Origin of the sequence: Acinetobacter chengduensis (genome assembly GCF_003664645.1) — a bacterium.
In the GTDB taxonomy this organism is placed as follows: Bacteria; Pseudomonadota; Gammaproteobacteria; order Pseudomonadales; family Moraxellaceae; genus Acinetobacter; species Acinetobacter chengduensis.
The window spans coordinates 230,685-329,730 of the sequence record NZ_RCHC01000002.1 but is presented as its reverse complement, the minus strand read 5'-3'; the positions used below and the strand labels follow the sequence as shown (position 1 = coordinate 329,730).

The 99,046-nt window shown below is 39.7% G+C and carries 83 protein-coding genes and 3 tRNA genes (1 of these 86 running past the window's edge); 42 read left to right on the top strand and 44 right to left on the bottom strand.

The window, feature by feature from the left end; translation table 11 throughout:
- The 3 genes from tolA to pal form a co-directional block, all read left to right on the top strand.
- Positions 1-469, top strand: a 469-nt coding sequence (gene tolA / locus D9K81_RS03120) for a cell envelope integrity protein TolA (RefSeq protein ID WP_121523105.1), incomplete at its 5' end; no start/stop codon positions are given.
- Between the two features lie 296 nt (positions 470-765).
- A complete protein-coding gene (gene tolB, locus D9K81_RS03115) occupies positions 766-2,049 on the top strand; it encodes a Tol-Pal system beta propeller repeat protein TolB (RefSeq protein WP_171406864.1) in 1,284 nt (427 codons plus the stop codon).
- 33 nt (positions 2,050-2,082) lie between these two features.
- Complete coding sequence (gene pal, locus D9K81_RS03110; RefSeq protein ID WP_120374504.1) at positions 2,083-2,652, top strand: peptidoglycan-associated lipoprotein Pal; 570 nt, start codon at positions 2,083-2,085, stop codon at positions 2,650-2,652.
- Positions 2,653-2,777: 125 nt separating this feature from the next.
- Here pal and D9K81_RS03105 read toward each other — a convergent pair whose 3' ends face one another.
- Together D9K81_RS03105 and D9K81_RS18380 are read right to left on the bottom strand one after the other, a co-directional pair.
- Positions 2,778-2,966, bottom strand: coding sequence for an NF038105 family protein (locus tag D9K81_RS03105; RefSeq protein ID WP_120374503.1), 189 nt, complete (start codon positions 2,964-2,966; stop codon positions 2,778-2,780).
- Positions 2,967-2,976: 10 nt separating this feature from the next.
- Complete coding sequence (locus D9K81_RS18380) at positions 2,977-3,117, bottom strand: hypothetical protein (protein WP_171406856.1); 141 nt, start codon at positions 3,115-3,117, stop codon at positions 2,977-2,979.
- A gap of 31 nt (positions 3,118-3,148) precedes the next feature.
- On the opposite strand from D9K81_RS18380, the gene D9K81_RS03100 reads away from it, so the two are divergent.
- The 5 genes from D9K81_RS03100 to D9K81_RS03080 all read left to right on the top strand — a co-directional run bounded on the left by D9K81_RS03100 (position 3,149) and on the right by D9K81_RS03080 (position 6,443).
- The gene (locus D9K81_RS03100; protein WP_120374502.1) at positions 3,149-4,123 is read left to right on the top strand and encodes a class 1 fructose-bisphosphatase; all 975 of its coding nucleotides are present in this window, start codon (positions 3,149-3,151) and stop codon (positions 4,121-4,123) included.
- Positions 4,124-4,182: 59 nt separating this feature from the next.
- A complete protein-coding gene (locus tag D9K81_RS03095) occupies positions 4,183-4,959 on the top strand; it encodes a TrmH family RNA methyltransferase (RefSeq protein WP_120374501.1) in 777 nt (258 codons plus the stop codon).
- Between the two features lie 158 nt (positions 4,960-5,117).
- Entirely contained in the window at positions 5,118-5,732 is a 615-nt protein-coding gene (locus D9K81_RS03090; RefSeq protein ID WP_120374500.1) for an RNA polymerase sigma factor, read from the top strand.
- On the top strand, positions 5,729-6,049 hold the full coding sequence (locus D9K81_RS03085; protein WP_120374499.1) for a hypothetical protein: 321 nt from the start codon (positions 5,729-5,731) through the stop codon (positions 6,047-6,049). The genes D9K81_RS03090 and D9K81_RS03085 overlap by 4 nt, the downstream gene beginning before the upstream one ends.
- Positions 6,039-6,443 carry a DUF3106 domain-containing protein gene (locus D9K81_RS03080; RefSeq protein WP_120374498.1) on the top strand — a complete coding sequence of 135 codons (405 nt, stop codon included), beginning with the start codon at positions 6,039-6,041 and terminating at the stop codon, positions 6,441-6,443. The genes D9K81_RS03085 and D9K81_RS03080 overlap by 11 nt, the downstream gene beginning before the upstream one ends.
- Before the next feature lie 243 nt (positions 6,444-6,686).
- On the opposite strand, the gene D9K81_RS03075 is transcribed toward D9K81_RS03080, so the two are convergent.
- From D9K81_RS03075 to cxpE, 4 genes are all read right to left on the bottom strand, one after another.
- Positions 6,687-9,119, bottom strand: a complete 2,433-nt coding sequence (locus tag D9K81_RS03075; protein WP_120374497.1) for a CSLREA domain-containing protein — start codon at positions 9,117-9,119, stop codon at positions 6,687-6,689.
- A 13-nt stretch (positions 9,120-9,132) separates the two neighbouring features.
- The gene (rbtA, locus tag D9K81_RS03070) at positions 9,133-10,932 is read right to left on the bottom strand and encodes a rhombotarget A (RefSeq protein ID WP_120374496.1); all 1,800 of its coding nucleotides are present in this window, start codon (positions 10,930-10,932) and stop codon (positions 9,133-9,135) included.
- Positions 10,933-11,048: 116 nt separating this feature from the next.
- Entirely contained in the window at positions 11,049-11,753 is a 705-nt protein-coding gene (gene hda / locus D9K81_RS03065; RefSeq protein WP_120374495.1) for a DnaA regulatory inactivator Hda, read from the bottom strand.
- Between the two features lie 15 nt (positions 11,754-11,768).
- Positions 11,769-12,986 carry a chloramphenicol efflux transporter CxpE gene (gene cxpE, locus D9K81_RS03060; protein WP_120374494.1) on the bottom strand — a complete coding sequence of 406 codons (1,218 nt, stop codon included), beginning with the start codon at positions 12,984-12,986 and terminating at the stop codon, positions 11,769-11,771.
- A 134-nt stretch (positions 12,987-13,120) separates the two neighbouring features.
- On the opposite strand from cxpE, the gene purM reads away from it, so the two are divergent.
- Both purM and purN read left to right on the top strand, forming a co-directional pair.
- Positions 13,121-14,191 (top strand): phosphoribosylformylglycinamidine cyclo-ligase, encoded by a 1,071-nt coding sequence (gene purM, locus D9K81_RS03055; RefSeq protein ID WP_120374493.1) that lies wholly within the window; start codon positions 13,121-13,123, stop codon positions 14,189-14,191.
- 9 nt (positions 14,192-14,200) lie between these two features.
- Entirely contained in the window at positions 14,201-14,830 is a 630-nt protein-coding gene (gene purN / locus D9K81_RS03050; RefSeq protein WP_120374492.1) for a phosphoribosylglycinamide formyltransferase, read from the top strand.
- A 59-nt stretch (positions 14,831-14,889) separates the two neighbouring features.
- On the opposite strand, the gene D9K81_RS03045 is transcribed toward purN, so the two are convergent.
- Positions 14,890-15,699 (bottom strand): alpha/beta fold hydrolase, encoded by an 810-nt coding sequence (locus D9K81_RS03045; RefSeq protein WP_120374491.1) that lies wholly within the window; start codon positions 15,697-15,699, stop codon positions 14,890-14,892.
- Positions 15,696-16,733: a signal peptide peptidase SppA gene (gene sppA / locus D9K81_RS03040; RefSeq protein ID WP_120374490.1), complete on the bottom strand. Its 1,038-nt coding sequence runs from the start codon at positions 16,731-16,733 to the stop codon at positions 15,696-15,698. Before sppA ends, D9K81_RS03045 begins: the two co-directional genes overlap by 4 nt.
- Positions 16,734-16,860: 127 nt before the next feature.
- Here sppA and D9K81_RS03035 point away from each other — a divergent pair, with 127 nt between their 5' ends.
- Entirely contained in the window at positions 16,861-17,847 is a 987-nt protein-coding gene (locus tag D9K81_RS03035) for a lysophospholipid acyltransferase family protein (protein ID WP_120374489.1), read from the top strand.
- Positions 17,848-17,869: 22 nt separating this feature from the next.
- On the opposite strand, the gene D9K81_RS03030 is transcribed toward D9K81_RS03035, so the two are convergent.
- From D9K81_RS03030 to D9K81_RS03020, 3 genes are all read right to left on the bottom strand, one after another.
- Positions 17,870-20,293, bottom strand: a complete 2,424-nt coding sequence (locus tag D9K81_RS03030) for a DNA internalization-related competence protein ComEC/Rec2 (protein WP_120374488.1) — start codon at positions 20,291-20,293, stop codon at positions 17,870-17,872.
- A 116-nt stretch (positions 20,294-20,409) separates the two neighbouring features.
- Positions 20,410-21,093, bottom strand: a complete 684-nt coding sequence (gene lolD, locus D9K81_RS03025; RefSeq protein ID WP_120374487.1) for a lipoprotein-releasing ABC transporter ATP-binding protein LolD — start codon at positions 21,091-21,093, stop codon at positions 20,410-20,412.
- Positions 21,086-22,321 (bottom strand): lipoprotein-releasing ABC transporter permease subunit, encoded by a 1,236-nt coding sequence (locus D9K81_RS03020; protein WP_120374578.1) that lies wholly within the window; start codon positions 22,319-22,321, stop codon positions 21,086-21,088. The genes lolD and D9K81_RS03020 overlap by 8 nt, the downstream gene beginning before the upstream one ends.
- 27 nt (positions 22,322-22,348) lie before the next feature.
- On the opposite strand from D9K81_RS03020, the gene D9K81_RS03015 reads away from it, so the two are divergent.
- The gene (locus tag D9K81_RS03015; RefSeq protein ID WP_120374486.1) at positions 22,349-22,918 is read left to right on the top strand and encodes a PilZ domain-containing protein; all 570 of its coding nucleotides are present in this window, start codon (positions 22,349-22,351) and stop codon (positions 22,916-22,918) included.
- 5 nt (positions 22,919-22,923) lie between these two features.
- Here D9K81_RS03015 and D9K81_RS03010 read toward each other — a convergent pair whose 3' ends face one another.
- Both D9K81_RS03010 and D9K81_RS03005 read right to left on the bottom strand, forming a co-directional pair.
- Positions 22,924-23,829, bottom strand: a complete 906-nt coding sequence (locus tag D9K81_RS03010) for a DMT family transporter (RefSeq protein ID WP_120374485.1) — start codon at positions 23,827-23,829, stop codon at positions 22,924-22,926.
- A 4-nt stretch (positions 23,830-23,833) separates the two neighbouring features.
- Positions 23,834-24,304, bottom strand: coding sequence for a YaiI/YqxD family protein (locus tag D9K81_RS03005; protein WP_120374484.1), 471 nt, complete (start codon positions 24,302-24,304; stop codon positions 23,834-23,836).
- 301 nt (positions 24,305-24,605) lie between these two features.
- Here D9K81_RS03005 and D9K81_RS03000 point away from each other — a divergent pair, with 301 nt between their 5' ends.
- On the top strand, positions 24,606-25,535 hold the full coding sequence (locus D9K81_RS03000) for a hypothetical protein (RefSeq protein ID WP_120374483.1): 930 nt from the start codon (positions 24,606-24,608) through the stop codon (positions 25,533-25,535).
- A 667-nt stretch (positions 25,536-26,202) separates the two neighbouring features.
- On the opposite strand, the gene serC is transcribed toward D9K81_RS03000, so the two are convergent.
- Positions 26,203-27,282 carry a 3-phosphoserine/phosphohydroxythreonine transaminase gene (gene serC / locus D9K81_RS02995; RefSeq protein ID WP_120374482.1) on the bottom strand — a complete coding sequence of 360 codons (1,080 nt, stop codon included), beginning with the start codon at positions 27,280-27,282 and terminating at the stop codon, positions 26,203-26,205.
- 550 nt (positions 27,283-27,832) lie between these two features.
- Here serC and D9K81_RS02990 point away from each other — a divergent pair.
- From D9K81_RS02990 to gltP, 5 genes are all read left to right on the top strand, one after another.
- The gene (locus D9K81_RS02990) at positions 27,833-29,251 is read left to right on the top strand and encodes a TolC family protein (RefSeq protein WP_227601972.1); all 1,419 of its coding nucleotides are present in this window, start codon (positions 27,833-27,835) and stop codon (positions 29,249-29,251) included.
- A gap of 18 nt (positions 29,252-29,269) precedes the next feature.
- The gene (locus D9K81_RS02985; RefSeq protein ID WP_120374481.1) at positions 29,270-30,451 is read left to right on the top strand and encodes an HlyD family secretion protein; all 1,182 of its coding nucleotides are present in this window, start codon (positions 29,270-29,272) and stop codon (positions 30,449-30,451) included.
- A gap of 2 nt (positions 30,452-30,453) precedes the next feature.
- The gene (locus D9K81_RS02980; protein WP_120374480.1) at positions 30,454-31,584 is read left to right on the top strand and encodes an ABC transporter permease; all 1,131 of its coding nucleotides are present in this window, start codon (positions 30,454-30,456) and stop codon (positions 31,582-31,584) included.
- Positions 31,581-32,675: an ABC transporter permease gene (locus tag D9K81_RS02975; RefSeq protein ID WP_120374479.1), complete on the top strand. Its 1,095-nt coding sequence runs from the start codon at positions 31,581-31,583 to the stop codon at positions 32,673-32,675. The genes D9K81_RS02980 and D9K81_RS02975 overlap by 4 nt, the downstream gene beginning before the upstream one ends.
- Before the next feature lie 250 nt (positions 32,676-32,925).
- The gene (gene gltP, locus D9K81_RS02970; protein WP_120374478.1) at positions 32,926-34,221 is read left to right on the top strand and encodes a glutamate/aspartate:proton symporter GltP; all 1,296 of its coding nucleotides are present in this window, start codon (positions 32,926-32,928) and stop codon (positions 34,219-34,221) included.
- 433 nt (positions 34,222-34,654) lie between these two features.
- Here the strand turns inward: gltP and D9K81_RS02965 are convergent, their stop codons facing one another.
- The 5 genes from D9K81_RS02965 to D9K81_RS02945 form a co-directional block, all read right to left on the bottom strand.
- A complete protein-coding gene (locus tag D9K81_RS02965) occupies positions 34,655-35,089 on the bottom strand; it encodes a DUF3887 domain-containing protein (protein WP_120374576.1) in 435 nt (144 codons plus the stop codon).
- 109 nt (positions 35,090-35,198) lie between these two features.
- A complete protein-coding gene (gene gyrA / locus D9K81_RS02960; RefSeq protein ID WP_120374477.1) occupies positions 35,199-38,177 on the bottom strand; it encodes a DNA gyrase subunit A in 2,979 nt (992 codons plus the stop codon).
- 589 nt (positions 38,178-38,766) lie between these two features.
- Positions 38,767-39,699 (bottom strand): electron transfer flavoprotein subunit alpha/FixB family protein, encoded by a 933-nt coding sequence (locus D9K81_RS02955; RefSeq protein WP_120374476.1) that lies wholly within the window; start codon positions 39,697-39,699, stop codon positions 38,767-38,769.
- Between the two features lie 17 nt (positions 39,700-39,716).
- Positions 39,717-40,469, bottom strand: a complete 753-nt coding sequence (locus D9K81_RS02950) for an electron transfer flavoprotein subunit beta/FixA family protein (protein ID WP_120374475.1) — start codon at positions 40,467-40,469, stop codon at positions 39,717-39,719.
- Between the two features lie 547 nt (positions 40,470-41,016).
- Entirely contained in the window at positions 41,017-41,622 is a 606-nt protein-coding gene (locus tag D9K81_RS02945; RefSeq protein ID WP_120374474.1) for a LysE family translocator, read from the bottom strand.
- A 111-nt stretch (positions 41,623-41,733) separates the two neighbouring features.
- Here D9K81_RS02945 and D9K81_RS02940 point away from each other — a divergent pair, with 111 nt between their 5' ends.
- Complete coding sequence (locus D9K81_RS02940; protein WP_120374473.1) at positions 41,734-42,228, top strand: Lrp/AsnC family transcriptional regulator; 495 nt, start codon at positions 41,734-41,736, stop codon at positions 42,226-42,228.
- Between the two features lie 77 nt (positions 42,229-42,305).
- Here the strand turns inward: D9K81_RS02940 and D9K81_RS02935 are convergent, their stop codons facing one another.
- Entirely contained in the window at positions 42,306-42,692 is a 387-nt protein-coding gene (locus D9K81_RS02935) for a hypothetical protein (RefSeq protein ID WP_120374472.1), read from the bottom strand.
- A gap of 494 nt (positions 42,693-43,186) precedes the next feature.
- Here D9K81_RS02935 and D9K81_RS02930 point away from each other — a divergent pair, with 494 nt between their 5' ends.
- Entirely contained in the window at positions 43,187-44,863 is a 1,677-nt protein-coding gene (locus D9K81_RS02930) for an amidase (protein WP_120374471.1), read from the top strand.
- A 73-nt stretch (positions 44,864-44,936) separates the two neighbouring features.
- On the opposite strand, the gene xerA is transcribed toward D9K81_RS02930, so the two are convergent.
- The 6 genes from xerA to D9K81_RS02900 form a co-directional block, all read right to left on the bottom strand.
- Entirely contained in the window at positions 44,937-45,827 is an 891-nt protein-coding gene (xerA, locus tag D9K81_RS02925) for a site-specific tyrosine recombinase/integron integrase (protein WP_120374575.1), read from the bottom strand.
- Between the two features lie 29 nt (positions 45,828-45,856).
- Positions 45,857-46,486: an alpha/beta fold hydrolase gene (locus tag D9K81_RS02920; protein ID WP_120374470.1), complete on the bottom strand. Its 630-nt coding sequence runs from the start codon at positions 46,484-46,486 to the stop codon at positions 45,857-45,859.
- 119 nt (positions 46,487-46,605) lie between these two features.
- The gene (gene dapF, locus D9K81_RS02915) at positions 46,606-47,451 is read right to left on the bottom strand and encodes a diaminopimelate epimerase (RefSeq protein WP_120374469.1); all 846 of its coding nucleotides are present in this window, start codon (positions 47,449-47,451) and stop codon (positions 46,606-46,608) included.
- Between the two features lie 13 nt (positions 47,452-47,464).
- On the bottom strand, positions 47,465-48,709 hold the full coding sequence (gene lysA, locus D9K81_RS02910; protein WP_120374468.1) for a diaminopimelate decarboxylase: 1,245 nt from the start codon (positions 48,707-48,709) through the stop codon (positions 47,465-47,467).
- A gap of 65 nt (positions 48,710-48,774) precedes the next feature.
- A complete protein-coding gene (gene lptM / locus D9K81_RS02905) occupies positions 48,775-48,960 on the bottom strand; it encodes an LPS translocon maturation chaperone LptM (RefSeq protein ID WP_171406863.1) in 186 nt (61 codons plus the stop codon).
- A 347-nt stretch (positions 48,961-49,307) separates the two neighbouring features.
- A complete protein-coding gene (locus D9K81_RS02900; protein WP_120374466.1) occupies positions 49,308-50,711 on the bottom strand; it encodes an amino acid permease in 1,404 nt (467 codons plus the stop codon).
- Between the two features lie 316 nt (positions 50,712-51,027).
- Between D9K81_RS02900 and D9K81_RS02895 the strand changes: the two genes are divergently transcribed.
- Positions 51,028-52,383, top strand: coding sequence for an alanine/glycine:cation symporter family protein (locus D9K81_RS02895; protein WP_120374465.1), 1,356 nt, complete (start codon positions 51,028-51,030; stop codon positions 52,381-52,383).
- A gap of 88 nt (positions 52,384-52,471) precedes the next feature.
- Here the strand turns inward: D9K81_RS02895 and D9K81_RS02890 are convergent, their stop codons facing one another.
- Complete coding sequence (locus D9K81_RS02890) at positions 52,472-52,906, bottom strand: hypothetical protein (RefSeq protein ID WP_120374464.1); 435 nt, start codon at positions 52,904-52,906, stop codon at positions 52,472-52,474.
- Between the two features lie 185 nt (positions 52,907-53,091).
- On the opposite strand from D9K81_RS02890, the gene radA reads away from it, so the two are divergent.
- The 3 genes from radA (at position 53,092) to D9K81_RS02875 (ending at position 56,246) form a co-directional block, all read left to right on the top strand.
- Complete coding sequence (radA, locus tag D9K81_RS02885; RefSeq protein WP_120374463.1) at positions 53,092-54,483, top strand: DNA repair protein RadA; 1,392 nt, start codon at positions 53,092-53,094, stop codon at positions 54,481-54,483.
- Between the two features lie 122 nt (positions 54,484-54,605).
- Entirely contained in the window at positions 54,606-55,610 is a 1,005-nt protein-coding gene (locus D9K81_RS02880) for a Tim44 domain-containing protein (protein ID WP_120374462.1), read from the top strand.
- Positions 55,611-55,718: 108 nt separating this feature from the next.
- Entirely contained in the window at positions 55,719-56,246 is a 528-nt protein-coding gene (locus D9K81_RS02875; RefSeq protein WP_120374461.1) for a tetratricopeptide repeat protein, read from the top strand.
- Positions 56,247-56,298: 52 nt separating this feature from the next.
- On the opposite strand, the gene D9K81_RS02870 is transcribed toward D9K81_RS02875, so the two are convergent.
- Positions 56,299-56,805, bottom strand: a complete 507-nt coding sequence (locus D9K81_RS02870; protein ID WP_120374460.1) for a cysteine peptidase family C39 domain-containing protein — start codon at positions 56,803-56,805, stop codon at positions 56,299-56,301.
- Positions 56,806-57,267: 462 nt separating this feature from the next.
- On the opposite strand from D9K81_RS02870, the gene ahcY reads away from it, so the two are divergent.
- From ahcY to D9K81_RS02840, 6 genes are all read left to right on the top strand, one after another.
- The gene (gene ahcY / locus D9K81_RS02865; RefSeq protein WP_120374459.1) at positions 57,268-58,650 is read left to right on the top strand and encodes an adenosylhomocysteinase; all 1,383 of its coding nucleotides are present in this window, start codon (positions 57,268-57,270) and stop codon (positions 58,648-58,650) included.
- Between the two features lie 147 nt (positions 58,651-58,797).
- Complete coding sequence (gene metF / locus D9K81_RS02860) at positions 58,798-59,634, top strand: methylenetetrahydrofolate reductase [NAD(P)H] (RefSeq protein ID WP_120374458.1); 837 nt, start codon at positions 58,798-58,800, stop codon at positions 59,632-59,634.
- A 104-nt stretch (positions 59,635-59,738) separates the two neighbouring features.
- Positions 59,739-60,464 carry a 16S rRNA (uracil(1498)-N(3))-methyltransferase gene (locus D9K81_RS02855; protein WP_120374457.1) on the top strand — a complete coding sequence of 242 codons (726 nt, stop codon included), beginning with the start codon at positions 59,739-59,741 and terminating at the stop codon, positions 60,462-60,464.
- A gap of 158 nt (positions 60,465-60,622) precedes the next feature.
- Positions 60,623-63,487: an EAL domain-containing protein gene (locus tag D9K81_RS02850; protein ID WP_120374456.1), complete on the top strand. Its 2,865-nt coding sequence runs from the start codon at positions 60,623-60,625 to the stop codon at positions 63,485-63,487.
- Positions 63,488-63,631: 144 nt separating this feature from the next.
- Complete coding sequence (locus D9K81_RS02845; RefSeq protein WP_120374455.1) at positions 63,632-65,911, top strand: NADP-dependent malic enzyme; 2,280 nt, start codon at positions 63,632-63,634, stop codon at positions 65,909-65,911.
- A gap of 81 nt (positions 65,912-65,992) precedes the next feature.
- On the top strand, positions 65,993-67,225 hold the full coding sequence (locus D9K81_RS02840; protein WP_120374454.1) for a multifunctional CCA addition/repair protein: 1,233 nt from the start codon (positions 65,993-65,995) through the stop codon (positions 67,223-67,225).
- 990 nt (positions 67,226-68,215) lie between these two features.
- On the opposite strand, the gene epmA is transcribed toward D9K81_RS02840, so the two are convergent.
- The 5 genes from epmA to D9K81_RS02810 all read right to left on the bottom strand — a co-directional run bounded on the left by epmA (position 68,216) and on the right by D9K81_RS02810 (position 72,213).
- Positions 68,216-69,220: an EF-P lysine aminoacylase EpmA gene (gene epmA, locus D9K81_RS02830; protein ID WP_120374452.1), complete on the bottom strand. Its 1,005-nt coding sequence runs from the start codon at positions 69,218-69,220 to the stop codon at positions 68,216-68,218.
- Positions 69,190-70,257, bottom strand: a complete 1,068-nt coding sequence (locus tag D9K81_RS02825; protein WP_120374451.1) for a 4-phosphoerythronate dehydrogenase — start codon at positions 70,255-70,257, stop codon at positions 69,190-69,192. Before D9K81_RS02825 ends, epmA begins: the two co-directional genes overlap by 31 nt.
- 190 nt (positions 70,258-70,447) lie before the next feature.
- A complete protein-coding gene (locus tag D9K81_RS02820; RefSeq protein ID WP_120374450.1) occupies positions 70,448-71,200 on the bottom strand; it encodes a class II aldolase/adducin family protein in 753 nt (250 codons plus the stop codon).
- Positions 71,201-71,690: 490 nt separating this feature from the next.
- Positions 71,691-71,781: transfer RNA gene (locus D9K81_RS02815), tRNA-Ser, on the bottom strand.
- Between the two features lie 341 nt (positions 71,782-72,122).
- Positions 72,123-72,213: transfer RNA gene (locus D9K81_RS02810), tRNA-Ser, on the bottom strand.
- Between the two features lie 275 nt (positions 72,214-72,488).
- Between D9K81_RS02810 and greB the strand changes: the two genes are divergently transcribed.
- On the top strand, positions 72,489-72,968 hold the full coding sequence (gene greB, locus D9K81_RS02805; RefSeq protein WP_120374574.1) for a transcription elongation factor GreB: 480 nt from the start codon (positions 72,489-72,491) through the stop codon (positions 72,966-72,968).
- 68 nt (positions 72,969-73,036) lie between these two features.
- Here greB and D9K81_RS02800 read toward each other — a convergent pair whose 3' ends face one another.
- Positions 73,037-73,954, bottom strand: coding sequence for a LysR family transcriptional regulator (locus D9K81_RS02800; RefSeq protein WP_120374449.1), 918 nt, complete (start codon positions 73,952-73,954; stop codon positions 73,037-73,039).
- 1,173 nt (positions 73,955-75,127) lie between these two features.
- Between D9K81_RS02800 and D9K81_RS02795 the strand changes: the two genes are divergently transcribed.
- Positions 75,128-76,240: an MltF family protein gene (locus D9K81_RS02795; RefSeq protein WP_120374448.1), complete on the top strand. Its 1,113-nt coding sequence runs from the start codon at positions 75,128-75,130 to the stop codon at positions 76,238-76,240.
- Positions 76,241-76,337: 97 nt separating this feature from the next.
- On the opposite strand, the gene D9K81_RS02790 is transcribed toward D9K81_RS02795, so the two are convergent.
- Both D9K81_RS02790 and ttcA read right to left on the bottom strand, forming a co-directional pair.
- Positions 76,338-76,721: an SCP2 sterol-binding domain-containing protein gene (locus tag D9K81_RS02790; protein ID WP_106986432.1), complete on the bottom strand. Its 384-nt coding sequence runs from the start codon at positions 76,719-76,721 to the stop codon at positions 76,338-76,340.
- Between the two features lie 226 nt (positions 76,722-76,947).
- Complete coding sequence (gene ttcA, locus D9K81_RS02785) at positions 76,948-77,877, bottom strand: tRNA 2-thiocytidine(32) synthetase TtcA (protein ID WP_120374447.1); 930 nt, start codon at positions 77,875-77,877, stop codon at positions 76,948-76,950.
- 500 nt (positions 77,878-78,377) lie between these two features.
- Here ttcA and D9K81_RS02780 point away from each other — a divergent pair, with 500 nt between their 5' ends.
- Together D9K81_RS02780 and htpX are read left to right on the top strand one after the other, a co-directional pair.
- Complete coding sequence (locus D9K81_RS02780) at positions 78,378-79,253, top strand: lytic transglycosylase domain-containing protein (protein ID WP_120374446.1); 876 nt, start codon at positions 78,378-78,380, stop codon at positions 79,251-79,253.
- Between the two features lie 135 nt (positions 79,254-79,388).
- Positions 79,389-80,294 (top strand): protease HtpX, encoded by a 906-nt coding sequence (gene htpX, locus D9K81_RS02775; RefSeq protein WP_120374445.1) that lies wholly within the window; start codon positions 79,389-79,391, stop codon positions 80,292-80,294.
- Positions 80,295-80,377: 83 nt separating this feature from the next.
- On the opposite strand, the gene D9K81_RS02770 is transcribed toward htpX, so the two are convergent.
- A complete protein-coding gene (locus D9K81_RS02770) occupies positions 80,378-80,974 on the bottom strand; it encodes a DUF4112 domain-containing protein (RefSeq protein WP_120374444.1) in 597 nt (198 codons plus the stop codon).
- A gap of 61 nt (positions 80,975-81,035) precedes the next feature.
- Complete coding sequence (gene mgtE / locus D9K81_RS02765; protein ID WP_227601966.1) at positions 81,036-82,376, bottom strand: magnesium transporter; 1,341 nt, start codon at positions 82,374-82,376, stop codon at positions 81,036-81,038.
- 542 nt (positions 82,377-82,918) lie between these two features.
- On the opposite strand from mgtE, the gene D9K81_RS02760 reads away from it, so the two are divergent.
- Entirely contained in the window at positions 82,919-86,020 is a 3,102-nt protein-coding gene (locus tag D9K81_RS02760) for a multidrug efflux RND transporter permease subunit (protein WP_121523103.1), read from the top strand.
- Positions 86,021-86,115: 95 nt separating this feature from the next.
- Here D9K81_RS02760 and D9K81_RS02755 read toward each other — a convergent pair whose 3' ends face one another.
- A complete protein-coding gene (locus tag D9K81_RS02755) occupies positions 86,116-87,297 on the bottom strand; it encodes an MBL fold metallo-hydrolase (protein ID WP_121523101.1) in 1,182 nt (393 codons plus the stop codon).
- Between the two features lie 257 nt (positions 87,298-87,554).
- On the opposite strand from D9K81_RS02755, the gene D9K81_RS02750 reads away from it, so the two are divergent.
- A complete protein-coding gene (locus D9K81_RS02750) occupies positions 87,555-87,932 on the top strand; it encodes a diacylglycerol kinase (protein ID WP_120373773.1) in 378 nt (125 codons plus the stop codon).
- Positions 87,933-88,081: 149 nt separating this feature from the next.
- Here the strand turns inward: D9K81_RS02750 and D9K81_RS02745 are convergent, their stop codons facing one another.
- Positions 88,082-89,686 carry an isocitrate lyase gene (locus D9K81_RS02745; protein WP_120373774.1) on the bottom strand — a complete coding sequence of 535 codons (1,605 nt, stop codon included), beginning with the start codon at positions 89,684-89,686 and terminating at the stop codon, positions 88,082-88,084.
- A gap of 648 nt (positions 89,687-90,334) precedes the next feature.
- On the opposite strand from D9K81_RS02745, the gene D9K81_RS02740 reads away from it, so the two are divergent.
- From D9K81_RS02740 to D9K81_RS02725, 4 genes are all read left to right on the top strand, one after another.
- Entirely contained in the window at positions 90,335-91,324 is a 990-nt protein-coding gene (locus D9K81_RS02740) for a LysR family transcriptional regulator (protein ID WP_106984549.1), read from the top strand.
- A gap of 125 nt (positions 91,325-91,449) precedes the next feature.
- Entirely contained in the window at positions 91,450-92,775 is a 1,326-nt protein-coding gene (locus D9K81_RS02735) for a hemolysin family protein (RefSeq protein WP_120373775.1), read from the top strand.
- An 80-nt stretch (positions 92,776-92,855) separates the two neighbouring features.
- Positions 92,856-93,140: a hypothetical protein gene (locus D9K81_RS02730; RefSeq protein WP_120373776.1), complete on the top strand. Its 285-nt coding sequence runs from the start codon at positions 92,856-92,858 to the stop codon at positions 93,138-93,140.
- Positions 93,141-93,429: 289 nt separating this feature from the next.
- A complete protein-coding gene (locus D9K81_RS02725) occupies positions 93,430-94,770 on the top strand; it encodes a CitMHS family transporter (RefSeq protein WP_120373777.1) in 1,341 nt (446 codons plus the stop codon).
- 79 nt (positions 94,771-94,849) lie between these two features.
- On the opposite strand, the gene D9K81_RS02720 is transcribed toward D9K81_RS02725, so the two are convergent.
- Positions 94,850-95,356, bottom strand: a complete 507-nt coding sequence (locus D9K81_RS02720; protein ID WP_120373778.1) for a hypothetical protein — start codon at positions 95,354-95,356, stop codon at positions 94,850-94,852.
- A 180-nt stretch (positions 95,357-95,536) separates the two neighbouring features.
- Here D9K81_RS02720 and D9K81_RS02715 point away from each other — a divergent pair, with 180 nt between their 5' ends.
- Positions 95,537-96,271 carry a hypothetical protein gene (locus D9K81_RS02715; protein WP_120373779.1) on the top strand — a complete coding sequence of 245 codons (735 nt, stop codon included), beginning with the start codon at positions 95,537-95,539 and terminating at the stop codon, positions 96,269-96,271.
- 43 nt (positions 96,272-96,314) lie between these two features.
- Here D9K81_RS02715 and D9K81_RS02710 read toward each other — a convergent pair whose 3' ends face one another.
- Positions 96,315-98,093 (bottom strand): alkaline phosphatase D family protein, encoded by a 1,779-nt coding sequence (locus D9K81_RS02710; protein WP_120373780.1) that lies wholly within the window; start codon positions 98,091-98,093, stop codon positions 96,315-96,317.
- A 199-nt stretch (positions 98,094-98,292) separates the two neighbouring features.
- On the opposite strand from D9K81_RS02710, the gene D9K81_RS02705 reads away from it, so the two are divergent.
- Positions 98,293-98,379, top strand: a tRNA-Leu gene (locus D9K81_RS02705).
- 239 nt (positions 98,380-98,618) lie between these two features.
- Here the strand turns inward: D9K81_RS02705 and D9K81_RS02700 are convergent.
- Positions 98,619-98,933, bottom strand: a complete 315-nt coding sequence (locus D9K81_RS02700; protein ID WP_120373781.1) for a DUF5713 family protein — start codon at positions 98,931-98,933, stop codon at positions 98,619-98,621.
- Between the two features lie 105 nt (positions 98,934-99,038).
- Positions 99,039-99,046: the 3' portion of a dihydropteroate synthase gene (gene folP / locus D9K81_RS02695; RefSeq protein WP_120373782.1), read on the bottom strand. It continues 850 nt past the right edge of the window; the window shows 8 of its 858 coding nt (coding positions 851-858); its start codon lies beyond the right edge, outside the window — the gene reads right to left on this strand; its stop codon occupies positions 99,039-99,041.

The following is a 99,046-nucleotide window of genomic DNA, read 5'->3' as shown; positions in this document are numbered from 1 at the left end:
TGAAGCGAATAAACGTAAAGCTGATGCTGATGCAAAAGCTAAAGCAGACGCAAAAGCTAAGGCCGATGCGAAAGCTAAAGCAGAGGCAAAAGCCAAAGCCGATGCAGAAGCGCGTGAGCGTGCTGCTGAAGAAGCTAAAGCATCATCTGCAAAAAAAGCCGCTGAAGAAGCAGCTGAGAAAAAAGCGGAAGCTAAAAAAATTGCATCCTCAGCAAAACGTGATTTTGAAAATAAAATCCGTCGCGTATGGGATACCCCTTCTGGCTCAGCAGGTAAAACCGCCACTGCACGAATTAGTTTGACTGAAAGCGGATCTGTTCGCTCTGTCGTGGTGACTGCCAGCGATCCAGATATGAAAGCCAGTATTGAAGCTGCCGTTCGTGCTGCCGCACCTTACCCAATGCCTTCGGACCCAGATGCAAGACGCGAAGCGATGACTTTAACCTCGACATTCCGATCGGCAAACTGATCAGATGCCACAAAATCCCTGCACAGTCAGGGATTTTTACATTTACAGCCAGTTTGATGATTTTATTCATCTTCTCAGCAGACAGATACGCTCACATTTAAGGCGATATCTGATGTCATAAAAAATTCACTATGAGGTGAGCTCAACGAAATAACAACCTGATAATATTTGGACAGTTTTTCACACTCTAATAACAGATTAATCATAATGTGATGCTTTTAATATTTTCAAAACATGCCATTATGTGACACATTCACAGTAACAAAAATTTATAGATTCAGAGTATCCAGCGAATGATGGAAATGACGCGTAAACATCTGCTTTGTATAGCCGTTTTGACTGCATTTAGTCCTGTTTTAATCACTCAATCACATGCACAGTTGCATTTGGAAATTACCAAATCTCCTGAAGAAGCACCAAAGATTGCCATTATTCCCTTTGCAAATGATCAAAGCATTTATCCAATTGTCGAAAATGATTTAAATCGTTCTGGCAAATTTAGCAGTGCATCAAAGAATCTTCCTGCAACAGCGGCACTCAATTCACCTAATGCAGAAGCATGGCACGCTGCTGGTGTTCCTTATGTAGTGACGGGTAATCTCAAGCAAGCTGCTGATGGTTCATACGAAATTCAATATCAACTCTATGATGTTGAAAAAAAACAATACCTACTCAATGAACTACTGAATGTACCTGCTTCTCGCACACGCCAAGCAGCTCACATGATTAGTGATGCGATTTATGAAGCACTTACTGGCATTAAAGGTGACTTCACTGGCCGTATTGCTTATGTACTACGCAACCCAGCAACGCCAGAACAACGCTATACCTTGCAAATTGCAGATACGGATGGTGAGCAACCCCGTACTGTTTTAACCTCGCGTGATCCAATCTTATCGCCTGCTTGGACACCCAATGCGAAAAAAATTGCCTACGTTTCATTTGAAACGAAACGGCCTGCCATTTACATTCAAGATTTAGCGACAGGTAGCCGTGAAAAAGTGGCTAGCTTCCGTGGTTTAAATGGTGCACCAAGCTTCTCGCCTGATGGCAAGAGCATGTTATTTACAGCATCTATGCATGGCAACCCAGAAATTTATCAAATGGATTTGGAAACCCGCCAGCTACAGCGTATGACCAATGACAGCGCGATTGATACTGAAGCTCGCTACGCTCCTGATGGAAAATCTTTTATTTTTACCTCGGACCGTGGTGGCTCACCACAGATTTATCGTTATAACTTTAGCGATGGTAGCAGTAAACGATTAACGTTCCGTGGTGCATTTAATGCGCGTGGCACACTGAGTGCGGACGGTAAAAAACTGGCACTGGTACATCGTCCAAGTGGTAGTAACTACAAAGTCGCTGTACAAAATATAGACTCTGGTGTGACGAACATTTTAACGCCAACCAGCTTAGATGAATCCCCTAGCTTCTCCCCAAATGGACAAATGGTGGTCTATGCAACACGTGAAGCAAATCGTGGCCTTTTATCTATTATGTCACTTGATGGTCGCTTCCGTATGAACTTGCCAAGTGAACAAGGTGAAGTTCGTGAGCCAGCATGGGCACCAAAATAATATTTACGCTTAAAAAACTTGATGGAGATATACATGCAAGCAATTAAACTTTTTGTTTTACCTTTATTAGCAACTGCTGTTGTGATGACTGGCTGTGCAAGCCGTAAACCAGTTAATGTGGCTGAAGCGGGTCAAAACCCATCAACAGCAACAACTGTAAATACAGAAGGCCTGAGCGAAGATGCTGCATTAAATGCACAAAATCTTGCTGGCGCATCGTCTAAAGGCGTAACTGCGGCCAACAAAGCATTTTTAGCAAAACGTGTTGTTCACTTTGATTATGACAGCAGTGAATTAAGTAATGATGATATCCAAACATTACAAGCACATGCTCAATTTTTAATGGCCAATGCAAACTCACGCGTTGCTTTAACAGGCCATACAGATGAACGTGGTACACGTGAATACAATATGGCACTGGGTGAACGTCGTGCGAAAGCTGTAGAAAGCTTTCTTGTAACAACAGGCGTAAATGCCAACCAACTAGAAGCTGTCAGCTATGGTAAAGAAATGCCAATTAATGCTGGCCATGATGAAAATGCATGGAAAGAAAACCGTCGCGTAGAAATCAACTACGAAGCAGTTCCACCATTACTTAAATAAGTTCGCGCATTTGCTTCAGCAACTGATATTGCTTCAGCAATAAAAAAGCCCTCCATCATGAGGGCTTTTTTATTGCTTCATATTGAAGTGCAGTCTAATAAAGCTATTCAAATCAATTGAACACGTTATTCAGCAGATTCTACGGGTTGCTCTGAACTTTGCATAGATTCAATAAGATCATGCTTATTAAACTTTTTATATTCAGGCTTAGCATCGTAGCCACTCCAAGCTTCCTTAACCTTTTCTGCAGAAATTTCATCCAATGAAATTCCTTCTGTAGGTGATGGAGTCGCATCAAATTTTTGAATCGTCATTGTTGTGCTCCTATATTAAAATAAATACCCTTTCATTCAACATAGCATGTTCTTCTAGAGTTGCAAGCGCAAAATGACGGCAAATAGTCGAGTTTAATTGTTCTTTTAAGGCATTCTCATCTAAAATACGCACATATTCAATTCCGATCATTTTGACCGCTTTATTTTGGAGCATTCCAGTTATGTCACGTTTAAGCTTATCCCAATTTTTACAACAACAAAGTGGAAATTTAACACCTGCTTTAGCTCAAGTTATTGAAACTATTGCTAACACATGCAAAGACATCGACGTACTTCTCCAAAAAGGTGCTTTAGCTGGTGTTTTGGGTAGCGCTCAACACGAAAACGTGCAAGGCGAAGAGCAAAAGAAGCTCGATGTTATTTCTAATGACTATTTAATTGATGCCTTAAAAGTTCATCCACATGTAGGTGGTTTAGCTTCTGAAGAACTTGACGAGTTTACTCCAGCACAAGAAAATGGTGATTATCTTGTGTTATTTGATCCGCTAGATGGTTCAAGCAACATCGACATCAATATGTGTGTAGGTACTATTTTCTCAATTTTGCCTGCTAAAAATGCAGTAACTCAAGCTGAAGACTTTATGCAAGCAGGTCGTGAGCAAGCAGCTGCAGGTTATGTACTGTATGGTCCATCAACTATGATGGCATTAACAGTTGGTGCAGGCGTTGTGTTCTTTACATTCGACCCAGAAAGCAAAGAATTCTTATTAACTGCAGATGCAATCCAAGTCGCTGCTGATACCAAAGAATATGCAATTAATGCATCAAATGCTCGTCACTGGGAAGCACCTGTTCAACGCTATATCGATGAACTTCTTGCAGGTAAAACTGGCCCACGTGAAAAAGATTTCAATATGCGTTGGGTAGCATGCATGGTTGGTGATATTCACCGCATCTTGTGCCGTAGCGGTATTTTCATGTATCCATACGATTTAAAAGATCCGAAAAAAGCAGGTCGTTTACGTTTAATGTATGAAGCAAACCCAATGAGTATGCTGATGGAGCAAGCTGGTGGTGCATCTACAACAGGCCGTGTTCGCATTCTTGATATTCAACCGACTGAATTACACCAACGTGTTCCAGTCATTATTGGTTCTAAAAATGAAGTTGATTTAGTGACCAGCTATCACAACTAAAACCTCTTTTTCCTATTAGCCCATAGTACATCCTACTATGGGTTTTGAGTCTCCCAAATATGTCTATTGTATTTTTAGAATCAAAAGATAATGCGAAAATTAAACACTTACGTGGTTTAATTGAACAAAGTAGCTATCGAAAAAAACAGGGTCAAACCGTACTTGAAGGTACACATCTAGGTTTAGCTTGGGTTGAGCAAAAACGTCGTATCAACTCTATTTTCACTACAGAAAAAAACCTCGAACATCCTGATATCTGCGATATTTTAGATGAATATGATGGCTCTGTTTTTGTGATTGCTGAAAGCTTGTATCGAGACCTGAGTACTTTAGGTACAACACTGCCCTTCTTGGCAATTGTTGATCTGCCAAGTTCTAGCCAAGCCTTACAATTTGATTTAGACACACTCGTTTTAGAAAACGTACAAGATCCGGGTAATGTTGGTACTTTGCTACGTTCTGCTGCAGCCGCAGGTATTCAACAAGTCGTGTGTACTAAAGGTTCAGCTTCACTGTGGTCACCTCGCGTGCTACGTGCAGGTATGGGGGCACATTTTGCGCTTAAAACCTTTGAAAATATTCAGTTAGAAGATATTCTGGAACGCTTTGAAATTCCAGTCTATGTGACCAGCTCACACCAATCAACCAGCCTATATGATCAAGACCTTAAACAACCCTGCGTATGGGTATTAGGAAATGAAGGGCAAGGTGTAAGTGAATATGCGCTTGCACATGCAAATGCTGTGAGTATTCCACAACCAGGTGGTCAAGAATCACTCAATGTTGCCATTGCAGGATCTGTGTGTTTCTTTGAAATGGTTCGCCAGCGCATTTAATCGTTATTTTATTTTAAATCGGCTCGCCGATTTAAAAAAATAGATTACACTAGAAAAATAACAAGTATTTTTGTCAACCAAACCATTATTTTCAACGTTATATGTAATATGAAATTGGAAATAATGGTGGGTATCCGATGACAGGATTTTCCATCTCTATGGACTTAGCGCCTAAACAGTCAGACAGTACACCAGCAAGTGTTCTTAAGAGCACGGCTGAAACTCGTCTAAAAAACTTTATGCATGAAGTGACTGGTCGCGCCCTTGTGATGATTGAAAGTGCAACCCAAGGCCAGCAAGGTATTGCTATGGACTTGGTTCAAGAAGCTTTTATTTCACTGCATAAATCTTATGCAGAAAAATCTACTGAAGAATGGTATCCACTGTTTTACACCATTTTAAATAACAAATTACAGGATTGGCGTCGTAAAGAAGCCCGCCGTGCACAGCCCTTCTCGTTTTTCCGAAAAGTCTCTTTAGATGATGATGAATTTGAAATACAAGATGTGGTTGATGAATCGACACCCAATCCATCTGAATTTTTAACTCAAGCAGTGACAGCTGAAGAAATTCAAGAGGCTATTGCTCAATTACCTGTGCGCCAACAACAAGCATTTATGCTCCGCGCATGGGAAGGGTTCGACACACATACCACTGCAGAAATTATGAATTGCACCGAAGGCAGTGTTAAAACACATTATCACCGTGCAATTCAGGGCCTTCGCGCCTCATTAGCACACTTAAATCCCAATTTGGGAGGGTCATCCGAATGAAGCAAGATGATTTTGTAAAAAACGTGAGCCAAAAGCTAGATCGGCTTGCACAGCAACATCAGCATAAAGCACAAGTGATGAATAACGTGCTGGATCAAATTCACGAACGAGAAACTTCTCGTTACGGTTTATGGAAAATGTCCAGCTTTGCACTCGCAGCTGCAATTGCCGGTTTTGTTGTATTACCTAATTCAGTCACTTTGAATGAAAAACCTGATACTCAAGTCATTTCATCGCCTAAGCTTTCACCTCAAATGGTCGAAGATTTAGAAATGTTAATGGTCTTGGGCGAGGATAAAACGTCTCATGGTAGCTAAAAAGTTAGCATTGGCATTTTGTGCGTTCAGTTTCTTGCAAACCAGTTTTGCAGGCTTTGAACGTTTTTGGATTTTTTCAAAAGATGCGAATACTCAAGTGAGTGATACCTGGGACTCTTTGTCTGATGCTGAGCAATTAGCACTGATTAAGCGCTATCAGTCGTTAAAAGAAATTCCATCTGAGCAAAGCACAAACTTACAACAGCGTATGGATTGGTTTAATCAACTGCCAGATGCGGATAAACAACGTATGCGTGAAACTTGGCAAAAAATGAGCACGCAAGAACGTAAAGATTTGGCTCACCGCCTACAGCGTGCTGCGCCTGATGACCGTGCAAGTATTCGTGAAGAATATATCAATAAATATTTAAAAGCTGAAAGTCTAAGCCATTAATGACGCATGACAATCTGTAAAAAGCGCAACAAAATGCCAGTATGATCAACTGGCATTTTTTGTATCTAGAACAACATTAAATCCATACGCACAAATGGCCTTAACTCATGAGGTAAAGCATCAATGTCATCTTGCACATAAAATGCGTACTGAATAGGCACTAAAAAGCCAGTACATACAGTACTGACTTTTTATGTAAGGTGTAACCATGAAAATACATGGCTTCCCATAAATAGATACAGATTATGCTTTTAATTTACGACGGTACAATGCCAAGCCCATTAAAGCAAATACACCTAAAATACCCATAGAGCCACCACCACTTGATGAGGTATTGGTATTTTTAGCCGCATTTTTAAGGGTAATTATTGCTTCATTAGACTGCATACCTTCCGAATCAAATACTGTATATTTCACTGGATAATCAAATTGGCTGAGATTATTTTTCACAGAAAACTCAATATTTCCACCGTAACATGTATCACGGGCATAAGCGTCTGGACATGGCCCACTAAATTCTGCTTTAAAGTTTAATCCTGCCGGCATTGCTTCAAATTTAATTGCAGTATTTTGGCTAAGTGCATTTTGGAACCAAACTTTTTTACCTGCGGGTACACTATTTTCAGGACCATCGCCATGATCGTGGTCATTTTCCAACGGATTCACTATAACCGTCAAATTATTACCACTACCAATGCTATATTCATCCGATACTGCAACGGGTGCAATATTAACAAAGGTCGATTTTAAAATCCCTGAAGATGTAAGTGCTGAATTTTCTTTATCCGTCAACGTATATGAGCAATAACCCACAACACCTGGAGCAGTGACTGCACCGCTTGTACGGTATAAAACAACCTGCTTCAAACTTGCATTCCACTCACACACCAAATCTGAATCAGCGCCAGTATTCACAACAGTAGGGATACCATTGTTGACTAAAAGGTCTGTACCTAAACCAAGTGTTTTTACACTGACGTTATAATGGTCCATATCCAAGCGTTTTAATAACTGATTACCTGTCGAATCTGCCACTTTTTGGCTAGCCAGCGCAAGTTTAAATGGATCGAAATAAATCGCACGATATTTCAAATTGGCCTTTAAGTTATTTAAATACGGTTCCGTTTCAGATAAATCATCTTGGTTCGCGATTTTGTATTGCTTAAAGTCTGGATCATCAATATCTTTTTTCAGTTGATCAACAATTTTTTGATAGTAATCAACCAAGGTAACTAAAGATGTATTTTTGAGATCTTGCACATCCGCTGCGGTTAAGCTCATGACTTCAACAGAGCCAATCTCACATAAATTACGTTGCTCAGGTGTAAGTAACAAAGTCGCATCTATGACACGTTCAATTCCACGTTGATCAGATGATACGGTACTAAATGTATTACAGTTAATCGCAGAAACATCAAATAAATCATTACCCGTTGAATATCGCTTAGGATAATACAGTGGCAAGAAAACGTTATATGCAGATGCTGGCATGAGATTCGATAAAATATTCGACATTGCTGTATGACTGACATCGATATTTTTATAGTCATTCACAGCTTCGTCTAATGCTGACTTTGGTAAGTCACATTTTTCAGCATTAAGTTCTAGTGCATTATTAAAGGCAATAAAACTTAATACATCATCTGGTTTTGCATTGTTCAAAAAGCGACATGACTTAGAATTTGCAATATTTTTACCATTATAAGCAAAGACATTAAATCCTAATTGTTTGGTGCCATTTTTGTCATAATACAAACCCGTATATGCATCATTTTCAACAATGGTATTGTTGGCAAGAATGATATTTGAATACTGACTGAGTAAGTTATTGCCTTCAGAAATCGCTTTAATCACACTTCCGTTGCTTGGGCTCGCAGTATTTTGTGCAATAGTATTGGTGGATATTGTTGCACTGACATTTCCACAAAAGTCTAAAATACTCTGGTTATCGCTAGCACCATTTTTAACAATACTACTTTGCAACAAGCTAATTACAGGCTTACTATCGCTCATATTGCTCACACAGTCCATGGCCAATACACTACCTTTAGTAGCTTTATTGCCTTCTAATAATGAACTGTTAATGGTTAATGTTTTTTCACCATTTTGTGCTAAAACATAGATTGCTCCTCCAGCCTGTGTTGCTGTTGAATCTAGAATTGCACTTCGGTTTAAAGACAAATTACCACCAGAGAAAATTGCGCCCCCTAGGTCTGCTTTACCACCTTTTAATCCAACATCTGTTAAATCTAAATTTGCAAAAGTTTGGGCTGTATTAAAAATACGATTTGAACCATTCCCCACAATGAACGTTTTTAGATCTTCATACGCTGGATAAGCATCTGTCAGGGCATTGCGCTTATCAAAGTTATAGCGCGTTGCACCTTTAACATTGACCGCAGATTCAGGCTTTAATTCTCCGCGGGTAAGCTTATATGTCCCTTCTTTAAGCTGGATAATATCAACTTGGGTTGAATTGGTATCACCTGCACTACAACCACCAAAAGCTACATTTTTATGCGCCGCAATAATTGCTTCACGTAGAGAACAATTATTTAAATTTTCACCGTTCTCATCTTCAAATGTATTCACTTCAATGATTTTTTCTTCGGCTGCCATCAATGACATCGCAGAAAGAACCATGATCGCTAACAATCCTTTTTTATAATTTTTCATGGCAATTCCCTTCTTATTTTTTTAGACGGCGTAAACCCACAAGCCCAAGTAACCCAATCAATCCATAGAAGCCAAATGCACCGCCCGAGGTTTTGACTGACTTACTTTCCAAATCATTATCTGGTTCTTGGTAAATACGGACTTCTGCAGAAATGTACTTATTGGCGGGGTTATAACGTGTAGAAGATGTCACAACTTGGAGCTCAAAAATATCTGCACCATGCCATGCGCCATCTGGAATATATTCCAAATCACCATTCAAATTAAGTGTGGTTTTGCCTTTAGATACTGTTTGAGTTTGCTTAATCACCAAGCATCCATCTTGCCATGCACTGCCTGTTGGGTTTTTACCCACAACTGCATCACACTGTTCTTTTGGAATTAAATCGCTGTCGCCTAAGTGTTGTAGGATATTAAATTTAGCGGTTTGACCCGGCTTAATATCTTCACCAATACGTGGAATGCTGGATGGAATAATAATCTCCACAGCACCACGATCACACCATAAGTTATTAGTTTCACGCGCCTTATCACGCTGATCAGTGCTTTCACAACTAACAAATTGCTCATTACCATTCGCTTCTGTCTGACCTTTATTTAAAATTGGTCCAGAAAAAATATCTGCAAAGCTGATTAAAATACGTGGGCGTAAATAACCCAAAAATGCATTATTTGGCACACTATATGGGCACAATAATGAATTGGTATCTTCGTTGAGGTTCTTACAAACACCCTCGTCGTCACCCGCAATTAAAGCATTTTGTGTCCATACCGTATTATTATTTGCAACAGGAGCCGTTGGACACTCTGCGCTAAGTAAGTTGTTATAAATAACACTCTTATCCGTGCTTTGATCTATAACTTTACAGTTCTCAGACCCGCCTGTATGACCATTACCCAATAAAATACTGTTGGCAATATAACCCTGCCCTTGTTGTACATCCAGTAAAACACCGCCACCATTTTTAATAATGGTTAAGTTATTTAAGCCAATACCATCTTTAAGATTAAGTGCAAATCCTGAATTTTTAAAAAATGTAGAACTCGTAACTAAATGATCGCGCGCAGGGAAAATAAGTGCTGCTGCATTGGCTAATGGCTTTTCGGTATACAATGTCACATCACCTGTATTGCCTTTAAATACCGATGATGCGATCCAGAAATTTGGTGCAACACTATAAATTGCGGCCCCATTATTGGCTTGGTTATTTTCAAATAACGTATTATAAGACTGAACTACACTGCCTAAGCTCGAGCTTTCATCTGAAAAACCGACATTATAAATCGCGCCGCCTTTATCCGCACGACCACCTTTAAGCGACACGCTTTGTAGCGTTAATTTCTCATTATTGTAAATAATACCGCCCAAACTCGCACAGACACTCGTTCCACAGCCTTCAAATGAAACTTCTTGAAGATTCACTGTAATTTGGGATTTATCGTCATTGTCGATATGGAAAATTTGGTCTTTGCCTTCCATTTGAATGGTGGCATTGTTCAACCCAACTGCAACTGACTGATTTTCTGTACTGTCATAGGTGGTTTTAAGCGTTAGACCCGCTTTAATATCAATACGGCTTTTTAATTTATAGGTTGCTTGTTTTTCTAGCAAAATAATGGATACGGCACCCTCTCCACCACAACCGTGATAGCCTTCTTTTGGTAAGCCTGCATTAATATATTGTATTGCTTCACGTAGAGAACAAACACTATCATCTACATCGTTATCATCAGTCGTTGTTACTGCAATTTCAGCACTATACGCGTGCCCGGCAAAACACAGTAAACCCATGACTATGCTCCGTTTGAGCATCACATTCTCCTTGATTTTTTTTTATCTTTTTATGTTTCGCTGTTCGTTCCTGACAGCTACATAGTATTTTTGTGTACTTTGTCACAGCTAGAGCAATTACTCAAGTTTTTTATCAATTAACGGTATTCATCAATCAAGGCATAAATTTGACGCAAATTTGCGTGACTAATTTTTAGTTTTTCGCCTTTAAGTAGCTGAATAAGTTGCTCAAGCGTTTGTAATAATACAGAGGTTTGATGTGGCCCTTGCAAAAGTAAATAATCAATAATTTGCGGGTCAATGTGAATACCCCGACGGCTCAGGACTGAAGTGACTAAAGCATGTCGATCTGCAAATAAACTACCATTGGGTACTTTTACACTCACCGCTTGCGTTAAACGTGACTGTAAGTCGGGCAATTCTAGTTTAAGTTCAATAGGCGCAAAGCGTGATGAAAACACCAACTGCCCACCACCTTCATTATTATAATTAATTAAATGAAATACTGCTTTTTGCCAATGTGGCACACCACTAATCGCTTCAATATCATCTAAAGCCACTAAATCATAACGATCAAGTGATGTAATAGCTTCAGTTGGTGCATCCAAGAGTTCTAACAAAGAGACTTGAATAGCTGTTTTACCTATTTCAAGATAAGAATCACAAATGGCAGAGAGTAAATGGCTCTTGCCAGAACCTGCCCCACCGTAGACATAAAAGCGATTCATTAAACCTGCGTGTAGCTGTCGAACCGCATCAATGACATGCCCCCAACTCGGCCCTGAAAAATCACTAATTCTGGCATCGAGTTGAGGTTCTATATCTAATTGCAATTGACGCATATTATTCAGCAGGCCTTATCTATCTTTATTTTCTGGTACTTCAATCTTACTCGAATTTTCAGCGTCTTGCAGTGAATTTAGCGCGCCGTCTTTCAATTCAATATCAATGTTGGCTTGATCTGTTTCAATACTAATTGAACCAACACCATGGGTATTCACATGCGCTGTTGCACCATACATAGTGCTACGCTCATACGTCTCACGTGCATGACGTAATAACACCACTATAACAGCAGCAACAGGGAGTGCGATGAGCATGCCAAGAAAGCCTGCTAGCTGTGCGCCAGCCAAAACTGCAAAGACAACAGCAACTGGGGATAAACCAATTTTATCGCCTAACAGGAAAGGTTGTAGAATATAACCTTCGACCGCCTGACCAATTAAGAACACCACCAATACCAGTACCAGTTGCATCCAGTCCATGCCAAATTGGAAGAATGTTGCAATAACGGCGGCAATAATACCTACAGCAAAACCCAAGTAAGGAATAATACTCGCCAGACCTGCGATCATGCCAATAATTAAACCGACTTCTAAACCAATGACCTGTAGCCCAACTGCATAGACCACCCCAAGCAAAAACATCACCAAGAACTGACCTTTTACAAAGGCGCCTAATACGCTGTGGCATTCACCTACAATCGTCATGGTGCTGGCTTCATATTGGCGAGGAATTAAGCGACGCATACGCTCTAACATTGGCTCCCAATCCAGTAAAAAATAAAATGCAATCACTGGAATGAGCACAACTGTGCCACCAATCTGAATAAAGTTGAGACCAGACTGTGCAACCTTCATTAACATGGCTTGAATGCTGTCTGCGCTGTAATTTGTTTGGATATATTCCATGATTGCAGCAGACATTTGTTCCGTGTCAATTTCCATAGGCACTAAATTAAATGTATGCGACAGCCATGGCAGAAAGGTATAATTAATCCAATGAATATTTGCAGGAATATTTGTTTTTGCATACATTAACTGTTGCCAAATCAGTGGGATTAAATACCACATAGCAATCGTCAATGCGACACCAATACCCACAAAAACCACGCTAATCGATAACCAACGTGGCAAGCCAATTCGATGTAGTTTATTCACCAAAGGACTGAATAAATAGGCGATCAAAAAAGCGCCTACAAAAGGAATCACGACAGGTTTGAGTAGATACAGAACCCAAAGAATAAGTGCAATGCCAGCCAGAATAAAAATGCGGCGCAAGGTGCGATCGCCCATAAAACTCACCTTTATGTCAGTGTAATCGTTATAAAAGAGAAATATTTTAATAAAGATAGCATTTTAGAGCATAAATAACATAAGAGTTTCGTTTATTCAGGTTATAATCGCCGCGCGAATGCGGAGACTTCATTATGAGCAACTCAACTTCTACCCCAAACACTGGTTTAAGCTACAAAGATGCAGGTGTCGACATTGAAGCGGGCGACGCGTTAGTCGATCGTATCAAATCAGTCGCTAAGCGTACGAAACGTCCTGAGGTTATGGGCGGCCTCGGTGGCTTTGGCGCACTTTGTAAAATTCCCAAAGGTTATGAAGAACCTGTCCTCGTATCCGGCACAGATGGTGTTGGTACTAAATTACGTTTAGCATTAAATTTGAACCGTCATGACACGATTGGTCAAGATTTGGTTGCAATGTGCGTAAACGATCTTTTGGTTTGTGGTGCTGAACCATTATTCTTCCTCGACTACTATGCAACAGGTCACTTAAATGTAGACGTAGCTGCTAATGTCGTGACAGGTATTGGCGCAGGTTGTGAACTTGCAGGCTGCGCGCTTGTAGGTGGCGAAACTGCTGAAATGCCAGGTATGTATGAAGGCGAAGACTATGACCTAGCAGGTTTCTGTGTGGGTGTGGTTGAACAAAGCAAAATTATTGATGGCTCTAAAGTTAAAGCTGGCGATGTGTTAGTAGGTGTTGCATCAAGTGGCGCACACTCTAATGGCTACTCTTTACTTCGTAAAATTTTAGACGTTAAAAATGTTGATATGACTCAAATCGTTGATGGTCGCCCACTTGCTGATACAGCAATGGAACCAACACGTATTTATGTCAAACCAATTTTAGAATTGCTTAAGCAAGTTGATGTCCATGCAATGGCACACATCACAGGTGGCGGTTTACCAGGTAATTTACCTCGTGTACTTCCTAACGGTGCGCAAGCTGTCGTTAATGAAGCATCTTGGGAATGGCCAGAATTGTTTAAACTACTTCAAAAAGAAGGCGGTGTTGAACAATTCGAAATGTATCGTACATTTAACTGTGGCGTAGGTATGGTCTTGGTTGTTGATGCTGCAGACGCAGACAAAACTGTTGAATTGCTCAATGGTCTTGGCGAAAAAGCATTCGCAATGGGTCATATTGCAGACAATGCTGAATCAGTTGAAGGCGCTGACGAAAAAATCCGTGTGATTTTTGCATAAGCCCATCCAATGATTAAAATTGCTGTTCTTGTTTCAGGAAGTGGCTCTAATCTTCAAGCCTTAATTGATGCAAATCTATCTGGGCAAATTGTTGGGGTCATTTCAAATAAACCTGAAGCATTTGCACTACAACGTGCAAAAAATGCAGGCATTGCAACTGCAGTCATTGAGCATAAACAATTTCCAAACCGCGAAGCATTTGACAATGTGATGCATCAACAACTGCTTGATTGGAATGTTGACTTAGTCATTCTCGCAGGCTTTATGCGGATTCTAAGTGCTCCGTTTGTACAAGCATGGGAAGGTAAGATGATTAACATCCACCCTTCTTTATTGCCCAACTATAAAGGTATGCATACACATCAGCGTGTACTTCATACTGGCGATACTTTGCATGGCTGTACAGTGCATTATGTCACGGCAGAACTCGATGCAGGCCAAGCGCTGGCGCAAGGCGTGCTCAAAGTAAATGTGCATGATACTGCTGACAGTTTAGCGAATCGTGTCCATGTATTAGAACATCTCATCTACCCTCAGGTAGCTGAATGGATTTGTACTGGCACTATTCAACATAGCGAAAATGGCGTGTTGTTCCGTGGGAACCCGATGACTGAAGCAGTTCAATTCTGCAAATTCTAAGCTATCGATCAGATATAAAAAAACGCATCTTTGGATGCGTTTTTTTATTGTGCTACATATTAGTTTTGTGAATTCGTGGTTGAGACCAACTGCTTAAGCAAAGTGGCCACTTCAAGAGGTCGTTCTAATGGAAACATGTGCCCTCCTTCGGTCATACGAAGTGGTATAGCAAATTTCTTGCTTACCTGCTGCGGGAACTTATGTTGCAAAAATGGACTACCTTTAGGTACAAGTAGCTGTGCGGGGACTTTAGTCTTGGGCTGTGGTAGCCAATACCATGACGGATTGGTATTGAACATTTTGACTTCATCATATTTTGAAATCGAAAGCTCTACTCCACCGCGAATACGGTCGTCAGTCAACGCATAGTCAATGTAATGTTGGAAACACTCAGGATCAAAATCTTTATAGAATCCCTTTACCCCCAAAGAGGTCGCCGCCTGTTCACGTGACTCCCAATGATCTCGACGGTTCTTTGATAATCCCGCAGGTGAAAGCTTATCAAGCAGTTTGAGCTTTAAAGTTTTCACAACATGCAACATCAACGATGCTGTACCCGTTACAAATGGCGGATCCATTAATATCAGCTGTGAAAATAATTCAGGACGTTGCTGTGCTGCTTTAAACGTCAGCACAGCACCCAAGGAATGTCCAATACCAATCACTGGACGACCTTTGGCTTGCCTTACAATACTATCTATGACTTGTTGTGTGAGACTGTGCCAATGATTATCAATTGGATAACGTCTATCTGGTCCCAACAGGGGCACATAAATCACATCAAAATCATCTTCAAGTGCTTGAAAAAGCTTGGTGTACACTTGAGCAGGTACACCATTGGCATGTGCGAAATGAATAATCGGCTTCATTGTAATTTAGCACTGCCCTCAGTCTGTACTTGCTGACTTAAAGACGCTGCAAAACCTTGTCCAATTGAAGCACCCATACGACCTAAAATTGAGTCGAATGGGCTGTATTCAACAGTATAGTTCACTGTTTTATCCGTTTTTAATTCGCGTTTTAAGCTTTGAATACTGCCTGTACGGTCTGCAATACCCAATTTAACCGCTTGTTCACCCGTCCAGAACAAACCAGAGAAAATTGCAGGATCTGTAGATTTGAGCTTTTTACCACGGCCTTGTTTAACTGCATTAATAAAATGATCGTGCACATTATCTAACACACCTTGTACATGTGCTTTTTGTGCAGGGTCTACAGGTTGAGTCATCGAAAGTAAGGCTTTGTTTTCACCCGATGTCATCGTGCGATCTTCTACACCTAGCTTTTGCATCAATTGATTAACACCATAATTTGGCATAATCACACCAATTGAGCCCACTAAGCTTGACGGATTGACAATAATTTCATCTGCAGCAGAAGCGATATAATATGCACCTGAAGCACCCGTATCACCAATTACAGCATAGAGTTTTTTGTCTTTGTGCTGTTGTTTTAGATACTGAATTTCCTGCCAAATTTCATCAGACTGTACAGGTGAACCACCTGGCGAGTTAATATTTAAAACCACAGCTTTGCTTTGTTTGTTATCAAAGGCACGCTTCAATGAACGGATAGTATCTGAGCTATTTACACTTTGTTTATCTGCGGCAATCGTACCAACAATATCTACAACCGCAATATGTGAGCCTGAAGCAGTTGCATCACTTGAAGTTGAACTTGCAGTACTGCAGCCCTTGCCTAAAGCAACCAATACAAAAAGGATGTAAGCAAAGGTCAAAAATTTAAAGAAAATGCCCCAACGACGTGTGCGACGTTGTTCTTCAACTGATGCCAAAACAGCTTTTTCTAAGATTTTCCATTCATTGCCTGTCGGCTGATGTACGTTATTTGTTGATGTTGTCTTCTGAATTTCACTTTCAGGCTTTGGTGGCCAATCGGACATAAAAAATCCAATATACAATTATAATGTTATCCCATTATATACATGTAAATGGTGAAAACTGTCTATACCACTCAATTTCGCCTATAATTAATTTAATTTTTCTCTATTTGAAATAATCCAATAAAACATGAATGATCAAAGCCCTCATAACGCCACCCACAGTGCATTGAGTTTTATCAGTCGTATGCCGATTCAATTCTCGCGTTTTTTTGCTCGTGGATTAGCAGCATTGGTCAATACTTTCAAAATTTCAAAGACTTCTGCAACAATTCGCCTCAATTTAAATATTGCACTTCCAGAACTGGATCAAGCAACACGTGAAAAAATTACACAACAAGCAATTCGCAATGAGCTAAGTTCATATTTTGAATTTTTTAGTATTTGGGGTTCATCTGCTGAAAAAAATTTAGCACGTATCAATAAAGTATACGGCGAATCATTATTTCACGACATTATGGCTGAAAATAAAGGCCTCGTGCTGGTTGTTCCACATTTTGGTACATGGGAAATTATGAATGCTTGGTTTGCCCAGCATACCAAAATGACGATTATGTACAAACCAGTTAAAAATGAAACCGCAGACCAATTTGTACGTAATGCCCGTAGCCGAGAAAAAGCCACTTTGGTTCCAACAGATGAATCAGGGGTACGTCAAATTTTTAAAGCACTGAAGCAAGGTGGTACAACCGTTATTCTTCCCGATCATACGCCAAATGTTGGCGGTGATATGATTGAATATTTTGGCTTGCCATTGGCCACAAGCAACCTCAGCGCCAAACTTATTCAAAAAACTAAATGTGGTGCATTATTCGTTTATGCCATACGTAATGAAAATGGGCTTTTCGATCTGTACATTGAAAAACTTGATGTGCGCATATATGAAGGCTCAGCTAATGATGGCTCAGGTGTTATTTTCTCCGCTTTAGAAGATTTAATTCGTCGCTATCCTGAGCATTATCACTGGAGCTACAAACGCTTTAAGGCAAATCCTGCTTTAGAAGATATTTACAATTTACCCCCTGAACAAGCGATTGAAATTGTACAAACCTTGCGTAAAGAGACTATAAATGCCAAGCAAGTGGCTTTTGCTCAGCTAAATACCTCAGAGGCATAAAACTTGGGCTCACATATCGAAATCAATGATTTAACCATTGCCATTGATCTCGATATGCCATGACCTGAATACGGCCATCTTTGGCTTTAAATTCTATACTGCCCTTCTCGGCCGTACTCAGAAGTGGGATATTTAAGGCCTTCAGTCTTGCCAGTGTTTCTTTACTTGGGTGTCCATAACGATTCCATTTTCCTGCTGAAGCAATCGCCAGTTTAGGCTGGTAATGCCGTAAAAAATCAAATGATGAACTGTGTCGACTGCCATGATGCCCCAGTACCAATACATCAACCTGTAAATTTGGGTAGGCGTTTAAAAGTTCATATTCTGTTTGCCAGCCTGCATCCCCCATCAATAAATATGTTTGATAAGGCATTGCATTGGCCAATCGAATATAAAGTACACATGAATTTTCATTACGCTGTGCGCCTGCTCTCACCGCTTGTATATTATTCGGTGAAAGCACTTCTATACGCACATTCTCCCATTGCCAGACTTGTCCCCTTTGACAATATTCAAATTGTGTTCCCGCAGGTACATCTACATGCTCACTGGCATATAAATTTTTTACTACCAACTGATCTTGTATAGAAAAATATGCGCCGCTGTGATCTTGATCTAAATGCGTCAACAGCAATTGATCTATGCTTGACACACCTTGTCGTGACAAAAACGGCAAAATAATATTTTTACCAATACTAAATTTTTGCTCATCATAATAGCCCCCTGTATCGACCATCATGCTGTGCTTTCCTTCACGCAATAAGATAGATTGCCCTTGCCCCACATCCAATACCGTTAATTGAAAGGGCTGTGGCATATAAGCCTTCAAACAAATTGCCACTAAACCTAAGAATAGCCATGCTTTCGGTACAACACCTTCTGGAAGATACAAAATACAAATACATAGGCTTAGCAGTAAAAGCATCGCAGGATTTAAAGCAATATTTAATAATTGTGGATTGAGTACATGGTCAATTGCATCAAATAAGCTTAAAAGCAGGCTTAAACACAGGTCATTGAATTGGAAGAGCACAGATGCGACGGCTGGTGCAAAAAAATCAACGAACGCAGCCAGTACATCTAAAGGCACAACCACCAAACCTAAAGTTGGAATCGCTATTAAATTACTCAAAGGTGCAATCCAAGCCACTTGCTTAAAAAACAGCGCCATCATGGGAAAAAGTGCAATAAAAATTTTCCATTGGGATGTGATGAGCAAATGCAGAGATAAACGTAGTTTTGTCCAAACAGATGCATGCGCTTCAAGCGCTTGCTGATGTTGCCAAAGGGTTTGATAAATTCTGAGTAAAATAAAACACGCGCCATAAGACAACCAAAAAGCGGCCGATAAAATACTAAAAGGATCAAATAACAATAATATGGTTGCGCTATAAACTAATAATTTTAAGGCATGAATTTTTAGGCGCAAAAGCAACATGCCACTAGCAACAACCGTCATAATCAAGGTTCGCATAGCAGGAATTTCAAAACCCACAAAAGCACAGTACACAAATACACAGCCAATAAATGGCCAAATCAAAATAAATTGGCGTGGTATTTTCAAATACAGTCGTGGTGCAAACCTTCGTATAAAACGCGTGATCATCCAACAGATTAACACTGCAAAAATTAAGACATGTGGCCCAGATATGGCCAACAAATGACTGATGCCAAAACGCTGAAATTGATCAACAGTTGCAACATCTAATAAACTTTTGTCACCAGTCAATAAGGCCAATAACAATCCCTTATGCGCTAAGGGCAAATGCAATATTTTGACTCTAAATGCCAAGCGTTGCTTTTCAGTCCACAAACGAAACTGCTGTATTGACGTATGCTGTTGATACCAAATATCAGCATAGCCCAATGCTTTAATCTGAACTTCATCTAAAGCTACTGCATGTTTAACTCTAAAAGTCGCCTGAATATTTTGCTGGAGCAACCATTTTTCTTGATCAAACACACCAGCCGTTGCATAGGTATGCGCTGGTTTTAACTGCCCTTCAATTTGATAATACTTGCCTAATTCCAGCTCCAAGTCTGAAGTCGACACGGCCTTGGTTTTAGCTAAGTAAAGTAAATATTGTATAGGTTGGCGAGCGGTATTTAAGACCTGTACTCTTTGCTGAATACTGTTTTCACTATATTGATTTAAGGCATGAACATAGACCACTACACTCGTACTTTCAGGCTGATGTACGGTGTACTGTAAACGTTGCTTCAGCTGTTGATTGGCATAGGCAAAGCCCAAATAACTACCTAAACACAAAACTAGTCCTGCGCTGAGTGTTTTAACGAATAAGTGTTGTTGAGTTAACAACTTGCTCGTGATGACGATGAACACAAAGCTCAGTAAGGCCATTGCCGTACCCAGTAGCGAGTCAAATCCTGTTTTTCCCATCCACGCTGTGCCAAAAATCCAGCCCAAGCAAAAACAAAGCAACATATTTTTTATTCTAGTATTTTATTCTTGCCGGCAATAATAAAGCCCACCGAGGTGAGCTTCAATTCATAGCGGAATATTCCAATAATATGTTTACAGACTACGCACTTAAATAATGCTTATTGATCGACCCAAACACCATCTTGCATGTGTAAAACAGCATCTGCAGATTTAGCCAATTGCTCGTCATGCGTCACAATCAGCATGGCCATATTAAATTCCTGACGTAATTCGGACAGTAACTCAAAAATTTTCACCGCCGTTTTACGGTCAAGGTTACCCGTCGGCTCATCGGCCATCATGAGTTTGGGTTTGGTTACTAAAGCACGAGCTAAAGCCACACGCTGACGCTCACCACCCGACAATTCACCTGGTTTATGTGTTAAACGATGTGACAAACCGACACGCTCAAGCAAATATTCTGCTTGTTGGTTTACTTCTTTAAAATTGGTACCTTTTCGCAGCATCAATGGCATCGCTACATTTTCTAGCGCGCTAAATTCAGGCAATAGATGATGAAACTGGTACACAAAACCTAAGTGTTCATTACGGATATAACCGCGCTCAGCTTCACCTAGATTGTCAAAACGACGCCCCTGTACAAACACTTCCCCCATAGTTGGGCGATCTAAGCCACCCAAAACATGGAGCAATGTACTTTTACCTGAGCCACTCGAACCAACAATCGAAATAAACTCGCCTGTTTTAACCTGAAGCGACAAGTTACGGATCACATCAACAGTTGTTTTACCATCGGTAAATGACTTACTAATGTTTTTGGCATCTAAAACCACATTACTCATAACGCAATGCCTCCGCAGGTTGAATTTTAGCTGCACGCATTGCAGGGTAAATCGTCGCTAAGAAGCTCAACAATAATGACAACACCACGATCAGACCTACATCTTGCCATCTTAAATATGAGGGTAAATAGTTAATAAAATACGCATCAAACATGTGTAAGCCTAATGCCGTATTTAACCAACCAACAAAACCACTAATTCCAGAGGCTGCAATTATGCCTAAAATTGCGCCAGACACCGTACCAATTACCCCAATAATAGTGCCTTGAACCATAAAGATTCGTGTAATAGTGCGTGGTGAAGCACCTAAAGTCCGTAAAATCGCAATATCAGATTTTTTATCTGTAACAACCATTACCAATGAAGAGACAATGTTAAACGCTGCGACCAAAACAATAAGGAACAGTAATAAGCTCACCATTGCTTTTTCCATTTGGATCGCACTAAACAAATTCCCGTGGGTATACGTCCAATCCGATGCATAGAAGTTTGCTGGCAACTCACGCACAATTTCTTGTGAAACTTGTGGCGCCATAAAAATGTCGTCCAACTTCATTCGAATACCTTGTGCACCATCTGGTAAACGCAATAAAGTAGAGGCGTCATTTAAGGCAATATAGCCCATCATCGAATCAACTTCGGCCCCAATACTAAAAATACCCACCACTTTAAAGCGTTTAAAGCGCGGTACAACCCCAGCTGGTGAAGGTGTTGCTTCAGGCAGTACCAAAGTAATACTGTCGTTTAAGCCTAGACCTAAAGCGTCAGTCATTTGCTTGCCAAGGACAATACCAAACTCACCTTGCTTAAGATTATCTAAGCTACCAGCGATCATGTGATCTTGGATAATTGAGACTTTTTTCTCATACTTTGGTTCAATACCATTGACCATAATGCCAGCAACTTGGCCTTGTGCTGTTAACATTCCTTGCAACTGCGTAAAAGGTGCGACACCTTGTACATGGGAATGATGCTCAATTTTCTTTGCAAGATCGGGCCAATTTGTTAAAATTTGTGTTGATGAAACAGTGGCTTGAGGTATCATTCCTAAAACACGGTTTTTCAACTCACGGTCAAACCCATTCATTACGGAAAGGACCGTAATGAGCACAGCCACACCTAACGTGAGGCCGATCATAGAAACCAAAGCAATAAAAGAAATGAAGTGGTTACTGCGCCGTGCGCGAGTGTACCTCAACCCAATATATAGCGAGATCGGTTTAAACATAACCATCTAGTCCGAGGTAATTTAATTATGGAAAATGTACAGCATCAAAGCGGTTCAACGGAACGTCGCGTAATGTCTCGTATCGATGCTGCCTTGCGAATCAACTATCAGATTATTTCTGATGATGTTGCGCTAAATGATCCTTACGATCCTAATTTTATCTTGCCACGCTATTTTCTACTACTTGCAGAGCTAGATCAATTTGATCATGCGCTCAACTACGAATTAGAACAATTAGCTGAAAAAGATCAACAAATTTCTCGAATATTATCCTTATTCAACCAAAAGTTAAACCTGATTACGGGCTCTTTGTACGATGCAATTGTACAAAGCATGTTACCAGTGCCTGAGCATGTGAACTTTTCAGAAACAGGTTTAAGCTTTTTTAGCGATAGCCCAATCAGTGAAGGTACATATTTACATATGACACTCAGTCATCCTGAAAACTTCTTTCACATTGCAGCTACAGCACATGTGGTCTATAGTCGCCAAGAAGAAAATGGAAAATACCGCACGGGTGCATACTTTATTACCTTACACCCGCAAGACCGTGTCAAAATTGCTGAATGTGTAGAAATGACACAAAGTAAAAGCTAAATATTTTAGCTTTTCAGGTTACGGGTGAGCATTCGACTCGCCCTAAAATCTTTATAAAAATAAACACATAACCCTAAAATCAATACCCCTGCACCGCATAACACCATCAATGTTAATTTTTCATTATTGAATACTGCACCCACTACTATTGCCAGCATTGGGGTCATGACTGTCGTTAAAGACAGTGTGGTCGCTTTAATATTTTGCACCAATTTAAAATAGCAAAACATCGCAATCAGCGAAGCCATAATCACAGCATAGAGCAAAGCTAATATGGATTTAGTCGAAGGTAGGTTGCTTGGTAAATCAGCCCAAATAAACGGCACCATACACAATGCAACCAAGGCAGAAACTAAAATAGAGCCCGTTGCTTGTGCCATAGGTGCTAAGGGCGCATTGACCTTTTTTACCCAAAATATGGACGCACAATAAATCAGCACGCTCATCAGCATGAGTAAAATGCCCGTAAGCTGTACATGCTGACCACTGCCTCCCATACAAATGATGCCTAGCCCAGCCACCGCTATACACATCCCCAGCCATTGCAAACGATGTAAATGTATCCGAAAGACGAAATGGCCTATTAGCCCTGTAATAATAGGTGCTAAACCAAACATTAAAGCAATAATGCCCGAACTAAGATAACCCGTTGCAATGTAGGTAAATATTTGCGAACCAATAAAACTGCATGAACCAGCAATATAACTATGTATAGACTGTACGTCATAAGGTAGTGCTTGACGCATTAAGAGCAATAAAATGCCTGCCAATGGCAAAGCCAAGAAAAAACGAAGTGCCAATGCCCAATACAGGTTGATATCAGCCACACTCCAGACAATCGCCAAAGGTGTCGTGGCCCAAATGATAATCAACAGTATATAAGTAGACATTAAATTGAGTTTAGAAGGCATCTGCTTATACCGAGGTTTTACGTTTTTGTTTCATAATAGTTTGATCTAAACTACTGGAAAACTCACGTTTGTCTCGCTCAGAAATTGGTGGTGGGCCTCCTGTTTGTACTCCAGCACCACGTAAGGTATCCATAAAATCCCGCAAATGCAGACGCGCCTTCACATTGGCTGAAGTATAAATTTCACCACGTGGATGAATTGCGATACCGCCCTTTTCGATCACTTGTGCTGCTAATGGAATATCTTGTGTGACCACAATATCATTAGGCTGCATTCGATCAACAATTTCCTGATCGGCAGCATCTGCCCCATGCATCACTTGAATAGAATTAATTCGAATTGATGGGCGAATTCCAACATTTTGATTGGCAACAAAAGTGACTTCGAGTTGATAGCGGTCAGATGCGCGAAGAATCACATCTCTCAGAATTCGAGGTAATGCATCCGCATCTACCCAAAGTTTAAATGGCAACACCAAAACTCTTCCAACGCAAAATACAAGTAGCTAGTGTAGCAAATAAGCATGACAACACCATGTTATGATCCTTCCATTTAGCACATAGATTTCAAATCAAGATGCATATTTACATATATAAAATGAATAACAGAATGCGAAAAATGGTAGATATTGCTAATCTTCTTGTACCTAATTCATATTTTTTGGGAAAATTAAAAAAAATTGCATGATTTGAGCGTGATTTTTCATCCCTTGACTTGAAAATTCAAAATAACCCTCGATTAAATATATAGATAACAACCCAGCATCAATTGTGAATATGAAAAATCAAAATAGACCAGAAATTATCACCATTGAAGACCATAACTTCGGTAGTCATATTGAACATTGGTCTCTGCTGACAGATCAACCTGCCTCAGACGTACCAAAATGGTTAGGCCAAGCGCTTGATCAGCCTATTATGCCTATGGGACTTTGCAAGGCAGAATGCGATATGGATGCAAGCACGTGGTTGATTCAAGGTCCCAACAAAGCATCCGTCCAACTTTCCCAAGTGATTGCTGTAGAAAATAATAAACCCAAAGCGGTTAAAACTGCATTTCCATGCTTCGACAGCCCGTATAAAGTCACGGCTAAAGTCGAGCGTATTATCCGTTGTACTACCAACACACAAGCAGTGTTACAACTCAATGTTGGCGGTAATAGCGTAGTCTATGCGTTTGATAGCTTATATAGCGTCAATTATGCACAGTATGAAAAGGCACAAAGCTATGCAGTGCAGTTAAATGCATGGGCCTATCAATTAGAAGCGGTTGCAGAACACGAGCAATTAGTGGTGGATGATCCTGCCTCAATTAAGCATCACCGCGCCTTAAATGATATTTTGACACAGCATAATGGTGTTGCCCCAGAAAACCTACAAGAGTTACTTGATGCTTGGGAACCTCAATCTGAAGATGACAAAGCGCCTGTAACTGTTAATTTCTCTAAAATGGTGGCTTACCTATACGGCGAAACACTCGGCCAAGAAGATGAAGCTTGGTTCCAAGGGAGTATTGTAGGTAAAACTGAAATGCAATTTATGGAACAAACCTACACGCTCTATGATGTTACGCTGATTCATGATGAAAACCAGCCAGCGACTCTAATGCGAATTGCTACGCGTGATGCGAAGTTTAAAGACTTTCAAATTGGGCAATTCATCCGTGGGAATGTTTGGTTACAAGCTAATATTTATGCTAAAGCTTAATTTTTGGCTCAAGCCTAAACGGCAATAAATAAATATCTAATGATCCCTGCCTTATGCAGGGATTTTTATCTTAAATTAAAACAATTTCTTATGTGAAATCTAATTCATTATTCATCCCGTTTATTATGAAGCGTTTTACATAGACTTTAAATGCAATTCATTACTCAAGATTTGGGGTTAATGACTGCTTTTAGACTTTGTTTTTAAATCCACTTATTTACATTTTAAAATGTTAAAAACACTCACCAATAAATCATCGAGCGACAGAAATATAATCAACACATTGCTCTAAGACATACATATTAGACTGAAAATATCTTGCTTCGCGTAGATCACTCTACATGCTCAAGCACAATAAAATCATTATGTTATTTAATTGAGATTAGTACTTTATTTAATCAAATTTTTATGATAAAAATGCTAACTAGAAATAGGAATTAACGATAAATAGATCGGAAAATAAATATCTATGAAAATCGTGCAAGAAGAAAATATTCAGAGCGTCGAACACCAACTGAATTCTCGATACCAGATCGATGGAATGTCATGTCTATTTTTTGCATTAGGCATGCTGATGTGCGCATTTATTTTGCATACATTTATTCTTTGAATTCCAAGCAAATACAAAAAAGCCCATCAATTTGATGGGCTTTTTTCTTTACAGATATTATGCATTACGTTTTGCAAAATCATCCATAAAGTCAACTAAAGCTTGTACGCCTTCAAGCGGTACAGCATTGTAGATGCTCGCACGCATACCACCAACTGAACGGTGACCAGCTAAATTAAGTAAATGATTTGCTTCAGCTTCTTTCAAGAACTGTTTTTCAAGCTCTGGTTTAGCCAAAGTAAATGGCACATTCATAATTGAGCGGTTTTGTTTTGCAATTGGGTTTGCATAAAAGTCGCTTGAATCAATGTAGTTATACAGCAATTCAGCTTTTGCAAGATTAGCTTTATGAATTGCCTCTACACCACCTTGCGCAAGTAACCATTCAAATACTAGACCAGACAAGTACCATGCATATGTTGAAGGCGTATTCACCATAGAATCATTTTTAGCTTGAGCAGAATATTTCAAAATGCTTGGAATTTCAGCTTTTGCTTGATCCAATAAATCATCACGAACAATGACAATGGTTAAACCCGCTGGACCAATATTCTTTTGCGCACCTGCGTAAATTAGACCAAACTTCGACACATCAATTGGCGCAGACAAAATACTTGAAGATAAATCTGCAACCAACGGTTTATCTGTTTCTGGAATGCTAGCAAATTGGATACCACCAATCGTTTCATTGTCTGCATAATGTACATAAGCCGCATCTGCAGATAAATTCCATTCGCTTTGGTCTTTAATTGCAAGTTTACCGTCTACAGTTGTACCCGCTTCAACAACGTTAATGTCGCCATAGCGCTGAGCTTCTTTGAGTGCTTTTTCAGACCAAATACCAGTATGGATATAATCAGCTTTGCTGTTTTTACCCAATAGGTTTAGTGGAATTGCAGAAAACTGCAGTGATGCCCCACCTTGTAAGAACAATACTTTGTAGTTCTCTGGAATATTCATGAGCTTGCGTAAGTCTGCTTCTGCTTTTTCAGCAACAGCAACATAGTCCGCACTACGGTGGCTCATTTCCATGATCGAAAGACCTTTGCCTTGCCAATCGAGCATCTCAGCTTGGGCTTTTTCTAAAACGGCAGTAGGTAATGCAGCAGGACCAGCACAGAAGTTGTACGCGCGCATGATTTTTCCTTTCAAAGTGAAACACAATAAAATGATGGCATTTAACCACAGATAGCCTGTGCTTGCAGTAAATTAAGTTGAAAAAATTTCAATGCTGTCGGACATTTAAAGCTAAAACTTCAATAAGGTGCTGATCTTTGTGTGAGTTTTTCTATTTATACTTCCAGAGCTATAAAGGCAAGATCATTAAAAATCTGTGCCATATTTAATTTTATTTACTCTCTTGCTCAAACACCTACCCAACTTTAAATATATTAAAATTGCCATCAACTTAGATTCCCTCTCATTCAGGAGCACAGAATTTTTCCTTAAGCTTCACACTGTTGTGATTTAAGTTTTCAGCATATACTCAAAATAAATATAGCATCAGCATACGAAACTGACTTAAAAAAAAATGATGTACATGCGGTGCAAATGAAGCTGTTCTTTGTTTTATACTGCAGTTGAAATACGGAGAATCGATTGAATGTTAAAATATTTCGTACATTTCAATAGTGCAGATCTATTACTCAATAAAATGATAAAAATGAATAGAGCAACAAAAAGTACAATGTTGGCTTGTGCCTTTTTAGCCAGTCCATTATGCACAGCGCAAAGTATTAGCTTTCAACAAGCCGAAATTGATTTACTCAACAACTCCTATAGCAACCAAGCCAATATAGCCTTACAGCAAGCCTCACAGTTAGAAGCCGAAGCGATTAAAGGAATTGGCTTACCTCGCGTGGATTTAAACGTCCGTGCATACGCATTTCATAATGAGCTTGACGTACCTTTGGGGGCAGTTAAAAACAACCTTGAACAATCCCTTACCAATGGTTTAAATAACAAAATTGATGAGTTTAATTTAGGTGCAATTGCAGACCCGCTCAAAGAAAGCTTAAAGCAACCGATTCATGACGGTGTGGGTTTGATTCCAGATGCATCACAAGTGGTCTTGGATGATCAAGTGATTCGGCCTACTGTCTCTGTCATGATGCCTATATATACTGGAGGCTTAACTCAGAGTGCTAAAGATGTTGCCAAAATAAAAGCACAGCGCAGTGAATTAACCACTCAGCAACAACAAGATACCCAGCGCTTTGAGTTAATCCAAGCCTACTTTAATGCTCAATTACAAAAACAATTATTGGCCAGCAGTCAATCTAATCTGAGTGCCATGCAACTACACTACCAGAATGCACTTAAATTAGAAAACCAAGGCTTTATTAGTAAAGGTCAGCGCATGCAATTTGAAGTTGCGCAAAATAATGCGGCCCGTTCCGTCAATAATAGCCAAGCACAGTACCAAGCCAGCTTATTTAAGCTAAATAACCTTTTGCACCATACGCAAATTAACGATTTAAGCACACCATTATTTATTAATGCGCAACCACAACCTGCACTACAACAATGGCTAGATAGTTTTGCAAATCAATCCACACTCATTCAAAAAATGCAAATGGACACCGCGCTGGCGAATGCCAATGTGAAAGTTCAACAAGCAAGCAAAAAGCCTAATGTATTTGCCTTTGGTGAATATAGTTTAGATAGCAATCAAAACTGGATTGTGGGCGTAGGTGCCAAATACAACCTTTTTTCAGGCATTGATAAAAACAAAAATGTGCAGGCAGCCGAATTACAACGCTATGCATCTGAACTATTAACAGCACGCACCAAGCAAGAAATTGAAAATACAATTTTTAGCGCATATAGCGAAGTACAAACTGCACAGCAAAGTGATGCACTTCTTAAGCAAAATCTAAAAGCTGCCCAAGAAAATCTACGTATACAGCAATTATCATTTAAGGAAGATATGGGCACCGCAACCCAAGTGATTGATGCACAAAACACCCTCAATGGCCTAAAAGCTGAAACTGCCTTGAATGCGTTTAAATATGTCATGTCATTGGCAACATTATTACAAAGCCACGGCTCGATACAGCAGTTTCAAAGCTTTATAAATCAGCCCAATACGCACTACATTCGTTAAATTCACATGGGTAAAAATATGAATCAAGATCCAAATTCAAAAGAGAGCATAGACAATCTCCCACCCGCTGAAACGAATGGCAACAGTGATGCAACACCAACCAACACGCCAGATCACCCAGATTCAACCCAAAGTGGCAACTCTGTTGCTCCACCTGCAACTATGACAGCTGAGAACCCAACGCATACACAAGTTGAGACTCAGAAGGCTCCTCCATCTAAAGCTATGAAGATCATTGCAATTGTGGTGCTGATTTGTATTTTAGGACTGATTGCCTTTGGACTTTGGAAAAGCTATCAACCCAAAGAAGTTGAGCTACAAGGTCGAGTCGAAGCAGAAACCATTCATATTGCGACTAAAGTACCGAGCCGAATTGAAGAAATTTATGTGCATGAAGGGCAAAAAGTGCATAAAAACCAAGAATTGGTCCGACTTTATAGCCCAGAAGTAGATGCTAAAAAACAACAAGCGCTTGCCAGCTTACAATCTGCTTTAGCTTTACAGTCCACTACAGATCGTGGTTCACAAGAAGAAAATATTGCCAGTTTATATGCCAATTGGCAGTCGCTCAAAGCACAACAAGAGTTGGCACATACCACCTATACCCGTGGTGCTCATTTGTTTCAAGAAGGTGTGATCTCACGCCAACGTCGTGATGAAATGCAGGCCGCTGCCAAATCATCTGCACAAATGACCGAAGCCGCATACCAGCAATATGCGCGTGCACAGCGTGGTAGTACACCGCAACAAAAATCCACTGCCGATGCTCAAGTCGACATTGCCAATGCAGCCGTTGCCGAAGCGAATGCGCTTGAAGCTGAAACCAAATTGCTCTCACCTGTGAATGGAACTATTTCCAAAATCTATGCCAAACCCTCTGAGTTGATCGCAATTGGTGTGCCAGTCGCCAGTATTATTTTAGATGATGACATTTCCATTAGCTTAAATGTGCGTGAAGACCAATATCGTTCGGTTTACCAAGCTCAAAGCTTACAAGGTTATATTCCTGCACTAGATAAAACAGCCAACTTCAAAATTAAGCATATTGATGCCGAAGGAGAATTTGCCACCATTAAAACCACGCGCCAAACAGGTGGTTATGACATTCGTAGCTTTAAAGTTCATTTGGTGCCCGAGCAAGCCATACCAGAGCTAAAAGTTGGCATGAGTGTTTTATTTAAAGTGAAAGAGGCACCATAACTATGTGGGCAGGGATTAGCCGTGAATGTCGCTATTTATTACAACACAAATGGGATTTATGTTTGGTCACCCTTGCCCCACTTTTTATCATTGTTTTATTTAGCAGTATGTTCGCCCAAGGTAAGCCATCTCATTTACCCATTGCAATTTTAGATCAAGATAAGGGTGCCTTGAGTCAAAACATTAAACGCTATTTGGCACTCAATGAAACGCTACACATTCAAGTGGTCAGTGAAGATCAAGATGAAATAGAACGCTTATTGAACCAAAATGATATTTGGGGCTATGTACTGATCCCTTCGGGTGCAGAACAACGTTTTGTCCAAGCCAAAGATGCGCAAATTAGTATTATGTTTAACCAAAGCTACTTTAGTATAGGTAATACTATTTCTTCTGCCATGCTGGTCAGCACCTTACAAGCACTTGCGAATTTTGCAGGCCAAAATTATTTAGAGCAAAAAATTCCATATTTGGAAGCCCCGACTCCCAATGTCAAAATTTCGGCGCTTTACAATCCGGGCTTAAATTATGAGTTCTATTTAGAACCTTATATGATCCCTGCAATTTTACATTTACTGCTGTGTTGCTGCGTGGCTTTTGCTGTCGGACAGGAATTTAAATTTAATCACGCACAAGATTGGTTAAAACCGCAAAGTTTTTTTTATGCATTAATCTCTAAAAATTTAACCTATGTAGCCATTTTTAGTTTGTGGACTTGGCTATGGATGTTTTGGCTAATTGATATACGTGGCTGGTTTGTGGCTGGCCATTTGTGGTTAATTTTGCTTGCTCAAATTTTATTTTATAGTGCTTATGCTTTTTTAAGCAGTGCCTTGGTATTAGCTACGGGTAATTTAAGCAAAACTTTCGGCATTATTGCCGTTTATGGTGGTTCATCTCTTAGCTTTGCTGGCGTGACTCTACCTTTAAATAATGCGCCACTATTTACTAAGTTCTGGGCGCATATTATTCCCTATACACCTTATGCCAAGTTACAAACCGAACAATGGGTGATTGGTAGTCCCTTCAGCTCATCAGTACAGCCTCTATTCGTATTATTGGTTTATGCACTGGTGTATGGTGCACTGGCCTATCTATTTTTGAAGAAACAAGCACGAGGGCTTAAATCATGAATAGCCTGCTGTATTATTTCTGCAAAACCTTTAAAGATATTTTTGCCAATTCATCCATACTCACGACACTTATCCTATCGGTCGTATTCTATAGCTTCTTCTACCCAACAGCGTATCAAGCTCAGCAAGCTCAATCCATTCCTATTGTGATTGTTGATGAAGAGCAAAGTCCTATGACTTCGGCTATTATTGACCAAGTTGCACAAAGTCCAAATGTAGAAATTAAAGCCATCACTACCAACTTTTTAGATGCTGAGCAGATGGTTCAACATCAACAAGCAGATGGTATTTTATTATTGCCAGAAAACCTAAGCCAAAGTATACGCCGTGGCGAAGAAGGTGGAATCGGACTGTATTTAAGTGCTGCCAATTTTTTAAAGACCAAACAAATTGGCCTTGGTTTAGCCAGTTCAATTGAAAATGCCTTGAAAGATTACACAGAAAAATTTGGCAATATTTCACATTTCTCCCCTGCTTTGTCTGTTCATCAAGTTCCTTTGTTTAATACCTTATCTGGCTATGGTAGCTATATCTTTCCTGCCGTCGCGCCTTTAATTATCCATCAAACCATATTACTTGGTTTATGTATGCTAATTGCTGGTTACCGTGAACAAGGCTGGACTGCCCAACCCAAAGAGCTGATGGGTATTTTTGTTGCTGTACTCTGCATTGGTTGCTTAGGCTGTTTTTATCTATTTGGTTTTACCTTTTGGCTATATGACTACCCACGTGGCGGCAACTTTTGGGGCATGTTGGTGGCTGTCCCTATTTATGTGGGCTGCATTATTTCGTTAAGCATGCTGTTAGCTTCGTTTTTAGACATGCCAGAACGTGCTGGACACCTAATTGTATTTACATCTATTCCGCTATTTTTACTGACTGGTACAGCGTGGCCATTAGCAGCAATGCCTTCTTGGATGCAGGATTTCTCAATGCTCTTACCTTCCACCCAAGGTATACAAATGTTTATTCAACTCAACCAAATGGGCGTAGAAACTCACCTTGTCGTGCCTAAATTAATTTATTTAACCTGTTTTATGTGTATTTCATTCACCCTTGCTTATTTTAGACTCTGCCTGAGAGATAAATAGCATTTATTCTTATTTTTTATCTGTTTTATAAATTAAAAAAATATATGGGATCGAATTAGCAACTAAAACCGACCTAAATATAACCAAATAGAATACTAATGATTAAATTTTGTTGGATGAATCTCCACAATCAATTCACAATAAAGTTCTCCCAATCTGCTTTTTTTCGCCACGAATACTCTTTTTTTTAAAATGGGTATGAAGACCTTTTGCGGATTTTATTTATAGCTAACTTTTTTCAGAGCTGAGTATGAAAAAAATTAAGATGAGCCTTGCATGGCAAATCGTTATCGCGCTGATTTTAGGTATACTTGTAGGCTCATTCCTTCACTATTCTCCTGAATATCGTGATGCCTTAGTTAACAATGTTTTAACGCCATTGGGCTCAATTTTCATTACCCTCATCAAAATGATTGTGATTCCACTTGTGGTTTCTATGTTAATTTTGGGTATTGCAAACACGAAGCAAGGAGCTAGCCTTGGTAAGCTTGGCTTCAGAACGATTCTATATTTTGAAATTATTACCACAATTGCAATTTTGGTTGGTTTAGTCGCTGCTAATATTTTCCAACCGGGTGCAGGCATTGATATGTCGAGCCTGACCCAAGTGGACATTTCTAAATACCAAGAAACGACCCATGCGGTGAGTGAACAATCACATGGTTTAGTACAAACTGTATTATCACTCATTCCACCAAACTTCTTCGCAGCACTGACTAGCGGTCAAATGCTCCCGATTATTTTCTTCTCGGTAATGTTTGGTATTGGTTTGGGCGCTTTGGATCAAGAAACAAAACAGCCTTTACTGAATGTATTAAATGCTGTTTCTGAAACCATGTTCAAAGTAACGCACATGATTATGAAGTTTGCACCACTGGGTGTATTCGGTCTGATCGCCGCGACTGTTGCGAACTTTGGTTTTAGCTCATTAATACCTTTAGTAAAATTAGCGCTATTGGTTTACGGTGCTATTTTCTTCTTTGCTTTTGTGGTTTTAGGTATTGTTGCCAAAATCTGTGGTTTCAGTATTTGGACCATTATTAAAATCTTAAAAGACGAGCTCATTCTTGCCTATTCAACAGCAAGTTCTGAGACAGTATTGCCTCGTATTATGGAAAAAATGGAAGCTTACGGTGCGCCAAAACCGATTACCAGCTTCGTCATTCCAATTGGTTATTCATTTAACCTCGATGGTTCAACACTGTATCAAAGTATTGCTGCTATCTTTATTGCACAGCTATACGGTATCGATCTTTCAATTGGCCAACAAATCATTCTAGTACTTACCCTCATGATTACCTCTAAAGGTATCGCGGGTGTTCCTGGTGTGTCTTTTGTAGTACTTCTTGCAACGTTAGGTAGCGTGGGTATTCCTTTAGAAGGCTTGGCATTTATTGCAGGTATTGACCGTATTTTAGATATGGCACGTACTGCATTAAACGTAATTGGTAACGCACTTGCAGTACTGGTTATTAGTAAATGGGAAGGTCAATTTGACACTGAAAAACAAAAAAATTATCACGAGACAATGACTAGTCGCGAATAATACTTTTTCATGTCAAAGAAAAAATGGACGTTTAGGCGTCCATTTTTTATGGCTGTAATTTTATTTAAAATAATAGTAGCTAATGCACATTAAGCCATTAAAGCTTATCTCGCTATTTAGCAAGCTGTGTAGACTGGATTGGCATAACACCCCTTAGCGTGCAGGCATTACATCATCCTATCCTGCTCTTAAGCTATTTGAATCGGCTTCTTGGCTTAAGCATAAAAACACTCATGAATGACAATTATGTTTGATTCAATCCACAGACAGAATTAGATACGTTTAGCTCAGCTATAATGTAACTTGACCCTGCCATGAACTTTTAAGTCCCCTAATATTTCGACGCAAGATCGTATGTGTGTAAAAAATTAATATAAAAAAAAGGATGCTTAGGCATCCTTTTTCAAATTCAATTCTGTAAGAGCGACTCTAATTACTTAGTCGATTCACCAAAAACGGAGAGATTCAATTTACGAATTTTGCTACTCCCAGCAGGTTTATCAAAACTCACATCGTACTGCACCAGATTTTTATTACTATAACCATATTCATAAGTCACAGTGTATAAAGACGGTTGTCCAGTAGCTGTTTCAAAGTGCTTAGAGACAATATTTTTACGTGTATATTCTTGCTTTGGAATACTTCGAGCAAATTTGCGTAGCTCTTTTTCATTTTGCATAAACTTGGCTGTCAGTTCAGGCTCGAAGTAAGGATATAGTTTTTCAAGGTTCCCTTCTCGCAATTGATCATACACAGCTTGGGCAACTTGAGCTTGTTCCACACTTGGATCAGCTATGGCATTTTTTCCAATTTGACCACAACCCGACATTAGCATTGCACAACCGAGTAAAACTATTTTTGCCTTCATATCCACGCTTTTCCACATTTTAGGTCTGTAGTATATACATCATTATGACCATATATTTTAGTTTAGAAATAAAAAAGGACGCCGTAGCGCCCTCTTTTAAAATGATGAATTAGTCTTCTTCAGGCTCATTTAAATCGTCTGATTCAGTTTCAATTTGATCCATAATAGTCGAGTCATCTACCAATTGTTCTGCATCAATCGCTGAAATTTCTTCCAAAATTTCATCTTCTTCTACAGCTTCAATGGCTTCAACACCCACTAGAGTTTCATTTTCACCTAAACGGATTAAGCGAACACCTTGTGCATTACGACCTGTTTGTGCCACTTCAGAGGCACGTGTACGAACCAATGTGCCACCGTCAGAAATCAGCATCAATTCTTTAGATGCATCAATCGCAACAGCACCCACTAACTCACCATTACGGTCAGACGTTTTAATGGCAATTACGCCTTTACCGCCACGTTTCTTGGTTGGGAAGTCATCGACTGGCGTACGTTTACCATAACCATTTGCAGAAGCACATAATACTTCGCCAGTTTCTGGTACAACTACAAGCGATACAATTCGGCTCAAGAAGCTTACATCTGTATCTTCATCATCAGAATCTACATCATTTTCGAGTTCTTCTTCAGCTTGTGCTGCACCAATAGTGACACGCATACCACGTACACCTTTGGCAGAACGACCCATTGCGCGAACATCAGTTTCAGCAAAACGAATTGCCTTACCTTCGTTCGAGAACAACATAATTTGCTGTTCGCCATCTGTAATGGCAACCCCAATTAAGCGGTCATCGCCAGCAAGTTCAATGGCACGTAAACCATTTGAACGTACGTTACTAAATTGCTCTAACTCTACACGTTTAATGGTGCCGTATTCTGTTGCCATAAATACGTAGAAGTTTTTACGTAAGTTTTCTGCAAAGTTTGCAAAATCAGCAACAATTTCATCGTCTAAATCAGTTGTGGAAAGTTCTAAACCTAATTCTTTCAATTGAATACGCAATGCATCAGACAGATCATCACCATCTGCAAGTTCAGCAAAAGCTACTTCTAAGGCATCATAGTGATTTGCAATGATTTCATTTTGCTGTAAATGTGCTTTGTTGGTTTTCACAAAGGCACGGAACTCAGCCAAACGTTCTTTGAATTTCTTCGGTGCATCAATTACAGGTAAAATTGCTGTAATTGTTTCGTTCTCATCTAATGGCAATAGATTCACCATTGGACGGCCTTTCGCACCACGTGATGCTTGAGGCACCTCAAACACACGCAGACGGTACACTTTACCAACGTTGGTAAAACATAGCACCGTTGCATGGCTAGACGTCACAATCAGATGTTGAATGTAATCATCTTCTTTCATAGATGTCGCAGACTTACCACGACCACCGCGACGCTGTGCAGCATAATCAGACAATGGTTGTGTTTTTGCATAACCTGATTGAGAAACAGTCAATACCATTTGCTCTTCAGGGATCAAGTCTTCACGAGAGAAGTCAATACGTGACTCTACAATCTCAGTACGACGCGCATCGCCATACTGCTGTAAAATCAGTGCAAGTTCTTCTTTAATCACATTCATCAATAAATTAAAATCATTCAAAATTGCAGTATATTCAGCAATTTGAGAAAGAATTTCAGTATATTCAGCTTGTAACTTATCTTGCTCTAGGCCTGTTAAACGATGTAAACGAAGCTCTAAAATCGCACCCACTTGTGTTGGAGATAAGCGATAAATATCACCTGTTAAACCAAATGGACGGCTTAAATCTTCGCCTTCAATCTCATCAGGACGTACAGAGACTGCACCTGCTTTTTCAAGCAATGCAACCACACCACCACCTGCCCATTCACCTGCTTGCAAGCGCTCACGTGCTTCAGCTGGGTTCGCAGAGGTTTTAATGGTTTCAATAATGGCATCAATGTTTGCCAGTGCAACCGTCAAACCTTCTAAGATATGGCCACGTTCACGCGCTTTGCGTAATTCGTACATCGTACGACGTGTCACCACTTCTTGGCGGTGACGAATGAAGGCAGCAATAATATCTTTGAGATTCATCAACTTTGGTTGACCATTGTCTAGGCAAACCATGTTGATGCTAAATGAGTTCTCAAGCTGTGTGTTTTGGAATAGATTATTCACCACAACTTCAGCGTTTTCACCACGTTTTAAGTCAATGGCAATACGCATACCATCTTTATCTGACTCATCACGAAGCTCAGAAATACCTTCGAGTTTTTTCTCTTTCACGAGCTCAGCAATACGTTCGATCGTTCTCGCTTTATTCACTTGATATGGAATTTCTGTAAATACGATGGTATTACGACCCGTTTTTGCATCTTCTTCAATGTGGTACTTGCCACGAATATGCAAACGGCCTTTACCCATACGGTAGGCATCAACAATGCCTGATTTACCGTAAATAATACCGCCAGTCGGGAAATCGGGACCAGAGATATGTTCCATCAAACCTTCAATACTGATTTGTGGATCATTAGCATAAGCTAAGCAGGCATTCACGACTTCAGTCATGTTATGCGGTGCCATATTGGTCGCCATACCTACCGCAATACCTGCTACACCATTAATTAATAGGTTAGGTACGCGAGTTGGCATCACTTGAGGAATACGTTCAGAACCGTCGTAGTTATCTTCCCATTCAACGGTATCTTTTTCTAAATCTGCCAAAAGCTCATGCGTTAATTTACGCATACGAACTTCGGTATAACGCATTGCAGCGGCACTGTCACCATCGACAGAACCAAAGTTACCTTGGCCATCGACTAATTGGTAGCGCAAACTAAAGTCTTGTGCCATACGAACAATTGTTTCGTATACAGCAAAATCACCATGCGGGTGATATTTACCGATCACGTCACCAACAACACGGGCAGACTTTTTGTATGCTTTGTTGTAATCATTGCCCAATTCGTGCATTGCAAACAGCACACGACGATGAACTGGTTTTAGACCATCACGCACATCAGGCAATGCACGAGATACAATCACGCTCATTGCATAATCAAGATATGAACTTTTCAGCTCATCCTCAATGGCAATCGGTCTAATTTCCGATACGCTCATGCATACTCCTTGTTATACAAGCAGAATTCTGCCCGCATTTATATATCGTAAAATTAGCTAAAATTTGGTTCAAAAAAACTGAACCAATATTAAAAATTCAGTCGGCCATTATAGCACAAACAGCATCGTTTTTGCGCCAAAGATTACGATCTATAACTATGATTTTTTGTGTATATTTTCCGCATTTTCCTAATTATTAAACAGCTGTATTTTAAGCACTTCATACGCCTTACATTATTCTGCAATTACCCCTTCAAATGCTCATTTTTTTAAAATCTTTCTTGCGCATTTAGTGTGAACTAGAACAACTTAAGCCAAAAATTCACCTAAGCAATGTCATTATATTCTGCACTCTTTTGAGCGCTATGCATCTTTGCTTGCTCAATAGTATAAAGTTTCAGCTTAGGCCTATTTAAGCGCTTCAGCGTACGTAGCTTCTCGCCTACATGCCCTTTAAATGATTTCCTCTTGGCTTGTCACTGCAAACTTGCACAATTTGCATAGAGAGTAAGCAGTGTAAAATCCATGTCCAATAAAAAAACGCCCTTATGCATGATGCATAAGAGCGTTTTTGAACTGCGTTCAGAAATTAAAGTTTAGAAACTAATTCTGGAACTACAGTGTTCAAATCACCCACTAACCAGTAGTCAGCTACTGCATTAATTGGTGCTTCTTCATCTTTATTGATCGCAACGATCACTTTAGAGTCTTTCATACCTGCCAAGTGCTGAATCGCACCAGAGATACCTACAGCAATATAAAGTTCTGGCGCAACGATTTTACCTGTTTGACCAACTTGCATATCGTTTGGAACAAAGCCTGCATCTACTGCAGCACGTGAAGCACCTTGAGCAGCGCCTAACTTGTCAGCTAGTGGATCAAGTACTTTATGGTAGTTTTCACCAGAAGCTACACCACGACCACCAGATACAACAATACGTGCAGCTGTTAATTCTGGACGTTCAGATTTCACAATTTCTTCTGAAACGAACTTAGAAATACCAGCATCACCTTGAGATGCAACAGCTTCAACAGCAGCAGAACCACCTTCAGCAGCAACAGCATCAAATGCAGTACCACGAACAGTCGCTACAACGATTGACTCACCTGATTCTACAGTTGCGATCGCGTTACCAGCATAGATTGGACGCTTGAAAGTCTTAGGACCTTCAACAGCAATGATGTCTGTGATCATGCTAACATCAAGAAGCGCAGCCGCACGTGGAAGCACGTTTTTGCCTGTTGTTGTAGATGCAGCTAGGATGTGAGAATAACCCACACCAATAGAAGCAACTAATTTAGCAACGTTTTCAGCCAATTGGTTTGCATAAACTGCGTCATCAGCAAGTAATACTTTGCTTACACCAGCAACTTTAGCTGCTTGGTCTGCAACTGCTTGTGCGCCTGCACCAGCTACCAATACAGTGATATCACCACCGATTTTTTGCGCCGCAGCAACAACGTTTAAAGTTGCACCGTTAAGTGCTTTGTTGTCGTGCTCAGCGATAACTAAAATACTCATGATTTTATCCTTCTGTATTAGATCACTTTCGCTTCGTTTTTCAATTTTTCTACAAGCTCATCTACAGATTTCACTTGTACGCCAGCTTTACGTTCTGCAGGTGCTTCAACTTTAACAGTTTTAAGCTTAGATACAGCAGATACGCCATAATCAGCCGGAGACTTAGTATCAAGCGGTTTTTTACGCGCTTTCATAATGTTTGGAAGAGCCGCATAACGTGGTTCATTCAAACGTAAGTCAGTTGTGATGATTGCAGGAAGAGAAAGTTCAACAGTTTGTAAACCACCGTCGATTTCACGAGTCACTTGTACTTTGTCGCCTTCAACTTTAACTTCTGAAGCGAAAGTACCTTGACCTGCGCCAAGTAAAGCACCCAACATCTGACCAACTTGGTTAGAGTCGTCATCAATTGCTTGTTTACCAAGAAGAATCAATTGCGGTTGTTCAGCGTCTACTACGCCTTTAAGAATTTTTGCAACTTCAAGTGCACCTAGCTGGCTGTCATCAGCTTCAACTAGAATACCGCGGTCAGCACCAAGAGCCATAGAAGAACGAATTTGTTCTTGAGCTTCTTTAGGACCAATAGAAACAACAACGATTTCTGAAACAGTTCCTTTTTCTTTTAAACGAACCGCTTCTTCCACTGCGATTTCACAGAATGGGTTGATAGACATTTTAACGTTAGTAAGGTCAACCCCACTATTGTCCGGTTTAACGCGAACTTTAACGTTGGCATCAACCACACGTTTTACAGCAACAAGAGCCTTCATGTAATCCTCGGCTGTTTTAGCAAATGTAAATGTTATGAAAAGCTATAATAACTCTTCACTTAAAATTTTTTAGGTGCCCTATCTTGCAATGTGTATGGCATTTCGGTCAAGTCACAATTATCGAAAGACCTGTAAAAAAGCGTAAAAATCCTTGAACTAATGGTTCACATTTTTATATCACGCGCAAATTAGGCTGTTTTACATAAAGTTTTTGTTATTTTTTAACCATTGATTTATATTATGTTTTTACCTGATTTACATCATCAAAAGTTTTGATCGATCTGTTTTTGCTAAGATTTCCACACATTATTGGTCGCTTAAATGATCATACCAGTCATAATCTGGTTTATGTCATTTAAGACAGAATGGCTTTTCATCTTATTTTTTATGCAATCTGGATATAAATCCTGTGCTTTATTTTCTCGCTTTGATTCGACAGCCAGCCGTTAGGTACAAAAAAACAGCATCATTGAATACATAAAAAAGCCCGTTTAAACATCACGGGCATCTTTTAAAACAATGTAAAGTCTACGGCATTGGCTGTTTTTTAATTTGAAATCAACCAAATTGCCGCAAAGCCCAACAAACCACCTGATGTCCCATCGATCCATTTTTGTTTACGTTCATCAATTTGTGTTTTTTGACTAATTTTTGCAAATACCAAACTCAACGCACAGTACACAATAAAAATTAATCCAATAAACACCAGTGAAAGTAATAAGCCTTGAGCGACTGTATTACCAGTTTTATCGATGAACTGTGGCAAGATTGCAAAATAAATCAACATGCCCTTTGGATTTAGCAGTGCCGTAAAAAAGCCCTTCTTAATCGGTGAATTGGTGCTTTTATTTTCAATGCGAATAGTATTTTTGCTAAACACAGATCTTAACAAGGTCACAGCAAGATAAATTAAATATGCAATCCCTAACCAGCGAATGGTTTCAAACAAAATTGGGAAAGACACAATAATAGCGGCCAAGCCAACTGCCACCAAAACAGAATGCACCAAATAGCCCGAACAAATCCCCAAAGTTGCCATCATGCCTGCTTTTGCATCCTTACCTATCACTTGGGACAGTACAAATAACATATCTGGTCCAGGTGTAAAAATAAGCGGTGTAACCGTTAACGCAAAGAGTACTAATACAGACATTTCCTTTTCCTATCGCTGTACTGATGGAAAAAATAGTATGTTCGAATTGCGCTAAAATAGGATTTCAAATATTCTAATATATTACCTATTTTTAGAATTATATTCTATTTTATGAAAATTTCATCTAAGTCTGTTCTAGTAAAGTTGGATCGGATTGATAAAAATATCATTCACTCTCTGCAAAGTAACGGCCGCATGCAGAATAATGAATTAGCTAAGGCCATTGGACTTTCGCCTTCATCTTGCTTAAGACGTGTAAAGCTATTAGAAGAAGCTGGTGTGATTCAAAGCTATACCACCGTAGTAGATCCACAGCGGATTGGCTTTCAATTGTTATTATTTTCTCGTATCTGGTTGGTTGGCCAAGATGCAGAAACCATCGATTTATTTATTGAAGCAATGAAAGAACTGCCACAAGTGATGGAGTGCTATATCATTTTAGGTGAGTGTGATGCCATGCTTAAAGTGGTGGTGCCAGACCTTGAGAGCTACCGTAAGTTTCAGAGTACGCACTTGACCAAAAGAAACGGTATCACCAGCGTGAAAACAGATGTGCCAAGTCAAATCGTGAAACAAAGTTATCAATTGCCACTGGAAGATTTATAAGTCCGTACACAGTATGATCTAATTGATCATGGCAATATGGGAGATCATTGTTTGGCACAGATCTCCCGCGATATATTCTATGAGTGCTTTTCATCTATAGACTGAGTGTCTAAAAAGTCGCGATGAATATGGCTCAAATTAATCAGCTCATGGTCTTTTAAATTAAAGATAGTCCACACTGCAATCGCATCTTCTTTAAGGTCTACAGCCACAGCGGGTTTGTTATAAATTTGCCACTGCAAATCTGAAATCCACACATAATATTGCTGGCTTGACGCATCATAAGCCAATACTTTTCCTTCCGCATTAATACCTTGTACAGTTGCACCTTCTGGAAGAACTGCTTCTATTTTAGGCAGGCTAATTTCAACAAAATGTTTAATTTGTCGTAAACCATAGCCGATAAAAATGTCTTTTTGTGCTGGGCTAAGCTGGTTATATTTTTCTTGAAGATTTGAAATCATTGTTTCTGCCTAATTTTTAAATCAAATGCTTTATGTTGTAACTGTCTTGAAGAGGTGCATTTGGGGTATGCTATTGCATCACATGTAGCAATTACGACTGCGCATCTATTTTATCCATCTCTTACATTGAGCAGTTATACGCTAATTTTATACTTGAAAAAGTGACTATTTATTATTCTACATTAGTACAAATGATCAATTTAAGTCACTTAAAAATATAAAAAACACACAATACATTGAATTTAAAAGACTTAATAATTAAATACCGAATAAATAAGATGAATAGATAAATAAAAATATCGATTTTTTGCGCATAATTTTTATTTTTATGTCACTTGTACAGTATTAATTTTATCAAATTGGTGCATAGATGACCGCACTGTTGTTTTAAAAATCTCAAAAGGTGTTTTTTAAATTTACAAACAATCAAAAACATATATGGCACAAGCATTGCATAAGCACGTCTACACATTAAATTTTCTGGGGTAGGCTTCATGTTAGGTTTTAAAAAAACTATTTTACTAATCTCTCTTTCTGGATTTTTAACCGCTTGTAATGACTCAAATGAAAACAACTCAAGTGCCGAAGTTGTTCAACCTGTCCCGTTTAATCCTGTTGAAGCCACCATAGCCGATGTACATCAATCTATTCAAACTAAAGGTGCAACCTGCGTTCAAATTGTGCAAAGTTATTTGGATCGTATTGAAGCTTATGATAAACAAGGACCCACTTTAAACAGTGTCATTTCGGTTAACCCAACCGCACTCAAAGATGCCAAAGTACTAGATGACTACTATGCCAGCACCGGTCAACTCAAAGGTGATTTACACTGCGTGACCGTACTGCCTAAAGACAATATTGATGCGATTAACATGGCCAATACTGCTGGTTCTAAAGCCTTAATTGATAATTTTCCGCAAGACGATGCCTATATTATTAAAAATATTAAAGACCATGGTGGCATTATCTTAGGCAAGGCCAATTTAGATGAGTTTGCCTTTGGCTTCGGTGGGAGCTCAAGTCATAAAAATGGCGGTCAGACTAAAAATGTATACGACCTGACTAAAGGCCCAGGCGGTTCCTCAGCAGGTACAGGTGCTGCTATTAATGCAAGCTTAGCGCTGATTGGGATTGGCACAGACACAGGTGGCTCAATTCGTATCCCATCTGCTGTGCAAGGTCTTGTTGGTTTACGTCCTTCGTTACGCTTAGTAAGTCAAGATGGCATCATCCCGCTTGCACCAACACAAGATACAGCTGGCCCTATGTGCCGTAAAGCCGTGGACTGTGCCATTTTAATGGACAGCATGACAGGCTTCGATCATTCAACATCTTCAAATCAGCGTAGTGATTTTGACCGTTTAGCACCATTATTAAGCACTGAAAGTGAATATAAAACGCAATTCTCGGTACCAACTACATACGTTCCAAGTAGCGATAACACTTTAAAAGGTAAACGTATTGGTCTGGTTCGTGCCTTGTATGCACAGCCAAATAATACAGGTGCACTTACTGAAGACGGACAATTGATTAACAACGCAATGGATCAAGCAATTGCAAAATTAACTGCAGCAGGCGCCATTGTAGAGGAAGTAAATATTGATGATTTATCTACGATTCTTAGCACTTATTCAAGTTTGTCTTCTTATGAGTTTAAAACTTCACTCACTGAGTATTTAAAGTCGACACGCAGTATTTTTCAGTCTTATGCAGATCTTCAAAAAAGTGGCTTAATGATTGCAACATTTAATAACTATGATCGTGATGATAAAACACAATCCTTTATTGATGGTTATCACTTGAATACCGTGGTACGTGCCCCGCATGTCCGCGGTAGTCTAAACAAAGCATTAGATCATACGGATGCGACTGGACAACTTACAGGAACAAGTTATGATGCACTAGCCTACCCAACTATGCATGCTTTGGCTGCGAATCTAGGTCGTAGTCCATCGGCGGGCACCAACAATCGTCTGAGTCCATTTAGTGGTTTTCCAGCACTTTCAATGCCTGTGGCTCAAGTTACTTCGAGTACAAGCCAATATCCAATGAACGTCAATATTGAATTTTTAGCACGTGAGTTTGATGAACCAACGCTATTTAAAATTGCGACTGCATTTGAAAAAATTAACCCAGTACGCCAAACACCTGTGCATACGCCTGCTTTATAACTATTTGGCAGACTCATCTGCCTTATAAAAAGTACTCCATAAAAAGAAGGCCATGCCTTCTTTTTATTTTGTCTTATTTCTTGAGTTGTGCTCTAGGATGTGCCTGATCATACACTTGCGCCAAGTGATCAAAATCCACATGGGTATAAATTTGGGTTGTGGTTAAATTACTATGACCCAACATTTCTTGTACGGCGCGTAAATCTCGACTATTCGACAGCATGTGACTAGCAAAACAATGTCTTAATAAATGCGGATGTAAATCGACATTTACGCCTGCGCGTTGGGCTTGTAGCTTCACCCGATTTTCAATTTGGCGCGCTCCAAGTGGATTGCCCTTTTGAGTAATAAACACATGAGCTTCCGGCACAAAATCACCATGCCAAAACGGGTAAATTTGTAACCATTGCATGACAGCATCTTTAGCTTTCTGACCAAATGGCACCACACGTGTTTTATTTCCCTTACCCGTAATACGCAGTAATTGTCGATTAAAATCCACATCCTTAATTCTTAAGGATTGCACTTCTGCCAGTCGTAAACCACTAGAATATAAAAGCTCCAAAATGGCTTTATCTCTGAGCCACATCTGCTGCTGTGCCTCAGACTCTGGCGCGGGTTGATCTAAGATCTGATTGACTGTTTCTATGTCCACCAAGCCGGGCAATGGACGTGACTGACGCTTGAGCTGAAAATCATCTGCAGGGTTAAAAGCCATATATTGCCCTTGCTCTGCCCATTTCATAAATTGGCGAACAGCTGATAAGAGGCGTTGTAAGCTACTTGGACTCAATTGCTGGTGTTCAACCTTTGAACCCAAAAACTCACGTAAATCCGCAGTTTCAATATCATTCAAATTTAAATTTCGGATGCTACAAAACTCTAAAAAGTCGCTTACATCACGCTCATAGGCTTGCAAAGTATGTTCAGATTGATTCTGAATTTTACGTTCCTTTAGCCACATGCCTAGCAATACTTGTGGCTCAACTCCTTCTAGCACGCTTCAGCCTCCCATTCAGCTAAGTATTCAGCAATAAATTTAGCACTCTGATCTGGATACTTTTCTGCAAACAAATGATCTCCACCCAATACAATGCGCAATTTCGATTGCGGTAGAAGCGACTGTAAATACGAGCCCACAGTGATAGGACTGATTGGATCTTGCTCTCCCCATAACAACAAAACAGGCTGTGAGATGGTCTGCAACTGTAAGCTGTAGTCGAGTCTTGCCGTACAAAACCAATCTGGATAGTTTAAATACTGCTGCTGATAAGCACTACGCCAATCTTGTACCTGAAAAGGCTTTAAGTTAATACCGCCTGAGGTTGCCAACAAAACCAAACCTTTCACTAAATCTGGTTTTTGCAAAGTAGCCTGCACTGCAAAAATGCCACCCATGGACTGTGCAATAATGATGCATTCTTGCTGAATCTGCCCCAGCACATATTCAGTTAAACTTGCAAAATCATATACATCAGCATGCGCAGATACATGACCAAATGAAGGATATGCAATGACTTTTTGAGATTTAAAACGATCAGAGACACAACTGACAAGTCTTTGCTGCACAGGTTGCCAAAAAGACGTACTGCCCGATGCACCAGGTAAAAAAATCAGTTGCATAGTTTTAATTCATGAAAAATGTGTTATTAGCGACAGCATAGCGGATTTATCATCATAAAAAAGCACCTTCATTTGAAAGTGCTCTTTTGTTTCATGGGCATGTTTAGCTTGATGAGAAATTAAGATTGGAAGTAACGTAAATCTAAACGACCTTCGTAAACAGTAGCAGTTGGACCAGTCATCCAAACCACATCACCTTCTTTCCATTCAATTTGAAGCTTACCGCCTGCCAATTCAATTTCAACATTACTTGACAACAAGCCACGACGCATGCCCGATACAGCAGCCGCACAAGCACCCGTACCACACGCTAAGGTTTCACCTACACCACGTTCAAACACACGTAAGCGCGCATGCTTTTCATCAATGATTTGCATAAATCCAGCATTTACACGTTGTGGGAAACGCGCATGTGATTCAACTTGTGGGCCAATTCGTGGCACATCAGCTGTAATGACATCTGGAACAATCGTCACTGCATGCGGATTACCCATATTCACCACATCAATCGTCAACTTTTCATTGTTGGCTAAATCAATGTCGTATAGGTTTTCAGGCTCTTCTGCCAAAAATGGAATTTCTTGTGGCAAGAATTTTGGGTAGCCCATGTTTACACGAACCCAACCATTTTCACCTAATTCAGGCTCAACAATACCCGCCTTAGTTTGCACTTTAATTTTGGTTTTGGTCGTCAATTGACGTTCATGTACAAATCGCGCAAAGCAACGTACACCATTACCGCATTGCTCAACTTCTGAACCATCTGCATTAAAAATACGGTATTTAAAGTCTGCATTTGGCACATCAGGTGGCTCTACAATCAACAACTGATCAAAACCAATCCCAAAGTGACGATCCGCTAAACGCTGAATAGTTAGTGCATCAAGATACACACGCTGGCTGATTAGATCTAGGACCAGAAAGTCATTGCCCAAGCCATGCATTTTGGTAAATTCTACTAACATCTCGAATCACTCCTTAAGGCAAAAGACGCTCACGTTCCCATAACGATTCTATCGTTTCACGCTCACGAACCAAATGTGCTTGTTCACCATCTACTATCACTTCAGCGGCACGACCTCGGCTGTTGTAATTCGAACTCATTACAAAACCGTATGCACCCGCGCCCAACACCGCCAGTACATCATTTTCTTCAATGGCTAATTCGCGCTCTTTCCCTAAGAAATCGCCCGTTTCACAAATTGCACCCACCACATCCCAAGTTTTAGTTTCTGCTTGAGTATTTGGTGTAACTGTTTGAATGTCCATCCACGCTTCATATAATGCAGGGCGAATCAAGTCGTTCATCGCTGCATCAATAATGGCAAAGTTACGGTGATTGGTTGGTTTTAATAAATCAACTTTGGTTAATAACGCACCCGCATTTGCAGAGATGCTACGACCTGGCTCCATATATACTTTCATACCGAGCTTTTCTAAAGCTGGTTTCATGGCATTGGCATATTCTTCTACAGAAGGTGGAGTTTCATCTTTATAGGTCACACCTAAGCCACCGCCAATATCAATGTGTTTTAGTTGAATACCTAAAGTTTTCAAATGATCAATCATGACCATAACGCGATCTAAAGCATCAACAAATGGCTGTGTTTCAGTCAACTGTGAACCAATATGACAATCAATCCCCACAACATCCAAGTGAGATAATGACGCTGCATATTGATAGGTTTCATATACGCTGTCCGAAGGAATACCAAATTTATTTTCTTTTAAACCCGTAGAAATATATGGATGTGTTTTGGCATCTACATCTGGATTAACTCGCAATGAAATTGGCGCTTTTTTGCCAAGTTTAGCTGCAACCTTTTGAATACGATCCAGCTCTGCATAAGACTCGACATTAAAGCAAGCAATACCCACTTCAAGTGCTTTTTGAATATCCGCTTCAGTTTTACCTAAACCTGAAAACACGATTTTAGTAGCATCACCGCCTGCTTTGAGTACACGCGCTAACTCACCGCCTGTCACAATATCAAAACCAGCGCCAAGCTTGGCCAATACATTCAATACCGCAATATTGGAATTAGACTTCACCGCAAAACAAATTTGATGGTCGATAAAGCTAAATGCACGGTCCATATCTAAGTAATGCTTTTCAAAAGCTGCTTTAGAATAGACATATAGTGGTGTGCCGTATTGCACTGCGAGCGCTTGTAATGAACATTGCTCAGCATGCAAAACCCCATTGATGCGGGTGAAACTCATGAAAGTATCCTTGCTTAAATCAAATCAGATGTAGTTTTTGAAGCCCTAGCTTCAGTCTCTGCAGACTACTGAGCTGGTGCTTGTTGCTCATGCACTTCCTCAGCTTTTTTTTCTGTATTCTGATCTGAATACAGTAAATATTTTGCACGTTTGTCAGCGTTCGTATCGCCTGGCAAATGTAATGCGCCAGACTGGCCACAAGCAGTCAAAAGTAAACTGCCCAATAAAAGCATCACCATTTTGCAACTCATAACACGATTCATACGCGTACCTAAAAATATTTTTTCCGAGTATAACGTGATCAACACACGGATAAAAGAAAAGCCCACGATTTCTCAATGTGCTGATCCGCACTCTGTTTTAAAATTAGGCAACTTTTATTTTTATTTTGCAGTTACTCTTGTTTAATTTGACTGTGCCTATTCGGCCATACCTTTTCAATTAAAATTAAACTAAGCATTGCGGTCTCTTTAAACCCATGAAAATAGGCACGTTACACTGGCCATATCTCACTGTTTGAACGCGTAATATTCATGGTTTGCTCAATTTCAGGCATAAAAAAACTGCCCATATTGGACAGTTTTTTTAGCTTAGGAACTTATTGTTGCTTTTTCTTATAAAAACCAAAGTAACCAATCACCAAAATCACAAACCAGATTGGGCTGACCATTAAGGCTTTCATCGTATCTGCTTCTAAAGACAATACATAAATCATGCCAATAAAGAAGATGATCACGAACCAGCATGTATATAAACCACCCGGTAACTTAAAGGTTGATTTTGCATGAAGTTCTGGGCGCGTCTTGTAGTACACAATATAACTCCAGATAATCATGAGCCATACACAGATAAACAAGACAGTAGAAAGTGTAGTAGCCAAAGTAAAGGCTTCAACGGTATTCGGAACAAAGTACTGTAACGCAGCACCCAATAACAAACATACTGCCGAGAAATACAGTGCATTTGCAGGTACGGCACGCTTATTCAATTTACCAAAAGCCTTTGGCCCTTGCTCTTCACGAGACAAACCAAATAGCATACGCGAGGTAGAAAACACACCACTGTTCATTGATGACATCACCGATGACAACACCACCAAGTTCATAATAATAGCTGCAGCTGCAATCCCCGCTTGGCTAAATAAATTAACAAACGGCGAAATGCTCGGATCAATTTGATTCCATGGTGTTACAGACATCACGATGATCAATGCCAACACATAGAAAATGATGATACGGATTGGAATCGAGTTCACAGCTTTAGGTAAGTTATGCTCAGGATCTTTAGTTTCAGCAGCTGTTGTACCGACCAATTCAACCCCAACAAAGGCAAAGATCGCAATTTGGAAGCCTGCTAAGAAGCCTGTAACCCCTGTTGGAAATAAGCCACCATGTGACCACAAGTGGGTAAATGATGCAATTTCACCTGATGTTGAGGTAAAACCAGTAAAGATCATCCACAAACCAACACCAATAAGCACCACGATGGCTAAAATTTTGATCAGTGCAAACCAAAACTCTAACTCACCAAAGAGCTTAACAGTGACTAGGTTGAGTCCCATAATAAACACAATAGCAGCAATACTAATGAGCACCCCTTCTTCTGGCGAGAATGGGTTACCTCCATTAAAAAACTGTAAATAGTAAATAATGGCGGAAAGGTCTGCGATACCAATGGTAATCCAACACAACCAATAGGTCCAACCGACAAAATAACCCGCCCACGGGCCGATTAAATCTGTTGCAAAGTCAATAAATGACTTGTACTGCAAGTTAGATAGTAAAAGTTCACCCAACGCTCGCATGACCAAAAAGACCATGAAGCCAATGATCATATAGATGACCAGTATGGATGGCCCAGCCAAACTAATTGTTTTACCAGAGCCCATGAATAAGCCCGTACCAATCGCACCGCCAATTGCAATTAATTGAAGATGTCGGTTAGACAGACTACGTTGTAGATCGCCATTTTCAGCTGACGAACTATTATTTTGATGATTCATTCTTGATTCAATTCTGCTGTCCAATCCGCACAAATTAACTTAATTGATTCAAAAAATACAAAATTATTTTCGTTTGATCTATATTTTCGGATTAATTGCTGTATTTAATTTATTTTTCTTATATACAAAGTATAAATATTACACTAAATATAAGTAGTGCCATAAATACATGCATCAACATAAAAAATTGAAAACATGAGTAATAAAAAAAGCTCCTAGCATAAAAAAGGGATTAAACACTGGAAGTTTCGACTAACTGGCATAGCACTTGCTTGATGCAAGCGTAAATAACCTAGATGGGATGGATAAGAAAAATATGCAAAACTTACAAAATTTTATGGAGACCCTGAGTGGCTTAGTCTGGGGTCCTTATATGCTAGTACTGATTGTTGGTACAGGCGTATTCCTCACATTCCGCTTATTATTTTGGCAATTTCGTATGTTGCCATTGGCCTTTAAACAGGTCTTTGGTAAACACCCAAAAAAACATGAAGGCGATATTAGTCAATTTGCCTCACTCATGACTGCACTGTCTGCCACAATCGGTACAGGTAATATTGCAGGTGTTGCAACAGCCTGCGTACTCGGTGGCCCAGGTGCAGTGTTTTGGATGTGGATGACCGCACTGTTTGGTATGGCAACCAAGTACGGCGAAGGCGTATTGGCGGTTAAATTCCGTATTAAAAATGAAAAAGGCGAAATGTCTGGTGGCCCGATGTACTACATCGAGCGTGGACTAGGTGCAAAATGGAAATGGCTCGCTGTACTGTTTGCGCTATTTGGTACTTTGGCATCGTTTGGTATTGGCAGTTCAGTTCAATCCAATACTGTCGCTTTAGCTGTTGAAAATAGCTTAGGAATTAGTACGCTCACAACAGCTATTATCATTACCGCTTTTTCAGCCTTAGTTATTTTAGGTGGAATTAAATCCATCTCTAAAGCGTCTTCGGTGATTGTCCCAATTATGGCGGTTGGCTATGTATTGGGTGGCTTGGCAATTATTGTCAATAATCTTGAATTAGTTATCCCTGCACTCAAACTAATCTTTACTTATGCCTTTACAGGTGAAGCTGCTGCTGGTGGTGCCATTGGTGCCGCAATCCGCTACGGTGTTGCACGTGGTGTGTTCTCAAATGAAGCCGGTATGGGTTCTGCACCGATTGCTGCCGCAGCCGCACAGACTGACCATCCTGCACGTCAAGGTTTAGTCTCTATGACAGGTACATTCCTTGATACCATTATTGTGTGCTCAATTACTGGTATTGTTTTAGTTATGGGCTTTATTATGGCAGGCAATAGCTTCGGAGACCAAACTGGTGCGGTACTTACCATTAGTGTATTTGAGAAACTCCTGCCAGGTTTTGGTGGCTGGGTGGTGACCTTTGGTATTATTTTCTTCGCCTATTCAACTATTTTAGGTTGGAGCTATTATGGTGAAAAATGCTGTACTTATTTATTGGGTGATAAATCGATCTTAATCTATCGACTTATTTATATCGCCTCAGTGTTTGTAGGCTGTGTGGTGACACTGGATTTGGTTTGGTTATTTGCAGATACTTTTAACGGCCTCATGGCTGCACCAAACTGTCTCGCACTGTTACTCCTTTCGGGCATTATTGTTAAAGAATCTAAAGACTTTATTGCACGCCGTAAAACTGGTGAACTTTACTAAACAAAGTCTACCCAATAAAAAAGCCACACAGATGTGTGGCTTTTTTATTATATCCATGAGTATCTAAACAAATACGCAATGGAAAATCTTAACTTAAACGGCCGTGTGTCGTAGGATCTTCTTCGTCATCTTCGAATTGGTCTTCTAAATCATTTTGTTCTTGGCGATCAGCTTCAATTTCTAAAGCGACTTCAAGCGATAATACAAAAAAGAAGACATCTTCAATTTTCATATTACCTTCATCATCCTCAAGATGCTGTTGCACTAACTGATATTGTGGATCTTGCTCATCAAATGGCAACTCTAAATAAACATCTCCCAAATAGCCATCAATGATGCTCTCATCTTCTATCCCCATGCATGGCGTATAGGCAATACCATGTTCATCTAACCATGCCAAAACAGTATTACGTGCATTGTCCTCTAAATCTTTATCTTCAATATAATTTTCAAAATGTAAAAAAAGCACATCACGTTTTTTTTCACGCGCAATCGCATCGATATGGTGTATAAGCATTGGCATTGCAGTGATCCATTTTGAGTAATTTAAGCCTCTATTATAAAGCCTGAAACTACATTCAGGGGAACCACCTTGTATTTATGCGACACAGATTGACTTGAAACAACGGATTTTAATTCGAATCCATAGCGTTCCGACGTATACATGGTTATGCTCTTGCTCAATGACAACAGCTTTCAACTTAGGTTATGGCAAAAGCAAAAAGTGTTTATCGTTGTGAACAATGCGGTGCAGACCATCCCAAATGGTCAGGCCAATGTAGCGATTGTGGCGAATGGAATTGTCTAAATGAAGTCAGCATTGCACCAGCTGTCAGCCATCGTGCACAGCCTAAAATGGGCGGTGGTTATGCAGGCCAAGCGGCTAGCATTACCACACTGAATCAAATATCGGTTTCAAATGAAACGCGTTTGCAAACTGGTATTGGCGAATTTGACCGTGTATTAGGTGGTGGCCTCGTCACAGGTTCAGTGGTGCTTATTGGTGGTGACCCAGGTATTGGTAAATCCACCATTTTGCTACAAACAGCAACGCACATGGCTTCTGCCAACAGCCCAGCATTATATGTCACAGGTGAAGAATCACTTTCTCAAGTTGCGCTTCGCGCTAATCGACTTGATTTGCCTACGGACAAATTAAAGGTGATGGCCGAAACCTGTGTTGAACGTATTTGTGAAGTATTGGCACATGAGCGGCCTGCTGTAGCTATTTTAGATTCGATTCAAACTCTATATACCGAAACATTACAATCAGCTCCGGGTGGAGTTTCGCAAATACGTGAATCTGCTGCCCTACTCACACGTTTTGCCAAAAACAGTGGGACAGCTTTGTTTATTGTTGGCCATGTGACTAAAGAAGGTTCTTTAGCAGGACCACGTGTACTAGAACACATGGTGGACTGTGTACTTTATTTTGAAGGTCAGGCCGATTCTCGTTTCCGTATGATTCGCGCAGTGAAAAACCGTTTTGGTGCAGTCAATGAGTTGGGCGTGTTTGGCATGACAGACAAAGGCCTACGCGAAGTTTCAAATCCTTCTGCTATTTTTCTGAGTCGTTATGATGAAGCCATTCCGGGCTCTATCGTGATGATTAGTCGAGAAGGTACACGCCCACTTTTAGTTGAAGTGCAAGCCTTGGTAGATGATGCTCACGGTCAACCACGTCGCGTTGCTTTAGGCTTAGAACAAAACCGTTTAAATATGTTACTTGCAGTCATGCACCGTCATGGCGGGGTACAAACCTCAGGCCAAGATGTATATGTGAATATTGTCGGTGGCTTAAAAATTACCGAAACTGGTTCTGATTTTGCCGTACTTCTGGCTTGTGCTTCTAGTATTCGTGGTAAAGCACTGCCACAGCAACTTGCTGTATTTGGTGAAGTTGGTTTATCTGGCGAAATTCGCCCTGTGCCCAATGGCCAAGAGCGCTTAAAAGAAGCAATTAAACACGGCTTTAAGTACATTATCGTGCCTCGTGGTAATGCTCCACAAAAAGCAATTGAAGGTGTACAAATTATTTCTGTTGCCCGTTTACATGAAGCCTTAACAGAAGCCATGAACCTCAGTGAAGAGCTCAGCTAATCCAAGCTGAGTTTGGTTGTATATTTTTTCACTAAAAATACGATTTAGATATTGAAATTCGCAACAAATGACTGCATAAATAAGAAGAATCTATTTCTTTTCATTTCTTATAGGAAAACTCAATGGAAGTTCGACAGCGTGGTTTGATTGCAGGTCTTTTAACGGCTGCTTTACTTGTAGCGCCATTAACAGCTGAAGCGAAACGTGCCGGTGGTGGTAAAAGCCATGGTATGTCTCGTCAAGCGGCACCAACTCAGTCTTACCAACAGCCTCGTCAAGCTACTCCAGCTCAACAGCCTGTTGCTCCTGCAACTGCGCCTGCTAAATCTGGTCCAGGTGTTGGCGGTATGGTTGCTGCGGGTGTTGCTGGTGCCGCAATTGGTGCGGTAGCTGCCAATGCATTGGCAGATGACAAGAACACTCAAGCAACTTCAGAAGCACAGCAACAAGCTGTAGCCCCTGCTGAAGAAGAAAAAGGTGGTCTTCCAAGCTGGATTTGGATCTTGCTTGCTGCAGCTGTTGCCTTCTTCGTTTTCCGTAAGATGGGCGCAAAAAAAAAACTAGCAACTAACAACCCATACGCACCAAATAATGGTGGTGCTGGTAACTCAGCACCATTTGGTCAAGCACCTACTGCACCTCGTGGCGGTGATAGCACCAATATCTTTGGTCAATCTGTAGGTGGTTCTGCAACGTCTGCACCTGTAAGCAATGCACCATTTGCAGGTGGCGCATACACAAGTTCTGGTAGTCAGCTTCCTGATGGTACTGAACCAGCTGCATTCTTACGCATTGCGCGCCAACGCTTTAACCATATTCAGTCAATGAATACGGCCAGCAACATTTCAGAAATTCAGCGTTATTTAACTCCTGACCTTTACCAGTCTATGTATCAAGATATTATGGCTAACCAAGATCAAGACGTTGCTGAGTTTTCTAACTTAAATGCTATGGTTGCTGATTCTGCAACTGAAAATGGTCAATACGTAGTGAGCGTACGCTTTACAGGTACTGTAAGCGAAGACTTAAACAGCCTTCCACAGCCATTTGCTGAAGTTTGGCATTTTGTTAAACCTGCAGGCTCTACACAAGACTGGTTGGTTGCTGGCATTCAACAAGAAAGCTAAGCTTCACCGTTCAAAAAAGCGATCTTCGGATCGCTTTTTTTATATTGAATATTCGCTTTTATATGCTAATCACTTTACTCTAAGTATGTTTAATTTTGAGGTTGCCTTATGTCGCAGCGTATTACTCCCCCCATTGCTTTAATTAATCGTGCATCTGCTGGTAATGCAGAAGCTCAATTTGAGTTAGCTGAAGCATATATGCACAGTGAACATGAAGATGATATTGATCTGGCTGAAGAATGGGCACTCAAAGCTGCACAACTGGGCTTAACCGAAGCCATGTATTGGCTAGGCGAAGGCTACACAGTGTATGCCAAAGAATTACGCGAAGAAGACCCACAAGAGTCTAAAAAATATTTTGAATATGGCTTTAACTGGTTAACACAAGCCAGTAAAGATAAACATGCAGCTGCTATTTTTGAATTAGCTGGTTATTACCGCCGTGGTGATGCGACTGAAAAAGATGTCACTAAGTCGATTGAACTGGTTCAACAGGCTGCTAAATTAGGTGATATCCAAGCGATGCGCGATCTATCTTTTATCTATGCCAATGGCTTAGGTATTGATGCCAATGAAGAACAAGCTGATTTTTGGGATCTAAAAGCGCAGCAAGCTGAAAATAGCCCTACAGAATAGTAAGTTATAAAAATAGCCCATTTTAAATGGGCTATTTTTATCTTAAACAATATTAAGCGTCTACCACGATTGCTTGTCTAAAAATACCCTCTACAGCACGTTGCTGTTCAAAAACAGTTGCTGGCATTGCTTCAAAATGGTCAAAGAAACTGATCTCATCTTTATTGACATCATAAACCAATGAATGATTACCCTCACCTTCTAAAGTGTCGTAATACACAATCACATATTTCTTTTGTTCAAATGCTTGCTGAATTTGCGCATAGCTGAGCGCAGGCAAAATAGGTAACTGAATTTTTTTTGCCTCTGACAGTTCTAGTACATCTTGCTCACTTGGCTCTAAGTCTTCATCGGTATGAAATTGAACCTGATAACCAAATTTTTTTAAGCCTATGGCTAAGCCCAATGTACTTGTCCCGTAGTCTGCATCATAACCACAAACATTCACCAGCTGATCAATTTCAGCATCTAAACCTAAGTGTTGTAGCAACATCCATACAGCATAAATGCCGCCATTGGCTTCAAGATTGGCAAGTGCTTCAGGGATTTCCAGCGTCATAATCAAAATTCAAAAAATTATTTACTTTTGATGATAAACAAAAAATCAATAGGTGTGTGAATACTTAGTACCTATTGAATTTTCATCTAAGCTCAATGATACAAATTATAAAGTTTAGGCATTCTAAAAATGACTGATCAAGTAGCCATACTTAATCTCATCATTATATTGCCGAATAATCTCGTAGAAAAAAGCTAAATTATTCAATCTGAGCAAGTTTGGGTGGCAAGCTTTTGACCAGTTAAAAGTTCAGTGAGAAGAAAATAAATAATCTCAGCCTTTAAACCTTGGAACACTTTTCGAATCCAAGTACAATACTTCGCTAGTCGAGGGATGCTGCGACTTTTCTACAGGCACATAAATGTAGGATTGCCAGGCTCGACGATCGGCCGTTCTGCTCAGAACCGCCAACAACGGCATCCGCGAACTGAATGATCAATTATTTTTATTAAGGAGATCGTGATGAACGCGGTTAATGCTTCATTTACAGATTACAAAGTTGCCGACATTTCTCTAGCGGACTACGGCCGTAAAGAAATCAAACTTGCAGAAGCAGAAATGCCAGCCCTAATGGGTCTTCGCAAACGCTATGCAGCAGCAAAACCACTTGCTGGCGCTAAAATCCTGGGTTGTATCCACATGACAATCCAAACTGCTGTTTTAATTGAAACTTTAGTTGAATTAGGCGCAGAAGTTCGTTGGACATCTTGTAACATCTTCTCTACTCAAGACCATGCTGCTGCTGCAATTGCTGCTGCGGGTGTACCTGTATTCGCTTGGAAAGGCGAAACAGAAGAAGAATACGTTTGGTGCTTAGAACAGCAAATTAACGTAAATGGTACGCCTTGGGATGCCAACATGATTCTGGACGATGGCGGTGACTTAACTGCACTTGTTCATGAAAAATATCCAGAAGTGATTGCTAAAATCCACGGTATTACTGAAGAAACCACTACAGGTGTTCAACGTCTTTACGAAATGCACCGCGATGGCACTTTAAAAGTTCCAGCGATTAACGTAAATGACTCTGTAACTAAATCTAAAAACGACAACAAATACGGTTGCCGTCACTCACTAAATGATGCAATCAAACGTGGTACAGATATGCTTTTATCTGGCCGTCGTGCACTTGTGATTGGTTATGGTGACGTAGGTAAAGGTTCTGCTCAATCACTTCGCCAAGAAGGCATGATTGTACGTGTAACTGAAGTTGACCCAATCTGTGCAATGCAAGCATGCATGGACGGTTACGAAGTTGTCGCTCCATACAAAAACGGTATCCAAACTGGTAAGAAAGAAGACATCAACCTTGACCTTCTTCAGAACACGGACTTGATCGTAACTACAACTGGTAACTACCACGTATGTGACGCAGCGATGCTTGATTCATTAAAAGCGGGTGCTGTGGTTTGTAACATCGGTCACTTTGACACTGAAATCGACACAAACTACTTACGTAGTTACAAGTGGGTTGAAGTAAAGCCACAAGTTCACCAAGTGTATCGTACAGAAAATGAAAACGATTACCTCATCCTTCTTTCAGAAGGTCGTTTGGTTAACCTTGGTAATGCAACTGGTCACCCTTCACGTATTATGGATGGTTCATTTGCAAACCAAGTATTGGGTCAAATGCACTTGTTTGCTGAAAAATTTGCTGATCTTCCTGAAGATCAAAAACAAGCAGCAATTCGCGTAGAACTTATTCCTAAGAAATTAGACGAAGAAGTTGCAGCTGCAATGGTTGCTGGTTTTGGTGGTGTTTTAACTACTTTAACTCAGGCACAAGCTGATTACCTTGGTGTTCAAGTTGAAGGCCCATTCAAAGCTGAAGCTTATAAGTATTAATTTTTATATTTCCCCTCATCCTAGCCTTCTCCCAAAGGGAGAAGGGACTTTTCATTATTAATTAAATTTATAGTGATAGTTCCCTCTCCTCTTAGGAGAGGGTTAGGGAGAGGTCTAAATAAAAAGTATTTATAACAAGGATTCGAAATGAGCAAAAATCTACCCATTTCTTTTGAGTTCTTTCCTACCAAAACTGATGCTGGTGCGGAAAAACTTAAAGTAGTACACCAAGAACTCCAATTACTTAATCCTGAATTTTTCTCTGTAACCTACGGTGCAGGCGGTTCAACCCGTGAACGTACTTTGTCTACATTGAACGATTTTAATGGTAAAGGCACACCTGTTGCTCCTCACCTGTCTTGTATTGGTGACAGCAAAGCACGTATTGCAGAATTGCTCGATTTGTATAAATCACAAGGCATTGACCGTATTGTTGCACTACGTGGTGACTTACCTTCAGGTCAAGTGGGCTTAGGCGAATTGCCATACGCAACAGACCTTGTGCGCTTTATCCGTGAACACTCAGGTGATCACTTCAAAATTGAAGTTGCAGCTTATCCTGAAATGCACCCACAAGCAGACAGCTTTGATCTAGACATCAAACGTTTCTGTGACAAAGCCAACGCGGGTGCGAATGCCGCACTCACACAGTTCTTCTTTAATCCAGATGCCTACTTCTACTTTGTAGAACGCATTCAAAAAGAAGGTGTGAATATTCCAGTCGCTCCAGGCATTATGCCAATTACCAATGCAAGCAATTTAATTCGCTTTGCTGATGGTACAGGTGCAGAAATTCCGCGCTGGATTCGTAAGCAATTGGCCACCTATGGTGATGATACCGCTTCAATCAAAGCCTTTGGCCATGAAGTGATTGTTAAGCTTTGCGAACGCCTGATTGCTGGTGGTGCGCCGAGCCTACATTTCTATACTATGAATACCACCGATCCAACCCGTCAGCTTGTGAAAGATCTCGGTCTCGCTTAAGCACTTTAGACTTCTGAAACTTACAATATTCTGTTTCTTGAGGGAAATATGAAGAAACTGTAAATCAGAAGTCTTTTTATTTCACCTTTTGAGAGTACAACGGAATGCCCCGTTTTTTTATTGAAGCTGACTTAGTAGTAGACACAACCGTTGAACTGACTGAAACAGTATTTCATCACTGGGTTAAAGTCCTACGCGCCCAAACAGGTGAAAGTGCAACACTATTTAATGGACAAGGTGGCGAATACGAAGTGACTTTAGTGGATGTCGCTAAAAAATCCGCGTCTGTTGCCGTAAATGTATTTAATCCCACCAACCGCACACCAGCTTTTAGTGCTTTGCTTGGCCAAGTCATGAGCAAAGGCGACCGCATGGATTATGCTATTCAAAAAGCGGTGGAATTGGGTGTATCTGAAATTCAGCTCCTCACTTCTGAACGTTGTGAAATGCGTTTGAAGTATGATCGTGACCAAAAAAAATTAGATCACTGGCAAGGTATTGCGATTGCAGCCTGCGAACAGTGCGGTTTAAACGTGGTTCCAAAAATCCTTGCACCCATTAGTTTAGACAAATGGCTTGCATCTAATTTACCTCAGACTAAACTCGTCCTTGCTCCTAACAAGGACCAAACAGACGTCTTAGCCAATGCAACGCCAAATATTGCGTTACTGATTGGCCCAGAAGGTGGTTTAAGCGAAGCTGAAATTGACAGTGCAAATCAAGCAGGTTTTACCAATTGGTGTATTGGTGAACGTGTTTTACGCACCGAAACAGCGCCAGTGGTTGCTCTTTCTATACTCAATTATCGAATGACCAACAATTTCATCTGATTTTTTATACTTGTGTATACAATTTGATTGATTTATGTGCTTTTGCCAATTACCCTTATTTAGATAAAATGTATGGCCTTGAAAGGATTTCGAGCTGTTTACAGCTAGGCCAATAAAAATTGACTTAATTATTACATTGAAATAAGGCATTGATATTCATGATAGAAGATCAATATGAATATATACAGCAGCATAATCATGCCGCCCAAATTGCAAATACAATTCGTTTAAGCCGTTACTTTTTAATTAGTATTTTAATTGTTTGCCTGTATATTTTCTGTATTTATCACTTTTATAGTTCAATTTCTGCGCCTTATTTTTACACTTGGTTTTTTTCGACAGAAATCATTGTGTGCATGTTTTGGTTAGTGAGCACAGTTCATTTCAAACCCGGTTTATATAATTTAAGTCATGCCCATCGTTGGCTACAGATACAGTGTTTTACAGTAGGTTGCTTGGTTGCTACTGGTATTTATATACTTTATAACTACTTACCCACGATCAACCCAAATTTTGAAGAAATTCATGCGCTAACACTTTCAGCCTTATTGTTAATCGTGACACAAAGTTTTAGCCTGACCTATTTAACCCAAAAATTAAATTATTTTTGCTTAACCTTTTTACCTTCAATTATCCCTTTTTTATTTTCACAATACTTTATTCAACACGACACCAATCCCCTATTTAGTCTTGCTCTGAATTTTGCACTCATTGTGATTTTATTGTGTGCGACAACTTCCTATCGAATTAACCTGCGCCTAAGCACCACATACGCACGCAATCAGTTGTTAATGAAAGATGCCTCTCAGCAAGTGTCGTGGACAGATGACTTATGTAAACAACTACAAAAAGAAATTAATCACTCGAAAGATATCGAATTACAGCTACAGCTGAACAATCAATTGCTCGAACAAAAAGTACGTGAACGTACTTACGATATTGAGCAAATGAACAAAGATTTAGAAAACCAACAAGAAAACCTAATTTTAGCACATGAAATTGCAGGTCTTCGACCTTGGGATTGGAACATAAGAGATCGAAAAATTCGAATCACCAATCACCTCTATGAAAAACAAACACGAGATTCAAAACAACACCTCGAACAACTACAGCATCAGATTCATCCTGATGATGCCGAACAACTTAAACAGACCATGAAAACGCACTTACGTGGTGAAAGTGAACGTTATGAGGCCAGTTACCGAATTCAAAATTCAGATGGCAAGTGGAATTGGGTACATGATATTGGTCGTGTGGTCGAGCGTGATCCAAACACGCAAAAAGCTGTGCGCATGGTGGGCATCCGTCGTGATATTCAAAAAGAAAAAATGTCACAAGAACGAATTAAGCTGGCAACGAGTGTATTACAGCAAGCAGCTGAAGGTATTTTTATACTCGACGAAGAACTCTGTTATATCGACGTCAATCCGTATTATGAAAAATTAACAGGATTTTTCAGCAATCAAATTTTGGGTAAACACCTATTTGACATTACCGCGAACTATAAGTCAGAACAACGTAGTGCACACTACAGTGTAATTAAGCAACTCATGAATATGCATGAGTTTGATGGCGAATTAAATGAAAAATTCCTCTCTGGCAAAGAACTCACCTTATGGATGCATATTAATGCCATCATGGATGAAGAAAATAAAGTAACGCACTATATTGGCATCGTATCTGACTTAACTGAACGCAAACTACAGGAACAGCGTTTATCGTATTTAGAAAATTATGACACGCTGACAGATTTGCCAAATCGTTTTTACTATAACTATCAATTACACAAACTTTTAGTGACACAGCGTGATTCACAATTTGCCATAATTCGCCTAAACATCGATCGCTTTCGACCACTGAATGAATATTTAAATCATAATGGTGGAGATGAATTACTGCGCCAAGTTGCTCAGCGTTTGCGTTTGACCAATCCTGAAGCGCTATTTATGGCGCATTTAAATGGTGATGACTTTGCTATTGTGTATGAAGTGTCTCACTTACGCCCTTCGGTGAATGATCAATGTGCGCGCATCAACAAAGCATTTAGTTTACCTTTTAATATTGCCAGACAAGACCACTTAATCACCATTTCTATGGGTGTGGCTTTCTACCCAGAACATGGTCGCCAATTGGACTATTTAAACAATTGTGCCGAACAGGCACTGACCGAAGCCAAAACGCTTGGTGGCAATACCATTCGATATTATTCAAAAGAAAATACCGCACTATTAGAACAAGGAATATTCCTAGAACGTGACTTACGTAAAGCCATTCAAAACAACGAATTAATGGTTTATTACCAGCCTAAAATCAATTTTAGAGATAACAATGTCTGTGGTTTTGAAGCATTAGTACGTTGGAATCATGCTGAAAAAGGAATCATTCCACCCAATATGTTTATTCCCCTTGCAGAACAAACTAGCCTAATCTCAGACATTGGTCGTATCGTAATACAGCAAACTGCCAAGCAAATACGCCAATGGAAAGACATGGGCTTTAATAACATTTGCGTCTCAGTCAATATTGTTGCACAGCAACTGCGACGCGGACAATTGCTCGAAGTTTTAGATGAAGCTATGAGCCTAAATCAAATTGAAGGCCGAGATTTAGAACTTGAAATTACCGAATCTTCGCTATTAGAAAATTCTGAAGATGTTAAAAATCAATTGAATGAAATCAAACGCCGAAATATTAATATTTCACTCGATGATTTTGGCACTGGCTATTCCTCACTCGCTTATCTTGCTGATTTTCCAATTGATATCTTAAAAATTGACCGAAGTTTTGTGTCTCAAATTGGTCAAAACAAGCAAGCGGCAATTGTCAGTGCCATGATTGCAATGGGCAAAGCCATGGGCATGACTGTGGTTGCTGAAGGCATTGAAACAGAACAACAACTCAAGTACTTACAGGATCTGGATTGTGATATTGCACAAGGTTACTTATTTTCTAAGCCACTACCCGAACAACAGGCAACAGAATATTTAGAACAAAATACCTGTGCCCCACTTATAGCTACTTAATATAAGATAATAAAAATGTGACAGTCCAGGGTTCAAAAAATGGCACTCTGAGTCTGTCCCAACTGTCTAACAAGTGATATATTCAGTTGATTAATAGCTATTAAACTCCCGTTTTCTGGGCAACTTAAAACAATCGAGATACAGATGGACGATCAATCTTTAAAACAGCAGGCATTGTATTATCATGAGTTTCCAACGCCAGGTAAAATTAGCGTAACACCAAGCAAACAGCTTATTAACCAACATGATTTAGCGCTTGCTTACTCTCCAGGTGTCGCTGCACCATGTTTAGAAATTGAAAAAGACCCATCTAAAGCTGCACTGTATACTGCACGTGGTAACTTGGTTGCCGTAGTAACAAATGGTACTGCCGTTCTTGGCTTAGGTAATATTGGTCCTTTAGCATCTAAACCAGTCATGGAAGGTAAAGGCGTATTATTCAAAAAATTCGCTGGTGTTGATGTTTTCGACATTGAAATTGCTGAAAATGATCCAGATAAAATTGTCGATATCGTGGCAGCATTAGAACCAACTTTTGGTGGTATTAACCTTGAAGACATCAAGGCGCCAGAATGTTTCTACATCGAGCAAAAATTGCGTGAACGCATGAACATTCCTGTGTTCCATGACGATCAACACGGCACATCAATTATTGTGGGTTCTGCATTACTGAATGCATTGCAAATCAACGGCAAAAAAATTGAAGACCTTAAAATTGTGGCTTCTGGTGCTGGTGCCGCGGCCCTTTCTTGCTTGAACTTGCTTTGTGCTTTAGGTGCTAAAAAAGAAAATATCATTGTTGCTGACTCACGTGGTTTGTTAACTACGCAACGTCAAGGCCTTGATGAGTCTAAAAAAGCGTATGTACAAGACATCGAAGGCTCTCAGCTTGATGATGTCATGGAAGGCGCTGACATGTTCTTAGGTCTGTCTGCTGCAGGCATTCTTACTCAAGACATGGTCAAGAAGATGGCGAAAGATCCTATCATCTTCGCACTTGCAAACCCAGATCCAGAAATTTTACCTGAACTTGCACACGAAGCACGTCCAGATGTGATTATGGCAACTGGCCGTTCGGACTACCCAAACCAAGTTAACAACGCACTGTGCTTCCCTTATATTTTCCGCGGCGCATTGGATGTTGGTGCAACCACCATTAACGAAGAAATGAAAATTGCATGTGTACACGCGATTGCGCGTATGGCACATGTAGAAGCTGATGCAGCCTCTTATGGTGAAAAATCAGCGTCATTTGGTCGTGATTACTTAATTCCGCGTCCACTTGATCAGCGTTTGATTTTGGAAATTGCGCCTGCAATTGCACAAGCTGCGATGGATTCTGGTGTTGCCACTCGTCCAATTCAAGACTTTGCTCACTACCGTCAACGCCTGTCTGAGTTTGTTTATAACTCAGCATTTATGATGAAACCAATTTTTGCACAAGCAAAAACAGATCCTAAACGTATTGCATACGCTGAAGGTGAAGACCTACGTGTACTTCGTGCAGTTCAAATTGCCGTAGACGAAGGTATGGCTAAACCAATCTTGGTAGGTCGCCCTGCAGTAATTGAAGCAAACATTAAAAAGCTTGGCTTGCGTCTTGAAAATGGTTTCAACATTGAAATCGTAGATCAAGAGAAAAACCCGTACTATGAACAATTTGCGGATGACTATTACGAGCTTATGGCACGTAAAGGTGTAACACCTGAATATGCACAACGTGAGTCTCGTCGTCGTTCTACTTTAATTGCTGCGATGCTTGTTCGTCACGGTTTTGCTGATGGTATGCTTTGTGGTACTTATTCAAGCTATGACATCCACCTGGACTTTGTAAAAAATGTCATTGGTTTAAAAGAAGGTCGTAGCACATTCTTTACCCTCAATGCATTGATGCTTGAAGACCGTAACCTGTTTATTGCAGACACGTACATCAACCGTAACCCTACGGCTGAACAACTGGCTGAAATGACTATTTTAGCTGCAGAAGAAGTACGTCGTTTTGGCACTACACCGCGCGTTGCTTTACTTTCGCACTCAAGCTTTGGTTCAGATCAAAATGATCCAAGTGCACAAAAAATGCGTAAAGTATTCGACATTTTAAGTGAAATTGCACCGGATCTAGAAGTTGAAGGCGAAATGCATGCCGATGCGGCATTAGACGAAAATATTCGTCATTTTGCATTCCCTCAATCACGCTTCAAAGGTTCTGCAAACTTACTCATTATGCCGAACCTAGATGCAGCCAACATTTCATTTAACTTGTTGAAATCAACATCAGGTAACAATGTCACTATTGGCCCAATCTTGCTTGGTGCAGCGAAGCCAGTTCATATCTTAACACCAACAGCGACAACACGCCGTTTAGTGAATATGACTGCACTTACTGTTGCTGAGATTCAAGAAAACGAAAAAAACGCACTGTGATTTAGTTCACTGAATCCACAGTTCTGACTTGAGAAAACCTCTATTCTGTAGCATGATGGCTGCAAGAATAGAGGTTTTTTCATGCATGTTTATTTAGTAGGCGGTGCAGTTCGAGATCAATTGCTTGGACACCCCTATCACGAAAAAGATTATGTTGTCGTCGGCGCGACGCCAGAACACATGCTTGCTCAAGGCTATCAGCCCGTGGGTAAAGATTTCCCCGTTTTCCTTCATCCAGAGACCAAAGATGAGTATGCCTTGGCGCGTACAGAACGTAAATCTGGCCACGGTTACCACGGCTTCGAGTTTTATACCGATGTGAGCGTAACATTAGAGCAGGATTTAATTCGTCGCGATTTGACCATTAATGCAATGGCAATGGACCAAAATGGAACGCTCTATGATCCATACGGCGGTCAGCGTGATTTAGAATCACGCTTACTGCGCCATGTGTCCAATGCATTTGCTGAAGATCCACTGCGTGTACTTCGTATTGCGCGTTTTGCTGCCCGATATAAAACCTTAGGTTTTAAAGTGGCAGATGAGACACTGCAACTCATGAAACAACTCGCAGAGTCTGGTGAGCTTCAAGCGCTAACGCCTGAACGTGTATGGAAAGAAACCTCACGCGCATTAATGGAACCACATGCGGACGAATACTTTGAAGTCCTTCGTGCTTGTGGTGCTTTAAAAGTTTTGTTCCCAGAAATTGATGCGCTCTACGGCATTCCGCAGCGTCCTGAATATCATCCAGAGATTGACTGTGGTATTCATACCATGATGTCACTGCAACAGGCCTGCAAAGCCAATTATTCTTTAGATGTTCGTTTTGCTGTCCTTATACATGATTTAGGCAAAGCCCTTACACCACAAGAGGAATGGCCCCGCCATATCATGCATGAACAGCGTGGTATTCAGCCCGTTACTGAAGTATGTGATCGCTTGCGTGTGCCAACCAATACCAAGCAACTGGCGATTGTGGTATGCAAAGAGCATTTAAAATGCCATCAAGCGCTGACTTTAAAACCAGGTACGCTATGGCGCTTACTGCAACGCTTAGATGTACTACGTCGCCCTGAACGTGTTGAGGCGTTTATACAGGCTTGTGAGTGTGATTCGCGAGGTCGCTTAGGCTTAGAAAACCGCGACTATCCTCAATCACGCTATGTTTTGGAGGCCATGGAACTTGTCCGTAGCATCAAAGCTCAAGATTTACCACCAGAGGTGAAAGGCCCAGATATTGGGGAAATGCTGATTGAACGCCGAATTAAAGCGCTCGGTGAGCTCAAAAGTAAACACCATGCAGAAATTTAAATAAAAAGCACCTTCGGGTGCTTTTTACATGCCTCATATTCAAAGTAGTCAATGCTTTTTAGCCACTACAATGATTGCCGTCTATTCAGATGAGAGTCATCAGCTAGAATAGCTTTTTAATCATAAGACCATTTTGGACGTTTAAAGCAGATGAGCAAGGCATAAAGCCAATACATGGTCGATAAAAATAAATACAAAAACCTTGACCCAACTTAATATTTTAAAGTGTTGATAATGCGCTTTAAATGCAATTACTTCACCTTCATGCGTGACAATATTAAAAATCAAATTCACCTGTTTTTGAGCAAAATTATAGTCTACGGTATGGATCCGATTATTGAGCTGACCATTCACAATTTTATAGCAATCGCCACCACTCAATTGGTAGCTAAGACGTACTTTTTCCCAGTATTTAAGTCAATAGCCCATGATTATTTTTTTGTGTACGGCCTTGTTATCATTCTATGGCCCTGACTGATTGCTTGTGATGTTTCACCTTCAAAGCTGAACTGACTGCGTTGAGTCTGTTCACTCATGTGCTGAATATCCAAATCTTTATAGCGAAATTGCTCGCGAATGTGATGGCTGTAAAATCCCACACATGTAAATAAGGTCAAAAAAGCCAAAAGTATAAAATTGACCCACTTAAAGTGCTTAACTCGTGTCTTAGATGCCTCACCCGCTCCACGGTCTCCAAATATAAAATACCTAATCAATAACAGTATAATGATTGTTAAACTAAAACTTTCTTTGATCAGTAAAGACGAAAAATTGCGAGATATGACTACTCAAAAAACAGGCAAATTAACCCTGCCAGACTTGCAACGAGTAGCAAATAAAAAAACCAATAACCGTTTTAAATGAATGCAGATGAATCTGCTGCAAAATTGGCATGAAGTCCCTAAATAATTTCTCTGCTGTATCGTTTTATCGCGCATCTACCGATTTAAAACCATTTCGATAGATGCATCATTAGATTTAAAACGGCATTTAAGAAATATCTGCTGGGAAAGTTACAACCTGCTCAAGTTTCATTTTTTGAGTTGCAATCATTAATAAGCGATCAATTCCTAATGCTATACCTGAACATTCAGGCATATTCGGCAATGCTGCCAGCAAATATTCATCGATTGGCATCACATGCATATCAAGTTTTTTACGCTCAGCATTATCTGCTTCAAAACGATCACGTAACACTTCAGCATCAATCAGTTCATCATAGGCATTTGCCAGCTCTAAACCTTCAATATATAGCTCGAAACGGGCAGCTACCAATTCCCCATCGTCATCTATACGGGTTTTAGCCAGTGATGCCATTTCAGGTGGAAAATCCGTCAAAAATACGGGTGTATCAAAACCAAGGCTAGGCTCCACAATATGTGAAAACAGCAAGTCAATATAGCCCAAACGGTCATCACCCAAATCCAGACTTAAGCCGACACGGCGACAAGCATCTTTAAGTTCCTGTAAACTGGCTTGTAACGGATTCAGCTCAAGACGGTCGATAAATGCATGCTTGTAACTCAGTATCGTCGGACGTACCTCACCAAAACGCTGTTTGAGCGTTACATTTAAAAGATCGGTAACTTCAAACATCAGATCTTTTAAGCTAAACCCCGGACGGTACCACTCCAGCATGGTAAATTCACTGTTGTGCTTACGGCCATGTTCATCATCACGAAATACTTTGCAAATTTGATAAATTGGTCCGCTACCACTGGCTAATAAACGCTTCATAGCAAACTCAGGAGAAGTTTGTAAATAATGCGTGGCCTTTTTGCCCAAAACATGGCGCTGTGCTTGTATTGAAGCCAAATGTACATCCGTTACCCCCGCTTGAGATAACACAGGCGTTTCCACTTCTAATACATCACGTGATGCAAAAAACTGACGTAACTGTGCATACATATTTGCACGTGCACGCATTGCGTCTAAATCGCAGGTCGGCTGATAATGCAAGATACTCACGCTTGAGGCCCTCCATGCGCAGCCCATTCACGGCGTAGCGGATAGGTTTTGCGTAAATAGTCAAATGCCTGCTGATCAACCTTACCTGCTTTTAAAGTTGCTCTTAAATTCGCATCATCACGAGCAATATCATAAATTTCCGTTAAATGTTTTTTAAGCGCATCTTTTAAGCTCAGATCTGAAAATAATGCATCACATGCTGGTAGTTGAGTTTCAAATCGTTTGTTTGCAGGGAAGTTAAAAGTTTTGCAAAAAGCGTCATAGATCATTTGCGTACCACGCGCTTTACCCTCTAAGCTATAACCTGCAATATGTGGTGTCACTAAAGTAATTAAATTCAGCAGTTCTTCAGAAATTTCTGGCTCATGTTCAAATACATCCAACACCACTTTGCGCTGGTTTTGCTGAATATCTGCAATTAAATCAGCTTCTGCCACTACAGGCCCACGTGCTGAGTTAATCAAAATGGCGGCTGGTTTCATTTGCGACAACGCATCTGCATTGATTAAATGATACGTTGGATGTAATCCAGTTTTAGTTAAAGGTACATGACAGCTGATCGCATCGGCAGTATTTAATAGTTCTGCAAATTCGACTTGTTTTACATGATCACGTTGCACAAGAGGATCGTAGCCAACCACATTCCATCCCAATAGCTGTGCCATCGTTGCCAAACGTGAACCAACATTACCCAAGCCAACAATACCCAAAGTAAACGTATTGCCCGCGTCGAGTAATTCAGGCTTTAATTTTAATAACGCCGTAATGACATACTCGGCAACTGCTTGTGCATTACAACCAGCCGCATTTGACCATGTAATCCCTTGTTGCTCTATGGCAGGAATATCTAAATGATCTGTTCCAATCGTTGCACTACCAACAAACTTTACAGATGATCCAGCAAGTAATGCTGAATTTACTTTGGTCACAGAACGAACCAAAAGTGCTTCTGCATCGTGTACATCAGAGACCGTTAAAGTACGGCCTGCTTTTTGTTGTATTTCACCAAATTCTGCAAAGAAATATTCGGTATATGCCAGATTTTCATCCGCAACGATTTTCATAATACATTCCACTACTGTAATGGCTCTATGATAACGCTTTGGCTAGACGCTGACTATTCTCACCTCCCTCGCTCCTACAGCTTCTGAAAAGCTAATGAGTATAGACCAGCCTATCTAATTCATACCTACTGGTAGCTATACAGAGCTATATTCAGTATTAGCTCTGTTGAATACAATGTACTCTGACCAATTACTGGCAATAATCTGCTTTTTGATCCTCAATTAAAGATAATGCCGCATTCCATGCAGCCATAATAATCGGCTCTGCTTGCGGACTTTCAAATTGTTTGAGTGTGTGCTCACACACTTCTGGACTTGGATAATGCAATGATGAACTGCTCAAGGCTTTAATCTGAATTTGGCATGCACGTTCTAAAAAGTAAATTTCATGAAATGCGCGTGCAATGGTATCACCTGTAGCAAGCAAACCGTGGTTACGTAAGATCATACAACGATAATGCGCCATATCTTTCACTAATCGCACGCGCTCTTCCGTCGAGAAAGCAATGCCTTCATATTCGTGGTAGGCAATATTGTGATAAAACTTCAGTGCATGTTGCGATAAAGGTAATAGGCCCTGTGTCTGTGCCGAAACTGCAATACCGTCTGCAGTATGGGTATGTATTACACAGTTGATGTCTTCCCGCGCATGATGCAAGGCCGAATGAATGACAAAACCAGCAACATTGACCATTTTTCCTTGATCATAAGGTGCAACGATATTGCCTTCATGATCGATTTTAACCAAATCTGAAGCGCGCATCCGATCAAAGGTAACGCCGTACTGATTAATTAAAAAATATTCAGGCTGATGTGCCAAACGTAAACTAATATGCGTATCAATTAAGTCCGTCATTTTATAATAAGCAATCAAGCGATATAACGCAGCCAACTGACAACGTGCTTGCCATTCTTGTTCGTCTATCTCGAGTGGTCTGTCCATTTTCCTTCCCTTATTTTTAGTTAGCTACACGAATTTTTATATGATTATTTCTATGAATTATTTTTAGCAATGTTATGGCTTTGCTACAAGTTATGTCTTGTTCCAGACAGTAGTTTATTACAGACAGCTTTCTCGTTTTTATTAGATATCTTTCATAAATCAAAAAATGGTTGTTATATTCATACTTAATGGATTTTGAAAGCTCCTTCTCTCTGGGAGAAAGTTAGGATGAGGATAATTCTTAGCCTCTCACTAATCTTCTCCTACAAGGAGAGGGAATTTCTTTTTAATGATTAAAAAATGTTTTATGAAACAACTCTATTGTTACTCCTGTTTTATTACGCTCAATGGTGTAGCTAAGCAAAGAACTTTAATCATAGATTCTTTATTTACATCAAGTATATGCCCTTACTATAACCATGAATAAATATTGACGTAAATTAGACACAAAAAAAAAGCCCTTGTATTTATACAAGGGCTTTTTTGAATTTGGCGGAAGCGGTGAGATTCGAACTCACGGAGGGGTATAAGCCCTCGTCGGTTTTCAAGACCGGTGCATTAAACCGCTCTGCCACGCTTCCATGGGCGCTATCATATAAATATTCTTTCAGAATGGCAAATATTTTTCAGATATTTCAGAGTAATTTAACACTGTTTAATTATTTTTTATTCAACCATTCAATTTGTAGTGCATTTTTCTAGCGCAGTAGTAATTACAGTACGATGAAGATCATTGAGATTCGCACTTCACAGAGTAATTCAATTAAAAATATATGGAGACTGTGAGATTCAATCCCAAAGCCTTGAACTTATCTTTATTTTAAATTGTGAAGTAATGCAGATAGCTAAGCTAAGACTCGATAAAAACTGAAATATGAATAAAAAAATAGGCCCTTGTTATACAAGGGCCTATTTAAATATTTGGCGGAAGCGGTGAGATTCGAACTCACGGAGGGGTATAAGCCCTCGTCGGTTTTCAAGACCGGTGCATTAAACCGCTCTGCCACGCTTCCATGTTGCGCATCATATAAATAAAACTCTTACTTGGCAATTATTTTTAAACAATTCTGATTTGACTGCTCAAAATAAAAACAAAAACCTCATTTTCACTCATTTGGCCACTTCCCTTACCTCGTTTATCCAATTATGGGTATAGCCCTATTGCTTGTAAGATGATGCTACTAAAATGAAAGCGCTTGATATTCAGCTTCATCACCCTATGATAGTAGAATGCAAAGCCTCTCATCATCACTGTGGCATTATTCATTACACATTGGAGACCAATCTTTTGAACCGAAAACTACTCACAGCCGAAGGTTATCAACAACTACAAGATGAGTTAAATGATTTGGTTCGTAAAGAACGCCCTGAAATTACAAAAATTGTGTCATGGGCAGCCAGCCTCGGCGATCGCTCGGAAAATGCAGACTACCACTATAATAAAAGAAAACTACGTGAAATTGACCGTCGTATCCGCTTTTTGACCAAGCTCTTTGAAGTGGCGCATAAAGTTGAATACAGCCCAGAGCAAGATGGCAAGGCGTATTTTGGTGCATGGGTTGAATTAGAAAATGATGAAGGTGAACAAATTCAATTTCGGATTGTCGGCGATGAAGAAATTTATGGCCGTAAAGACTATATCTCTTTGCAATCCCCAGTAGTCAAAGCCTGCTTAGGCAAATCCATCGATGATGAAATACAAGTACAAACCCCCAATGGTAAAAAAAGCTGGTACATCATTCAAATTCGATATGATGTACCAGCTTAATCTCAACTTAAAAATTTCATAAGCCAAAGCGCTCTGCTTAAGCCACTATGTATAAAACATCAGGTGTTTTATACATAGTAAATAGTGCGTTTCTTTGAAAATTTATCCAGCTGTTTCAAAAAGCCCTCAAAATAATCTTTTTCCTTCTCTTCGGTTCGATAGCCTGCATATAAAGTACGGCGTAATCCTGTTGCCGACACGCAATCTAAGCGACGCGATGTCACCCAGCCTTTTTGTTCGTATTCATTGACCACCCAATCGGGTAAAGCAGCAATACCACGCCCACTTGCCACCAATTGAATGAGCATTTGGGTTAAATCCGTGGTTCGAATTTGCTTAGGCAAAATATTCGCAGGTATAAACAAGCGCGACATGATATCTAAACGGTGCTTATCTACGGGATAAGTCACCAACGTTTCATCTGCAAGCTCTTGCACGGTAATATCTTTTGCTCTCACCAAAGGATGCGTATTCGACAACACCAAACGTGATTCGTACTCAAAGATTGGAAAATATTCAATCTCTTTAAGTGCAATTGGATCTGCCGTGATTAATAAGTCGAATTCCCCATTTTGTAAAAGCTCATGCGGATTTGATTCAAAACCTGAAGCAAAATCTAAATCAACATCTGGATACTGTTGACGGTATTGATTGAGTAGAGGCATGAGCCAATCAAAACAACTATGACATTCCGAAGAAAATGTAATTCGACCCGTTTGCCCATGCACAATACGCGTAATATCCGATTGAGCAATTTGCACCTGCGGTAGAATTTCATCTGCTAACTTTAATAAGCGTTGCCCGACATTCGAAAAACTCACAGGTCGACTACGGCGATTCACCACTTCTACACCAAACCAATGGTCTAATTCTTTAAGTTGGTGCGAAATGGCAGAAGGTGTTAGGCATAAATCATTGGCTGCCGAAACCAATGACCCATGCTCGCGTAAAGCGATCAACGTTTTTAAGTGGCGAAGTTCAATCATGGGAGATCAAAATATAATAATCAATGCAGACACTATAAGTGAATCTCTCTCATCTTTCAAATTTATTCATGAGAATTTCTCACAAAAAATCCTTCTCACTTTCCAATACTGCGCTCACAAAATAATGAGACTAGGCAAAATTTCCTAAACGATCACTTTACTCAAAGTAAATTAAGTCACATTAAGCATGCTTTGAACTTTTAGCCTTTATATGGCCACTGATTTAGATCAGGTACAATGGAATAGAGACTTCTATTTTTCATCATTAATAATGAATAAAAACTTAAACTTCAGCAAATGAATAGCTGTGAAAAAATGAAAATTTTTATCTATTATTTCCTGCAAAAACACAGCTATTTTTCTTTATATGGTTAAACGCTAAAATTTGCACATAATTCGTACATTCTATTCACGCAGTTTTTTGGGATATGACTGATCAATTTGATTTAAAAATCTCTATTTTTAGAAATCTGGTGATCGCGTAATTACATCTGTATTTCTCACTCCATCTTGTTGTGCGATTGAGCTTTGCTCCCTATCTATCGTTTTCACCTATAAAAAAATTTATTTCTACTGTTTTCACAATTAAAAATACAGCAATATCTTGTTGTAATTTATTAAATATTTTTCTCATTTTTTTAAAATAATGTGCAATATGCCCAAGCTGAAATTGAACCCTCAAATACACGGTCATCCTCATAAAAAAGCGGGCATATTTCACACGCAACATAAGTACATTGAATGAAAAAAACAGCCACGTTTTAGGTCATTTTTTAGGGAATAGAACTTCCAATTTAATAAGATTTTTTGACAAATTTATTTTCATTTTCAAGTATTAAAATTTACACAATTCGATCATTTTTGACACAACACTTGTACTTACTTATTTTTCAATTTTTTTTATTAATATATTTCAATAACTTAAATTACAAATTTTTAAATATTTTCGTACAAAATTTGACAAGCATTTTTTTGCTCTTTATTATGCGCACATCTTTTAAGCAGATTTGTTTTTTCATCAGTGTAGTAATTCTACATATTTCCCATTTATTCTAGTCATTCTGAATGACGTTCATGACTGCCCAACCCTTATTGAATTTATCAAACTTGAGAAAGTCTGAGACATTTTTGTCTTCACTTTTTAGGGCATAAATTACTTGTAGCGGAGACAACATGCACAGTAGTTCAACTTCTGGGTCGAGGCTTTGCCTTAACTCTTTTAACTCTCTCCCTTTAAAAGCATTTGTGTTTAGTACTGTGTTAATTCCATTTCACAGCATTAATGCAAGTAAGGCAACCCATCAATATGATTCGGTTGTAAATAGTAACAGACTGACTGTGGTATCAGTTGCAGATGTAAGTGCCGCCTTTAAAGATGGTCAACACTTGCATGGCTTTGGTTATGACCTTGCACGCAACTATGCAGAAAGTATTAATGTAAAACTTGATTTTAAAATTGTTCCAGACAATGCAACCGCTTTAAAAATGGTCTCTAAAGGTCAAGCCAACTTCGCCATGACCACAAGTAGCATTCAATCGATTGAAGCCAAGCATTTAACTGCCTTTTCTACGAGCTGTGGTGATACTGTTTCACTGCAAAAAAATGGCTTAAATAGCAATCTGAATTGGGTTTTTAAAGAAGCTAGTGATCCACTTAGCCAAACTGCCAGTGGTTTTATTTGCCGTGCAAAGCAAAATGGTTCTATTGGACAATTAGCGTCTTTTTACAATCGTAATGTTTTAAAGCAAGATGCGCTCAACACGATCCAACGTGATCTGAGCAAGCGTATGCCTATATATAAGGCAAGCTTTAAGAAAACAGCACAGCAATATAACCTTGATTGGCATTTATTAGCGGCTATTGGTTATCAAGAGTCTTATTTAAAACCAGACTCTGTATCTCCTACGGGTGTTCGTGGGCTGATGATGCTCACCAACAGCACAGCAAAGGCAATGGGCGTGAGTAATCGCACCGATCCTGCACAAAGCATCCAAGGCGGTGCAAAGTACTACGATCAAATGCTGGCACGTTATTCTCACATTCCAATGCCCGATCGTAACTGGTATGCATTGGTTGCATATAACATGGGACCAGGTGCAGTTTCTCAGCTTCAAAGTAAAATCAAAGCGCAAGGTAAAAACCCAAATAAATGGGTGAACATATACGCTTACTTGGACCGTAACAAAGCCAGCAATGGTCGTTACCGTCAAGCTGTGCAATATGTCACACGTATCCGTGCGTATTTGGAGCACATTAAGACCACACCGCAATTGGTGAACATCTAGGCTTGCTTTGCATAGCTCATTAAATGATAGATATAAAAAAAGCTTACCCAAGGGTAAGCTTTTTTTATTTGAAGTGAGTCACTTCATGTTTTAAGCCTTAAGCAGTTTGCTCAAGTACTTTTTTAAATAAGTCTTTTTGTTCTTGGCTCGGCTTCGCTGTTTGCAATGCCATCAATTGTGACATATCGCCTTGAACTTTTATTTTGCCTGTCATAAACGCTTGCATCGCTGCAGCCATATCAAACTCAAGGAATACTTTACGTAAAGTTTCTGCATCCATGTTTAGCGTAGTTTTCGCGTTTGCAGATAAGCCTTTTTTAATTGCACCACCGTCTAAAGACAATTCAGTATTGCCAGAAGCATCTGCTACAACCAAATTAATCGCAAGATTTGCCAATGCTGGTGGTAAGTTTAGGTCACCTGCTTGAGCAGTAAGAGTTTCTACAGTCGAAAACCAATCGTCAGTTAAAAAAGCCGGCATGTTCTATCCTCAATCTCTTTGTTCGTTGTGTGCAGCCTATCCAGACAGCATTTTAAAAAGAAGCATTTTTTGCTTGTCGCTTGTTATAGCATGATCCCCTGCAAAATAGCTAAAGAATTTTGCACGCGCCGTTCAATTTTAATCAAAAGCATACAACAATGAATAAAATCAAATACATAAAAAAAGCACCTGAATTTCAGATGCTTTATTGGAATACGTTCAGACCTTAGTCCGCAACAAAACCTAAGTTAACCATGTTAATGCGTTTGCTTTCGCCTTCTGGTGCATCTTCAGTTGAGCATGCGCCCTCTTTGAAGTCAAACTCACGTTCGCTATCCAGAGCTTCGAAATCAAACAATTCACGGTCAGCCAATTGTGATGGCGATACATTTTGCAATGCACCAAAAATGCTGTGCAAACGTTTTGGATAGTCTTTATCCCACGTACGAAGCATATCGTTTAAAATCGCACGTTGTAAGTTTTCTTGCGAACCACACAAGTTACACGGAATAATTGGGAACTGACGCATTTCTGCATATTTAATAATGTCTTTTTCTTCCACATAAGCCAATGGACGAATCAAGATATTCTTTTTGTCAGAAGACAATAGTTTTGGTGGCATTGCTTTTAAGCTACCGCCATGGAATAGGTTCAAGAAGAATGTTGCCAAGATATCATCACGGTGATGACCTAAAGCGACTTTAGTTGCGCCAATTTCTTGAGCGAAGCCATATAAAGAACCACGGCGTAAACGCGAACACACTGCGCAATAGGTTTTACCCTCTGGCGTCAACTTTTTGGTAATGCTGTAAGTGTCTTTTTCCAAGATGTAATACGGAATGTTATTTTCTTCTAAATAACGAGGTAATACATCTTCTGGGAAACCCGGTTGCTTTTGATCCAAGTTCACAGCAATCACATCAAAATTGATGGGTGCAATGCGCTTAAACTGAAGCAATATATCCAGCAAGGTATAACTGTCTTTACCACCAGAAATACACACCATAACCTTGTCACCATCTTCGATCATTTTAAAATCGCGGATCGCATGACCAACTTGGCGGCGGAGCTTTTTCAGCAAACGATAGTAAGCTGAGCTGGTAGGCAGTTCAGGCTTGAAATTAAATCCTTGTTCGGACTCAACTGGCGAGTACATAGACGAGATTAACCCATAAATAAAATAACCGCGCAATTTTAGCTGATTCCCTCTCTCACCGCATTAAAAGAATGTAAATTCCATCAATTGTAAAAATACAGTCATATTCAAGTAATCGAAGCACCATAAAATTGAACGCTTGCGTCTACTTTTTAGCCAAGATGCTTATCTTTTGGACTTTTCCACAGTTTTCCACAAAAGCTGTGGATAACTTTGTGGATTCTAAAAGGCTTGACAGCTTCATCCACCCTTATTTTAAGGCTTTCATTTAAATTGATCATTTTTTGATCAATTTAATATTTATTAATTATCAAATACTTAAATGTGTCAAGTTATGCTCATTAAAAAAAAATAAATATTTTTTTTGATTATTGAATCATCAAAATGACTTGCTTTTTACAAACTAGCCGATAAATAAACAGATCAATGCTTTTTATCGCTTTTATTTTTGCTACACTCTATTTGTACTGTTTGGGGCCAGAATTTTTTCGACGACGATAATGAAAAATAAATCAAATATTTTTGCGTTTTGCATAATGGGATCAGCACTGTCTTTTGGCATGATTAGTACAAGCCATGCAGGACAAATTTATATTTATAAAGATAAACAAGGTAGCACCCTACTGACCAACCGTAAAAGCGCGGACAAGTCACTCACCAAAGTTAAAGTCACCTATTATCCAGACAGTAATATTCATACTTATAATAACTGGGGATCAAATGAATCTTCAGTGCTACCCAGCTATAGCAAAAACAAAAATGCCTTTGACCACATTATTAAGCAAGCAGCTCAGCAACATGGTGTGTCTGAAGGTTTAATTAAAGCCGTGATGCACACAGAATCTGGTTTTAATGTGAATGCACGCTCCCCAGTAGGCGCTCAAGGGCTAATGCAATTAATGCCTGCGACAGCACGACGCTTTAATGTATCGAATGCTTATGATCCTTTTCAAAACATTATGGCAGGTGCGCGCTACTTAGCTTGGTTAACCAAACGTTTTAATGGCAACACCTCTTTGGTTTTGGCAGGTTATAATGCGGGTGAAGGCAATGTACAAAAGTACGGCGGTGTGCCTCCTTTTCGTGAAACGCAAGACTATGTTCGTCGTGTGACCAGTCGCTATAACAACTTATATGCCAATGGCTCGGGTAGCATGAGCGATTACAATAGCAATACGCCATCCAACTCGGGTGCGACTAAAATCATTGCAAGCTCAGCAGATTATGAGCAAAAAGAAGTTTCAACTGAACTTAAAGCCAGCAATAAATATCAGCGTCATGTGATTCAAACTGCAGGTAATAGCTTTACCGATGCGCCAGGCTCCTATGCCACAGCCAATGCAAGCGCCTCTGCACATATTTATTTTAAAGATTAAAAACACAGCATTTTTGTTTTTTCTAAGAGATTTTACTAATTATTTCTTGAAATTCTTAGACTTTCACCTCATATTGAACTCAATGATTATGATTTGTAGATCAGATTATTTTTCCATAATACGAGGATTTTCTCAATGATGCGGATTGGTTTGTTCTTGCTAACCAACCTCGCGGTACTGATTGTAGCTGGCATTATTTTGTCACTCTTCGGTGTCGGCAGTTACCACGGTGCAGGCGGATTACAGCTTGGCAACCTGATGGTCATCTGTTTTGTGTTTGGTATGGTTGGTTCTTTAATTTCCCTATTCATGTCGAAATGGATGGCGAAAAAAACCACGGGTACTGAAATTATCGACCCGAATGCACCGCGTAGCCAAGCTGAAGCGTGGCTTTTACAAGAAGTTGCTCAACTTGCGCAACGTTCTGGCATTAAAATGCCTGAAGTAGGTATTTTCCCATCTTATCAATCTAATGCCTTCGCAACAGGTTGGAACAAAAACGACGCACTTGTCGCTGTTTCAACAGGTTTGCTTGAGCGTATGAATAAAGACGAACTTCGCGCGGTATTGGCACACGAGATTGGCCACGTAGCCAATGGCGACATGGTGACCTTGGCTTTAGTTCAAGGTGTAGTCAACGCCTTTGTGATGTTCTTTGCACGTGTTGCAGGTGATTTTATCGACCGTAATGTCTTTGGTCGCGAAGAAGGTGAAGCACCAGGTATCGCTTATTTTGTGATTACTATTGTGCTGGATATTGTATTTGGTATTCTTGCTTCATCAATCGTGATGTGGTTCTCGCGTTACCGCGAATACCGTGCAGACGAAGCGGGTGCTCGCCTTGCAGGCAAACAAGCCATGATTTCTGCATTGTTACGTTTACAAGCAGAATCTGAAATGCCAGATGCTATGCCTAAAGAAATGAAAGCTTTTGCAATTTCTGCAGGACGTGAAGAAGGTTTCAGCTTAGCGGCTTTGTTCCAGACTCACCCTACCATCGAACAACGTGTTGCCGCATTACAGCAATTAGATTGCCCATAATGTTAGCTTAACGATTCGATAAAAAAAGCCTCCTTCATGGAGGCTTTTTTATATCTACATTACAGGTTTAAATACATTAGCAATTAAAAACTTTGTATCCATTGCCACAACCAAACCCCACCCATCCACATGGCAAAGCACAGTAATAAAATAAACAGTAAACCCAACAAATCTGGAATATGAATCCAGATCCAAGCCACAATTGGATTACGCCAAAATGCTGAATGCTGTTGCTTTTGTTCTAATTGCTCATGCAAAAAAGGATGAACGATATGAGAGTCACTATGGATTTGGTATTCCTCACGGATATGCGTATGGACGATATCTAAAGCCTTACGACTTGGACGAATAAAAACATCAAATACCGTTCCAACAATCGGAATAAAGCCCACTACAGCATCGGCCATCGCCATTTTCATAACAGGATTCAACTTATGCTGAGGCACACCAATTTGTTTTGCTTTCATAATGGCATAACAGGTCAGAACAAAACCTGCGATATCGCCTGCAATTGGAATAGTACTTAAAGCAGCATCTGCGCCTACGCCTTGCTTGGTAAATGGAATTCTCACCACAGAATCCATCATATTGGCAAACTTAGCTAAGTCGCGCTCTAAGCGAATCACCTCTTGCTCAGACAGTTTTTTTTCTAGATTTTTGATCTGCTTATTTTCAGTCATTTTGTTATCCAAATACAGTTAAATAAAGCAAAACATGAGTTTCTTATCCATACTGACATCGTTAAAGTAACAATTGGGATGCAATAAATAAGTAGACTAATACGCCAGAAGCATCGCAAATTGATGTCACCAATGGTGCAGATGCACTCGCAGGGTCAAGTCCCATACGATTTAATATAAATGGCAGGCTCATACCAATTAAACAACCCAACATCACAATTGCCATCATGCTTAATGCCAGCACCAAAGCAACCATGGAATCACCACGGTAATACCCTAAGGCCGAGACAGCAATAGCCATCGTGCCACCTAAACATATTGCGACCAAACTTTCACGACCAATCAGATAAAACCAATCTTTGAAGTGAACATCGCCCGTAGCTAAGGCCCGTACCATTAAGGTCGCTGATTGTGATCCGGCATTACCGCCACTGCCCACCAATAAAGGTAAAAAGAAGACCAGCACCAAATTCGAGGCAATAATATCTTCAAAGTGTGCAATTCCAAATCCCGATAGCAAACTACCAAACACTAAAAACACCAGCCAAAATACACGCTTTTGATATAGCTGTAAGATCGGCGCTGTTTTTAAACTCAGTTTGCTATTGGCATTCACCGCACCCGATTTTAAAAAATCCTCGGTGGCTTCTTCACTGACCACGTCCAAAGCATCGTCATAAGTCACAATCCCCAGCAATTGCATTTGATCATTGACGATAGGTAAAGCAATAAAATCATAATAACTGAGTTTTTTTACCACACTTTCCTGGTCATCATCCACATGTGCATAAATCACTTCTTTATGCATCACATCGGCAACGATATCCTCAGGATTTGCCAAAATAATTTCTCGTAATGAGATTACACCTTGCAGTTGCTTGTGCTCATTCACGATATAAATTTGGTACAGAGTATCTGGATTGGAGGTGTCTTGTCTGAGTTGCTCAATTGCATGCTGAATAGTAATTTCTGCAGGCAAGGTGGCAACGTCCAAACTCATAATTGCACCAGCAGATTCTTCCTGATATGCAGCTAAGGAACGAATTTGTAGGCGCTTGTTTAAACTAAGTCGGGTATATAACTGCTTTTGTACTATCGGCGATAAAGCTTTGACCAAATCTGCACTATCATCGGAGTGCATTTGTTCAATAATCTCAACCAAATCTGTAATATTCAGTTGCTCGGCTAACCTAACGCGTTGTGCTGGGCTATAAAATGAAAATACATCTGCTTTATTACTTAATAAATGTAATAATTCAACCTGATGCCATGGATCAAAATGCTGTAAAACCAACGCAATGTCGGCCGCATTTAAATATTGTAGTAAGTGGTTGGCTTCTTCATATTGCTGGGACTGGACTGCGGTATTTATTTGCGCAACTAAGTTTTCTATTTCAATCATCATCGCCTCCAATTACTTCATCATGTCATATTTATGTTTTTGTGAACTTCATTTTTAATTTTTAAAGTGGTTAACTCCCCCCCTCAAAATCAGCTCAGATTCAGATATACGCTTCAACAAAATCTATAAATATTGAGACCAAATAAAACGTCTGATTGATTCTTTTACTTTAACCAAACGTAGCATACACAAAAATTAAGAGGCTTAAATGAATCAAAATCTTTTTAGCATAAACAATTCAATGAATTAATACAGTTAAGTGCTCTCGCATATCAACTAGCCACATTTTGCTCAAATCTAATCATGCCTTCAATTTACATTTGTAACACCTTGATGCTCAATCACATCTTGGAAAGTTATTGAAATAGTAATTATTTTAAAACTTGTTGCCTAAGCTACATTTTTTATTCATGTTTGTAGTATATAAGTAGACAGTAATTTTCGTGTTTATGCTCAGTCAGTTTTGACTGATTTAAAGCGTTGGCGCTCTTATGCTTAACCAATAGATGGAACTTTTCAGCGCGATGGAAAGTGATTAAATTATGCTCTCTAAATATTTTATCCAGCGCCCTATTTTTGCCTTTGTACTGGCCATTTTTGTGATGGTTGCTGGTGTATTTGCATTATTAAATTTACCTGTAGAGCGTTATCCAGATATTGCACCTCCCCGTATTTCTATTAGTGCCAACTATTCAGGTGCAGACGCACAAACTGTAGAAGAAAGCGTAACCCAAATATTAGAGCAGCAAATTACAGGACTTGATCATTTACTGTATTTTAGCTCCAGCAGTGATGCTAATGGCCGTAGCCGAATTAACATTAGTTTTGAAAATGGTACTGATCCAGATACAGCACAGGTTCAAGTACAAAACTCTATTAATAGTGTCTTAAGTCGTTTACCAGACGATGTGCAACGCCAAGGGGTGAGAGTTCTCAAGTCCTTAGGCGACACCTATATGGTCATTGGCCTCTATGATGAGCAGCATAAAAGTAGCAATATTGAACTGTCTGATTATTTATTAACACATTTAGAGAGTGAATTAGGACGCGTTGAAGGCGTAGGTGAAGTAGATGTATTTGGTTCAAAATTTGCCATGCGTATTTGGTTAAATCCAAATCAACTAAAAAAATACAACCTGATTCCAAGTGATATTCAAAAAGCCGTTGAAGCACAAAATACCCAAGTGGCAGCTGGTGGTATTGGTGAACTTCCTACCGCGCAAGAACAATACTTAAATGCCAAAGTTAGCTCTGGCTCACGCTTAAAAACTCCTGAAGAATTTCAAAATATTATTTTAAAAGCCAATGTTGATGGTAGCTTTGTTTATTTAAAAGATGTCGCACGGGTTGAGTTAGGTGCAGAAAATTACCAAGCGTACAACACCATTAATGGCTACCCTTCTGCTGGCATGGCGATCTCCTTAGCTTCTGGTGCCAATGCCATTCAAACAGCTAAACGCATTCAAGACACAGTTGAGCATCTGTCAAAGTCTTTACCCGCTGGCTATAAACTGGTTTATCCGAGTGATAACACACCATTTGTCCGTGAATCCATTAAAGAAGTGGTCAAAACCTTATTTGAAGCCATTCTTTTAGTAATTGCGGTCATGTTCCTATTTTTGCAAAGTTGGCGCGCGACTTTAATTCCTGCAATTACAGTTCCAGTGGTTATTTTAGGCACTATGGCTGTATTGCTTGTTTTAGGTTTGAGTATTAATACCCTCACCTTATTTGCATTGGTACTCGCCATTGGCTTACTGGTAGACGATGCCATTGTGGTGGTTGAAAACGTCGAACGGCTGATGCACGAACAGCAGCTGGATGCCAAACAAGCCTCTCTCGCTTCTATGCATGAAATTAGTGGAGCGCTAGTTGGTATCACCTTGGTGCTCACGGCTGTATTTATTCCAATGGCTTTTTTTGGCGGTTCTACTGGGGTAATTTATCGCCAATTTTCGCTGACTTTAATTACCGCAATGTCAATCTCGCTTGCGGTCGCTTTAGTGCTGACTCCAGCATTATGTGCTCTCATTTTAAAACCGACAACACAACCTTTTACTTGGGCGACTCGATTTAACTATCAGCTTGAACGAATCAAAGATAAATACCTGCAACTCAGTCATGCCATCATTGATTTTAAATGGATGAGTGTTGTGATCATTTCAGCACTCATTTTAGTGTTTGCATTATTTTATCGTGCCTTGCCTACCAGCTTTTTACCCAATGAAGACCAAGGCCGCCTAAGCGTACAAATTACCTTACAAGACAATGCACCAATGTCAGAAACTATGAAGGTTGGTGAGTCGGTACGTGATTACTTTTTAGAACAAGAAAAAAGCAATGTTGACTTAATCATGCTCCGTTATGGCAGCAATCGCACAGGTTCAGGCCAGAACATGGCACAAGGCTTTATTAAGCTGAAGCCATGGGATGTCCGTACTGGGCAAAAAAATAATGCCAATGCCATACGTGAACGCGCCAATGATTACTTCCGTAGTCATGCTAATGCAAAAATTATGATCACCTCCCCACCTGTCGTGATTGGTTTAGGAGATACCGACAGCCTAAGTTTCTGGATTCGTGATATTAACGGCCAAGGTCGTCAATTTTTAAATCAGCAATTTACACAATTAAAGCAAGATTCTGAACAATACACTGGCTTTGAAAACCTTGATAAAAAAGCTGCACCCGACAAATCTAAACTCGTGGTGAATATCGACCCTAAAGCCGCGATGTCGTCGGGTCTTGCTATGACGGATATTAACAGCACTTTATCTGCAGCATTGGGCGGTAAATATATCAATGACTTTATTGATAGAGGCCGGATTAAACGCGTGATGATGCAAAGTGATGCGCCCTTCCGTGCAACACCTGAAGACTTACAATATTGGTCTGTCCGCAATAATCAAAATGAAATGGTGCCTTTTGCAAGCTTCTCCACCATCAATTGGTCTGGCGGTCCAGAACTGGTGAATCGCTTTAATGGCTATAGTGCTCTTGAAGTCAATGCCGATAAAACTGCAACGATGAGTTCAGGACAAGCAATGCAACAAGTTGCCAGCTTAGTCGACCAAGCAAAAGATATCGATTTAGCTTGGAGTGGATTATCTTTTGAAGAACAAAAAACCAGTAATCAAGCCCTGTTTTTGTATGCAGTTTCGATTGGTTTTATTTTTCTCTGTTTAGCTGCTCTATACGAAAGCTGGTCTATTCCTGCTGCAGTTATGATCGCCATTCCTTTAGGGATTGGGGGCTGTGTAATCTTTTCATTCTTGGGTGGCTTTCCAAATGATATTTACTTCCAAATCGCACTGCTTACAACCATTGGTTTATCGTGTAAAAATGCCATCTTAATTATTGAATTTGCAGCAATGGCACAACGCGAAGGCAAACGCGTAATTGATGCTGCCATTGAAGCGGCTTCATTACGTTTTCGCCCAATTCTCATGACGTCATTGGCCTTTGGTGCTGGTGTTATCCCATTAATTTTTGCACAAGGCGCTGGTGCAGTCAGCCGTCAAGAAATTGGCTTGAGTGTGTTTGGTGGCGTAATCTTTGGTACAGTGTTGGTACTAATTTTTATTCCTTTTGCCTTCGTGATAATTCGCACATGGTTTAAACCTAAATCTAATCAGGCAGAGTAAAGTTTCAGCATAAAAAAAGACGCATTTCGCATCTTTTTTTATCCGCTATCTACCAGCGTGTGTACAGAAGCAATAGATCGCCCACGATATAATCATTAGGGATGTGCAGTCGAGGCTGTGCTCTGCTCTGTTTCAACACCATCCTCAATAACAGGCTTTACAGTTGTTTGTACCTCGGCTATTACCACTTCTGCTGCAGGTATTTCTACATGCGGTTCACTTGTATTTTCTAGTGCCACTACAGGTGTTGCAGGTGTTGCAGGTGTTGCAGGTGTTGCAGGTGTTGCAGGTGTTGCAGGTGTTGCAGAGCCTAAAGGCTTCCACTCATAATGACCAGCACTCAGTTCTACTATTTCCCCCACCCCAGGAAATGGTAAATGTGGTGCAGCAATCCATGTATGTGACTGTGCATACTTCGCAAACAATGCTTCACGTGTTTGACTTGCCTGCACAGGATCAGTATCAAATTCAATCGAAAGTTTAGGTTCAATAAACTGTAATGTATGCGAATGAATAATATCCCCTACAAAGACCAAAGACTTATTTTGGCTCTTAAGCAAATAAGAATAATGCCCTGGCGTATGTCCTGCACTTTCTACCACCTCAATGCCATTAATAGATGAACCCGCTTTAAAGGTTTTTAAGCTTTTAGACATTTGATACGGCGCCAAAACAGTCTTAATTTGTGTTGCAATGGCTTGGTAGTTATCTCTTTTTTCTTCTGTGATATGAGCAGAAACTTGATCTGCCGACCAAAATGCTAATTCTTGCTCACTCACATAGACCGTAGCCAGTGGAAAAACGGCTAAATTATTTTGTGTTAACCCACATACATGATCAAGGTGTAAATGCGTTAGCATAATGCTATTGATATGTTGTAGCTTATAACCTGCGGCCTGAATATTGGTTGCCATAGCACCCAATTTATCGCCCATACAGTTTCCTGCACCATTATCGACAAGGGTTAAATTCCCATGAAGATCATCAATTAAAAAAGTATTCACACTGGTTGGTAAATACTGTGTTTGAGATAAGTTGGCTTTTGAAAATACCTGTTGTAGCTCGTCTGGACTTAAGTTTTTATTAAATAAACTTCCCTTTAAATCGATTGAGCCATCACGTAATGCAGTGATTTTATATTCACCAAAATTAAATACAAAAAATCCTTGCTCAGCGGATGCCTTATTGACGATTACGCTGGCTATTGGTTGTACTTCAGAAGCGTTGACCTGAAAACTCAAACTGGCCAATAGGATTGCGAATATTTTATTTTTCATGGCACTACCTTATTAAAACGTCGCTTCAATCTATATCGAAGCAATAATCTTATTATTCAATGTCGTTATAGGAATTTTGTGTGGCAATTTTGCCTGATTTTTATGCATTTTTTAAGCATTAAATGTACTTAAATTAGATTAATTTCAAAATTCACATCTAAAGGCACAGGTTTTCGCTGAATGAGATGATCAGATTTTCAGTCAAATTTAAGTTAGGTCTCATAAAATAAATAAAATCTAAAATTTCCCCATATCACATGACTAGCTATTCTCCCTTTAAAGGCAAAACTGGCATCAAACGTATTTTAAACGCAACGCAATATTCAATTGCTGGCTTTAAAGCCGCTTTTCAAAATGAAGCCGCTTTTCGACAAATTGTTTTCATTAACATCGTACTTATTCCCACCAGCTGTTTTCTGCAGGTGAGTCGTGTTGAACATGCTATGATGATTGCCGTGTGCCTATTTGCACTGATTGTCGAATTATTTAACTCTGCAATTGAAGCAGTTGTAGATCGTGTCTCTTTAGAAAGACATCCACTGTCTAAAAATGCCAAAGATATGGGTAGTGCAGCGCAATTTGTAGCTTTGGCGATTATTTTCTTTACTTGGCTTATTATTCTTTGGCCTGTCTAAAGATAAATATAAGCAATTAAATGAATTGTATGCAATAAAAGCAGGTTCAAACCTGCTTTTTGAATGTCTCTACTTTTAGCTTCCATCATAAAATCAATAGACATAAAAAAACCCAGCTAAAGCTGGGTTTTTTCGAATCAGTTCAGTGCTTAGTGAGCAGCGAATTGGTTCATTGTGTTTTTAGCATCGTCATGCGCTTTAAGAGCGTTGTCACCAGAGAAGATTTCTTTGTGATCATCACCGATGTCAGAACCCGCCATTGCTTGGTGTTTAACACAAGCGATCGTACCGCGGATTTCTTTACGTTGAACGCCAGCTACATAAGCAAGCATACCTTGGTCGCCGAAGTAACCTTGAGCAAGCTCGTGAGTAGAAAGAGCAGCTGTGTGATAAGTCGGAAGAGTGATCAAGTGATGGAACACGCCCGCTTCACGAGAAGCATCTGCTTGGAATGTACGTACTTTTTCGTCAGCATCAGCAGCTAATTCAGTTGCATCGTACTCAGCGCTCATTAATTTAGCACGGTCGTAAGCAGAAACGTCTTTACCTTCAGCAACCCAACGGTCGTAAGCTTGTTGACGGAAGTTTAAAGTCCAGTTGAAAGATGGAGAGTTGTTATAAACAAGCTTCGCATTTGGAACTGTTTCTTTAACACGGTTAACCATGTGAGCGATTTCTTCAACGTTTGGCGTTGCAGTTTCGATCCAAAGAAGGTCAGCACCGTTTTGAAGGCTAGATACACAGTCAAGTACAACGCGGTCGATTTGCGTGTCTGGACGGAATTGGTACAAGCCAGAAGCAAGACGTTTTGGACGGTGAAGTTTACCGTTACGCTTGATTAGGATTTCGTCTTCTTGCGCATCAGCGATGTCAATTTCAACTGTATCTAAGTAGCTGATGTATTGAGAAGCGATGTCACCTGGCTCTTTAACCACTGGGATTTTTTGAGTCAAGTCAGCGCCTTCAGAGTCCGTACGAGCAACGATGATACCGTCGTCAAGACCCATTTCTAAGAATGCATAGCGAAGAGCGTGGATTTTAGCGATGAAGTCTTCGTGTGGAACTGTTACTTTACCAGCTTGGTGACCACATTGTTTAGCATCAGATACTTGGTTTTCAATTTGAAGCGCACAAGCACCAGCTTCGATCATTTTCTTAGCAAGTAAATAAGTTGCTTCTTCGTTACCGAAACCAGCATCGATGTCCGCAATAATTGGCACAACGTGAGTTTCGAAGTTATCAATTTGAGCTGTAAGTTCAGCTGCTTTAGCAGTGTCACCCGCTTCGTTTGCTTTATTCAACGCACGGAAAAGATCGTTAAGTTCTTTTGCATCAGCTTGACGAAGGAAAGTGTAGATTTCTTCGATCAATGCAGGTACTGAAGTTTTTTCGTGCATTGATTGGTCAGGAAGAGGACCGAATTCTGAACGAAGTGCAGCAACCATCCAACCAGAAAGGTAGATATAACGACGTTCAGTTGTACCGAAGTATTTTTTGTTCGCAATCATTTTTTGCTGTGCGATAAAACCGTGCCAGCAACCTAGTGATTGAGTGTATTTGCTTGAGTCTGCATCGTATGCAGCCATATCACGACGCATAATTGCAGCGGTATATTTCGCGATGTCTAAACCAGTTTTGAAACGGTTTTGCATTTGCATACGTGCAGCATCTTCTGGGCTGATGTCGCGCCATGTTGCACCGAATTTTGCTTTTAATTCGCGGATTGCATCAATCGCTGATAAGTATGTAGTCATGATATTTTCCTGTAATAATATTAGGATTTCCTAAACGAATGCCTAAAATCCTACCCTCAATTTATTGTTTAGATTTAGAGCACTTCGTTTCGATGAACCTAGATTAGATTGGCCAATAAAATTAATCCAATATTCTGTATTAATTTTCGATATTTATTTAAAAAATGGGTAGATCAAAGTCTAAATATAATTTAACCAAAATTATATAAGCAATTGATTTTAAATAAATATATATAATTAAATTTAGTTTATTTTTCACCTAAGCTGTTTTCTTTTTATTCATTAGACTTAAGTCGTGAAGCCCTTTGAAAATGTGAATTATGACTAAAAATTGGCAAAAATGCTCAAAATAACAACATCACCACACCTAAGCCTGCTGTCTATTTTTTACAACAAAAAAGTACATTAAATGTTCAAACTCTCAGATTTAAAATTGAGCAACTTATCAATAAGCTCTACTTCAGGCAAACACGTGTTCAAGAGATTTTAAACCTTATATTTTTCGTGCCGAATAGTTGAATTTATTCATTAAACTCGTATTTCTAGCCTATAAATGGATGTCTTTTTTTTCATCAGTTTATTACACAAGGCGCATGGCTTATGGCATAATCAAAATAATTTCATGATTTTATTTTCGGTATTTATTTTATGAATCTGGAGCGTGTCGATCTTAATCTACTCATTTACCTTGATGTGCTACTTCGTGAAAAAAATGTAACACGTGCCGCAGAACAATTGGGTGTCACCCAGCCTGCAATGAGTAATATTTTACGTCGTCTACGTAATTTATTTAATGATCCTCTCTTGATTCGTTCTTCTGAAGGTATGACCCCAACGGAGCGTGCCTTAGAATTACAACCTCGTATTCGCGATGCGCTTTCAGATCTTTCCATGATTTTGGAACCTCGCACCGAATTCCGACCTTATACCTCTAATCGTGTATTTCGCATCATGACTTCAGACTATGCCGAAGCAACTTTAGTGCCTCGCTTAGTAAAAGCACTTCGCTCAGAAGCGCCGAATGTTGTGCTCGACTTTTTAACGCCAAGTGATGTGTCGTACCGTGATATGGAACAAGGTAAAGTCGATCTTGCGATTAACCGCTTTAATGAAATCCCTCAAAGTTTTCACCAAGTTTTGGTTTGGCGTGACAGCTTTTCTTGCCTTTTAAATGGTAAACATCCTGCAGCCAATAACCTAAACTTAAAAAGTTACCTTGATGCACAGCATATTTGGGTGTCTAAAACAGGTATGGGCGTGGGCTTTGGTGTAAATCCAGAAAAACAAGCAGGCTTAGGCTGGATTGATCAAGCTTTAGAGCGTATTGGTCAAAAACGAAAAATTTCTGTGTTTACACGTCATTATCAAATGCCTGGTTTGTTGGCCTCTAATGTTGATTTGGTTGCGACCTTACCCACACGTATTGCCCGCCTTCAAGCCAAAAGCCAAAACCTACTTATTAAAGACCCACCGTTTTATATTCCAGAATTTGAATTAAAAATGGCGTGGTGTCCTTTATTGCATCATCACCCTGCACATCGTTGGTTACGCCAGCTTATTTTGTATGTTGCACGCCAAATGATTGAAGAAGAAAACCGTGAATTTTTAATGAATAACTCTCAATTTTCTCACTATTGAACATAAATTTTCATAAATTCTTCTTTTTTAAGCTTATACTAGAACTCGAGGAAATCTTTCATTGATTCTCTCGAGTTTTTTTATGTTAAAAATATTCAAAATAATGATGATCCACAGGTGCCTCAGTGAGCCTCTTCCAAAACATCCTAATCATCGTCATCCTTATTGCGGGAGCTGGTTTTTTATCTTTAACTGAAATCGCCCTAGCAGGTGCGCGAAAAGTTAAATTAAAAATCTTGGCAGAATCGGGCGATGAGCGTGCTCAAAAAGTGCTCGACCTACAAGAAAATTCAGCAGATTTTTTTGCTGCCTCGCAAATTGGCCTAAATGCTGTCGCTATTCTCGGTGGTATTTTGGGTGAAGGCGCATTTCGCCCTTATTTCTATGACATGGTTGCACGCTTTTATCACGGCCCATGGACTGAAAGTATCAGCTTTGCTTTGTCTTTCACTTTAGTCACTTCTTTGTTTATCTTATTTGCAGACCTCATGCCAAAACGCTTGGCCATGATTGCACCCGAAAAAATTGCAGTGTCAGTCATTAACCCCATTCAAGTGTTTATTGTGGTCTGTAAACCATTGGCATGGTTTATTAATGCCATTGCCAATATGCTGTTCCGCTTATTTAAAGTGAACACAACCCGAGACGATAATATTACGTTTGATGATATTTCAGCAGTGATGGATGCTGGTGCACAGGCAGGCGTACTGCAAAAACAAGAACATCATTTCATTGAAAATGTATTTGAACTAGAAGAGCGTAACGTCCCTTCAAGTATGACCACACGTGAAAACGTAGTTTATTTTACCCTAAAAGAATCTGAAGCCAGTATTCGTCAAAAACTAGCAGAATATCCTTATTCTAAATTTTTAGTGTGTAGCGAGAATATTGATGATGTGATTGGTTATGTGGATGCCAAGGATATTTTGGTTCGTATTTTAAACAATCAATCGCTCTTACAATTAAACGAAAATACAATTCGTAATGTACTCACCATTCCAGATACGCTCACACTGTCTGAATTACTCGACCGCTTTCGTTCGACCAAAGAAAAATTTGCCGTGGTTATCAATGAATATGCGCTGGTTGTCGGTGTAATTACCCTATCTGATATTATGATTACCGTGATGGGTGACTGGGTCACACCAATTGAGGAAGATCAGCAAATTATCAAACGCGATAATAATTCATGGCTGATTGAAGGTAGTACACCCATTGAAGATATGATGCATGCCTTAGCGATTGATGAAATGCCAGATACCGACAATTATGAAACCTTAGCGGGTTTTATGATGTATAAACTGCGAAAAATTCCACGTCCTGCTGATGCGGTCATTTATGGTGGTTATAAATTCGAAGTAGTCGATGTTGATCATTTTAAAATTGACCAGTTACTGGTGACGCGCTTATTAGAGCAAGCCGAAGAACCAATTGAAGAACCCACAAATTAAATGAGCAATTTGAAGTAGGGTGTAATTAGGCCCTACTTCAGTTACAACAGACAAAACAATAAAAATAAAGGATATAGCTGATGTCCATACACGCTTTATTAGCCTGCTTTAGTTTTTATTCTGCGGTGTATTTAATTTACCGCTTTTTCGCGATTCAACCTGAGCCTCTCTACTTGGTATTTGCGGTAATACTTTTTATTTGTTCTTGGCTGGTTATTCCAAATCACAACAATCGAAAGCGTCGTGAATATGACCAGACAATGCGCATGGGCTGGGATTCGATTTTCTTTGACCCGCTGATATTTTGGTGGCGTTTATTCATGTTCCCTATTCGGTTGATCTTTCGCTTTTGGCTACACGATTAAGCAATTTCTCCAGTACTTTGTGGCTTGACCTTAAACAGCTTTTTTACCAAACTGCATCAAAAGACTTATGGTTATGTTTACTTAAATTACAATAACTTACATATAAAAAATCACTCTTATTCTCCTTATCTATTTCCAAGTATCTAAGCTTTTGTTTTATTAATTTTATTTTTTCAGAAAATAGCGACTAAATTCACATTTTAAATGCGTAGTTTTGTACTTTTGGTTTTTTTTATATCCTGCCTGAGCGCTTTGAAAGCTACTAAAAAAACTCAAAGGATTGAACACCATGTTAACGTTACTTGGCCTAGGTATGATCATTTGCTTTATGTATTTGATTATGTCACGCCGAATGAGCCCCCTCGTGGCACTCACCTTAATTCCGCTGTTATTTGCACTCATTGCATGGTTAATGGGTTTTTACTTCGATAGCCTTTCCCATATTCAAATCCATGAAATTGGCGAAATGATGCTAGAAGGTGTTAAAAAACTGGCGCCTACAGGCATTATGCTGTTATTCGCTATTCTGTATTTTGCCATCATGATTGATACAGGATTATTTGACCCTTCCGTTAAATTTATTTTACGCCTCGTTAAAGGTGATCCTCTCAAAGTTGTCTTAGGCACCATTACTTTAACTATTATTGTATCGCTTGATGGCGATGGCTCGACCACCTATATGATTTGTGTGGCCGCAATGCTTCCCCTGTATCGCCGTCTAAATATGAGTCCACTAATTATGGCCTGCCTGATGATGCTCTCAAGTGGCATCATGAATTTATCTCCTTGGGGTGGGCCAACCGCGCGTGCTGCCAGTGCCTTACATGTCGACCCAAGTGATGTATTTATTCCTATGGTTTTACCAATGCTCTTTGCAATTGGTTGGGTGTATTTCTTGGGTTATATGTATGGTCGTATGGAGCGTAAGCGCTTAGGTATTATCGAACTCGACATCAGCCATGGTGACAATATTCAGATTTCGAGTAATCCAGAAGCCAATCGTGCACACCTGCGCTGGTTTAATGGGCTATTAACTGTTGCGCTGATGATCTGTTTAGTAATGAATGTACTGCCTATGCCTATTTTATTTATGGTGGCATTGTGTATTGCGCTGGTGGTCAATTACCGCCAAATTGACATGCAAAAGCAGTTGGTCGCACATCATGCAGGAAGCGCACTGAATGTGGTTGGAATTATTTTTGCTGCGGGTATTTTCACAGGTATTTTGGCTGGAACAGGCATGGTGGAAGCTATGTCTAAAGAGTTAGTGGCTATTATTCCCACCAGTATGGGGCCTTATTTAGCACCCATTACCGCGATTATTAGCATGCCAATGACCTTTTTTATGTCAAATGACGCTTTTTATTATGGGGTACTGCCTATTTTATCTGAAGCTGCTATGCACTATGGCATTGAACCTGTAGAAATGGCTCGTGCATCAATTGTAGGGCAACCCGTACATTTGCTTTCTCCACTCGTCCCTTCAACTTATTTACTCTGTGGCTTAGCAGGTATTGAATTTGGTCAGCATCAACGCTTTACGATTCTGTGGGCCATTATTACTTGCTTAGTGATGCTGGTCTCTGGTTTAGTTTTTGGCATGTTCCCATTTTATTCCTCATTAAGTTAAAGGCCTTGTCTTAACTACAACATCCAAATCACAAGCCATAAAAAAGCGCCAAATGGCGCTTTTTTTGTTGATCAATTTATCAGTGTTTACTGATCAAGGCATCTAGCAATGCTTGATAATGAATTGAAATATCATCTTCTAAAATCGTATAGGCATTATCAAACTGCACCATTGGCCAACCTTCTTTCCAAAATGGGAAAATGTTATGCAAATCATGAGTGACTGTTGCATCTTCACGTACAATAGCTTGGGCAACTTGTGACAATACCTGTGCAGTTTCCGCACCATCGACAGCCATATAATCAATACCGCGTACTTTTAAAATACGAATACGGTCTTTTTTATAACGAATTTTTTTGCTTTGCGCTTCGTTCAAATTTAAAGCTAAAGTTACTGCTTCTACAAGTTTATCTTCAAAAGACTGGTGAAGTGCGACCAATGCCTGCTTGTGCGATTCTTGACGGCCAGCTTTACCCCCATTACGGATGATTTGTGCTGCCTCAGTATTTAAAACATCATTTTTCATCGATGTTAAAATATCTAAAATTTCGATATCGCTTAAAGATTCAGGAGATTGACCAGCCATACACTGCCTTTACAAAAATGCTTAAAGCAGTATTTTCTCATATTCAGCTTATAAAAAGGGAAATATCTTTCATTGCACTCTGCTTTTTACATAAGAAGAACTACTTGCTGAATAAAAAAATTGCTCACCTTTATGAAAATTGTTTTATATTGAAGCATCTTCAAATCATTCATTTTTTCCATGCTTAAAATCCCACAGGCTTTGCTGTATTTAGAACAATTAAAGTCACAATATCCTGCAGCATTTAAGCGTAATTTTCTTTTTTACAGCCTAATTAAAACCAAAGGCTTAATCGATGAAATTAAAGAAATCTTGCCTTGGTTACTAGCAGCCATGATTTTTGTTTCAAGCAGTATGGTGCTTGGAGATTTTTTACAAAAACAATTTACGACTTGGAGTGAATTCCGAGCTGAAGGCATTGCGGTACTCGCAATCATGATTTTTTTCATGCTGGTATGCCCTCTTATTATTAAGCAAATGAAGCACAGCTCTATTTCAATGTATAAAAGTGTACGTCATACCCCCATCAAGCTGACTGTGCTAATTATTTTGCAAGCCCTAAATATTGCCTATATAGAAAGTTCTTTTTTACAGGCTTTACTGTTTTTCTTTGCACTGAGTTTTGGCTTTGTTAAATTTTACAAAGAAAACTTATTCCGTTCAGATTCTGAATCAACTGGCTATTTTTGCTTACAAGAAATCCGCCGTGTGAATTACTGGACCTATAAGCAAATATTAAAAACCAAGCTCCGCTTACGATTGAGCAAAAGTCAGTCTGCTCAGCATACAGCTCTCTCCCAGCAGTTAAAACAAATGCAGGACTTACATTTAGAAACCCTACATTTTGAACATAAATTATGTAAAAGCATTAAACATATTGATATTGATGCGTATTTAGAAGAAATGAGCAAATAAAAAACTGGGCTAAACGCCCAGTTTTTTATTACAAATTTAGGCTTTAAGCACTCTTTGCAACCGAAGCTATAGTTTTTAGGTTCAAATCCAATGACACCGCTTTGGCTGTTGTATTATCTATTTGGTAGTTTTTACTTTTTACAGTATCCACAAATACCCAATTGGCATTTACAGCAGTTTGATTAAATTCGACCAGCAAATAGCCCCGTTGATTCAAATTACAATATTGCAATTCATCTATTAATAAGGCAAAAGCTTGTTCAAAGCTGTGTAAGTCTGCTGGGCTTATTTGCAAATACTTTTCCATCCCTGGTGAAGACACCGAGCTGGTCGCTAATTCAATACCTGTCTGCACTCCATTTTGTGCATATAGGGTTGAATACCACGCATTATGTGTGTCTCCAGCCAAGACCACAACTTGCTTCTTCAGCTGTTGTAACATGCCATACAGTACTTCACGCTCATAGGCATAACCATCCCAAGCATCTAAATTATAAGGCAATACAGATTTAATCCGTGTGATTTGCTCTACCGTTAATTTTGAAGGATCTGTCAAATATTGAATTTTAATCGCAGACAATTCTGTAATCATTTGCTTAATTGCTGCTAATTCCGCGGCACCAGCTGTACCACTTTGCACTTTGGCTAAAATAGATAAAATCTCTGCAGGTATGAGCATTTTGGCCATTAAAACCTGTTGCCCCAATACATTCCATTTTGCTTGAGAATTGGCAAGTGATGTATTTAACCATGCCAATTGTTCAGCACCCATTAATGTGCGCGAACTGCTGTATAAATCAGATGCAAATTTAGTGCTGTCTAAGCCACCTACTGCTGTCATGTAGGTGGCATAATCGAGCTGTTCACTCCGTGCCAAAATACGTGTATCAAGCATATTTAACTGTACTAGATTGCCATAGTTAAACTGTCGGTAGATGTGCAAATGATCTTCTGCACTTTTTGCACGAATAGGCATCCATTCAAAATAAGCTTGCAATGCCGCCGCTTTTCGATCAGCAAAACTGCCTTCATTGGCTTGATGGTTTTCGGCACCATTGAACCATGCATCATTACTTAACTCATGATCATCCCAAATCACGACAAACGGATGGCGCTGATGTAACACTTGTAAATCTGGATCTAAGCGATACAAAGCATAGCGCTTACGGTAATCACTCAGATTCAGAATTTCTTGAGTGTTATCTAGTGCAAATTCACGGCCTAAAGTTTTAGCGTCTTCTGTGGCGTAGCCCCCTTGACCATATTCATAAATATAATCACCTAAATGCAATACAGCATCTACATCCAGTTTAGCCATTTCTTTATATACATGAAAATAACCCGCTGGATAGTTTGAACAAGAGCATACTGCAAAACGCACCTTTTCCAGTGCTGTAGATTGTTCTGCCAAAGTTTTGGTCTGCCCCACAGCTGAAACAACCGAACCAAATTTAAAACGATAATAATATGTTTGATTGGCTTTTAATTTATCGGCATCCACTTTTAGCGTAAAGTCATACGCACTACTGGTTTGAGCCTTGCCTTTGTTGTGTATATTTTTAAATTCTGGATCTGTGGCAATTTCCCAATCCAATTCCAAACGTAAACTTGAATCTGCGACCGTCACACGTGTCCACAGTATGACTTTATCTTGTAATGGGTCACCACTCGCGACCCCATGCAAAAATTGTAATGCAATTGCATTAGATGAATCTGATGTATCACTACTACCACAAGCAGTTAAACCTATAGGCAATGACACTGCACCGACCCCTGCCAATGCACGCTGAATCAATTCACGTCGATTTAAAATGGGTTTCATAAAGATTTCCTTTTTTACACAAAATAAGAAATCTGTATTTCAATTTCATCTCAGACACGTGAAAATTTGATTAAATTTTAGACTTAAGCATATTTATTGGATTTTTTTTAAACATAAACTCATGTTTTGCTTGAAAATAAAGCAATTAGTTATATTTATACTTGCCAAGTTATAATTGCTCCTCTATTATTGCGCTCATGCCCGAGTGGTGAAATCGGTAGACACAGGGGATTTAAAATCCCCCGACCTTCAAGTCGTGCCAGTTCGAGTCTGGCCTCGGGCACCATCCTTCTACTATAGAAATGATGGTACATATAAAGAACCCAGCTTTAAGCTGGTTTTTTTATGCCTAAAATTTAATACATCACTATATAAAATAAAAATCCCAATCTACATCTCTATACATCTTATTATTTTTCTATAAACAGCGCCTATGCCTACAAATTAAGTCCAATATAAATATATAGCCTCTGTTTTAAGCACTTAAACTTAAAAATCAATGTTGAGATAAAAAAAGAGAGCGGATCACCACTCTCTATTTGCAACCAACTCTTCCATTTCTATATCCATATATCCTTCATCTTGTACAACCATCATCATTGCTTCAGCAATATAATCCGCGGCCGTATCATCCAAAGAAGAATCCAAATCCTCAAACTGTGGCTTCATCTTATTGACCAATGAAACAGTTTCATTGGCAAATTGATAAATATCAGTTTCAGAAAGATTTGCTTTCGCTACTTTTTTGGCAAAAAGTACAATCAATTGTTTAACTTCAGCAACCAAGATATCTGGGTAATAATCATCATCAAACATCGGGAGAAGAAGATCTGCAAACATACAGGCTCTCAACACAAACACAATAAGCGAGCTTATATACCATATTGATTAAATTTCGCCAAATGAATCTCAATAATATTTAACAGGAACAATTCAATATCGAGCTTAAACCT

Bases quoted from the DNA above. Each gene is read 5' to 3' on its own strand.
- tolB (WP_171406864.1), top strand. From the start codon at position 766: ATGGAAATGACGCGTAAACATCTGCTTTGTATAGCCGTTTTGACTGCA.
- pal (WP_120374504.1), top strand. From the start codon at position 2,083: ATGCAAGCAATTAAACTTTTTGTTTTACCTTTATTAGCAACTGCTGTT.
- D9K81_RS03105 (WP_120374503.1), bottom strand. From the start codon at position 2,966: ATGACGATTCAAAAATTTGATGCGACTCCATCACCTACAGAAGGAATT.
- D9K81_RS18380 (WP_171406856.1), bottom strand. From the start codon at position 3,117: ATGATCGGAATTGAATATGTGCGTATTTTAGATGAGAATGCCTTAAAA.
- D9K81_RS03100 (WP_120374502.1), top strand. From the start codon at position 3,149: ATGTCACGTTTAAGCTTATCCCAATTTTTACAACAACAAAGTGGAAAT.
- D9K81_RS03095 (WP_120374501.1), top strand. From the start codon at position 4,183: ATGTCTATTGTATTTTTAGAATCAAAAGATAATGCGAAAATTAAACAC.
- D9K81_RS03090 (WP_120374500.1), top strand. From the start codon at position 5,118: ATGGACTTAGCGCCTAAACAGTCAGACAGTACACCAGCAAGTGTTCTT.
- D9K81_RS03085 (WP_120374499.1), top strand. From the start codon at position 5,729: ATGAAGCAAGATGATTTTGTAAAAAACGTGAGCCAAAAGCTAGATCGG.
- D9K81_RS03080 (WP_120374498.1), top strand. From the start codon at position 6,039: ATGGTAGCTAAAAAGTTAGCATTGGCATTTTGTGCGTTCAGTTTCTTG.
- D9K81_RS03075 (WP_120374497.1), bottom strand. From the start codon at position 9,119: ATGAAAAATTATAAAAAAGGATTGTTAGCGATCATGGTTCTTTCTGCG.
- rbtA (WP_120374496.1), bottom strand. From the start codon at position 10,932: ATGCTCAAACGGAGCATAGTCATGGGTTTACTGTGTTTTGCCGGGCAC.
- hda (WP_120374495.1), bottom strand. From the start codon at position 11,753: ATGCGTCAATTGCAATTAGATATAGAACCTCAACTCGATGCCAGAATT.
- cxpE (WP_120374494.1), bottom strand. From the start codon at position 12,986: ATGGGCGATCGCACCTTGCGCCGCATTTTTATTCTGGCTGGCATTGCA.
- purM (WP_120374493.1), top strand. From the start codon at position 13,121: ATGAGCAACTCAACTTCTACCCCAAACACTGGTTTAAGCTACAAAGAT.
- purN (WP_120374492.1), top strand. From the start codon at position 14,201: ATGATTAAAATTGCTGTTCTTGTTTCAGGAAGTGGCTCTAATCTTCAA.
- D9K81_RS03045 (WP_120374491.1), bottom strand. From the start codon at position 15,699: ATGAAGCCGATTATTCATTTCGCACATGCCAATGGTGTACCTGCTCAA.
- sppA (WP_120374490.1), bottom strand. From the start codon at position 16,733: ATGTCCGATTGGCCACCAAAGCCTGAAAGTGAAATTCAGAAGACAACA.
- D9K81_RS03035 (WP_120374489.1), top strand. From the start codon at position 16,861: ATGAATGATCAAAGCCCTCATAACGCCACCCACAGTGCATTGAGTTTT.
- D9K81_RS03030 (WP_120374488.1), bottom strand. From the start codon at position 20,293: ATGTTGCTTTGTTTTTGCTTGGGCTGGATTTTTGGCACAGCGTGGATG.
- lolD (WP_120374487.1), bottom strand. From the start codon at position 21,093: ATGAGTAATGTGGTTTTAGATGCCAAAAACATTAGTAAGTCATTTACC.
- D9K81_RS03020 (WP_120374578.1), bottom strand. From the start codon at position 22,321: ATGTTTAAACCGATCTCGCTATATATTGGGTTGAGGTACACTCGCGCA.
- D9K81_RS03015 (WP_120374486.1), top strand. From the start codon at position 22,349: ATGGAAAATGTACAGCATCAAAGCGGTTCAACGGAACGTCGCGTAATG.
- D9K81_RS03010 (WP_120374485.1), bottom strand. From the start codon at position 23,829: ATGCCTTCTAAACTCAATTTAATGTCTACTTATATACTGTTGATTATC.
- D9K81_RS03000 (WP_120374483.1), top strand. From the start codon at position 24,606: ATGAAAAATCAAAATAGACCAGAAATTATCACCATTGAAGACCATAAC.
- serC (WP_120374482.1), bottom strand. From the start codon at position 27,282: ATGCGCGCGTACAACTTCTGTGCTGGTCCTGCTGCATTACCTACTGCC.
- D9K81_RS02990 (WP_227601972.1), top strand. From the start codon at position 27,833: ATGTTGGCTTGTGCCTTTTTAGCCAGTCCATTATGCACAGCGCAAAGT.
- D9K81_RS02985 (WP_120374481.1), top strand. From the start codon at position 29,270: ATGAATCAAGATCCAAATTCAAAAGAGAGCATAGACAATCTCCCACCC.
- D9K81_RS02980 (WP_120374480.1), top strand. From the start codon at position 30,454: ATGTGGGCAGGGATTAGCCGTGAATGTCGCTATTTATTACAACACAAA.
- D9K81_RS02975 (WP_120374479.1), top strand. From the start codon at position 31,581: ATGAATAGCCTGCTGTATTATTTCTGCAAAACCTTTAAAGATATTTTT.
- gltP (WP_120374478.1), top strand. From the start codon at position 32,926: ATGAAAAAAATTAAGATGAGCCTTGCATGGCAAATCGTTATCGCGCTG.
- D9K81_RS02965 (WP_120374576.1), bottom strand. From the start codon at position 35,089: ATGAAGGCAAAAATAGTTTTACTCGGTTGTGCAATGCTAATGTCGGGT.
- gyrA (WP_120374477.1), bottom strand. From the start codon at position 38,177: ATGAGCGTATCGGAAATTAGACCGATTGCCATTGAGGATGAGCTGAAA.
- D9K81_RS02955 (WP_120374476.1), bottom strand. From the start codon at position 39,699: ATGAGTATTTTAGTTATCGCTGAGCACGACAACAAAGCACTTAACGGT.
- D9K81_RS02950 (WP_120374475.1), bottom strand. From the start codon at position 40,469: ATGAAGGCTCTTGTTGCTGTAAAACGTGTGGTTGATGCCAACGTTAAA.
- D9K81_RS02945 (WP_120374474.1), bottom strand. From the start codon at position 41,622: ATGTCTGTATTAGTACTCTTTGCGTTAACGGTTACACCGCTTATTTTT.
- D9K81_RS02940 (WP_120374473.1), top strand. From the start codon at position 41,734: ATGAAAATTTCATCTAAGTCTGTTCTAGTAAAGTTGGATCGGATTGAT.
- D9K81_RS02935 (WP_120374472.1), bottom strand. From the start codon at position 42,692: ATGATTTCAAATCTTCAAGAAAAATATAACCAGCTTAGCCCAGCACAA.
- D9K81_RS02930 (WP_120374471.1), top strand. From the start codon at position 43,187: ATGTTAGGTTTTAAAAAAACTATTTTACTAATCTCTCTTTCTGGATTT.
- xerA (WP_120374575.1), bottom strand. From the start codon at position 45,827: ATGTGGCTAAAGGAACGTAAAATTCAGAATCAATCTGAACATACTTTG.
- D9K81_RS02920 (WP_120374470.1), bottom strand. From the start codon at position 46,486: ATGCAACTGATTTTTTTACCTGGTGCATCGGGCAGTACGTCTTTTTGG.
- dapF (WP_120374469.1), bottom strand. From the start codon at position 47,451: ATGTTAGTAGAATTTACCAAAATGCATGGCTTGGGCAATGACTTTCTG.
- lysA (WP_120374468.1), bottom strand. From the start codon at position 48,709: ATGAGTTTCACCCGCATCAATGGGGTTTTGCATGCTGAGCAATGTTCA.
- lptM (WP_171406863.1), bottom strand. From the start codon at position 48,960: ATGAGTTGCAAAATGGTGATGCTTTTATTGGGCAGTTTACTTTTGACT.
- D9K81_RS02900 (WP_120374466.1), bottom strand. From the start codon at position 50,711: ATGAATCATCAAAATAATAGTTCGTCAGCTGAAAATGGCGATCTACAA.
- D9K81_RS02895 (WP_120374465.1), top strand. From the start codon at position 51,028: ATGCAAAACTTACAAAATTTTATGGAGACCCTGAGTGGCTTAGTCTGG.
- D9K81_RS02890 (WP_120374464.1), bottom strand. From the start codon at position 52,906: ATGCCAATGCTTATACACCATATCGATGCGATTGCGCGTGAAAAAAAA.
- radA (WP_120374463.1), top strand. From the start codon at position 53,092: ATGGCAAAAGCAAAAAGTGTTTATCGTTGTGAACAATGCGGTGCAGAC.
- D9K81_RS02880 (WP_120374462.1), top strand. From the start codon at position 54,606: ATGGAAGTTCGACAGCGTGGTTTGATTGCAGGTCTTTTAACGGCTGCT.
- D9K81_RS02875 (WP_120374461.1), top strand. From the start codon at position 55,719: ATGTCGCAGCGTATTACTCCCCCCATTGCTTTAATTAATCGTGCATCT.
- D9K81_RS02870 (WP_120374460.1), bottom strand. From the start codon at position 56,805: ATGACGCTGGAAATCCCTGAAGCACTTGCCAATCTTGAAGCCAATGGC.
- ahcY (WP_120374459.1), top strand. From the start codon at position 57,268: ATGAACGCGGTTAATGCTTCATTTACAGATTACAAAGTTGCCGACATT.
- metF (WP_120374458.1), top strand. From the start codon at position 58,798: ATGAGCAAAAATCTACCCATTTCTTTTGAGTTCTTTCCTACCAAAACT.
- D9K81_RS02855 (WP_120374457.1), top strand. From the start codon at position 59,739: ATGCCCCGTTTTTTTATTGAAGCTGACTTAGTAGTAGACACAACCGTT.
- D9K81_RS02850 (WP_120374456.1), top strand. From the start codon at position 60,623: ATGATAGAAGATCAATATGAATATATACAGCAGCATAATCATGCCGCC.
- D9K81_RS02845 (WP_120374455.1), top strand. From the start codon at position 63,632: ATGGACGATCAATCTTTAAAACAGCAGGCATTGTATTATCATGAGTTT.
- D9K81_RS02840 (WP_120374454.1), top strand. From the start codon at position 65,993: ATGCATGTTTATTTAGTAGGCGGTGCAGTTCGAGATCAATTGCTTGGA.
- epmA (WP_120374452.1), bottom strand. From the start codon at position 69,220: ATGGGCTGCGCATGGAGGGCCTCAAGCGTGAGTATCTTGCATTATCAG.
- D9K81_RS02825 (WP_120374451.1), bottom strand. From the start codon at position 70,257: ATGAAAATCGTTGCGGATGAAAATCTGGCATATACCGAATATTTCTTT.
- D9K81_RS02820 (WP_120374450.1), bottom strand. From the start codon at position 71,200: ATGGACAGACCACTCGAGATAGACGAACAAGAATGGCAAGCACGTTGT.
- D9K81_RS02800 (WP_120374449.1), bottom strand. From the start codon at position 73,954: ATGATTGAACTTCGCCACTTAAAAACGTTGATCGCTTTACGCGAGCAT.
- D9K81_RS02795 (WP_120374448.1), top strand. From the start codon at position 75,128: ATGCACAGTAGTTCAACTTCTGGGTCGAGGCTTTGCCTTAACTCTTTT.
- D9K81_RS02790 (WP_106986432.1), bottom strand. From the start codon at position 76,721: ATGCCGGCTTTTTTAACTGACGATTGGTTTTCGACTGTAGAAACTCTT.
- ttcA (WP_120374447.1), bottom strand. From the start codon at position 77,877: ATGTACTCGCCAGTTGAGTCCGAACAAGGATTTAATTTCAAGCCTGAA.
- D9K81_RS02780 (WP_120374446.1), top strand. From the start codon at position 78,378: ATGAAAAATAAATCAAATATTTTTGCGTTTTGCATAATGGGATCAGCA.
- htpX (WP_120374445.1), top strand. From the start codon at position 79,389: ATGATGCGGATTGGTTTGTTCTTGCTAACCAACCTCGCGGTACTGATT.
- D9K81_RS02770 (WP_120374444.1), bottom strand. From the start codon at position 80,974: ATGACTGAAAATAAGCAGATCAAAAATCTAGAAAAAAAACTGTCTGAG.
- mgtE (WP_227601966.1), bottom strand. From the start codon at position 82,376: ATGATTGAAATAGAAAACTTAGTTGCGCAAATAAATACCGCAGTCCAG.
- D9K81_RS02760 (WP_121523103.1), top strand. From the start codon at position 82,919: ATGCTCTCTAAATATTTTATCCAGCGCCCTATTTTTGCCTTTGTACTG.
- D9K81_RS02755 (WP_121523101.1), bottom strand. From the start codon at position 87,297: ATGAAAAATAAAATATTCGCAATCCTATTGGCCAGTTTGAGTTTTCAG.
- D9K81_RS02750 (WP_120373773.1), top strand. From the start codon at position 87,555: ATGACTAGCTATTCTCCCTTTAAAGGCAAAACTGGCATCAAACGTATT.
- D9K81_RS02745 (WP_120373774.1), bottom strand. From the start codon at position 89,686: ATGACTACATACTTATCAGCGATTGATGCAATCCGCGAATTAAAAGCA.
- D9K81_RS02740 (WP_106984549.1), top strand. From the start codon at position 90,335: ATGAATCTGGAGCGTGTCGATCTTAATCTACTCATTTACCTTGATGTG.
- D9K81_RS02730 (WP_120373776.1), top strand. From the start codon at position 92,856: ATGTCCATACACGCTTTATTAGCCTGCTTTAGTTTTTATTCTGCGGTG.
- D9K81_RS02725 (WP_120373777.1), top strand. From the start codon at position 93,430: ATGTTAACGTTACTTGGCCTAGGTATGATCATTTGCTTTATGTATTTG.
- D9K81_RS02720 (WP_120373778.1), bottom strand. From the start codon at position 95,356: ATGGCTGGTCAATCTCCTGAATCTTTAAGCGATATCGAAATTTTAGAT.
- D9K81_RS02715 (WP_120373779.1), top strand. From the start codon at position 95,537: ATGCTTAAAATCCCACAGGCTTTGCTGTATTTAGAACAATTAAAGTCA.
- D9K81_RS02710 (WP_120373780.1), bottom strand. From the start codon at position 98,093: ATGAAACCCATTTTAAATCGACGTGAATTGATTCAGCGTGCATTGGCA.
- D9K81_RS02700 (WP_120373781.1), bottom strand. From the start codon at position 98,933: ATGTTTGCAGATCTTCTTCTCCCGATGTTTGATGATGATTATTACCCA.